Origin of the sequence: Streptomyces sp. NPDC002888 (assembly GCF_042888465.1) — a bacterium.
Taxonomy (GTDB): domain Bacteria; phylum Actinomycetota; class Actinomycetes; order Streptomycetales; family Streptomycetaceae; genus Streptomyces.
In genome coordinates this window covers 1-112,437 of record NZ_JBIAPU010000023.1, presented here as the reverse complement: position 1 = coordinate 112,437, position 112,437 = coordinate 1, and the positions used below count along the sequence as shown (strand labels likewise).

Annotated in this window: 105 protein-coding genes, 4 tRNA genes and 1 riboswitch (1 of these 110 only partly in view); of the genes, 49 read left to right on the top strand and 60 right to left on the bottom strand. The window is 69.8% G+C overall.

Annotated elements, in window-relative coordinates; genetic code table 11:
• Together ACFYWX_RS32655 and ACFYWX_RS32650 are read left to right on the top strand one after the other, a co-directional pair.
• Positions 1-549, top strand: partial view of an HAD family hydrolase gene (locus ACFYWX_RS32655; RefSeq protein ID WP_389428310.1) — the 3' portion only. The gene continues 84 nt to the left of window position 1, outside the view; the window shows 549 of its 633 coding nt (coding positions 85-633); the start codon falls outside the window, past its left edge; its stop codon occupies positions 547-549.
• Between the two features lie 392 nt (positions 550-941).
• Positions 942-2,513 (top strand): globin domain-containing protein, encoded by a 1,572-nt coding sequence (locus tag ACFYWX_RS32650; protein ID WP_389428308.1) that lies wholly within the window; start codon positions 942-944, stop codon positions 2,511-2,513.
• A gap of 8 nt (positions 2,514-2,521) precedes the next feature.
• On the opposite strand, the gene ACFYWX_RS32645 is transcribed toward ACFYWX_RS32650, so the two are convergent.
• From ACFYWX_RS32645 to ACFYWX_RS32625, 5 genes are all read right to left on the bottom strand, one after another.
• Positions 2,522-3,004: an NUDIX hydrolase gene (locus ACFYWX_RS32645; protein ID WP_133927997.1), complete on the bottom strand. Its 483-nt coding sequence runs from the start codon at positions 3,002-3,004 to the stop codon at positions 2,522-2,524.
• Positions 3,005-3,138: 134 nt separating this feature from the next.
• Entirely contained in the window at positions 3,139-4,044 is a 906-nt protein-coding gene (locus tag ACFYWX_RS32640; protein WP_389428306.1) for a LysR family transcriptional regulator, read from the bottom strand.
• Between the two features lie 225 nt (positions 4,045-4,269).
• Positions 4,270-5,460: a cystathionine gamma-lyase gene (locus ACFYWX_RS32635; protein WP_389428304.1), complete on the bottom strand. Its 1,191-nt coding sequence runs from the start codon at positions 5,458-5,460 to the stop codon at positions 4,270-4,272.
• Positions 5,457-5,948 carry a low molecular weight protein-tyrosine-phosphatase gene (locus ACFYWX_RS32630; RefSeq protein ID WP_389428302.1) on the bottom strand — a complete coding sequence of 164 codons (492 nt, stop codon included), beginning with the start codon at positions 5,946-5,948 and terminating at the stop codon, positions 5,457-5,459. The genes ACFYWX_RS32635 and ACFYWX_RS32630 overlap by 4 nt, the downstream gene beginning before the upstream one ends.
• Before the next feature lie 5 nt (positions 5,949-5,953).
• Positions 5,954-6,331, bottom strand: coding sequence for a phage holin family protein (locus ACFYWX_RS32625; protein WP_389428300.1), 378 nt, complete (start codon positions 6,329-6,331; stop codon positions 5,954-5,956).
• Between the two features lie 48 nt (positions 6,332-6,379).
• Here ACFYWX_RS32625 and ACFYWX_RS32620 point away from each other — a divergent pair, with 48 nt between their 5' ends.
• The 4 genes from ACFYWX_RS32620 to ACFYWX_RS32605 all read left to right on the top strand — a co-directional run bounded on the left by ACFYWX_RS32620 (position 6,380) and on the right by ACFYWX_RS32605 (position 8,665).
• Entirely contained in the window at positions 6,380-6,697 is a 318-nt protein-coding gene (locus ACFYWX_RS32620) for a cupin domain-containing protein (protein ID WP_389428298.1), read from the top strand.
• Positions 6,698-6,853: 156 nt separating this feature from the next.
• Complete coding sequence (locus ACFYWX_RS32615) at positions 6,854-7,066, top strand: DUF5326 family protein (protein WP_389428297.1); 213 nt, start codon at positions 6,854-6,856, stop codon at positions 7,064-7,066.
• Positions 7,067-7,264: 198 nt separating this feature from the next.
• Complete coding sequence (locus ACFYWX_RS32610) at positions 7,265-8,128, top strand: IclR family transcriptional regulator (RefSeq protein ID WP_389428295.1); 864 nt, start codon at positions 7,265-7,267, stop codon at positions 8,126-8,128.
• Positions 8,129-8,227: 99 nt separating this feature from the next.
• A complete protein-coding gene (locus tag ACFYWX_RS32605) occupies positions 8,228-8,665 on the top strand; it encodes an SsgA family sporulation/cell division regulator (protein ID WP_037674817.1) in 438 nt (145 codons plus the stop codon).
• A gap of 132 nt (positions 8,666-8,797) precedes the next feature.
• On the opposite strand, the gene ACFYWX_RS32600 is transcribed toward ACFYWX_RS32605, so the two are convergent.
• The gene (locus ACFYWX_RS32600; protein ID WP_389428402.1) at positions 8,798-10,264 is read right to left on the bottom strand and encodes a YibE/F family protein; all 1,467 of its coding nucleotides are present in this window, start codon (positions 10,262-10,264) and stop codon (positions 8,798-8,800) included.
• Positions 10,265-10,608: 344 nt separating this feature from the next.
• Positions 10,609-10,786: riboswitch (TPP riboswitch) on the top strand.
• Here ACFYWX_RS32600 and thiC point away from each other — a divergent pair.
• Positions 10,779-12,581 (top strand): phosphomethylpyrimidine synthase ThiC, encoded by a 1,803-nt coding sequence (thiC, locus tag ACFYWX_RS32595; RefSeq protein WP_389428293.1) that lies wholly within the window; start codon positions 10,779-10,781, stop codon positions 12,579-12,581. It overlaps the preceding riboswitch by 8 nt.
• A 330-nt stretch (positions 12,582-12,911) precedes the next feature.
• On the opposite strand, the gene ACFYWX_RS32590 is transcribed toward thiC, so the two are convergent.
• The 3 genes from ACFYWX_RS32590 to ACFYWX_RS32580 form a co-directional block, all read right to left on the bottom strand.
• A complete protein-coding gene (locus ACFYWX_RS32590; RefSeq protein WP_389428291.1) occupies positions 12,912-13,781 on the bottom strand; it encodes a hypothetical protein in 870 nt (289 codons plus the stop codon).
• A 193-nt stretch (positions 13,782-13,974) separates the two neighbouring features.
• Positions 13,975-15,057, bottom strand: coding sequence for a metallophosphoesterase (locus ACFYWX_RS32585; RefSeq protein ID WP_389428289.1), 1,083 nt, complete (start codon positions 15,055-15,057; stop codon positions 13,975-13,977).
• Positions 15,058-15,283: 226 nt separating this feature from the next.
• Positions 15,284-16,396 carry a LacI family DNA-binding transcriptional regulator gene (locus ACFYWX_RS32580; protein ID WP_389428287.1) on the bottom strand — a complete coding sequence of 371 codons (1,113 nt, stop codon included), beginning with the start codon at positions 16,394-16,396 and terminating at the stop codon, positions 15,284-15,286.
• 399 nt (positions 16,397-16,795) lie between these two features.
• Between ACFYWX_RS32580 and hisC the strand changes: the two genes are divergently transcribed.
• The 5 genes from hisC (at position 16,796) to ACFYWX_RS32555 (ending at position 25,307) form a co-directional block, all read left to right on the top strand.
• On the top strand, positions 16,796-17,875 hold the full coding sequence (gene hisC, locus ACFYWX_RS32575; RefSeq protein ID WP_389428285.1) for a histidinol-phosphate transaminase: 1,080 nt from the start codon (positions 16,796-16,798) through the stop codon (positions 17,873-17,875).
• A 145-nt stretch (positions 17,876-18,020) separates the two neighbouring features.
• Entirely contained in the window at positions 18,021-19,529 is a 1,509-nt protein-coding gene (locus tag ACFYWX_RS32570) for a cytochrome ubiquinol oxidase subunit I (RefSeq protein WP_389428283.1), read from the top strand.
• Positions 19,530-19,549: 20 nt separating this feature from the next.
• Positions 19,550-20,554: a cytochrome d ubiquinol oxidase subunit II gene (gene cydB, locus ACFYWX_RS32565; RefSeq protein WP_389428281.1), complete on the top strand. Its 1,005-nt coding sequence runs from the start codon at positions 19,550-19,552 to the stop codon at positions 20,552-20,554.
• A 12-nt stretch (positions 20,555-20,566) separates the two neighbouring features.
• Positions 20,567-24,151: a thiol reductant ABC exporter subunit CydD gene (gene cydD, locus ACFYWX_RS32560; RefSeq protein ID WP_389428279.1), complete on the top strand. Its 3,585-nt coding sequence runs from the start codon at positions 20,567-20,569 to the stop codon at positions 24,149-24,151.
• 100 nt (positions 24,152-24,251) lie between these two features.
• Complete coding sequence (locus ACFYWX_RS32555) at positions 24,252-25,307, top strand: peptidoglycan DD-metalloendopeptidase family protein (RefSeq protein ID WP_389428277.1); 1,056 nt, start codon at positions 24,252-24,254, stop codon at positions 25,305-25,307.
• 51 nt (positions 25,308-25,358) lie between these two features.
• Here ACFYWX_RS32555 and ACFYWX_RS32550 read toward each other — a convergent pair whose 3' ends face one another.
• The 4 genes from ACFYWX_RS32550 to ACFYWX_RS32535 form a co-directional block, all read right to left on the bottom strand.
• Complete coding sequence (locus ACFYWX_RS32550; protein WP_389428275.1) at positions 25,359-26,231, bottom strand: HAD hydrolase family protein; 873 nt, start codon at positions 26,229-26,231, stop codon at positions 25,359-25,361.
• Positions 26,232-26,310: 79 nt separating this feature from the next.
• Positions 26,311-27,213, bottom strand: coding sequence for an LLM class flavin-dependent oxidoreductase (locus tag ACFYWX_RS32545; RefSeq protein WP_389428273.1), 903 nt, complete (start codon positions 27,211-27,213; stop codon positions 26,311-26,313).
• Positions 27,214-27,391: 178 nt separating this feature from the next.
• On the bottom strand, positions 27,392-27,940 hold the full coding sequence (locus tag ACFYWX_RS32540; RefSeq protein WP_389428271.1) for an RNA 2'-phosphotransferase: 549 nt from the start codon (positions 27,938-27,940) through the stop codon (positions 27,392-27,394).
• A 176-nt stretch (positions 27,941-28,116) separates the two neighbouring features.
• On the bottom strand, positions 28,117-29,877 hold the full coding sequence (locus ACFYWX_RS32535; protein WP_389428269.1) for an SDR family oxidoreductase: 1,761 nt from the start codon (positions 29,875-29,877) through the stop codon (positions 28,117-28,119).
• 253 nt (positions 29,878-30,130) lie between these two features.
• Between ACFYWX_RS32535 and ACFYWX_RS32530 the strand changes: the two genes are divergently transcribed.
• The 5 genes from ACFYWX_RS32530 (at position 30,131) to ACFYWX_RS32510 (ending at position 33,965) form a co-directional block, all read left to right on the top strand.
• Entirely contained in the window at positions 30,131-31,096 is a 966-nt protein-coding gene (locus ACFYWX_RS32530) for an ABC transporter ATP-binding protein (RefSeq protein ID WP_389428267.1), read from the top strand.
• Entirely contained in the window at positions 31,086-31,994 is a 909-nt protein-coding gene (locus tag ACFYWX_RS32525; RefSeq protein ID WP_389428266.1) for an ABC transporter permease, read from the top strand. Before ACFYWX_RS32530 ends, ACFYWX_RS32525 begins: the two co-directional genes overlap by 11 nt.
• Complete coding sequence (locus tag ACFYWX_RS32520; protein ID WP_389428265.1) at positions 31,991-32,902, top strand: ABC transporter ATP-binding protein; 912 nt, start codon at positions 31,991-31,993, stop codon at positions 32,900-32,902. Before ACFYWX_RS32525 ends, ACFYWX_RS32520 begins: the two co-directional genes overlap by 4 nt.
• A gap of 10 nt (positions 32,903-32,912) precedes the next feature.
• The gene (locus tag ACFYWX_RS32515) at positions 32,913-33,632 is read left to right on the top strand and encodes an ABC transporter permease subunit (RefSeq protein ID WP_389428263.1); all 720 of its coding nucleotides are present in this window, start codon (positions 32,913-32,915) and stop codon (positions 33,630-33,632) included.
• Between the two features lie 93 nt (positions 33,633-33,725).
• The gene (locus tag ACFYWX_RS32510) at positions 33,726-33,965 is read left to right on the top strand and encodes a hypothetical protein (protein WP_389428261.1); all 240 of its coding nucleotides are present in this window, start codon (positions 33,726-33,728) and stop codon (positions 33,963-33,965) included.
• 184 nt (positions 33,966-34,149) lie between these two features.
• Here the strand turns inward: ACFYWX_RS32510 and ACFYWX_RS32505 are convergent, their stop codons facing one another.
• From ACFYWX_RS32505 to ACFYWX_RS32465, 9 genes are all read right to left on the bottom strand, one after another.
• Entirely contained in the window at positions 34,150-34,962 is an 813-nt protein-coding gene (locus ACFYWX_RS32505; RefSeq protein ID WP_389428259.1) for an HAD family hydrolase, read from the bottom strand.
• Positions 34,959-36,236, bottom strand: coding sequence for a serine--tRNA ligase (gene serS / locus ACFYWX_RS32500; protein WP_389428257.1), 1,278 nt, complete (start codon positions 36,234-36,236; stop codon positions 34,959-34,961). Before serS ends, ACFYWX_RS32505 begins: the two co-directional genes overlap by 4 nt.
• A 528-nt stretch (positions 36,237-36,764) precedes the next feature.
• On the bottom strand, positions 36,765-37,697 hold the full coding sequence (pheA, locus tag ACFYWX_RS32495) for a prephenate dehydratase (RefSeq protein ID WP_389428255.1): 933 nt from the start codon (positions 37,695-37,697) through the stop codon (positions 36,765-36,767).
• 79 nt (positions 37,698-37,776) lie between these two features.
• Positions 37,777-39,075 carry an iron uptake transporter deferrochelatase/peroxidase subunit gene (efeB, locus tag ACFYWX_RS32490; RefSeq protein WP_389428253.1) on the bottom strand — a complete coding sequence of 433 codons (1,299 nt, stop codon included), beginning with the start codon at positions 39,073-39,075 and terminating at the stop codon, positions 37,777-37,779.
• Between the two features lie 8 nt (positions 39,076-39,083).
• The gene (locus tag ACFYWX_RS32485) at positions 39,084-41,105 is read right to left on the bottom strand and encodes a copper resistance CopC/CopD family protein (protein ID WP_389428251.1); all 2,022 of its coding nucleotides are present in this window, start codon (positions 41,103-41,105) and stop codon (positions 39,084-39,086) included.
• Between the two features lie 13 nt (positions 41,106-41,118).
• Positions 41,119-41,592 carry a copper chaperone PCu(A)C gene (locus ACFYWX_RS32480; protein WP_389428249.1) on the bottom strand — a complete coding sequence of 158 codons (474 nt, stop codon included), beginning with the start codon at positions 41,590-41,592 and terminating at the stop codon, positions 41,119-41,121.
• Positions 41,589-42,239, bottom strand: coding sequence for an SCO family protein (locus tag ACFYWX_RS32475; RefSeq protein WP_389428247.1), 651 nt, complete (start codon positions 42,237-42,239; stop codon positions 41,589-41,591). Before ACFYWX_RS32475 ends, ACFYWX_RS32480 begins: the two co-directional genes overlap by 4 nt.
• A 103-nt stretch (positions 42,240-42,342) precedes the next feature.
• Positions 42,343-43,092, bottom strand: coding sequence for a YcnI family protein (locus ACFYWX_RS32470; protein ID WP_389428245.1), 750 nt, complete (start codon positions 43,090-43,092; stop codon positions 42,343-42,345).
• 190 nt (positions 43,093-43,282) lie between these two features.
• A complete protein-coding gene (locus tag ACFYWX_RS32465; protein ID WP_389428243.1) occupies positions 43,283-44,149 on the bottom strand; it encodes a hypothetical protein in 867 nt (288 codons plus the stop codon).
• A gap of 253 nt (positions 44,150-44,402) precedes the next feature.
• On the opposite strand from ACFYWX_RS32465, the gene ACFYWX_RS32460 reads away from it, so the two are divergent.
• From ACFYWX_RS32460 to ACFYWX_RS32450, 3 genes are all read left to right on the top strand, one after another.
• Positions 44,403-44,852 carry an ATP-binding protein gene (locus ACFYWX_RS32460; RefSeq protein ID WP_389428241.1) on the top strand — a complete coding sequence of 150 codons (450 nt, stop codon included), beginning with the start codon at positions 44,403-44,405 and terminating at the stop codon, positions 44,850-44,852.
• Between the two features lie 102 nt (positions 44,853-44,954).
• Positions 44,955-45,902, top strand: coding sequence for an intradiol ring-cleavage dioxygenase (locus ACFYWX_RS32455; protein WP_389428239.1), 948 nt, complete (start codon positions 44,955-44,957; stop codon positions 45,900-45,902).
• 9 nt (positions 45,903-45,911) lie between these two features.
• Positions 45,912-46,739, top strand: coding sequence for a triphosphoribosyl-dephospho-CoA synthase (locus ACFYWX_RS32450; protein ID WP_389428237.1), 828 nt, complete (start codon positions 45,912-45,914; stop codon positions 46,737-46,739).
• A 43-nt stretch (positions 46,740-46,782) separates the two neighbouring features.
• On the opposite strand, the gene ACFYWX_RS32445 is transcribed toward ACFYWX_RS32450, so the two are convergent.
• Positions 46,783-48,273: an aminopeptidase P family protein gene (locus ACFYWX_RS32445; protein ID WP_389428235.1), complete on the bottom strand. Its 1,491-nt coding sequence runs from the start codon at positions 48,271-48,273 to the stop codon at positions 46,783-46,785.
• A gap of 84 nt (positions 48,274-48,357) precedes the next feature.
• Positions 48,358-49,746, bottom strand: a complete 1,389-nt coding sequence (locus ACFYWX_RS32440; RefSeq protein ID WP_389428233.1) for a PP2C family protein-serine/threonine phosphatase — start codon at positions 49,744-49,746, stop codon at positions 48,358-48,360.
• Positions 49,747-50,366: 620 nt separating this feature from the next.
• Between ACFYWX_RS32440 and ACFYWX_RS32435 the strand changes: the two genes are divergently transcribed.
• Positions 50,367-51,032, top strand: coding sequence for a bifunctional DNA primase/polymerase (locus ACFYWX_RS32435; protein WP_389428231.1), 666 nt, complete (start codon positions 50,367-50,369; stop codon positions 51,030-51,032).
• A 55-nt stretch (positions 51,033-51,087) separates the two neighbouring features.
• Positions 51,088-51,786, top strand: a complete 699-nt coding sequence (locus ACFYWX_RS32430; protein ID WP_389428229.1) for a hypothetical protein — start codon at positions 51,088-51,090, stop codon at positions 51,784-51,786.
• 278 nt (positions 51,787-52,064) lie between these two features.
• On the opposite strand, the gene ACFYWX_RS32425 is transcribed toward ACFYWX_RS32430, so the two are convergent.
• The 3 genes from ACFYWX_RS32425 to ACFYWX_RS32415 all read right to left on the bottom strand — a co-directional run bounded on the left by ACFYWX_RS32425 (position 52,065) and on the right by ACFYWX_RS32415 (position 55,106).
• Complete coding sequence (locus ACFYWX_RS32425; RefSeq protein ID WP_389428227.1) at positions 52,065-53,033, bottom strand: DUF5926 family protein; 969 nt, start codon at positions 53,031-53,033, stop codon at positions 52,065-52,067.
• 422 nt (positions 53,034-53,455) lie between these two features.
• Complete coding sequence (locus ACFYWX_RS32420; protein ID WP_389428225.1) at positions 53,456-54,094, bottom strand: ATP-binding protein; 639 nt, start codon at positions 54,092-54,094, stop codon at positions 53,456-53,458.
• Positions 54,095-54,269: 175 nt separating this feature from the next.
• Positions 54,270-55,106 carry a glycerophosphodiester phosphodiesterase gene (locus ACFYWX_RS32415; protein WP_389428223.1) on the bottom strand — a complete coding sequence of 279 codons (837 nt, stop codon included), beginning with the start codon at positions 55,104-55,106 and terminating at the stop codon, positions 54,270-54,272.
• A 310-nt stretch (positions 55,107-55,416) separates the two neighbouring features.
• On the opposite strand from ACFYWX_RS32415, the gene ACFYWX_RS32410 reads away from it, so the two are divergent.
• Positions 55,417-56,910, top strand: a complete 1,494-nt coding sequence (locus ACFYWX_RS32410; RefSeq protein ID WP_389428221.1) for a S1C family serine protease — start codon at positions 55,417-55,419, stop codon at positions 56,908-56,910.
• 68 nt (positions 56,911-56,978) lie between these two features.
• On the opposite strand, the gene ACFYWX_RS32405 is transcribed toward ACFYWX_RS32410, so the two are convergent.
• The 3 genes from ACFYWX_RS32405 to ACFYWX_RS32395 all read right to left on the bottom strand — a co-directional run bounded on the left by ACFYWX_RS32405 (position 56,979) and on the right by ACFYWX_RS32395 (position 59,904).
• Entirely contained in the window at positions 56,979-58,505 is a 1,527-nt protein-coding gene (locus tag ACFYWX_RS32405; protein ID WP_389428219.1) for an MFS transporter, read from the bottom strand.
• Between the two features lie 304 nt (positions 58,506-58,809).
• Positions 58,810-59,205 carry a transposase gene (locus tag ACFYWX_RS32400; RefSeq protein ID WP_389428217.1) on the bottom strand — a complete coding sequence of 132 codons (396 nt, stop codon included), beginning with the start codon at positions 59,203-59,205 and terminating at the stop codon, positions 58,810-58,812.
• Between the two features lie 36 nt (positions 59,206-59,241).
• Entirely contained in the window at positions 59,242-59,904 is a 663-nt protein-coding gene (locus ACFYWX_RS32395) for a hypothetical protein (RefSeq protein ID WP_389428215.1), read from the bottom strand.
• Positions 59,905-60,392: 488 nt separating this feature from the next.
• Between ACFYWX_RS32395 and ACFYWX_RS32390 the strand changes: the two genes are divergently transcribed.
• Positions 60,393-61,022, top strand: coding sequence for a hypothetical protein (locus ACFYWX_RS32390; RefSeq protein WP_389428213.1), 630 nt, complete (start codon positions 60,393-60,395; stop codon positions 61,020-61,022).
• Between the two features lie 241 nt (positions 61,023-61,263).
• Here the strand turns inward: ACFYWX_RS32390 and ACFYWX_RS32385 are convergent, their stop codons facing one another.
• The 3 genes from ACFYWX_RS32385 to ACFYWX_RS32375 all read right to left on the bottom strand — a co-directional run bounded on the left by ACFYWX_RS32385 (position 61,264) and on the right by ACFYWX_RS32375 (position 63,060).
• Positions 61,264-62,100 carry a protein kinase gene (locus tag ACFYWX_RS32385; RefSeq protein ID WP_389428212.1) on the bottom strand — a complete coding sequence of 279 codons (837 nt, stop codon included), beginning with the start codon at positions 62,098-62,100 and terminating at the stop codon, positions 61,264-61,266.
• Between the two features lie 68 nt (positions 62,101-62,168).
• A complete protein-coding gene (locus ACFYWX_RS32380; protein ID WP_389428211.1) occupies positions 62,169-62,612 on the bottom strand; it encodes a glycine-rich domain-containing protein in 444 nt (147 codons plus the stop codon).
• Positions 62,613-62,820: 208 nt separating this feature from the next.
• Positions 62,821-63,060: a hypothetical protein gene (locus ACFYWX_RS32375; protein WP_389428209.1), complete on the bottom strand. Its 240-nt coding sequence runs from the start codon at positions 63,058-63,060 to the stop codon at positions 62,821-62,823.
• A 114-nt stretch (positions 63,061-63,174) separates the two neighbouring features.
• Between ACFYWX_RS32375 and ACFYWX_RS32370 the strand changes: the two genes are divergently transcribed.
• Positions 63,175-64,515 (top strand): helix-turn-helix domain-containing protein, encoded by a 1,341-nt coding sequence (locus tag ACFYWX_RS32370; RefSeq protein WP_389428207.1) that lies wholly within the window; start codon positions 63,175-63,177, stop codon positions 64,513-64,515.
• Here ACFYWX_RS32370 and ACFYWX_RS32365 read toward each other — a convergent pair.
• The 4 genes from ACFYWX_RS32365 to ACFYWX_RS32350 all read right to left on the bottom strand — a co-directional run bounded on the left by ACFYWX_RS32365 (position 64,493) and on the right by ACFYWX_RS32350 (position 68,475).
• Complete coding sequence (locus ACFYWX_RS32365; RefSeq protein ID WP_389428205.1) at positions 64,493-65,026, bottom strand: NUDIX hydrolase; 534 nt, start codon at positions 65,024-65,026, stop codon at positions 64,493-64,495. The two genes, ACFYWX_RS32370 and ACFYWX_RS32365, sit on opposite strands and share 23 nt — an antisense overlap.
• A gap of 922 nt (positions 65,027-65,948) precedes the next feature.
• Positions 65,949-66,440 carry a hypothetical protein gene (locus ACFYWX_RS32360; RefSeq protein ID WP_389428203.1) on the bottom strand — a complete coding sequence of 164 codons (492 nt, stop codon included), beginning with the start codon at positions 66,438-66,440 and terminating at the stop codon, positions 65,949-65,951.
• A gap of 8 nt (positions 66,441-66,448) precedes the next feature.
• Complete coding sequence (locus ACFYWX_RS32355; RefSeq protein ID WP_389428201.1) at positions 66,449-67,345, bottom strand: hypothetical protein; 897 nt, start codon at positions 67,343-67,345, stop codon at positions 66,449-66,451.
• The gene (locus tag ACFYWX_RS32350) at positions 67,342-68,475 is read right to left on the bottom strand and encodes an AAA family ATPase (protein WP_389428200.1); all 1,134 of its coding nucleotides are present in this window, start codon (positions 68,473-68,475) and stop codon (positions 67,342-67,344) included. The genes ACFYWX_RS32355 and ACFYWX_RS32350 overlap by 4 nt, the downstream gene beginning before the upstream one ends.
• An 809-nt stretch (positions 68,476-69,284) precedes the next feature.
• On the opposite strand from ACFYWX_RS32350, the gene ACFYWX_RS32345 reads away from it, so the two are divergent.
• A tRNA-Ser gene (locus ACFYWX_RS32345) sits at positions 69,285-69,371 on the top strand.
• Between the two features lie 135 nt (positions 69,372-69,506).
• On the opposite strand, the gene ACFYWX_RS32340 is transcribed toward ACFYWX_RS32345, so the two are convergent.
• From ACFYWX_RS32340 to ACFYWX_RS32280, 13 genes are all read right to left on the bottom strand, one after another.
• Positions 69,507-70,883: a tyrosine-type recombinase/integrase gene (locus ACFYWX_RS32340; RefSeq protein WP_389428198.1), complete on the bottom strand. Its 1,377-nt coding sequence runs from the start codon at positions 70,881-70,883 to the stop codon at positions 69,507-69,509.
• Between the two features lie 61 nt (positions 70,884-70,944).
• The gene (locus ACFYWX_RS32335; protein WP_389428196.1) at positions 70,945-71,130 is read right to left on the bottom strand and encodes a helix-turn-helix transcriptional regulator; all 186 of its coding nucleotides are present in this window, start codon (positions 71,128-71,130) and stop codon (positions 70,945-70,947) included.
• Between the two features lie 184 nt (positions 71,131-71,314).
• Positions 71,315-72,460, bottom strand: coding sequence for a DUF3631 domain-containing protein (locus tag ACFYWX_RS32330; RefSeq protein ID WP_389428194.1), 1,146 nt, complete (start codon positions 72,458-72,460; stop codon positions 71,315-71,317).
• Positions 72,457-72,861 (bottom strand): hypothetical protein, encoded by a 405-nt coding sequence (locus ACFYWX_RS32325; RefSeq protein WP_389428192.1) that lies wholly within the window; start codon positions 72,859-72,861, stop codon positions 72,457-72,459. Before ACFYWX_RS32325 ends, ACFYWX_RS32330 begins: the two co-directional genes overlap by 4 nt.
• On the bottom strand, positions 72,858-73,763 hold the full coding sequence (locus ACFYWX_RS32320) for a bifunctional DNA primase/polymerase (protein ID WP_389428191.1): 906 nt from the start codon (positions 73,761-73,763) through the stop codon (positions 72,858-72,860). Before ACFYWX_RS32320 ends, ACFYWX_RS32325 begins: the two co-directional genes overlap by 4 nt.
• Positions 73,764-73,851: 88 nt before the next feature.
• Entirely contained in the window at positions 73,852-74,322 is a 471-nt protein-coding gene (locus ACFYWX_RS32315; RefSeq protein ID WP_389428189.1) for a hypothetical protein, read from the bottom strand.
• Between the two features lie 204 nt (positions 74,323-74,526).
• Entirely contained in the window at positions 74,527-76,653 is a 2,127-nt protein-coding gene (locus ACFYWX_RS32310; RefSeq protein WP_389428187.1) for an ATP-binding protein, read from the bottom strand.
• Positions 76,654-76,765: 112 nt separating this feature from the next.
• On the bottom strand, positions 76,766-77,083 hold the full coding sequence (locus ACFYWX_RS32305) for a hypothetical protein (protein WP_389428185.1): 318 nt from the start codon (positions 77,081-77,083) through the stop codon (positions 76,766-76,768).
• The gene (locus ACFYWX_RS32300; RefSeq protein WP_389428183.1) at positions 77,083-77,430 is read right to left on the bottom strand and encodes an RRQRL motif-containing zinc-binding protein; all 348 of its coding nucleotides are present in this window, start codon (positions 77,428-77,430) and stop codon (positions 77,083-77,085) included. Before ACFYWX_RS32300 ends, ACFYWX_RS32305 begins: the two co-directional genes overlap by 1 nt.
• Complete coding sequence (locus ACFYWX_RS32295; RefSeq protein WP_389428181.1) at positions 77,427-78,041, bottom strand: GGDEF domain-containing protein; 615 nt, start codon at positions 78,039-78,041, stop codon at positions 77,427-77,429. Before ACFYWX_RS32295 ends, ACFYWX_RS32300 begins: the two co-directional genes overlap by 4 nt.
• The gene (locus ACFYWX_RS32290; protein ID WP_389428180.1) at positions 78,038-79,156 is read right to left on the bottom strand and encodes a conjugal transfer protein; all 1,119 of its coding nucleotides are present in this window, start codon (positions 79,154-79,156) and stop codon (positions 78,038-78,040) included. Before ACFYWX_RS32290 ends, ACFYWX_RS32295 begins: the two co-directional genes overlap by 4 nt.
• Entirely contained in the window at positions 79,153-79,602 is a 450-nt protein-coding gene (locus ACFYWX_RS32285; RefSeq protein WP_389428178.1) for a Pycsar system effector family protein, read from the bottom strand. The genes ACFYWX_RS32290 and ACFYWX_RS32285 overlap by 4 nt, the downstream gene beginning before the upstream one ends.
• Positions 79,599-79,868: a DUF6284 family protein gene (locus ACFYWX_RS32280; protein WP_389428176.1), complete on the bottom strand. Its 270-nt coding sequence runs from the start codon at positions 79,866-79,868 to the stop codon at positions 79,599-79,601. Before ACFYWX_RS32280 ends, ACFYWX_RS32285 begins: the two co-directional genes overlap by 4 nt.
• Positions 79,869-80,308: 440 nt before the next feature.
• Here ACFYWX_RS32280 and ACFYWX_RS32275 point away from each other — a divergent pair, with 440 nt between their 5' ends.
• Together ACFYWX_RS32275 and ACFYWX_RS32270 are read left to right on the top strand one after the other, a co-directional pair.
• Positions 80,309-81,070 (top strand): GntR family transcriptional regulator, encoded by a 762-nt coding sequence (locus tag ACFYWX_RS32275; protein WP_389428174.1) that lies wholly within the window; start codon positions 80,309-80,311, stop codon positions 81,068-81,070.
• Entirely contained in the window at positions 81,039-81,764 is a 726-nt protein-coding gene (locus ACFYWX_RS32270) for a histone deacetylase (protein ID WP_389428172.1), read from the top strand. The genes ACFYWX_RS32275 and ACFYWX_RS32270 overlap by 32 nt, the downstream gene beginning before the upstream one ends.
• A gap of 238 nt (positions 81,765-82,002) precedes the next feature.
• Here the strand turns inward: ACFYWX_RS32270 and ACFYWX_RS32265 are convergent, their stop codons facing one another.
• Positions 82,003-82,638 carry a hypothetical protein gene (locus ACFYWX_RS32265; RefSeq protein ID WP_389428170.1) on the bottom strand — a complete coding sequence of 212 codons (636 nt, stop codon included), beginning with the start codon at positions 82,636-82,638 and terminating at the stop codon, positions 82,003-82,005.
• 275 nt (positions 82,639-82,913) lie between these two features.
• Here ACFYWX_RS32265 and ACFYWX_RS32260 point away from each other — a divergent pair.
• Together ACFYWX_RS32260 and ACFYWX_RS32255 are read left to right on the top strand one after the other, a co-directional pair.
• Positions 82,914-83,026 (top strand) — tRNA-OTHER (locus tag ACFYWX_RS32260).
• A 278-nt stretch (positions 83,027-83,304) separates the two neighbouring features.
• Positions 83,305-83,601: a DUF6234 family protein gene (locus ACFYWX_RS32255; RefSeq protein WP_389428168.1), complete on the top strand. Its 297-nt coding sequence runs from the start codon at positions 83,305-83,307 to the stop codon at positions 83,599-83,601.
• 239 nt (positions 83,602-83,840) lie between these two features.
• Here ACFYWX_RS32255 and ACFYWX_RS32250 read toward each other — a convergent pair whose 3' ends face one another.
• Both ACFYWX_RS32250 and ACFYWX_RS32245 read right to left on the bottom strand, forming a co-directional pair.
• The gene (locus ACFYWX_RS32250; RefSeq protein ID WP_389428166.1) at positions 83,841-84,515 is read right to left on the bottom strand and encodes a hypothetical protein; all 675 of its coding nucleotides are present in this window, start codon (positions 84,513-84,515) and stop codon (positions 83,841-83,843) included.
• Between the two features lie 238 nt (positions 84,516-84,753).
• Positions 84,754-85,281 carry a DinB family protein gene (locus ACFYWX_RS32245; protein WP_389428164.1) on the bottom strand — a complete coding sequence of 176 codons (528 nt, stop codon included), beginning with the start codon at positions 85,279-85,281 and terminating at the stop codon, positions 84,754-84,756.
• A gap of 204 nt (positions 85,282-85,485) precedes the next feature.
• Between ACFYWX_RS32245 and bla the strand changes: the two genes are divergently transcribed.
• The gene (bla, locus tag ACFYWX_RS32240; RefSeq protein WP_389428400.1) at positions 85,486-86,409 is read left to right on the top strand and encodes a class A beta-lactamase; all 924 of its coding nucleotides are present in this window, start codon (positions 85,486-85,488) and stop codon (positions 86,407-86,409) included.
• Positions 86,410-86,426: 17 nt separating this feature from the next.
• Here bla and ACFYWX_RS32235 read toward each other — a convergent pair whose 3' ends face one another.
• A complete protein-coding gene (locus tag ACFYWX_RS32235; RefSeq protein ID WP_389428162.1) occupies positions 86,427-87,326 on the bottom strand; it encodes a bifunctional DNA primase/polymerase in 900 nt (299 codons plus the stop codon).
• 400 nt (positions 87,327-87,726) lie between these two features.
• Between ACFYWX_RS32235 and ACFYWX_RS32230 the strand changes: the two genes are divergently transcribed.
• The 7 genes from ACFYWX_RS32230 to ACFYWX_RS32200 all read left to right on the top strand — a co-directional run bounded on the left by ACFYWX_RS32230 (position 87,727) and on the right by ACFYWX_RS32200 (position 93,842).
• Complete coding sequence (locus tag ACFYWX_RS32230; RefSeq protein ID WP_389428160.1) at positions 87,727-88,038, top strand: hypothetical protein; 312 nt, start codon at positions 87,727-87,729, stop codon at positions 88,036-88,038.
• 175 nt (positions 88,039-88,213) lie between these two features.
• The gene (locus ACFYWX_RS32225) at positions 88,214-89,119 is read left to right on the top strand and encodes a bifunctional MaoC family dehydratase N-terminal/OB-fold nucleic acid binding domain-containing protein (protein ID WP_389428158.1); all 906 of its coding nucleotides are present in this window, start codon (positions 88,214-88,216) and stop codon (positions 89,117-89,119) included.
• Positions 89,116-89,511, top strand: a complete 396-nt coding sequence (locus ACFYWX_RS32220; RefSeq protein ID WP_389428156.1) for a MaoC family dehydratase — start codon at positions 89,116-89,118, stop codon at positions 89,509-89,511. The genes ACFYWX_RS32225 and ACFYWX_RS32220 overlap by 4 nt, the downstream gene beginning before the upstream one ends.
• Positions 89,508-90,683, top strand: coding sequence for a lipid-transfer protein (locus tag ACFYWX_RS32215; protein WP_389428155.1), 1,176 nt, complete (start codon positions 89,508-89,510; stop codon positions 90,681-90,683). Before ACFYWX_RS32220 ends, ACFYWX_RS32215 begins: the two co-directional genes overlap by 4 nt.
• A 170-nt stretch (positions 90,684-90,853) precedes the next feature.
• Positions 90,854-91,414 (top strand): SigE family RNA polymerase sigma factor, encoded by a 561-nt coding sequence (locus ACFYWX_RS32210; protein ID WP_389428154.1) that lies wholly within the window; start codon positions 90,854-90,856, stop codon positions 91,412-91,414.
• Positions 91,415-91,510: 96 nt separating this feature from the next.
• Positions 91,511-93,226, top strand: a complete 1,716-nt coding sequence (locus ACFYWX_RS32205; protein WP_389428152.1) for a long-chain fatty acid--CoA ligase — start codon at positions 91,511-91,513, stop codon at positions 93,224-93,226.
• A gap of 160 nt (positions 93,227-93,386) precedes the next feature.
• A complete protein-coding gene (locus ACFYWX_RS32200) occupies positions 93,387-93,842 on the top strand; it encodes a hypothetical protein (RefSeq protein WP_389428150.1) in 456 nt (151 codons plus the stop codon).
• Positions 93,843-93,875: 33 nt separating this feature from the next.
• Here ACFYWX_RS32200 and ACFYWX_RS32195 read toward each other — a convergent pair whose 3' ends face one another.
• Entirely contained in the window at positions 93,876-98,345 is a 4,470-nt protein-coding gene (locus ACFYWX_RS32195; RefSeq protein WP_389428148.1) for a PAS domain-containing protein, read from the bottom strand.
• 340 nt (positions 98,346-98,685) lie between these two features.
• Positions 98,686-99,186: an SSI family serine proteinase inhibitor gene (locus tag ACFYWX_RS32190; protein ID WP_389428146.1), complete on the bottom strand. Its 501-nt coding sequence runs from the start codon at positions 99,184-99,186 to the stop codon at positions 98,686-98,688.
• 170 nt (positions 99,187-99,356) lie between these two features.
• Between ACFYWX_RS32190 and ACFYWX_RS32185 the strand changes: the two genes are divergently transcribed.
• From ACFYWX_RS32185 to ACFYWX_RS32175, 3 genes are all read left to right on the top strand, one after another.
• A tRNA-Ser gene (locus tag ACFYWX_RS32185) sits at positions 99,357-99,447 on the top strand.
• Between the two features lie 203 nt (positions 99,448-99,650).
• A tRNA-Arg gene (locus ACFYWX_RS32180) sits at positions 99,651-99,723 on the top strand.
• Between the two features lie 152 nt (positions 99,724-99,875).
• Complete coding sequence (locus tag ACFYWX_RS32175) at positions 99,876-100,613, top strand: VOC family protein (RefSeq protein WP_389428144.1); 738 nt, start codon at positions 99,876-99,878, stop codon at positions 100,611-100,613.
• Positions 100,614-100,739: 126 nt separating this feature from the next.
• Here the strand turns inward: ACFYWX_RS32175 and ACFYWX_RS32170 are convergent, their stop codons facing one another.
• Positions 100,740-101,312, bottom strand: coding sequence for a dihydrofolate reductase family protein (locus tag ACFYWX_RS32170; RefSeq protein WP_389428142.1), 573 nt, complete (start codon positions 101,310-101,312; stop codon positions 100,740-100,742).
• A 181-nt stretch (positions 101,313-101,493) separates the two neighbouring features.
• The gene (locus ACFYWX_RS32165; RefSeq protein WP_389428140.1) at positions 101,494-101,934 is read right to left on the bottom strand and encodes a hypothetical protein; all 441 of its coding nucleotides are present in this window, start codon (positions 101,932-101,934) and stop codon (positions 101,494-101,496) included.
• Positions 101,935-102,350: 416 nt separating this feature from the next.
• Between ACFYWX_RS32165 and ACFYWX_RS32160 the strand changes: the two genes are divergently transcribed.
• Positions 102,351-102,539 (top strand): hypothetical protein, encoded by a 189-nt coding sequence (locus ACFYWX_RS32160; protein ID WP_389428138.1) that lies wholly within the window; start codon positions 102,351-102,353, stop codon positions 102,537-102,539.
• A gap of 139 nt (positions 102,540-102,678) precedes the next feature.
• Here ACFYWX_RS32160 and ACFYWX_RS32155 read toward each other — a convergent pair whose 3' ends face one another.
• Entirely contained in the window at positions 102,679-103,599 is a 921-nt protein-coding gene (locus tag ACFYWX_RS32155; RefSeq protein WP_389428136.1) for a DMT family transporter, read from the bottom strand.
• A gap of 321 nt (positions 103,600-103,920) precedes the next feature.
• On the bottom strand, positions 103,921-104,400 hold the full coding sequence (locus ACFYWX_RS32150) for a MarR family winged helix-turn-helix transcriptional regulator (RefSeq protein ID WP_389428134.1): 480 nt from the start codon (positions 104,398-104,400) through the stop codon (positions 103,921-103,923).
• 85 nt (positions 104,401-104,485) lie between these two features.
• Here ACFYWX_RS32150 and ACFYWX_RS32145 point away from each other — a divergent pair, with 85 nt between their 5' ends.
• The 7 genes from ACFYWX_RS32145 to ACFYWX_RS32115 all read left to right on the top strand — a co-directional run bounded on the left by ACFYWX_RS32145 (position 104,486) and on the right by ACFYWX_RS32115 (position 112,320).
• A complete protein-coding gene (locus ACFYWX_RS32145; RefSeq protein ID WP_389428132.1) occupies positions 104,486-104,872 on the top strand; it encodes an HGxxPAAW family protein in 387 nt (128 codons plus the stop codon).
• Positions 104,873-104,920: 48 nt separating this feature from the next.
• Positions 104,921-105,802, top strand: a complete 882-nt coding sequence (locus ACFYWX_RS32140) for a DUF2797 domain-containing protein (RefSeq protein ID WP_389428130.1) — start codon at positions 104,921-104,923, stop codon at positions 105,800-105,802.
• Positions 105,803-105,824: 22 nt separating this feature from the next.
• Complete coding sequence (locus ACFYWX_RS32135; protein ID WP_389428128.1) at positions 105,825-106,100, top strand: hypothetical protein; 276 nt, start codon at positions 105,825-105,827, stop codon at positions 106,098-106,100.
• Positions 106,101-106,233: 133 nt separating this feature from the next.
• Complete coding sequence (locus ACFYWX_RS32130) at positions 106,234-106,974, top strand: response regulator transcription factor (RefSeq protein ID WP_389428126.1); 741 nt, start codon at positions 106,234-106,236, stop codon at positions 106,972-106,974.
• Entirely contained in the window at positions 106,971-108,614 is a 1,644-nt protein-coding gene (locus ACFYWX_RS32125) for a sensor histidine kinase (protein WP_389428124.1), read from the top strand. The genes ACFYWX_RS32130 and ACFYWX_RS32125 overlap by 4 nt, the downstream gene beginning before the upstream one ends.
• Before the next feature lie 14 nt (positions 108,615-108,628).
• Positions 108,629-110,131 carry a glycosyltransferase gene (locus ACFYWX_RS32120; protein ID WP_389428122.1) on the top strand — a complete coding sequence of 501 codons (1,503 nt, stop codon included), beginning with the start codon at positions 108,629-108,631 and terminating at the stop codon, positions 110,129-110,131.
• Positions 110,128-112,320, top strand: a complete 2,193-nt coding sequence (locus ACFYWX_RS32115; protein ID WP_389428120.1) for an ArnT family glycosyltransferase — start codon at positions 110,128-110,130, stop codon at positions 112,318-112,320. Before ACFYWX_RS32120 ends, ACFYWX_RS32115 begins: the two co-directional genes overlap by 4 nt.
• Positions 112,321-112,437 lie beyond the last annotated feature (117 nt).

The following is a 112,437-nucleotide window of genomic DNA, read 5'->3' as shown; positions in this document are numbered from 1 at the left end:
TTGGAAGCCGAGACGGTGGCATTGGACCAAGCGATCTCGGCCGGGCTGATAGATCCGCCGGAGTATGCGGCGCAGGTGTATTCCCTGTGGGCGGAGCTCACCGAGGCCCATGTGGCGGCAGCATTCGAAGCGGCACCTTGGCTGGCCCGCATTCGGGAGGTCTGGGCAGAGATCAGACGGGCAGGTGACTACTGCGCGGTCGTATCGCTCTCCCCTTCCTTCTTCGTGGAACGCCTCACGGGCTGGGGTGCTCATGCGACCCACGGCTCTCGCTTTCCCGCCGTGCCGTTCACCGAGCCGGTTGACCCGGCCGGTGTGCTCACCGCCGCGGCCAAGGTGCGGATCGCCGATGAGCTGTGCCGGAAGTTCGGCGTGACGCGGGCCGACTGCGTCGCGTACGGCGACTCGCTGTCGGACCTGGATCTATTCGGTGCGGTGCCGGTCTCCGTCGCCGTTAATGCGGACAGTCATCTAAGCGGGCTCGCGACACACTCCTACATGGGGAAGGATCTGTGGGATGCCTATGAACTGGTATGCCAAGCCCGGTAATTGAGGGAATTGACGGTCCGCCCCTCGCCCAAAACGTGGTGAGGGCAGGGGGGACTTGTGTACAGAGCCGTGACCGGTAGGGTCGAGTCCGGTTCGTGTCCGGAGCGTGGTGCGCCCACTCCGAGCGAGCCGGGAGCAAGGCAATGCAGCCTAACGGGACGGAGTGATCGAAGACCCGCGTTTTCGGTTATGCGGCTGGAGCGTCCCCCGCGCGGTGGGATGCTGCCGTGAGCACTGCGGCCCTTGTCACACTCTCGCCTTACTTGTCCGTACGGAGCGGGAATACGGGTTCAATGTGGCCGTGTCGGCCGCGACACCGAACAGGGAAAGCAAACCATCCACGGGGGAAGGCAGGCGCTTCCGATGGTGGAAGTGCGCAGACCGACCGAAAGATGTTCGAGGCGAGGCACACCATGGACGCTCCGACCACCAGGTCGGCCGATAACGGCACGTCCGGCGGCGGGGGCGGCTGGTTCACGCCGCGCAAGCAGCCGGCCCCCGGCTCCGGACCAGAAACCGCCGAAGGCGGCCGTCTGGCCGCGATGCGCCCGGTGGGCAGGGCCACAGCGGGCGACGACCCTCCGCCCGACGCCTCCGCGGAGCCGGTGACGGCGGCCGACACCGAACCGCCCGCCCACGCGTACGCCCCGGAAGCCTCAGCCCCGAGCGACGACCCGGCACCGTCCGTCACGAGCGCCGACGGCATACGGCCCGCCACCAGCACAGGAGCGACGCAACCGGACCGAACAACAGCGCCGTCCCGGACCGCGACCCTCGCGCCGACCGCCACGGAGGCCTCGCCCGCTGATCACCGAGTACCGATCCAGCGGCCCGCCCCCGCCAAGCAAGCATCCCCGGACGCCATCCTCATCCGCCGCACCATGGCCGAGGTCACCCCCGTGGCGGACAAGGTCACGTCGTACTTCTACGCGCTGCTCTTCGTGCGTCACCCCGATCTGCGCCCCCTCTTCCCGGCCGCGATGGACTCCCAGCGGGACCGGCTGCTCAAGGCCCTGCTCACCGCCGCCGAGCACATCGACAACACTCCCGTCCTCGTCGAGTACCTGCAGGGACTAGGCCGGGGCCACCGCAAGTACGGCACCCGCCCCGAGCACTACCCGGCCGTCGGCGAGTGCCTCATCGGCGCCCTGAGCAAGTACGCGGAGTCCGTGTGGAACGCAGAGACCGAGGCGGCCTGGATCCGGACGTACACGACGATCTCGCAGGTCATGATCGACGCGGCGGCCGCCGACGAATTGCGCGCACCGGCCTGGTGGCACGCGGAGGTCGTCTCGCACGACCTCAGGACGCCCGACGTCGCGGTGGTCACGGTCCGCCCCGACCAGCCCTACCCCTTCCTCGCCGGCCAGTACACGAGCCTGGAGACGCCTTGGTGGCCGCGGGTCTGGCGGCACTACTCCTTCGCCTCGGCGCCCCGCTCCGACGGGCTGCTCACGTTCCACGTGAGGGCGATCCCGGCCGGCTGGGTCTCCAACGCCCTCGTGCACCGTGCCCGACCCGGTGACGTCATTCGCCTGGGCCCCCCGGCGGGTTCGATGACCGTGGACCACACCACCGACAACGGCCTTCTCTGTCTGGGCGGCGGCACCGGGATAGCCCCTATCAAGGCCCTTGTCGAGGACGTCGCCGAGCACGGCGATCGGCGACGGGTCGAGGTCTTCTACGGCGCCCGCACCGACCACGACCTGTACGACATCGACACGATGCTCAGGCTCAAGCAGTCCCACCACTGGCTGGAAGTCCGCCCGGTGGTCGACCGGCACGGCCTGCTCCAGCTCCCCGACGCCATCCGCGCCCACGGCCCCTGGACCGAGTACGACGCCTATGTCGCGGGCCCGCCCGGCATGATCCGCAGTGGCGTGGGCGCGCTGCGGGACAGCGGGGTACTGCCGGAGCGCATACGGCACGACTCAGTCGAAGAACTCGTCGTCACCGGCGACTGAGCCGGGTATCAGCCCAGGTCGGGAGCGTGCATGGCCCGTACGCCCTCGATGTTGCCGTCCAGGTAGTGCCGCAGCGACAAGGGGACGAGGTGGACGGAGGCGATACCCACCCGGGTGAACGGCACTCTGACGATCTCGTACTCGCCGATCGGCTCGTCCACCTCCGGGCCGTGCCGTAGTGCCGGGTCCATGGACTCCAGACGGCAGACGAAGAAGTGCTGTACCTTCACGCCGGTCGCGCCGCCGTCCTCGCCGATGTGCTCGACGGTGTCGACGAAGCAGGGCACGACATCGGTGATCTTGGCGCCGAGCTCCTCGTACACCTCGCGGTGCAGGGCATCGACGACGGTCGTGTCCCCCGGCTCGACCCCACCGCCGGGCGTGAGCCAGTAGGGATCCACACCAGGCTTGGTGCGCTTGATCAGGATCAGGTCGTCGCCGTCCAGGAGGACGGCACGGGCGGTGCGCTTGACCACGGGTCGGACGGTCATGGGAGAAATGTGGCCCGGCTGGTTCCACGTGAAACATCGCGAAACGTCACCACGAGAGCTCACTGCGTGACCTACCCGATGACGAGGCTCGCCACGAGCCGATGGCGAGGTCAGTACCAGTGCGACGGCGACGCTCAGCACCAGTCGCCGGCAGCCCGCAGCAGCCACTCGTGCGCCCGTGCGATGTGCGGCATCGCCAGGGTCCCGGTGCGCACCACCAGGAAGTACGTCCGCAACGGCGGCACCGCCGGATCGTGCAGCGCGACCACGTCACCGCGCTCGAGAGCGGCCGCACACAGATAGCGGGGCAGCACCGCGAGACCGGCGCCCGCGCTCGCGCAGGCAAGCACGGCCCGCAGGTCGGGAACGACGACGGTGCCCGAGGCGGCCGGGTGGGCGTCGAAGACGGAGGCCCAGTAGCGGGAGACGAAGGGCAGGGACTCGTGGACCTCGACGACGGGCAGGTTCGCCAGCGTGGGCACGCTGTTGCGGCGCGGCTTGCCTGCGCGGATCCGTTCGTTCCACAGCGGTGCGGCCACCAGCACATGTTCCTCGTCGCACAGAGGGGTCGCCGTGAGCAGGGCGCCGCGCGGTCGGGCGGTGCAGATGGCCAGGTCGTGGTGACCGGCGGCCAGCCCCTCGAGGGCCTCCTCGGCCGTGCCGAACGAGGCGCGCAGGGCGAATCCCTGCCCGTCCTCGCCGGTGAGCTCCGTCAGGGCCGGCAACGCCCGTTCGGCGGTGAACTCGGGAGGCCCAGCGAGATGCAGGGTGCGTAACGAGGACTCGTCGTCGAGGCCGGTCTCGGCGATCTCCACCAGGGCGTCGAGATGGGGCGCTGCCTTGTGGGCGAGCTCGTCGCCGATGGTCGTCGGTGTCACTCCGCGGGCCTGCCTGAGGAACAGGGGGCGGCCCAGCTGTCGCTCCAGGGTGCGGATCTGCGAGGTGACGGCCGGCTGGGACAGGCCCAGCAGAGCGGCGGCGCGAGTGAAGGAGCCGGCCCGGTGCACGGTGACGAAGGTGCGCAGCAAGGCGAGGTCCATGCACGCCTCCCCTCTTACGGCCCTGATCGAGCCCCCGGCCGCGCACAACTATAAATAGGTCGATAGGTCTCTGTCGCTACTGTGATTGGACACTGACACAGAGTCAACTAGCCTAGTGCGCGCGGTTCTTCGCGCGCAGAACCGAGGACGGTCCGAGCCACGAGGGGGGAGGCTCGGACCGTCCGTTGTGCGTAGTGGGACACCGACCGGTCGTCTGTAATCCGGTCACCGCGCCGACTCCTCCAGCGCGCGCAGCACATCCGCCACGAGGTCCTCGGGGTCCTCGGCCCCGACCGAGAAACGGATAAATCCCTCCGGCACCGCGTCCCCGCCCCAGCGGCGGCGCCGCTCGGCCGTGGAGCGCACCCCGCCGAAGCTCGTCGCGTCGTCCACGAGCCGCAGCGCCTCAAGGAAACGCTCGGCACGCGCGCGCGTGGGCAGCGTGAAGGAGACGACGCATCCATAGCGCCGCATCTGCTGCGAGGCGATCTTGTGCGAGGGGTCGTCGGGCAGCCCCGGGTAGCGCAGGCCGGTCACCTCGGGCCGCTTCCGCAGCGCCTCGGCGAGCGTGAGGGCGGTGGCGTTCTGCCGGTCGACGCGCAGCTGCAGTGTGGCGATCGACCGGTGCGCCAGCCAGGCCTCCATGGGCCCCGGAATCGCCCCGACGATCTTGCGCCAGCGCCGTACGGCGGCCATGGTCTCGGCGTCGCGGCCGGTGACGTAGCCCAGGAGGACGTCGCCGTGCCCGGTGAGCTGCTTGGTGCCGCTCGCCACCGAGAAGTCGGCGCCGAGCTCCAGCGGGCGCTGTCCGAGTGGCGTCGCGAGGGTGTTGTCGACGGCCACCAGGGCACCACGCGCGTGTGCCGCCCCGACGAGCCGCCGGATGTCGCACACGTCGAGCCCGGGGTTGGACGGCGACTCGATCCACAGCAGCCTGGCGCCGTCGAGGACATCGAGCTGGGCGTCGCCGCCGGTCGGCGCGGTGCGCACCTCGATGCCGTACGCCTCCAGCTGGGCGCGGACCAGGGGGAGCACCTGGTAGCCGTCACTGGGCAGGACGACCGCGTCCTGGGCGCGCAGCTGGGAGAAGAGCACTGACGAGATGGCGGCCATGCCGGAGGCGAACACGAGCGTCTCGACGCCGTCCCGCCCCGGTGCCTCCAACTCGCCGACGGCCCGCTCCAGGTGGGTCCAGGTCGGGTTCTCGTCACGGCCGTAGGCGTACCCGCCGGTGGGCTCGCCGGGCAGGTGGAAGTGGGCGGCGAACACCGGCCCGGGCAGGGTCGGCTCGTACTTGACCGCTTCGGGCAGTCCGGCGCGCACCGCACGCGTGCCCTCACCGGTGCCCGCCGAGCCGGTGCCCGCCGGGCCGGTGTCCACGGACTCGCCCCGATCATCCGCAGCGGAATCGTTCATGCCGCCCGCCCCTCCACTTGCTCGTGTACCGCGGCGAGCAGGCCGGTGCTCGCCGCCTCCACCATCTCAAGGCACTCCTCGAAGCCGTCCATGCCCCCGTAGTAGGGGTCGGGTACGTCGAGGTCGTCGCCCGCGGCGGGGTCGAACGAGCGCAGCAGCCGCACCTTGCGCGCGTCGTCCTCGGTGGGGGCGAGGCGGCGCAGCGCCTTGAGGTGGCCGGAGTCGAGGGCGAGCACGAGGTCGAGGCGGGAGAACCAGGCCGACTGGAACTGCCGGGCGGTGTGCTCACCGCCGTAGCCGTTGTCCTTGAGGACCGCGACGGTGCGTGGGTCGGCTCCGTCGCCCTCGTGCCAGCCGCCCGTGCCGGCGCTGTCGACCTCGATCAGGCCGTCGAGACCGGCCTCTTCCACGCGCGCGCGGAAGACGGACTCGGCCATCGGGGAGCGGCAGATGTTGCCGGTGCAGACGAAGCAGACGCGGTAGGTCATCGCGGTCAGTCGTTGTCGGGCAGGACGACGTGCAGCGCCCAGGAGACGATGGAGATGATCAGACCGCCCAGTACCGCGGTCCAGAAGCCCTCGACGTGGAAGCTCAGGTCCAGCTTGTCGGCCAGCCATGACGTGAGCAACAGCATCAGCGCGTTGACCACCAGGGTTATCAGGCCGAGCGTCAGGATGAACAGCGGGAAGGTCAGCACCTTCAGGATCGGCTTGACGAGGAAGTTCACCAGGCCGAAGAGAAGGGCGACGACGATCAGGGTGACGGTCTTCTTGCCCGTGCTGTCCCCGGTCAGGGTGATCTTGTCCAGCAGCCACACCGCGACCGCCAGGGCACCCGCGTTGGCGATCGTCTTGACTACGAAATTCTTCATGTGTCTGATCGTGGCAGAAGAGATCGGCTACGAGTGTGGGCGAGTGTGATGAAAGCATTCCGGTTGGATGAACTGGAGGCGGAGAGAGCCGCCAATGACGGCGCATACCTTCAGTTCCTGCGGGAACGCAACATGTCGGTCGGGCTGTACGCGATCAACGCCGGCGAGCACGATCCGCAGACCCCGCACCGCCAGGACGAGGTGTACTTCGTCGTGAGCGGCCGTGCCGCGATCACCGTGGGTCTGGAGACCACGCAGGTGGCACGCGGCAGCGTGGTGTACGTACCGGCCGGGGTCGCCCACAAGTTCCACCACATCAGCGAGGACCTGCGGGTCCTGGTGGTGTTCTCTCCGCCTGAGGCCTGACCCGCGGTCTCGGGGTTCCCTAGGGGATCGGTCAGGGGAGGACAAGGGGTGCCGGGCCCCCGTCGGCACCCCTCGCGGACTTAGCATCGATCGCAGGACATCGGAACATCCGGCACACCGAACGTGCCGGGCGCCACAGAGATGAGGACGAGGGCGATGCGAGAGATCTTCGCGGGACTGCCATGGTGGGTGAAGTGGATCGCGGTGCCGGTCATCGCCCTGGTCGTGTTCGGCGGGCTGATAGCCAGCGTCGTCGGCTTCGTGATCGGCCTGCTCTTCAAGGTCCTGGTCTTCGTGGCCCTGGTCGGCGGAGTGATCTACGTGGTACGGAAGTTCACGTCGAGCTCGTCGTCGCGCAGCGACTGGTGAGGTGTACGGGCAATCGGTGACCGGTAACGGGAATCACCCGTTCCCCCGGGCGGGGGAAGTTTCCCGGACAGCCCGTCCGCACGCGGTGGCGGACGGTTAGAGTCCGGAACTCGACGCGGGGACGACCCCGCGAGCGGCGTACACCCCCCACCCGTGCTCTTCGTACGGGGCTGCCCCCTCGCGCTTCGGGAGTGACCCTTGGCCACGGTAGACACCGCACCCTCACAACTCCACGGACCTCAGGGGCAACCGCGCTCCTCCGCACCCCCGGTGCAGCGCCGAGCCGCCACGGCACCCGGTGAGCCGGCGCACTCCGCGGCCACCCTGATCGGATCCGTCCAGCGGGCGATGAGGCTCCTGGAGTCCGTCGCCGCACACCAGCACGGAGCCCCCGCCAAACAACTGGCGCGCGAGACCGGCCTCGCGCTCCCCACGGCCTACCACTTGCTGCGCACCCTCGTGCACGAGGGCTATCTGCGCCGCGAGAAGGGGCTGTTCTTCCTCGGCGAGGCGGCCGAGCGGCTGAGCAGCAGCGGGGCGGCGCAGAAACGTCGCAGCACGGTCACCGACGCGCTCGCGCACTGGCGCGATTCCATCGGTGTGCCCGTGTACTACGCGGTGTACCGGGAGGGCGAGATCGAGGTCATGTGCGTCTCCGACACCACGGCCAATCCGGCGGTGGAGGAGTGGGCCGACTTCCGTGAAACCGGTCACGCGCACGCCGTCGGGCAGTGCCTCCTCTCCCAACTCGACGAGGACGCCCGCCGCGACCACCTCGACCGCTACCCGGTGACGTCCCTCACGCCGTACACGGTGCGTGACGGCCACGCCCTGTTGCGCCGGTTGGAACGCACGCGGCGGATGGAACCGGTGGTCGAACGACAGGAGTACGCACTGGGGACGGTATGCGCGGCGATCCCGATCACGCTGGGCGCCACGGCGGCGACGGTCGCCATCTCGCTGCCCTCCCACCAGGCCGACCGGCTGCTTCCCGCGGTGCACCGCCTCCAGGACGAGATGGGGCAGTTCCTGGGGTCGCTCGCGCTCTCTATCAGTATCTGAAAACTCACTCCTTGTGATCTCCTGTGTACGTTCAGCAAGATGCCACCAAGTGTCAGGGGTTTATTCCCGGCCAGTTGACGGCAGATGACGGGACAGGCGATGCGCGAGTCCGTACAGGCAGAGGTCATGATGAGCTTTCTCGTCTCCGAGGAGCTCTCTTTCCGTATCCCGGTCGAGCTGCGGTACGAGGCCTGTGATCCCTATGCCGTACGGCTGACCTTCCACCTGCCCGGTGATGCCCCGGTGACCTGGGCTTTCGGGCGCGAGCTGCTGATCGACGGGGTGGGGCGGCCGTGCGGCGAGGGCGATGTGCGGGTCTCGCCCGTCGAACAGGACTCGTTGGGCGAGGTCCTGATCCGGCTTCAGGTCGGCTGCGACCACGCGCTCTTCCGCTCCTCCACGGCACCGCTCGTGGCCTTCCTGGACCGCACCGACAAGCTGGTGCCGCTGGGCCAGGAGGGGGCGCTCGGCGACTTCGACGCACACCTCGACGAGGCCCTGGACCGCATCCTGGCGGAGGAGCAGAGCGCCGGCTGAAAGCCTGTGGCAGCGGCGGAGGCGGAACGCTTCAGCTACGGGCGGGGGATGCGCAGGAACGCTTCTTCTTTCGGAGGTGGGGTGGCCTCTCCTCGGAGGCGGCGCGGGGCGGCGCCCCGGCGCCCGGCCTCCTCAGCGCTTGCGCCGCCGTCCCCTCGCGCCGCGTACCGGAATCGGCCCCGTGTCCGCGGTGGCCGGTACCGCGGGTGCCGCCGCTCCCTGACGGTCGGCCGAGACGACCAGGGCCGCCAGGGCCGTGGTGACCGGCACGGACGCGACGAGGCCGATCGAGCCCACCAGCGTGCGGACGATCTCCTCTGCGACCAGCTCGCTGTTGGCGACCGTGCCGACGCTGCTCTGCGCGATCGAGAAGAGCAGCAGCAGGGGCAGCGCGGCGCCCGCGTAGGCGAGGACGAGCGTGTTGACGACGGACGCGATGTGGTCGCGGCCGATGCGGATACCGGCGCGGTACAGCGCCCGCCAGCCCATCGTCGGGTTGGCCTCGTGCAGCTCCCAGACCGCCGAGGTCTGGGTGACCGTCACGTCGTCGAGGACACCGAGCGAGCCGATGATCACGCCTGCCAGCAGGAGACCGCTCATGTCGATCTCGGGGTACAGGCCGTGGATCAGACCGGTGTTGTCGTCGGTGTTCCCGGTGAGCGCGGCCCAGTCGATGAACACCGAACCGAGGATGCCGATCAGCAGCAGCGAGATCAGAGTGCCCAGTACGGCCACAGAGGTACGGGCCGACAGGCCGTGGCACAGGTAGAGGGCGGCCAGCATGATGGCGCTCGACCCCACCACGGCCACGACCAGCGGGTTCGAACCCTGCAGGATCGCGGGCAGGATGAAGAAGTTCAGCAGCAGGAAGCTGATGGCCAGCGCGACCAGCGCCATGACACCGCGCAGCCGTCCCACGACGACGACGGCGAGGGCGAAGATTCCGGCGAGCACCGTCATCGGGAGGCGGCGGTTGACGTCGGTGACCGAGTACTGGAGGTCCTTCGGCGCCGAGGGTTCGTAGGCGACCACGACCTTCTCGCCCTCGTCCAGCTGCCGTGACTGGTCCGGCTGGACGATCTCCGTGAACGTACGGCCCTTGTCGTCGCCGGTGTCGACCCGGATTGTCGCCTTCTTGCAGGTGCCGTTCGCCTGCTGCTGTGCCGAGGACCCCTCGGCTGTGGAGGTGTCGCCGGTCGGGTTGTCCCCCGACGCGTTCACCGACTTGCAGCTCACGCTCTCGACCTTGGTGACCGTGGCCTGCTGGGTCTGCCGGTCGAAGCCGACCCCGGTGCGCTCGTGCGCCGGGGCTCCTCCGGGCCACAGCACCGCGAGTCCGATGACCACCGCCGCGCCGAACGGGATCAGGATCGCCGCGATGACCTTGCGGAGATGCCTGGAGACGGGGGCGGCCGGACCGTGGCTGTGACTGTGCGAGTGACCGTGACCGCTGCCGCCGGACCCGTGCCCGTGCCCGCCACCGGAGTCGTGGCCGTGCCCGCCACCGGAGTCGTGGCCGTCCCCACCACCGGCCCCCGGCCCGCGGCCGCCTTCTGGGCCGGGCCCCCAGCGGCCATCACCACCGCCGGGCTCGCGCACCTGTCGGCCGCCGACGCCGTGTCCCTGTGTGTCACCACCGCCGGGACCATGCCCCTGCCCGCCGACTCTGCGACCGTGCTCGGGCCCGCCGGCGAAGTCGTAGTCCTGGCCGACGTCATGGCCGGACCCGCGGGCCTGGCCGCCACCGAACGCGGCTCGCTGATCGTGCCCGTCGCCGAAACCAGGCGCGTCCCCACGCCCGTTGCCGTTTCCGCCGCCAGGTCGGCGGGGCGGCTCGTGCGGCGGGAACGGGTACTGCTCTCTCGTGGTCACCGACCGATCATCGCAAGAACGACCGAGGCCCACTGTTCACCGCGCCACAAAGGACGCTAGCGTGGAGGCACCTTTGCACACGCGGGAGCTCGGAGCACCGGGCTGAGAGGGCGCTGACCTCCGTCTTAGCGATGTTTCACGTGGAACACGTGATGTTTCCCATGAAACGCCGCCCGACGGAAACCGCTGCGTCGACCGCCGAACCTGTTACCGGGTAATGCCGGCGTAGGGAGTAGGTCTCATGACCAACAAGGACGCGCGCACGCCTGCCTCCACGCAGAACTCCGTCAGCGGGGAGACCGGGAAGTCCAACGGCTGGCACAAGGCGTACGTCGAGGGCTCACGCCCCGATCTGCGGGTGCCGGTGCGTCAGGTGCACCTCACCAACGGGCAGACGGTCACGCTGTACGACACGTCGGGCCCGTACACCGATTCGCTCGTCGACACCGATGTCCGCAGGGGCCTGACACCGCTGCGGGAGAACTGGATCACCTCCCGGGGTGACACCGAGGAGTATGCGGGCCGTCCCGTCCGTCCCGAGGACGACGGGATCAAGCACACGTCACCACGTGGCGGACTGCGCAACCTCGATGCGGTCTTCCCCGGACGGCCCCGGCAGCCACGCCGCAGCCGCGACGGCAGGGCGGTGACACAGCTCGCGTACGCGCGCCGGGGCGAGATCACACCCGAGATGGAGTACGTGGCCATCAGGGAGAACGTTTCTCCCGAGGTGGTGCGCGAGGAGATCGCGGCGGGTCGCGCGGTGCTGCCGGCCAACGTGAACCACCCGGAGATCGAGCCGATGATCATCGGCAAGCGGTTCCTGGTGAAGGTCAACGCCAACATCGGCAACTCCGCGGTGACGTCCTCCATCGAGGAGGAGGTCGAGAAGATGACCTGGGCGACCCGTTGGGGCGCCGACACGGTCATGGACCTGTCCACCGGCCGCAACATCCACACCACTCGCGAGTGGGTGCTGCGCAACTCCCCCGTCCCCATCGGCACGGTGCCGCTCTACCAGGCGTTGGAGAAGGTCGACGGCAAGGCCGAGGAACTGACCTGGGAGATCTACAAGGACACCGTCATCGAACAGGCCGAGCAGGGCGTGGACTACATGACGGTCCACGCGGGTGTCCGCCTGCCGTACGTCCCGCTCACCGCCAACCGCAAGACCGGGATCGTCTCGCGCGGCGGCTCGATCATGGCGGCCTGGTGCCTCGCGCACCACCAGGAGTCGTTCCTGTACGAGAACTTCGAGGAACTCTGCGAGATCCTCGCCGCCTACGACGTCACGTACTCGCTGGGCGATGGTCTGCGGCCCGGTTCGATCGCCGACGCCAATGACGAGGCGCAGTTCGCGGAGTTGCGCACGCTCGGGGAACTCAACACGATCGCCAAGCGTTTCAACGTACAGACCATGATCGAGGGCCCGGGACATGTCCCGATGCACAAGATCAAGGAGAACATCGACCTTCAGCAGGAGATCTGCGATGAAGCTCCGTTCTATACGCTCGGCCCGCTGACGACGGACGTCGCGCCGGCGTACGACCACATCACGTCCGGCATCGGTGCCGCGATGATCGCCTGGTGGGGCACGGCCATGCTCTGCTATGTCACGCCCAAGGAGCACTTGGGCCTGCCCAACCGTGACGACGTCAAGACCGGTGTCATCACCTACAAGATCGCCGCCCACGCAGCCGACCTCGCCAAGGGGCACCCCGGTGCGCAGGAGTGGGACGACGCGCTGTCCGACGCCCGCTTCGAGTTCCGGTGGGAGGACCAGTTCAACCTGGCCCTCGACCCGGACACGGCACGGGAGTTCCACGACGAGACACTGCCGGCCGAGCCCGCCAAGACGGCTCACTTCTGCTCGATGTGCGGGCCCAAGTTCTGCTCCATGAAGATCAGCCAAAGCATCACAGAGCGGTTCGGCGGTACGGCGGCTGCGGGGGCGACGGCTGAGGAGGCCGCTGAGGGGATGCTGCAGAAGTCGAAGGAGTTCGCGGCGCGCGGGAACCGGGTGTATCTGCCGCTCGCGGACTGAGCCCGACAAGTGAGTGGGCCCGCGCCGCCGAACGCCCGTCTGCAGGCCCATGCTGTAGCGGGCCGGACTGCCATCCACCATGCGAACGGGGCGCTTCCGGTCGCAGCCAGCAGGGCACCGGCGGCACAACCACCCATGAGGGAGGGTCGGGAGAGAGAAGCCATGGCCCGTCATGCTGCCGACGGCGACTCGTGGTGCCGTCCGGGATGTCCCCACGAACCCCCGGAGCGGACCCCGAGGCCGTTGTGGCGCACGGCCGACTGACTCGGGCTTGACCCGGCGTGACCCGGTGTGGCTTGCGCTCCCCTGGGCGGGGGCGCAAGCCGAGGGCTACTCCGGCTGGTGTTCCGGGCCCCCGAAGTCCGGGCTGGTGTAGTCCGGGCTCGAGAAGCTCGGTCGTGAGCCGCGGGCTCCGTCGTCGGCGGGGCTGGTGAAGCCGGGACGGCCGTATCCGAGGTGCGGGATGCGACCGGTCGGCGTCGGCGGGGCCGTGCGGTGCAGTGCGGCGGTGGTGCCGGGGTCGGCCAGGGCGTCCCGCAGGAACGGCAGGACGCCGCGCTCCAGGAGTGCCTCGCCCCAGGCATCCCTGGCCCGCGTCACCTCCTCGTTCAGCTCGCCGTCCGGACCCTCCGACGGCGAGGGGCGGTTGCGCAGCGCGGTGAGCAGCAGCCCGACGGTGGCGACGAGGATCGCGGCCGCGGTCATGGCGCCGAACACCCAACCGGCGGTGAGCAGGGTCTGGGCGAAGGCCGGCTCGGGGGCGAGCATCTTCAGGATGTAACCCACGAGCAGGAAGATCGCCGCGGCCGTTCCGGCGAGGACGGGGGCCAGGACCGCGACGACGGCGACGGCGCCCGCGCCGGCGGTCTCGGCGACCTGGCCCATGGTGGCGGCGAGCCCCGTCGTGCCCACGTCCGGCTCCGAGGAGCCGGAGTCGCGGGCCGACGACGGGGTGGACGGCGCCGGATGGCGCAGTTCCTCGCGGACCTTCACGTAGTGCTGGTACTCGGTCGCCGCGGCCGCCGTGATGAGTGCGGTGGCGTTGAGCGCCATGGTGCGCAGCTGTTCGGGGTTGAGCCGCTGTCCCACAGCGGCCAGTTCCGGGCGGTGTGGTGCGGAGCGCAGCGCCTCGTCGAGGATCCGCTCGTACTCCTGGCGGTCCTCGCTGTGCAGGTGCTGCGGAACGCTGTTCATGTGCATCCCCCGATGCTCCGTAGGGCTTGGGGCTCGCATGCCAACGAGCCGTCGGGCAGAAACGGAGGGGAGCCTGCTACGGATAAGGCGATGGTAGAGCGGTGACGGCACACGGTGACAGGGGGTTTGCGGAAATTGGCCCCTGGCCTGCGCCGTCGCCCGCCGTTCCGACGTCGGGGGACGCCTGCCCGGTGAACGTTCAGATATCCAGCGGAAGTTGCTGGACCAGCAGCTTTCCGGCCATGGTCACCCCGCCGTCCATCGCGATGGCCAGCCCGTCGGCGTAGACGTGCGGTCCTACGACCACGGGACCGCCCGAGTCCTCGCCCTCCTCGGAGCCGACCTCGCCGAGCAGGTACGGAATGGGGCTGTGGCCATGGACGATGCGGGTGCCGCCGTACATGTCGAGCAGGGAGCGTACGGCGTCGGCACCGCCCTCGTCGCGGAAGGAGAACCGCTTGGTGAACTTGCGGAAGAGGTCCCACACCTCGTCCGCGTCGTTGCGGGTGATCGTCTCGCGGATCGTGTCGTTGACCGCCTCGATCGAGTCGCCGTAGTCGAGATAGGCGGTCGTGTCGGAGTGCACGAGCAGGTGTCCGTCGACCTCCTCGACGGCGTCGAGGCGGGCCATCCACTGCAGGTGGTGGTCCTGGAGGCGGTCCATGTCGGACTTCTGGCCGCCGTTGAGCAGCCAGGCCGCCTGGAAGGTGGCGGTACCCGCGCCGGAGTTGACGGGGGTGTCGCCGAACCGCTTGGCGCCGAGCAGCAGCAGCTCGTGGTTGCCCATGAGGGCCTTGCAGTAGCCGCCGGCCGCGGCGGCCTCGGCGGACAGCCGCATCACTAGGTCGATGACGCCGATGCCGTCGGGACCGCGGTCGGTGAAGTCGCCGAGGAACCACAGCCGCGCGGTGCCCGCGCTCCACTCGCCCGCGGCGTCGATCAGCCCCTTCTCCTGCAGGGCGGCCACCAACTCGTCGATGTAGCCGTGCACGTCGCCGACGACGTAGAGGGGGCCCTGGCCGGTGGCGGCCTGCGGGGCCGCGGCCACGGCCGGGTCAACCGTCACCTGGAGCGTGTCACCCCGGTTGATGACCGGCAGATCGCGCTGTGTGGGGGTGTACCCCTCCGGGTGCTCCAACGGCTCCTCGACCGGGCGCATCGCGTCGCCCGGGTGGGTGCTGGGGGCGTACGGACCGGTCTCGTGGACGTATGCGGGCACCCGGAAGTCGCGCAACGTCGCCGTGCGCTCCACCTCGGGTCCCTGACCGGCCCCCTGAGTCATCAGACCCCTCCACCATCGCGCCGCATCTGCACCGCATCGGACTGCCTGGTCGCAGCGGCCCGCGGGTGTCGTGGGCCCATCATAGGAATGCGGATCGCGCTGTGTGATGACCCAGGGGTGGTGAATCGGGGCAGGGCTCCCGTTCCACGCGGCTTTCGCCCCGATTGGGCCGGGCTTCGTCCACCCCCGGGCACAGCCTGGCCACATCGCGGACCACACCCCCGCGCTACTCCTCCTCGGGCGCCCGCGGTGGGCTGACCGTCGTCCGCGGCGGACGACGCTGGGAGGAGGTGCGCACGATCAGCTCGGTCGGTATCACCTGCTCGACCGGTTGGTCCGACTCGACCCCCTCGATGGCGTCGATGAGGAGCTGGACCACCGCCGTGCCGATGCGGCGCGGCTTGAGGGAGAGCGTGGTGATGGGCGGCTCGGTGTTGGCGTACACGGTGGACTCGCTGCAGCAGACCAGCAGCAGGTCGTCCGGAACGCGCAGACCGTAGCGGCGGGCGGCGGCGAGCAGATCGGTGCCGTTGGGGTCGAACAGTCCGTAGACGGCGTCGGGGCGGTCGGGCCGGGCGAGCAGCCGGTCGGCGGCGACGGCGCCCGCGCACGGATCGTGCGCCGGGTAGGCCTCGTACACCGGATCCTGGCCCACACGCTCGCACCAGCGCAGGTACGCGGTGGTCGACAGGTGGGTGTACGTGTCCGTCGTCGTCCCCGTCAGCAGACCGATGCGGCGGGCGCCTGCGTCGGCCAGGTGGTCGAGGATGCCCAGGACGGCGGCCTCGTGGTCGTTGTCGACCCACGCCGTGACCGGGAGCGCGCCGGCCGGGCGGCCGTCGGAGACGACCGGTAAGCCCTGGCGGACCAGTTCGCTGACGACCGGGTCCTGGTCGGAGGGGTCGATGACGACCGTGCCGTCCAGGGCGACGTTCGACCACACGTCGTGGCGGGAGGTCGCCGGCAGGATGACGAGCGCGTAGCCGCGGGCGAGCGCGGCCGAGGTCGCGGCGCGGGCCATCTCGGCGAAGTACGCGAACTCGGTGAAGGTGAAAGGTTCATCCCCGTACGTCGTCACGGTAAGGCCGATGAGGCCCGACTTGCCGGTTCGGAGGGTTCTGGCCGCGGCCGACGGGCGATAGCCCAGCCGGTCGGCGACCTCGCGGACATGGCGTCGGGTGGCGTCCGGGAGCCGGCCCTTGCCGTTGAGGGCGTCGGAGACGGTCGTGATGGAGACTCCGGCGGCGGCGGCCACGTCCCTGATGCCCGCTCGGCCCGACCGGCTGCCTCGGCGTGAGGTTTCCGCGCGGCTCACCTGATGCTTCCCTGCTGCTGTCATGGCGAGCCGATAGTAGGGCTCATGCGGTGGGGTAGGGCGGACGCATATGCACGCGTTGACAGGCACGTTTCTGCATGGCCAAATGGCATCAACCGCCTTGGAAATGAAGCCAGTTGAACGTTTCAAGCCCAGTACGTGACGTGGTAGCACGCATGAGCCTGCCAACTCTCCGATGTTTCGAAGAGGTCTCAACTCACCTTGACGAGGGATGCGCGCCACGGAGTGAGCTACCGGCGCATAGATATATGTATGACGCGCCCCCTGATTGGTACGGCTTCGTTCGGCGATGCCCCTGATGCGGACGGGGCCGAGGGTGATTACCGCTCACCAGTACGCAGGGGCGCCCAATCCTCATAGGGTGAGGAGTATTGGAAGCCGGTGGTCATGAGGAGGACTGCGGTGAGCGAGACGAGCCCCAAGTTGCGCGCCGAGCTGGAGGGAATCCCCACCTACAAGCCGGGCAAGCCCGCCGCGGCCGGCGGCCCGGTTGCGTACAAGCTGTCCTCCAACGAGAACCCCTATCCGCCGCTGCCCGGTGTGATGGAGACCGTGACGGCGGCGGCCTGCAACTTCAACCGGTACCCCGACATGGCGTGCACGGGGCTGATGAACGAGCTGTCCGAGCGCTTCGCCGTCCCGCTCTCCCACCTGGCGACCGGCACCGGTTCGGTCGGTGTGGCCCAGCAGCTGGTCCAGGCCACCTCCGGACCCGGCGACGAGGTGATCTACGCCTGGCGCTCCTTCGAGGCGTACCCGATCATCACGCAGATCAGCGGCGCGACGTCGGTACGGGTGCCACTGACGCCGGGTGACGTGCACGACCTGGACGCGATGGCCGCGGCGATCACCGACCGGACCCGGCTGATCTTCGTCTGCAACCCGAACAACCCGACGGGCACGGTCGTGAAGCGGGCCGAGCTGGAGCGGTTCCTGGATCGGGTGCCCGGCGATGTCCTGGTCGTCCTCGACGAGGCGTACCGGGAGTTCATCCGCGACCCCGAGGTGCCCGACGGTGTCGAGCTGTACCGGGAGCGCCCCAATGTCTGCGTCCTGCGGACGTTCTCCAAGGCGTACGGCCTGGCCGGGCTGCGGGTGGGCTTCGCCATCGCCCACGAGCCGGTCGCGGCTGCGCTGCGCAAGACGGCGGTGCCGTTCGGTGTGAGCCAAATCGCACAGGACGCGGCGATTGCCTCCCTGCGAGCGGAGGACGAGCTGATCGGCCGGGTCGGCTCCCTGGTGTGTGAGCGCACGCGCGTGGTCGAGGCGCTGCGTGGCCAGGGCTGGACGGTCCCCGAGACCCAGGCCAACTTCGTGTGGCTGCGGCTGGGGGAGCGCACGGTCGACTTCGCGGCGGCGTGCGAGCAGGCAGGTGTTGTGATCAGGCCTTTCGCCGGTGAGGGTGTGCGGGTGACGGTCGGGGAGACCGAGGGGAACGACATCTTCCTGAAGGCGGCGGAAGGGTTCCGGAAGGAGCTGTAAGGCCCGCTGTAGAGCTCGCGAGGGGCTACCAGGTCCCCGTTTCACGTGAAACGGGGGCCCCCCTTTGGAGGGCCGGAAACACGTGCTGCATAATGGCTTGTGAATGTGAACGCATTCACAAGCGTGTGAAGTAAGGAGCGGCGACGTGGACCTGGCTTTGGCGCCGGAGACCCTGGCGCGCTGGCAGTTCGGCATCACGACCGTCTACCACTTCCTGTTCGTCCCCCTGACGATCTCGCTGGCCGCGCTCACAGCGGGCCTCCAGACCGCCTGGGTCCGGACACAGAAGGAGAAGTACCTCAGGGCGACGAAGTTCTGGGGCAAGCTCTTCCTGATCAACATCGCGATGGGTGTCGTCACCGGCATCGTGCAGGAGTTCCAGTTCGGCATGAACTGGTCCGACTACTCCCGCTTCGTCGGTGACATCTTCGGTGCCCCGCTCGCCTTCGAGGCCCTCATCGCCTTCTTCTTCGAGTCCACCTTCATCGGTCTGTGGATCTTCGGCTGGGACAAGCTCCCCCAGAAGATCCACCTGGCCTGCATCTGGATGGTCTCGCTCGGCACGATCCTGTCGGCCTACTTCATCCTCGCGGCCAACTCGTGGATGCAGCACCCGGTCGGCTACCGGATCAATGAGGAGAAGGGCAGGGCCGAGCTCACCGACTTCTGGGCCGTCCTCACCCAGAACACCGCGCTCAGCCAGGCGTTCCACACCCTCTCGGCCGCCTTCCTGACCGGTGGCGCCTTCATGGTCGGCATCGCGGCCTTCCACCTCACCCGCAAGAAGCACGTGCGGGAGATGAAGACCTCGCTGCGGCTCGGACTCGTCACCGTGGTCATCGGCGGCATGCTCACCGCGATCAGCGGAGACGTCCTCGGCAAGGTCATGTTCGAGCAGCAGCCGATGAAGATGGCTGCGGCCGAGGCCCTGTGGGACGGCGACGCGCCGGCGCCCTTCTCGGTCTTCGCCGTCGGCGACGTCGACAAGGGCCACAACAAGGTCGCCATCGAGATACCCGGCCTGCTGTCCTTCCTGGCCAAGGACGACTTCAGCTCGTACGTCCCCGGCATCAACGACGTCAACAAGGCCGAGCAGGACAAGTTCGGACCCGGCGACTACCGGCCCAACATCCCGGTCGCCTACTGGGGCTTCCGCTGGATGATCGGCTTCGGCATGACGTCCTTCGCGATCGGCCTGGCCGGGCTGTGGCTGACCCGCAAGAAGTTCCTGCTGCCGCAGCACCTGAGGGTGGGCGACGACGAGGTGCCGCACCTGGCGCTGCTGCCCGGCAAGGCGCTCGGCCCGACGCTCACCAAGTGGTACTGGCGCATCGCGATCCTCACCCTGGGCTTCCCGCTGATCGCCAACTCCTGGGGCTGGATCTTCACCGAGATGGGCCGCCAGCCGTGGGTCGTGTACGGCGTGCTCCAGACCCGTGACGCGGTCTCCCCCGGCGTCTCCCAGGGCGAGGTCCTCACCTCGATGATCGTCTTCACCACCCTGTACGCCGTCCTCGCGGTGGTCGAGGTGAAGCTGCTCGCCAAGTACGTCAAGGCCGGGCCGCCCGAGCTCACCGAGGCCGACCTCAACCCGCCCACGAAGATCGGCGGCGACTCCCGTGACGCCGACAAGCCGATGGCCTTCTCGTACTAGGCCGAGGGAGCTGAACAGTCATGGAACTGCACGACGTCTGGTTCGTCCTCATCGCCGTCCTGTGGATCGGCTACTTCTTCCTGGAGGGGTTCGACTTCGGGGTGGGCGTCCTCACCAAGCTGCTCGCCCGTGACCGGCTCGAGAAGCGGGTGCTGATCAACACCATCGGACCCGTCTGGGACGGCAACGAGGTGTGGCTGCTGACGGCCGGTGGCGCCACCTTCGCCGCGTTCCCCGAGTGGTACGCCACGCTCTTCTCCGGCTTCTACCTGCCCCTGCTGGTGATCCTGGTCTGCCTGATCGTGCGGGGCGTCGCCTTCGAGTACCGGGTGAAGCGGCCTGAGGAGAACTGGCAGCGCAACTGGGAGACCGCGATCTTCTGGACCTCGCTGCTTCCCGCGTTCCTGTGGGGCGTGGCCTTCGGCAACATCGTGCGGGGCGTGAAGATCGACCAGAACTTCGAGTACGTCGGCAGCGTCGGGGACCTGCTCAACCCGTACGCGCTTCTCGGTGGACTGGTGACGCTCACGCTGTTCACCTTCCACGGGGCGGTGTTCACCGCGCTCAAGACCGTCGGGGACATCCGGGAGCGGGCACGGAAGCTGGCGCTCAAGGTCGGCCTGGTCACGGCCGTGCTCGCGCTGGTCTTCCTGCTGTGGACGCAGGCCGAGAGCGGTGATGCCAAGAGCCTGGTCGCGATGGTCGTGGCGGTCGCCGCCCTGGTCGCGGCGCTCGTGGCGAACCAGGCGGGGCGCGAGGGCTGGTCGTTCGCCCTCTCCGGCGTCACCATCGTGGCCGCCGTGGCGATGCTCTTCCTGACGCTCTTCCCGAACGTCATGCCGTCCTCGCTCAACGCGGACTGGAACCTCACGGTCACCAACGCCTCGTCGAGCCCGTACACCCTGAAGATCATGACCTGGTGCGCGGGGATCGCCACGCCGATCGTGATGCTGTACCAGGGCTGGACCTACTGGGTGTTCAGCAAGCGGATCGGCACCCAGCACATCGCCGAAGCCACTCACTGAGGTGTGTTTCACGTGAAACCGATCGATCCGCGTCTCCTCCGGTACGCACGCGCCACTCGCGGCTTTCTGGCGGCCGTCGTCGTCCTGGGCGCCCTGGGTGCGGGGCTGGTCGTCGCGCAGGCGATGCTCATCGCCGAGGCGGTGGTCGGCGCGTTCCAGCACGGCATGTCCGTCCCCGAGCTCCGCACTCCCCTGCTGCTGTTGGTGGCCGTGGCGATCGGTCGTGCGCTGGTTGCCTGGCTCACTGAACTCGCCGCGCACCGCGCGAGTGCGGCGGTGAAGTCGGAGCTGCGGGGGCGGCTCCTGGAGCGGGCCGCCGCGCTCGGCCCGGGCTGGCTGAGCGGGCAGCGGACCGGATCGCTGGTCGCCCTCGCGACGCGGGGAGTCGACGCCCTCGACGACTACTTCTCGCGCTATCTGCCGCAGTTGGGGCTCGCGGTGGTCGTGCCGGTGGCGGTGCTGGTGCGGATCGTGACCGAGGACTGGGTCTCCGCCGCGATCATCGTCGGCACGCTGCCGCTCATCCCGGTCTTCATGATGCTGATCGGCTGGGCCACCCAGTCCCGGATGGACCGTCAGTGGCGGCTGCTGTCCCGGCTCTCCGGGCACTTCCTGGACGTGGTCGCGGGACTGCCGACCCTGAAGGTGTTCGGGCGGGCCAAGGCACAGGCCGATTCGATCCGGCGCATCACCGGCGAGTACCGGCTGGCGACCATGCGGACCCTGCGGATCGCCTTCCTCTCCTCCTTCGCCCTGGAGCTGCTCTCCACGCTCTCGGTGGCCCTGGTCGCCGTGACGATCGGCATGCGGCTCGTCCACGGCGAGATGGACCTGTACATCGGCCTGGTCGTCCTCGTCCTCGCACCCGAGGCGTATCTGCCGCTGCGCCAGGTCGGCGCGCAGTACCACGCGGCGGCGGAGGGGCTCGCGGCGGCCGAGGAGATCTTCGCCGTGCTGGAGACCCCCGTGCCGGCCTCGGGCACGACGGCCGTACCGGCGGGCGGGGTGGCCTTCGAGGGCGTGACGGTCCGCTACCCGGGGCGGTCCGTGGACGCGGTGTCGGACGTGTCCTTCGCCGTCGGCTCCGGGGAGACGGTGGCGCTCGTCGGGCCGAGCGGGGCGGGCAAGTCCACGCTGCTGAACGTGCTGCTGGGGTTCGTGCGGCCGACCGAGGGGCGGGTGCGGGCCGGGGGAGTCGATCTCGCCGAGGCCGATCTGGAGCAGTGGCGGTCGCGGATCGCATGGGTTCCGCAGCGGCCGCACCTGTACGCCGGGACGATCGCCGAGAACGTACGGCTGGCGCAGCCCGACGCGGACGACACCGCCGTGCGCGGGGCGCTGGCGGACGCCGGCGCGCTGGAGTTCGTGGAGGACCTGCCCGCCGGAACCGAGACCGTGCTCGGGGAGGACGGGGCGGGGTTGTCCGCCGGTCAGCGGCAGCGGCTCGCGCTGGCGCGGGCGTTCCTCGCGGACCGGCCCGTCCTGCTGCTGGACGAGCCGACGGCCGCGCTGGACGGGGAGACCGAGGCCGAGGTCGTCGCCGCGGTACGGCGGCTGGCGGCCGGCCGGACGGTGCTGCTGGTGGTGCACCGGCCGGCGCTGCTGGGCGTGGCGGACCGGGTGGTGCGGCTGGCGGAGACCGAAGCGTCCGCCCGCGTCGGTGCAGAGGGCGGGGACGCCTACCGCGCCGATACCGAGGGCAGGGAAACCGACCGCGTCGACGCCGTAGGCAGGGATGCCGCCGGGACACGTACGGTCGAGGCCGCCCCGGTGGGCGGTGAGCCGGTGTGCGGCGCGTCTGCCCTCGTCACGGCCGACGCGGCCGACATGAAGCTCCCGGCGACCACAGGGGGCGTCCTCGGCAGGGTCCGTGCCATGTCCGGGCCCCGGCGCGGGCGGCTCGCCCTCGCGCTGCTGCTGGGGAGCCTGGCGCTCGGCAGTGCCGTCGGGCTCATGGCCACCTCAGGGTGGCTCATCTCACGGGCCTCGCAGCAGCCGCCCGTGCTCTATCTGATGGTGGCCGTGACGGCGACGCGGGCGTTCGGCATCGGCCGGGCCGTCTTCCGGTACGCGGAGCGGCTGGTGTCGCACGACGCCGTGCTGCGGATGCTGGCCGACACGCGGGTCGCCGTGTACCGCCGGCTGGAGCGGCTGGCGCCCGCGGGACTGAGCCGGGCACGGCGGGGCGACCTGCTCTCGCGGCTGGTCGCCGACGTGGACGCGCTGCAGGACTACTGGCTGCGCTGGCTGCTGCCCGCCGGTGGCGCCGTTGTGGTCTCCGCCGGGTCCGTGGCCTTCACGGCGTGGCTGCTGCCCGAGGCGGGCGCTGTGCTCGCGGCGGGGCTGCTGGCGGCCGGCGTCGGGGTCCCGCTGGTCACCGGCGCCGTGGCGCGGCGCGCCGAACACCGGCTCGCCCCCGCCCGCGGGGTGCTGGCGACCCGCGCGGCGGACCTGCTCACCGGTACCGCGGAGCTGACCGTCGCCGGGGCCCTGCCTGGTCGTACGGCGCAGGTGCGGCAGGCCGACGCCGCGCTCACCCGGATCGCCTCGCGGGGGGCCACGGCCACCGCGCTCGGCGACGGACTGACCGCGCTCGTCTCCGGCCTCACCGTCGCCGCCGCGGCGCTCGTGGGTGCCCAGGCGGTGGCCGGCGGCCGACTGGGCGGCGTGGCGATGGCGGTCGTCGTCCTCACCCCTCTGGCCGCGTTCGAGGCCGTTCTCGGGCTGCCGCTCGCCGTGCAGTACCGACAGCGGGTGCGCAGGAGCGCGGAGCGCGTGTACGAGGTCCTGGACTCCCCCGAGCCCGTGCGTGAACCGGAGCGGCCCCGGCAGGTGCCCGCGTCGCCGTTCCCGCTCGTCGTCAAGGACCTGGCCGCCCGGCACACCGGGCAGGGCCGGGACGCCCTCGTCGGGCTCGACCTGACCCTCGAAGCAGGGCGGCGGATCGCCGTGGTCGGGCCGTCCGGGTCCGGCAAGACGACGCTCGCGCAGGTGCTGCTGCGGTTCCTGGACGCGCAGGCCGGTGCGTACACCCTGGGCGGCGTCGACGCGTACGCGTTGGACGGCGACGACGTTCGGCGGCTCGTGGGGCTGTGTGCGCAGGACGCGCACCTCTTCGACAGCTCGGTGCGCGAGAACCTGCTCCTGGCGAAGAAGAACGCCACCGAGGACGACCTGCGCGGGGCGCTCGCGCGGGCCCGGCTGCTGGACTGGGCCGACAGCCTGCCCGACGGGCTCGACACGCTGATCGGCGAGCACGGCGCACGGATCTCGGGCGGACAACGCCAACGTCTCGCGCTGGCCCGCGCGTTGCTCGCCGACTTCCCGGTCCTCGTGCTGGACGAGCCCGCCGAGCACCTCGACCTGCCGACCGCCGACGCGCTCACCGCCGATCTGCTGGCCGCTACCGAGGGCCGTACGACCCTGCTCATCACCCACCGGCTGGCCGGCCTGGAGGCCGTGGACGAGGTCATCGTGCTGGACGAGGGACGGGTTGTGCAGCGTGGCTCCCACGCCGAACTGGCCGCAGCGGACGGGCCGCTGCGGCGGATGCTCGAACGGGAGGAGGAGTCGGAGCTGTTGGTGGGGGCGCGGTAGCGACGGCGAGTGGTGGGACTGAGCCATCCGGGCGGGTGGTTCCCCCAGGCGTACGACTTGAACGGGCGGGAGCCGACGGGGCTGGGTCAGGATCGCTGACATGCGCTCATTTCGCCGCCATCCACGACTCATTGCGGTACTGGTGTGTGCGGCGGCGGTGCTCGCGGCCCGGCCCACGACCTCCGACGAGGACTTCGGGGACGGCCCCGACCCCAACCTCAGCGTCCAGGTGGCGCGGCTGTACGCGGACGCGGCCGTGGCGACGCAGCGGTACGAGGAGGGGCGGCGCGCGGCGGACGCGCAGGCGGCGGAGGTGGATCGGCTGGAGCAGCTCCTCGACCGTGAGCGTCGGGAGATCGCCGTGCACCACGAGGAACTGGGACGGATCGCACGTGCTCAGTACCGCGACAGCGGCGGACTCCCGGTCGCCGCGCAGATCATCCTCGCGGGCAGCCCGGACGAGCTGATGCGCGGTCAGCAGGTGTTCTCCCGGCAGAACGTGGCCGTCGCCAACGCGATCGGCAAGAGCCGCCGTGCCGAGGCGCGGCTCACCGCCGACGAGGGGAAGGCCGCGGCCGCCTGGCAGGCGTTGGAGCGGCGCAGGACCGAACTCGACGGCATCAAGAAGGACATCGAGGAGAAGCTGGAACAGGCGCGATGGCAGCTGCAGGGGCAGGCGGACGCCTCGGTCACCGCCGGATCGTGTCGTGGCGCCGTCCGCCTCGACCAGCCGCAGACGCAGTTCACGACCGCGTGGGTCGCGCCGGTCGAGGGGTACCAGCTCTCCGCCGGCTTCGGCAGCGGCGGTGCGCGCTGGGCGCACCGGCACACCGGGCAGGACTTCGCCGTCCCCATCGGGACCCCCGTGCGGGCGGTCGGGGAGGGGCGTGTGGTGAGGGTGTCGTGCGGGGGCGCGTTCGGCATCGAGGTCGTGCTCGAGCACGATGGCGGCTACTACACGCAGTACGCCCATCTCGCCGCCGTCACCGTCGACCAGGGCGACCGCGTGGCCACCGGGCAATGGATCGGGCAGTCCGGCACGACCGGCAACTCGACCGGCCCGCACCTGCACTTCGAGGTGCGGGTCACGCCGGAGCTGGGTTCCTCGCTGGATCCGGTGCCGTGGCTGGGCTCACGCGGGGTGTCACTGGGGTGAATCAGGCGGGGTGTCACTGGGGTGATTCAGGCGGGGGTGTCCCAGGACCCGCTACAGCCGCTCCGCCAGCAGCCGTTCGATCACGACCGCCACCCCGTCCTCGTTGTTGGCGACCGTCCGCCCCGAGGCGGCGACGACCACGTCGGGGTGGGCGTTGCCCATGGCGTAGGACTGCCCCGCCCAGGTGAGCATCTCGACGTCGTTGGGCATGTCACCGAAGGCGACGACCTGCTCGTGGGAGATGCCGCGCTCGGCGCAGCACAGGGCCAGCGTGCTGGCCTTGGAGACGCCGGGCCCGCTGATCTCCAGCAGGGCGCTGGGGCTGGACCGCGTGACGTTGGCGCGTTCACCGATGGCGAGGCGGGCCAGGGTGAGGAAGGCGTCGGGGTCGAGCGTGGGGTGGTAGGCGAGGATTTTGAGCACCGGCTCGGCCGAGCCGGGACCGTCCGGGGCCAGCAGCTCCTCTGCGGGTGCCAGCTCGTCGGGTATCTCCATGTGCAGCTTGGGATAGTCCGGCTCCTGGTAGAAGCCGTACGTCTGCTCCACCGCGTACACCGTGCCCGGCGCGGCCTCCCGCAGCAGCCGTACGGCGTCCAGCGCGTTCTCCCTCGCGAGCTCCCGCACCTTCACGAACCGGTGGGTACCGGGGCCGCCGTGCAGGTCGACCACGGCGGCGCCGTTGCCGCAGATCGCCAGGCCGTGCCCGTGGACGTGGTCGCTGACGACGTCCATCCAGCGGGCCGGGCGACCGGTGACGAAGAACACTTCGATGCCCGCCTCCTCGGCGGCTGCGAGAGCGGCGACGGTGCGGGGGGACACCGACTTGTCGTCGCGCAGCAGGGTGCCGTCGAGATCGGTGGCGATCAGCCGCGGCGGAACAGGGGCGGCGGTCGGGGTCTCGGGCTGTCGAGTCGCTGAGGTCACCCGGCCATTCTCGCTCAGATCATCCGTACGGCCGTGCGAGAGCCCTCACGGATGAGACCCGGACGACCGGTTGTCGAGGTCAGCCCAACTGCGCGGGGGCCTCCATGGCGATCCGCTCGAAGATCTTCTGGTCCGCGGCGAAGTCCGAGTCGGGGATCGGCCAGTGGATCACGAGCTCGGTGAAGCCCAGATCCTGGTGGCGGCCGGCGAAGTCGACGAAGGCGTCCAGGGACTCCAGCGGTCGGCCTCGGTCGGGAGTGAAGCCGGTGAGGAGGATCTTGTCGAGCCCGTTCACATCCCGTCCGATCGCGGCGCAGGCGTCGGCCAGCTTCTCGACCTGCCCATGAATGGCCTGAACCGACTGTTCCGGGGTGCCGTTCGCGTACAGCTTGGGGTCGCCCGTGGTCACCCACGCCTGCCCGTACCGTGCGGCGAGCCGAAGCCCGCGCGGCCCGGTCGCGGCGACCGCGAAGGGCAGCCGGGGCCGCTGTACACAACCCGGAATGTTGCGTGCCTCGTGCGCCGAGTAGAAGTCCCCCTCGTACGACACCGAGTCCTCGGTCAGTAGCCGGTCGAGCAGGGGAACGAACTCACCGAACCGGTCGGCACGCTCACGCGGGCTCCACGGCTCCTGGCCGAGCGCGGTGGCGTCGAAGCCGGTGCCGCCCGCGCCGATGCCCAGGGTGATCCGGCCGCCGGAGATGTCGTCCAGGGAGACCAGCTCCTTGGCGAGGGTCACCGGGTGCCGGAAGTTCGGCGAGGTCACCAGCGTGCCCAGACGCAGCCGCTCGGTGACGGACGCGGCAGCCGTCAGCGTCGGGACAGCCCCGAACCAGGGGCCGTCACGGAAGGTGCGCCAGGAAAGGTGGTCGTAGGTGTACGCGGTGTGGAAGCCGAGCTGCTCGGCACGCGTCCATGCCGAACGGCCGCCCTCGTTCCAACGGCGATACGGCAGGATCACGGTGCTCAGACGCAGACTCATGCTCCGAGCGTATGCGGCCCGTCGTGCTTCTCGTGAGCCGGTGGAGCATTCCGTGAAACAGGTCATGTTTCACGTGAAACAGTCACCGCACGCGGCTGCTCAGCCACGGACTGAGATGGATCACGGGGGTACTCCTTGTGCGTCCGGTCGCTGGGCAAGCGCACGATCAGGAACGCGGTCAGTGCGACTCGGGAAACCGCAGGTACCGCGGCGGTACCACCTGGGTGAGCCACACTCCGTTCGCGCTGATGTGGAAGACATGGCCGTCGCGGTGCATGGCAGCCGCGTCCACCGAGAGCACGACGGGACGGCCGCGGCGGGCGCCGACACGGGTCGCGGTCTCACGGTCGGCGGAAAGGTGCACGTCGTGCCGGTTCATGGGCCGCAGGCCCTCGGTGCGGATGCCGTCCAGGTTGCGGGCGACGGTGCCGTGATAGAGGTACGGCGGCGGGGTCGCCGGGGGTAGCCCGAGGTCGACCTCGATGCTGTGGCCCTGGCTGGCGCGGATCCGGGTGCCCTCGACCGCGAAGCGCTTCTTGTCGTTGGCGGCGACCACATGGTCCAGTTCGTCCCGGCTGAAGGAGAAGCCGTGGGCCGCGGCTGCCGAGATCAGTGTGTCGATGTCGACCCAGCCGGCCTCGTCGAGGGCGAGGCCGATGCGTTCGGGTTGGTGCCGCAGATGTTTGGAGAGGTACTTCGACACCTTCACGGTGCGTCTTTCGTCCATCCCCTCAGCATGACGCGAGAGACGTGGATCACGCATTTTGTTTTGACCCCGAGGTTTGATCCACAAGCAACTGCGGTTATCCACAGGCTGATTGGCCATTCTGTGGACAACTGGCCTGCGACCCAAGGGGTTTCGTCAAATTTGCTTGACCACAGGGGAGTTGGTCACGGGATGGCTCACCAGGGCGGCTCCGCCCGCGCCAGCGCCCGCAGCACCCCCGGCACCCACCGTGACATGAACCGCGCTCCCCGCGCCTCCGGAGTCACCGGCACCACTGCCTCGTTGCGGACGATCGCACGCAGGACCGCGTCGGCCACCTTCTCCGGCGGGTAGTTGCGCAATCCGTAGAGACGGGCCGCGCGCTTCTGGCGGCGGCGCTCCTCCTCCGCGTCGACGCCGGTGAAACGCGCCGTCGAGGTGATGTTCGTGTTGACGATGCCGGGGCAGATCGCCGTCACGCCGATGTCCTGCCCCGCCAACTCCGCGCGCAGGCACTCGCTCAGCATCAGCACCGCCGCCTTGGAGGTGCTGTAGGCGGGCAGCACCCGGGAGGGCTGGAACGCGGCCGCCGACGCGGTGTTGACGATATGGCCGCCCTGGCCGCGCTCGGCCATCTGCCGCCCGAAGAGACGGCATCCGTGGATGACGCCCCACAGGTTGACGTCCAGGACCCTGCGCCAGTCGTCGGACGTCGTGTCGAGGAAGGAGCCCGACAGTCCGATACCCGCGTTGTTCACCAGCACGTCCAGCACGCCGTACTCGGCGGCGACCCGCGCGGCGAGCTTCTCCATGGCCTGCTCGTCGGAGACGTCCACCGCCTCCGCCCACGCCTCGGGGGCGCCCATGAGGCGGGACGTCTCGGCGGTGCGGGCGGCTCCGTCCGCGTCCCGGTCGACGACGATCACCCGCGCGCCCGCCTCGGCGAACGCGAGCGCCGTGGCCCGCCCGATGCCGCTGGCCGCCCCGGTGACCAGCACGAGCTGCCCGCCGAAGCGGTCGGCGTACCGGCCTCCCGTGGCCGCCCGCTCCGGCCTGCCGTCCTCGACCGAGGCGACGAACTCCGTGATCCAGGCCGCCAGCCCGTCCGGGCGCGTGCGCGGGATCCAGTGCTTGGCGGGGAGCGTGCGGCGGGTCAGCTGCGGAACCCACCGCTCCAGCTCGTCGTACAGCCGCTCCGACAGGAACGCGTCCCCCAGGGGCGTGATGAGCTGCACGGGAGCGTGCGCGTGGGCGTCGGTGCGTGGCCTGCGCAGCCGGGACCGTACGTTGTCCCGGTACAGCCACGCGCCGTGTGCGGCGTCCGAGGGCAGCGAGGACGTCGGGTAGGCACCCGCGGGCACCTTCTCGAGGCGCCGGAGGATCCTCGGCCAGTGCCTGCCGAGAGGGCCGCGCCAGGCGGCCTCGGGGAGCGCGGGCGTGTGGAGCAGGTACACGTACCAGGACTTCGCGCCCTGCCCGACGAGCTGGCCGATCCGGCGCGGGGTGGGCCGCCTGACACGCTGGGCGATCCAGTGGCCGAAGTGGTCGAGCGATGGGCCGGACATCGACGTGAAGGACGCGATCCGGCCCTCGGTGCGTTCGACGGTCACGAACTCCCAGGCCTGCACCGAGCCCCAGTCGTGCCCCACCAGATGCACCGGCCGGTCCGGGCTGACGGCGTCCGCGACAGCCAGGAAGTCGTCCGTGAGCTTCTCCAGGGTGAACCCGCCGCGCAGCGGCCGCGGCGCCGTGGAGCGGCCGTGGCCCCGGACGTCGTACAGGACGACGTGGAAGCGACCGGCCAGCCGGGTCGCGACCTCGGACCACACCTCCTTGCTGTCCGGATAGCCGTGCACCAGGACGACCGTCGGCCGCGAGGAGTCCCCCAACTCCGCCACGCACAGCTCGACGCCACCGGTCCGCACCCAGCGCTCCCGCGCACCCTCCAGCACCGTCACTTCTCCTCCGCCCAGCACCACGTCGCTCCGACGAACCGGTCCGCACCGACTGCGCTACGTGCCCGTACCGTGACCCCGCCGAATCTGACAGTTGTTAGAGGCAGCGTCAATAGCAGGGGCCCGGGGTGGAGAGATCGCGTAGCTCTCAGGCAGGGGATCCCCTACGGGCCCGTACGACTCGAGACTGACCCGAAGACGGCTCTCGGGTCTGACGACTGGCGTGGCCCGCGTCACTACTGTCGAGGATGTGACTGTGATCGCGACCGAAAGCCTGAGCAAGCGGTTCCCCCGGGTGACCGCGCTTGACCGGCTCTCCGTCGACGTCGGGCCCGGGGTGACCGGACTCGTCGGAGCCAACGGAGCCGGCAAGTCCACACTGATCAAGATCCTGCTGGGTCTGTCCCCCGCCTCCGAGGGCCGCGCCGAAGTGCTCGGGCTCGACGTCGCGACCAAGGGCGCCGACATCCGCGAGCGGGTCGGCTACATGCCGGAGCACGACTGCCTGCCGCCCGACGTCTCGGCCACCGAGTTCGTCGTGCACATGGCCCGCATGTCCGGCCTGCCGCCCACCGCCGCGCGCGAACGCACCGCGGACACCCTGCGCCACGTCGGGCTGTACGAGGAGCGCTACCGACCCATCGGCGGTTACTCGACCGGCATGAAGCAGCGCGTCAAGCTCGCCCAGGCCCTGGTCCACGACCCCCAGTTGGTCTTCCTCGACGAGCCGACCAACGGCCTCGACCCGGTCGGCCGCGACGAGATGCTCGGCCTGATCCGCCGCATCCACACGGACTTCGGCATCTCCGTCCTGGTCACCTCCCACCTGCTGGGCGAACTCGAGCGCACCTGTGACCACGTCGTCGTCGTCGATGGTGGCAAGCTCCTGCGCTCCAGCTCCACCACCGACTTCACCCAGACCACGACCACCCTCGCGATCGAGGTCACCGACACCGACGAGCACCCCGACGGCACCCGCGCGGTGCGCGACGCGCTCCACGCACGCGGGGTCGACATCCACGACGGCGCCGACGGTCTGCCGGGAGCCGGTCACGTCCTGCTGCTCACCGCGCAGGGCGAGGAGACGTACGACCTGGTGCGCGACGTCGTCGCCGACCTCGGCCTCGGCCTGGTCCGCATGGAACAGCGCAGGCACCACATCTCGGAAGTCTTCAAGGACAGCGACGCGCAGCGGAAGGAGGCCGTCGGTCATGGCAGTTGAGCACCCGGTCACCGCCCCTTCGGGTGACCAGACCCGGATCCACAACATCGGCTACCGCAGCTACGACGGCCCCCGCCTCGGCCGCGCCTACGCCCGCCGCTCCCTGTACTCGCAGTCCCTGCGCGGCAGCTACGGCCTCGGCCGCTCGGTCAAGTCCAAGGTGCTGCCGATGCTGCTGTTCGTGGTGATGTGCGTGCCGGCCGCCATCATGGTCGCCGTCGCCGTCGTGACGAAGGCCAAGGACCTGCCCGTCGACTACACGCGCTACGCCATCGTCATGCAGGCCGTCATCAGCCTGTACGTCGCCTCGCAGGCACCCCAGTCCGTCTCGCGCGACCTGCGCTTCAAGACCGTGCCGCTGTACTTCTCGCGGCCGATCGAGACCGCCGACTACGTGCGGGCGAAGTTCGCGGCGCTGGCCTCGGCGCTGTTCGTCCTCACCGCGGCACCGCTGCTCGTGCTCTATGCGGGCGCGCTGCTGGCGAAGCTGGACTTCGCCGACCAGACCAAGGGATTCGCACAGGGACTCGTCTCCGTGGCACTGCTCTCGCTGCTCTTCGCCGGCCTCGGCCTGGTCATCGCGTCGGTGACCCCGCGCCGCGGCTTCGGCATCGCGGCCGTCATCGCCGTCCTGACCATCTCCTACGGCGCCGTCTCCACGCTCCAGGCCATCGCCGACGTGCAGAACAGCGCCGAGGCCGTCCCCTGGATCGGCCTCTTCTCGCCCATCACGCTCATCGACGGGCTGCAGTCCGCCTTCCTCGGCGCGAGCTCGGCGTTCCCGGGCGGGATCGGCCCGTCGAACGGCGAGGGCGTCGTCTACGTCCTCGCCGTCCTGGGCCTGATCGCCGCCAGCTACGGCCTCCTGATGCGCCGCTACCGGAAGGTGGGAATGTGACCACGCTCTCCATCGACCATGTCTCCCGCTGGTTCGGCAACGTGGTCGCCGTCAACGACATCACCATGACCATCGGCCCCGGCGTCACCGGCCTGCTCGGCCCCAACGGCGCCGGAAAGTCCACCCTCATCAACATGATGGGCGGCTTCCTGGCCCCCTCCACCGGCACCGTCACCCTCGACGGACAGCCGGTGTGGCGCAACGAGCAGATCTACCAGCACATCGGCGTCGTCCCCGAGCGCGAGGCGATGTACGACTTCCTCACCGGCCGCGAGTTCGTCGTCGCCAACGCCGAGTTGCACGGCCTGGGCGCCAAAGCGGCCCAGAAGGCGCTCGCCACCGTCGAGATGGAGTACGCGCAGGACCGGAAGATCGCCACGTACTCCAAGGGCATGCGCCAGCGCGTGAAGATGGCGAGCGCCCTCGTTCACGACCCGTCGCTGCTGCTGCTCGACGAGCCCTTCAACGGCATGGACCCGCGCCAGCGCATGCAGCTGATGGACCTGCTGCGCCGCATGGGTGACGAGGGCCGCACGGTGCTGTTCTCGTCGCACATCCTCGAAGAAGTCGAGCAGCTCGCCTGGCACATCGAGGTCGTCGTGGCGGGACGGCACGCGGCCAGCGGCGACTTCCGCAGGATCCGCCGTCTGATGACCGACCGCCCGCACCGCTACCTGGTGCGTTCCAGCGACGACCGCGCTCTCGCGGCCGCGCTGATCGCCGACCCGTCGACGTCCGGCATCGAGGTCGACCTGGCTGAGGGCGCGTTGCGCATCCAGGCCGTCGACTTCGGCCGCTTCACAGCCCTGTTGCCGCGCGTGGCCAGGGACCACGGCATCCGGCTGCTCACGGTCTCGCCGTCCGACGAGTCCCTCGAGTCCGTCTTCTCGTACCTGGTCGCGGCGTAGGAGGCCGAAGATGTACGACCCCACAGTCGCCCGACTCACCTACCGAGCCCTGCTCGGCCGTCGCAGGGCCCTCATCCTGGGCGCCCTGCCGCTGCTGCTGATCGCCATCTCCGTGGTCGTGCGCGGCCTCGCCGGGGCCGACGACCAGACGGCGTCGGACCTGCTCGGCGGGCTCGCGCTCGCCACCATGGTGCCGATCATCGGCGTCGTCGCGGGAACCGGCGCGATCGGACCGGAGATCGACGACGGCTCCGTGGTGTACCTGCTGTCCAAGCCGTTGGAGCGGCCGACGATCATCTTCACCAAGCTGATCGTGGCGATCGCGGTGACGATGGTCTTCTCGGCGCTGCCGACCCTGATCGCCGGGTTCATCCTCAACGGCAACGGCCAGCAGGTCGCCGTCGCCTACACGGTCGCCGCGCTGGTGTCCTCCATCGCCTATGCGGCCCTCTTCCTGCTGCTCGGCACGGTGTCCCGGCACGCGGTCGTCTTCGGGCTCGTCTACGCGCTGGTCTGGGAGGCCCTGTTCGGCTCCCTCGTGCCCGGTGCGCGCACCCTGAGCGTCCAGCAGTGGTCGCTGGCGGTCGCCCAGAAGGTCTCCGGCGGCGACCTGGTCACCTCGGACGTCGGGCTGACGACGGCGACGGTGCTGCTGGTCGGGGTGACCGTGCTGGCCACCTGGTACGCCGGGCAGAAGCTGCGGTCGCTGACGCTGGCGGGCGAGGAGTAACAACCCGGCGAAGAGCAACGGCCCCTTTATTCACGGGGACTTGACGCCGGCTCGGGAAGACTGGGCAAAGGACGCAGGACGGGAGGAACGGGGATGGCCGAGGAGACACCTCAGCACGACGGTCGCGGACAACTCGGGGACACGTGGGACGACCTCGTCCTGGACGAGAAATTCATACAGGCCGCCGGCACAGCCGAACCTTCCGCCCGCGCCCGTATGCTCGCCGCCCGCTGGCGGGCCGAGGAACCCGAGCCCCAGCCCTGGCGTTCGGACGAGCCGCCTGCCGGCTGGTTCTTCAGCAAGGCGCGTCGGCGGAGGTGGCGGCGCAGATAGTCGTCGCACACCCGTTCGTTAATCGGTGGCGGCCGACCCGGGCGCAGAGGCAGAGTGGTTGCAGGCAGTTCACGGCGGACTCCAAAGGGTCATCCCTCGGGCCGCCCGGGGGAGCTGCCTGGGGCGGCCGCTTCGAGCACGCGAGGGCGACCTCGCGTGGGCCGCCCCTCCCGGGCCGCGCCGCTCAGCCCAGCAACCGCTCCAGGACCACGGCGATCCCGTCCGCCTCGTTCGACAACGTCTCCTCGTCCGCCACGGCCTTCAACTCGCCGTGGGCGTTGGCCATCGCCACGCCCCGGGCGGCCCAGGCGAACATCGGGATGTCGTTGGGCATGTCGCCGAAGGCGATCGTGTCGGCCGCCTTCAGGCCCAGGCGGCGAGCCGCCAGGGACAGGCCCGTGGCCTTGGACAGGCCGAGGGGGAGGAGTTCGACGATGCCCTCGCCGGCCATGGCGACGTTGACGAAGCCGCCCGCGGCCCGGCGGGCCGCCTCGGCGAGTTCGTCGTCCGACAGCTGGGGGTGCTGTATGTAGATCTTGTTCAGCGGAGCGACCCACAGGTCGGACGCGTCCGTGAACGGGGTCGCCGGGAGCGTGCCCGTGACCGCGTAGCCGGGGCCGACCAGCACCTCGCCGTCGAGGCCGTCGCGGCTCGCCGCGAGGTGCAGCGGGCCGACCTCCGCCTCGATCTTGGCCAGGGCCACCCCCGCCAGCTGGCGGTCCAGGGTCACGGAGGTGAGCAGCCGGTGCTCGCCGGCGTGGTAGACCTGCGCACCCTGGCCGCAGACCGCGAGGCCGTCGTAGCCGAGGTCGTCGAGGATGTGCCGGGTCCACGGGACGGCGCGGCCGGTGACGACGATGTGTGCCGCGCCCGCCGCGGTGGCCGCGGCGAGCGCCTCACGCGTGCGTTGCGAGACCGACTCGTCGGAGCGCAGGAGCGTTCCGTCGAGGTCGGTCGCGATGAGCTTGTACGGGAAACCGGTGGCGGCCTGGCTCACTTGGCCACCGGCTCCAGGACCTCCCGGCCGCCGAGGTACGGACGCAGCACCTCGGGCACGTACACGGATCCGTCGGCCTGCTGGTGGTTCTCCAGGATCGCCACGATCGTGCGCGGTACGGCGCACAGGGTGCCGTTGAGCGTCGCCAGCGGCTTGACCTGCTTGCCGTCACGGACGCGGATCGACAGCCTGCGGGACTGGAACTCGGTGCAGTCCGAGGTCGACGTCAGCTCGCGGTACTTGCCCTGCGTCGGGATCCACGCCTCGCAGTCGAACTTGCGGGAGGCCGAGGCGCCGAGGTCGGCGCTGGCCACGTCGATGACGCGGTACGGCAGCTCCAGTGAGTTCAGCCACTGCTTTTCCCACTCCAGCAGCCGCTGGTGCTCGGCTTGCGAGTCCTCCGGAGCGACGTACGAGAACATCTCGACCTTGTCGAACTGGTGCACGCGGAAGATGCCCCGCGTGTCCTTGCCGTGCGAGCCGGCCTCGCGGCGGAAGCAGGGCGAGAAGCCCGCGTACCGCAGGGGGAGGCGGTCGCCGTCGATGATCTCGTCCATGTGGTAGGCCGCCAGCGGGACCTCGGACGTGCCGACCAGGTAGAGGTCGTCCTTGTCGAGGTGGTAGACGTCCTGGGCCGCCTGGCCGAGGAAGCCGGTGCCGGCCATCGACTGGGGGCGCACCAGCGCCGGGGTCAGCATCGGCGTGAAGCCGGCCGCCGTGGCCTGCCCGATCGCCGCGTTGACCAGCGCCAGCTCCAGCAGCGCGCCCACGCCGGTGAGGAAGTAGAAGCGCGAGCCCGAGACCTTGGCGCCGCGCTCGACGTCGATGGCGCCGAGGATCTGGCCGAGCTCCAGGTGGTCCTTGGGCTCGAAGCCCTCGGCACCGAAGTCGCGGATCGTGCCGTGCGTCTCCAGCGTGACGAAGTCCTCCTCGCCGCCGACGGGCACGTCGGGGTGGACGAGGTTGCCCAGCTGGAGCAGGAGCTGCTGGGTCTCGGCGTCGGCCGCGTCGCGCTCGGCGTCGGCGGCCTTGACGTCGGCGGCGAGCTGGCTCGCCTTCTTCAGCAGCTCGGCCTTCTCGTCTCCCGAGGCCTTGGGGATGAGCTTGCCGAGCGCCTTCTGCTCGGCGCGCAGCTCGTCGAAGCGGACGCCGGACGACCTGCGCCGCTCGTCGGCAGACAGGAGAGAGTCGACGAGCGCGACGTCCTCTCCACGGGCGCGCTGGGACGCGCGCGCACGGTCGGGGTCCTCACGGAGCAGGCGAAGGTCAATCACGCGGTCAAGGCTACCGGTGCGGGCTGACGCCTCACGACTCACTATTGCGGAACACGGCTTACAGTCCGCTATGGGCTAATTGCCCTATGTGTCACCGCATGTCAATAAAAGGTGTCTCACTCCCTGGAACGGGGCAGCCCGGCGGCGGGGCGTTGACCCGACTTCCTTGCGGGGAACGGGACTTGGGCGTCCTTCGTCCACAGGAATCCACAGCCCGGAAAAGTTATCCACAGGGTGTGCGAAAGATCTGTGGATACGGAAAGTGATCATTCCGAATCGGACATCAGGGACGAAGAATTCCCGATCCAAACCCCCTTCGCGCCCACTTTCGGGTGGAAATGGGTCGCTCCAAAGGGTTGATCGAAGGAAACGGGTGGACGAGGAGTGAGGGGGGCGACTGTGGACGGACTAGGGGGCTGTAGGGCGATTTGTCGACTGAACGGCACTTCGTTGTCGACTTGTCCCCAGGTCGAGAAGCTTGCCTGTGGATAACTCCTGTGGATAACAAAAGTCAGCAGGTAGGACCGGTCAGAACCGGCCGTCCTGGCAGCGCGCCACCCAGTCCGCCGCGGCCATGAACTCGTCGTCGGACGTCCGGGGGTGCAGCGCACGTACGTCCTCCAGGGCCACGTCCGCACGCGGGTACGAACCGAGGAAGCGCACCTCCAGGCAGATCCGCTTGAGCCCCATCAGGGCCTCCGCCACCCGGCGGTCGGAGATGTGGCCCTCCGCGTCGACGCAGAAGCAGTAGTTGCCGATGCCCGCGCCCGTCGGCCGGGACTGGAGCAGCATGAGGTTGATGCCGCGGGTGGCGAACTCGCCAAGGAGATCGCGCAGCCCGCCCGGGTGGTCGTCGCGCTGCCACAGCACGACCGACGTCTTGTCCGCGCCGGTCGGCGCCGCGGGCCGGGCGGGGCGGCCCACCAGCACGAACCGCGTCTGCGCGTTCTCGGCGTCGTGGATCCCGGTCTCCAGGGCCTCAAGGCCGTACCGGGCGGCCGCGAACTCACCGGCGAACGCGGCGTCGTACCGGCCCTCCTGGACCAGGCGCGCGCCGTCCGCGTTGGAGGCGGCCGACTCCCAGTGGACGTCCGGGAGGTTCGCCTTCAGCCAGTTGCGGACCTGGGGCTGGGCGGCCGGGTGCGCGGTGACCGTCTTGATGTCCGACAGCTTCGTGCCGGGCCGGACCAGCAGCGCGAAGGTGATGGACAGCAGCACCTCGCGGTAGATCATCAGCGGCGTGCCCGCGACCAGCTCGTCGAGTGTCGTCGTGATGCCGCCCTCGACGGAGTTCTCGATCGGCACGAACGCGGCCTCGGCCTCGCCGGCGCGCACCGCATCGAGCGCGGACTGCACGGACACGTACGGGATCAGCTCCCGGGTCGCCGCCTCCGGAAGTGTGCGCAGGGCGACTTCCGTGAAGGTGCCCTCGGGACCGAGATACGCATAGCTCGCTGGCATGCCCTCACCCTAATGGGCCCCGCGGAAACAAGGTCCCGCGTTTCACACGGAGGGCGGCACACCGATGGCCGCCCCGCCCTCACCCCTCCAACAGCGGCTGCCCCACGTACTCGCCCTCCGCCGCCCCGCCCGGCACCGCGAACAGCCCGCTCGACTCGTGCCGGATGAACTTCGACAGGGTGTCCCCGCGGTCCAGCTTGCGCTGCACGGTGACGAAGCCGCGCAGCGGATCCGCCTGCCAGCAGATGAACAGCAGGCCCGCGTCGGGCACACCGTCCGCGTCGAAGCCGTCGTGGTACGAGAAGGGGCGCCGCAGCATCGCCGCGCCGCCGTTCTGGTCGGGCCGGGTGATCCGCGCGTGCGCGTTGATCGGGACGACCAGATCGCCCTGGGCGTCGGTCTTCTCCAGGTCCATCTCGGTCGTCTCGGTGCCCCCGGACAGCGGCGCCCCGTCGGACTTGCGGCGCCCGATGACCTGCTCCTGCGCCTTCACCGAGAGCTTCTCCCAGTCGTCGAGGAGCATGCGGATCCGGCGTACGACGGCGTAGGAGCCGCCCGCCATCCAGGCCGGGTCGTTCGTACCGGATGCCGGTACGAAGATCCGCTTGTCGAAGTCGGCGTCGGCCGGCTTGGGATTGCGCGTGCCGTCCATCTGGCCCATCAGGTTGCGGGCCGTCATGGGGTGGGAGGTGGCGCCTGGCGACCGGTTGAAGCCGTTCATCTGCCAGCGGATGCGGGCCGCGCTGCCCGCGTCCTTCTGGATCGCGCGCAAGGCGTGGAAGGCGACCAGGGCGTCGTTCGCGCCGATCTGCACCCACAGGTCGCCGTTGCTGCGGGTCTTGTCGAGGTGATCGGAGGAGAAGTCCGGCAGCGGGTCCAGGGAGACCGGGCGCTGCTTCTCCAGACCGGTACGGGAGAAGAAGCTGTGGCCGAAGCCGAAGGTGACGGTCAGCGAGGACGGACCGGCGTCCCGGGCCACGTCGGTGTCGTCGTGGGCCGCGGCCTCGCCCGCCATCAGCCGCCGGGCCGTCTCCGACCAGCGGCGCAGCAGCGCGGCCGCCTCCTTGCGGCCGGCGCCCGCGGCGAGGTCGAAGGCGACGAGGTGCCCCCGGGCCTGGAGGCCCTGGGTGATGCCGGGCTGATGTTTCCCGTGAAACATCGCCCGGTCGGCACCCACGGAGGCGAGTGGTGTCGTCGCCTCGGAGGGCGCGGCGGCATAGCCCACCGCCCCGCCGGCGGCGCCGAGCACGAGCCCGGTGGCACCAGCGGTGCTCAGCAGCTTCCGCCGGGAGAGGCCCTCCAGGGAGGACCCCTCCACGGAGGACCCCTCCGCGGGGGTCCCAGGAGTACGACCCTCGGGAATGGACTGGTCAGGCATGGTGCGGTTCAGCCGATCTGCGCGTTCTTCGAGACGGTCGTCTGGTCGATGTCGGAGGTCCGCACGGTGACGGCGATCTTCCATTCGCCGGCCATGGGGATCTGCACTCCGGTCGCCGACCAGTGGCCGGTGGCGATGTGGTCGGGGGCCACGGGCAGCGGCCCGATCTTCTTGGCTTCGAGGGTGAAGGCCACCTTCACCTCGGGGACGTCGAAGGCGCGGCCGTTGGGCCGCTGCACGTAGACATGCATCTCGTTGCCGCCGACCCGCGCGGGGTCGAGGTCGATGCTCACGACGCCCTTGCCGTCCGTGCCGCCCGTGTCGAACGACATGTCCAGGGTGAGGGCACCCGCGCTGGACGCGTCGGCCGACGAGGAGGACGAGGAGGAGGTGGCCTTGGCGGCCGCCTCCTCCGTACGCCCCGGCTCGGTGGACGTCAGCGCGGTGGTGACGGCGAGCAGTACGACGGCGACGCCCGCCTCGGCGAGCACGGAGCGGCGCAGGCCGAAGCGGTGGGGGTCGGCGTCCCGGAGCTTCTTCCGCTGGGCGGTGTCGACGGCGGCCTGCTGCCGGGCGAGCTGCGCGGCGCGCTCGGAGTCCTCGGCGGTCGCCGTGGCGCGCTCGGGGTCCTCAGCGGTCGCTATGGCGTGTTCGGGGTCCTCCGCAGTCGCTATGGCGTGTTCGGGGTCCTCGGCGGTCGCTGCGGCGCGCGCGGGCCCGGATGTCACGGAGGGTGCGGTGACCTGCTCCTTCTCCGGAACCTCCACCGCCGTATCGGCCTCCGCCCCCGCAGCGGCCGCCCCCTCCGACAGCCGCCCTGTCCACCGCCGCGAGATCCACGCGATGCCGACGAGCAGCACCACGAGCCCGATCTTCACGCACAGCAGTTGCCCGTACCGCGTCCCGGTGAGCGCCGACCAGGAGCCGAGCTGGCGCCAGGACTGGTAGGTCCCGGTCGCGACCAGCGCGAGGACACTGCCGAAGGCGACGCCGGAGAAGCGCCGTACGGCCGCGGCTTCCAGCGGGGTGTCGGCGGGTGCCCGGTACAGCGCGACGAGGAGCGCCGCCAGCCCGCCGAGCCACCCGGCGACGGCCAGCAGGTGGACCACGTCGACCGGCATGGCGATGCCCGCCTGGAGCCCGACGGAGGCGTGCTCTGCCATCGCCCAGCTCGCGGCGAGCCCGGCGGCCACGACGACCCCGCCGACGGCGAGCCCGAAGGTCAGGTCCCGCTTCTCCTCGTCCTCCCGCTTGTCATACGCCCCGAAGAGCACCGCGATGAACAGCGCGGCCGCGGCGAGCAGCAGCAGCCGGGACACCAACGCCGCGCCCGACTTGGTCTGGAGCACCTGGCCGAGCAGGTCGAGGTCGAAGATGTCACCGACCTTCCCGGAGCCGGTGTAGGAGCCGCGCAGGAGCAGCAGCATCAGCGTGGCCGCGGTGAGCGTGAGCCATCCGCCGACGACGAGCCGCTGCAGGGCCCGTACGCCGCTGCCGCGCTGCCAGCAGGCGAGCACGAAGGCGGCCCCGCCGACCAGCACGATGAAACCGGCGTACGACAGGTACCGCCCGAACCCGTACAGCCCGCCGACGACCCCGCCGCCCACCTCCCGCTGGGAGACCGAGACGGTGGTCTGGGAGGGGGCGCCGACGGAGAACGTGTAGGCGCCGGCGACCGGATGGCTGTCCTCGGACACCACCTGGTAGGTCACCGTGTACGTCCCGTCGGGCAGCCCCGAGTGCAGCTGCACGGCGTACGTCGTGCCGCTCACGTTGGACGGCTTGCCGGTGTCGACGCGCTTGCCCTTGGGGTCGAGGACGCGCAGCGAGGCGTCGTTCGTCGCGACCTTCTCGGAGAAGGTCAGCGACACCTGAGTGGGCGCCTTGTCGACCACCACCCCCTGCGCGGGGTCGCTGCCGGTGAGCGCGGCGTGCGCGGAGGCCGGGCCGGCGCCGACGAGGAGCGCGCCGGTGACGGCCAGGAACAGCAACACCAGCGTCCGGACGCGGGGGGCGATGGTCTGCGACATGGTGGTCCCTCCCTCAGTGTCCGGTCTCGGGGTTGTACGTGGCCGACTTCACCGGTATCTCGACCGTCATCGGGCCGGACTCGGCGAAGTGCAGTTCTACGGTCACCTTCTCGCCCTGCTTCGGCTGGTGCTTCAGCTTCTCGAACATGAGGTGGTTGCCGCCGCTCTTGAAGACGAGCCGCCCGTGCGCGGGAACGGCGAGGGCCGCGACCTCCTGCATGGACGACCCGACGGTCTCGTGGACGGTCACGCTGCCGGCGACGTCACTGGTGACGGAGGTCAACTCGTCCTTCGCACCGCCGTCGTTGGCTATGGTCAGGAAGCCCGCGGCCATGGAGTCGGAGACCGGCTGCGGGATGTAGGCGGAGCTGACGGAGAGGTCTGCCTTGGACCCGCCGGAGCCGGAGTCGGAGCCGCACCCCGCGAGGAGCAGGGCCGCGGCCGGCACCGCGAGGTACCGCACGGCAGGCACCGCGAAGTACCTCACGGGTTCTCACCCTTGATGATTTTGGGCAGGTCCTTGATGTAGTCCTCGACCTTGGCCTCCTCGTCGTAGAGGAGGTAGCCGCCGTCGTTCTTCGGTGAGAAGGCGATGACCTGGGTGCCGTGCGTCGAGACCATCTTGCCGTTCTTGTCCTTGTGCGGCGGCTCGATGGAGATGCCGAGCGTGCGGGCGCCGGCCTGGATGGTGGCGAAGTCGCCGGTCAGGCCGACCACCTGCGGGTCGATGCCCTTGAGCCACTTGCCGAGCGCGGCCGGGGTGTCCCGCTCCGGGTCGGTGGTGACGAACACGACACGCAGCTGTTCCTGCTCGGACTTGGGCAGCTGCTTCTTGGCTACGGCGATGTTGCTCATCGTCAGCGGGCAGACGTCGGGGCAGTTGGTGTAGCCGAAGTAGACCAGCGTCGGCTTGCCCGCGGTCTCCTTGCGGAGGTCGTACTTCTTGCCCTGGGTGTCGGTGAGGACCAGGTCCGGCTTCTTGAAGGGCTGGTCGAGCACGGTCACGGCGCCTTGCGAGCCGTCCTCGGAGACCGCGGAGACGGGGCTCTTGCCACTGTCACCGCTGCCGCAGGCGGAGAGGGTGAGGGTGGCCGCGGCGAGCAGGGCGGCCGCGGCGAAGGTCTTCTTGCGCATAGAGAAATGTCCCAGATGTATGAGATCGGGCGGGCACAGGGGCCGTGTGCGGGGTGCGGACCCCTGTGCGCGCCGCGGACGATCCGGTGGACCGGAACCGGCGTCAGGCGTCGGCGGAGGTGCGCCGCCTGCCGGCGACCACGCCGTACGCCGTGCCCAGCGCGCCGACGACGATGCCCACGATGCCCAGGACGCGGGCGGTGGTGTCGCTGCTGTCGCCGGAGTCGGCGGCCTCGGTGGCGGCGGACGCGTTCTTGGCGTCGTCGGACTCCTCGGAGGCGTCATCGGCCGCTCCCGAGCCGTGGTGACCGTCCTCGGAGGCGGCGGCCAGGGTGAGCACCGGGGCCGGGTTCTCCGGCTCTTCCTCACCGTCCTTGGGCACCTCGATCCAGCGCACGACCTCCTTGTTGGAGTACGTCTGGATCGCCTTGAAGACCAACTCGTCGGTGTCCTCGGGCAGCGCGCCGACGGAGAGCGGGAACTTCTGGAAGAAGCCGGGCTCGATGCCCTTGCCGGTCGCGGTCCAGGTGACCTTGGTGACGGCCTCGGAGATCTTCTCGCCGTGCGACTCGATCGGCTTGGCCAGCTTGGACCGGGTGACGTCGACCTTCCAGCCGTCGATGGGCTGCGGCATCACCGAGGCCAGCGGGTGGTCCGCCGGGAGGCTGACCTCGATCTTGGTGGTCGAGGCGTCGTCCCGCTCGTTGGGGACCTTGAAGTCGACGACCGCGTAGCCGCCCTTCGCGGCCGTGCCCTCCGGCTGCACGCTGACGTGCGCGAACGCGGGGGCGGACAGGACGAGGACGGCCGAGCCCGCGAGGGCGGCGACGGCGGCGATACGAGAGACCTTCATGGAAAGGAGCACTCCGCTTCGAGTGTGGCCCGGTGGAGTCCGGGTGAGTTCTGACGATGGAGAGGGGTTCGCGGGGCAGTCGGTCACAACCGACGCGCACGCGCACGCGCGCGTGCCGCACGACGGCGGCCGGCCCCTCCGTGAACTCCCCAACTCCCTTGGAGTGGAGCGAAGCGGTGGTCGTGTCGTGTCAGGCAGCGAGGGCGAGAGCCGCTGCGGCGCCGGGAGGGCCGCGCCTGATGACCGTGTGCCGGATCGCGGTGGTGCGCGGGGCGGGCGACGCGAGCAGGGCGGTGCGCGGAACGCGCGGTCCCGCCTCCGGCGCGCCCGGGAGCCCCGCGATCAGGGCGCACGCCAGCGCGAGCGCCCCGCGCAGGGACCGTACGAGCGCCCCTTGTGCGACACCCTCCGCGACGCCCTGCGCGGACAGGTCGAGCAGCCGCAGCAGGGCCGTGTCGCCGCGCCGCATCAGCCAGCCGACGGCGAGGGCCGCGAGGAGGTGAGCGAGCAGCATCGGCAGGGACGGCAGCAGCGACTCCGGCGAGCCGGTGGTGGCCAGGGCGTCTGCCGGGTGGTGCATGGCCCTCATGTCCATGCTGTCGTAGATCCGCGCGTCGACGAGGATCCGGTGCGCCCGCGCGGGGGTGATCGCCGCCGCGGCGGACCCGCACGCGAGACGCGCGGCGCGCTCGACCATCTCGGCGTCGGACATGGAGGACACAGACGACACCGACGACACCGAGGACACCGACGACGCGGCCGCCACGGCGGAGGCGGCGGTGTGCTGGCCCAGCCCGAACAGCGTGTGCAGCACGGTCTGTCCGGCCGCGAGCATCGCCGCGATGCCCACCAGCGAGCGCTCCCGCCCGGCGAACGGCACGACGACCGCGAGGACCCCCAGGAACCCCGCGCCGAGCGTCCACAGCGGAACCGTGGCGCAGGAGGCCAGCGTGTGTCCGGCCGCGGCCAGCACGACGCAGACCGCGGCGAACACCGCGGCCCGCAGCAGCCGGAGATCGACTCCGGAGTGCGCCGCGCGCTGGTGGGGGACAGTCATGGCGGGCTCATCATCGCACCAGCCCCCTGCGCGCCGTACGGCAGGTCCGCAAGATGCCGTACGGTCCGCAAGATTCCCTACGACCCGGAAGATCACATTCTGCGGCCGCCGGTGCAGGTGAGCGCCCTCATACACCGATCGGGCACCTCGGTACATCCCCCATATGGGCGGCATCACTCCGAATTTACGCTTACAGACGGGGAGTGGCGGCAATACGTATCGGTATGTCGAGCCGCGGCCTGGAGGCTGGAGCATGAGCATCTGGTGGTCACTCCATCTGCGGCGCGAAGCTGCGAGCGTTCCGCTCGCCCGACGCCTGCTGCTCGGCACGATGGAGACCGCGGGCGTCGACCCGGACATCTCCTACGACCTCTCCGTCGCCCTCAGCGAGGCCTGTGCGAACGCCGTCGAGCACGGCGGGAACACCGCTCACGGCGGCTGTTCGGAGGCGTACCGCGTCACCGCCTACCTCGACGGCGAGAAGTGTCGTATCGAAGTCGCCGACTCCGGCCCGGGTTTCGCCGGCGACGACAGGCCGGCCCGCCTCGCCCACGACGAGGCCGAGGGCGGCAGAGGCCTCTTCCTCATCCGCGAACTCGCCGACCACGTCCACATCGGCAACAAGCCGGGACGCGGCGGCGCGGTGGTGAGCTTCGACAAGATCCTCAAGTGGAAGAAGGACGCCCCACTGGTGGCGGTGTAGCAGTCCCCGCCCGGCGGCGGTCCAACTCCCCCCGCTCTTCTCACAGGGCACCCACAGCGTCCGCCAACCTCCCTGACGGCTGACGTTCCTACCTTCATGCCCATGACGGGAAACCACAGGGACACCACCATCACCCGGCGCCGCGCCCTCGCGGTGACCGGCGGCACGGTCGCGGCCGGCGGCCTCGCCGTCGCCGGATACCAGTCGGCCTTCGCCGACACCGCCACCGAGGCCACGGCGAGCGCGTCGGCCTCGGCGACCTCGACCTCGACCAGCGCCAGTTGCATGACGCTGATGTCGAGCGTCACGGAAGGGCCGTACTACCTCGACGGTGCCTTGGTGCGCAAGGACATCACCGAGGGCAAGAGCGGCGTCCCGCTGACGCTGCGTCTCACCGTCGTCGACGCCACCGACGGCTGCACCCCGGTCCCCGGCGCTGCCGTGGAGATCTGGCACTGCGACGCCTGGGGCTACTACTCGGGCTACACCACCGCCAACCCCGGCGGCTCCGCGCCCGCCGAGAGCGAGGACGGCTCGACCTCGAACGACAACACCTACCTGCGCGGCTACCAGATCGCCAACGCCAACGGGGTCGTCAAGTTCGAGACGATCATCCCCGGCTGGTACACCCCGCGCACCTGCCACATCCACCTCAAGGTCCACACCGGCGGTGAGAAGGAGGACGGCACCTACGAGGGCGGCAAGGTCAACTACACCGGCCAGTTGTTCTTCGACGACGACATCGCCGAGGCGATCTTCGCGCTGGAGCCGTACTCGAAGCACACCGGCAGCTACACCAAGCTCGCCGACGACATGGTCTACGACGGCGGCGGCGCCTCCAGCGGCCTGCTCACCCTCGAACCCGTCCACAAGAAGGACCCGTCGAAGGGCTACAAGGGCTTCCTCACCCTCGGCGTCGACCCCGACGCCGAGAACACGGGCGCGGGTGGCGGCGGTGGCGGTGGCGGCACGCCCCCGAGCGGCGCCCCGAGCGGCGCCCCCACGGGAGCCCCGCCGAGCGACGCCCCGTCGGCCTCGGCGTCCTCCTGAGGTACGGCGATGAGCAGCCGTGAGGACGAGGCGCTGGCCCAGGCCGCCGTGGCCGCCCTGACCGGACAACTGGCCCTGGCGCCCAAGCCCGGGCTCCCCGACCCGCGCGACCTCACCGCCCGCGTCACCCGCCGGGACCACCGCGGCATGCGCTGGTCGGCCAAGGCGCTCGCGCCCGGTCTCGCGGCGATGGCCGCGGCCGCCCGCCGCACCGGCGAGCCCACGCCCCGGCTCCGCGCGGAGCTGGGTGCGATCGGGCGGTCCACCGAGCACTCGGTGGGCCTCGCCGGCGGCGGGCACCGGGGTGCCCTGTGGGCGCTCGGCCTCCTGGTCGCGGCGGCCGCGCTCGACCCCCGCGCGCGGGGACGCGACGTCGCCGCGACCGCCAAGCGCATCGCCGCCCACCCGGACCGGGCCGCCCCACGCCGCCCGTCCCGCGGATCGACGGTGTCGGCCAAGTACGGCGCCGCCGGCGCCCGCGGCGAGGCCCGCGCCGGATTCCCGCACGTACGCCGCGCGTTGGACTCCCTCACGACAGCCCGCTCGGCAGGCGTCACCGAACCCCAGGCCCGCCTGGACGCCCTCCTCACCGTGATGTCCACCCTCCAGGACACCGAACTCCTCCACACCGCGGGCCCGACAGGACTCCGCCACGTCCAGGCGGGCGCCCGAGCGGTCCTGGAGGCGGGCGGCACGGCGACCCCGGAGGGCGCAACGGCTCTGGCCACCCTGGACACCGACCTCCACGAGCGGGGTTGGAGCCCGAGGGGCAGCGCGGGCCTGCTGGCGGGAGCGTTGTTCCTGGACTCGCTGCCGGTGGTGATCAAGGCGGCGTGACGACGGCCGGGTACCCACCAGGTACCCGGCCGTCCCTCACTGCTCAGCCCTTCAGCGAGGCCATCCAGGCCTCAACCTCATCCGACCGGCGAGGCAGCCCGGCGGACAGGTTCCGGTTACCGTCACCGGTCACCAGAATGTCGTCCTCGATCCGAACCCCGATCCCCCGGTACTCCTCCGGCACCGTCAGATCATCGGCCTGGAAGTACAGTCCCGGCTCGACGGTCAGCACCACGCCCGGCTCCAACGTCCCGTCGACGTACGACTCGACCCGCGCCGCAGCACAGTCGTGCACGTCCATCCCGAGCATGTGTCCCGTGCCGTGCAGCGTCCACCGCCGCTGAAGCCCCAGCTCCAGCACCCGCTCCACCGGCCCCTCGACCAGCCCCCACTGCACGAGCCGCTCGGCCAGCACCCGCTGCGCCGCGTCGTGGAAGTCACGGAACTTCCCGCCCGGCTGCACCGCCGCGATACCGGCCTCCTGGGCGTCGTACACGGCGTCGTAGATCTTCCGCTGGATCTCGCTGAAGCGGCCGTCGACCGGCAGCGTGCGCGTGACGTCGGCGGTGTAGTACGTGTGCGTCTCGACGCCCGCGTCGAGCAGCAGCAGGTCACCGGAGCGCACGGGCCCGTCGTTGCGGACCCAGTGCAGCGTGCAGGCGTGCGGTCCGGCCGCGCAGATGGAGCCGTAGCCGACGTCGTTGCCCTCCACACGCGCGCGGAGGAAGAACGTGCCCTCGATGTAGCGCTCGGAGGTCGCCTCGGCCTTGTCGAGGACCTTCACCACGTCCTCGAAGCCGCGCACGGTCGAGTCGACGGCCTTCTGGAGCTCGCCGATCTCGAACTCGTCCTTGACCAGCCGCGCCTCGGACAGGAAGACCCGCAGCTCCTCGTCCCGCTCGGCGGTGACCTTGTCGGTCAGCGCGGCCTCGATGCCGGCGTCGTGACCGCGCACGACGCGCACCGGGCCGGTCGCCTCGCGCAGCTTGTCCTCCAGCTCGCGCACGTCGGAGGCCGGGATGCCGTACAGCTTCTCCGCCTCGGTGAGCGAGTGCCGGCGGCCGACCCACAGCTCGCCCTGCCCGGAGAGCCAGAACTCGCCGTCCTCGCGGTTGGAGCGCGGCAGCAGGTAGATCGTCGCCGTGTGACCGTCGGCCGTCGGCTCCAGGACCAGGACGCCGTCCTCGGTCTGGTTGCCGGTGAGGTACGCGTACTCCACCGACGCACGGAAGGGGTACTCCGTGTCGTTGGAGCGGACCTTCAGGTTGCCCGCCGGGATCACCAGGCGCTCGCCCGGGAAGCGCGCGGAGAGCGCGGCACGGCGGGCGGCGGTCTCGGCGGCCTGGGCGATCGGCTGCAGGTCGCGCAGCTCGGTGTCGGCCCAGCCGGACTTCATGTTCTCGGCGAGCTCGTCGGACACGCCCGGGTACAGGCCGTTCTTGCGCTGCTTGATCGGCTCTTCGCTCTCGTCCGGGCCCGCTGCGGCAGCAGCAGAATCAGGCTCTGCCGGGGTGAGCTCGTCGGCCACGGTCATCCTCCTCGATACGGCACTGGACCTTCCCCATCGTACGGTCGTGCGGAAGGGGCCCCGGGGTGGAACGACCTGGTACGCACTGCTCTACGCGAAGCGCGCCGCCAGCAGTACGACGTCCTCCGCGCCGTCCGTGGCGTCCAGCCCGTCCGGCAGCACCGTCCGCAGGACGTGGTCGGCGACGGCGTCCGGATCGCGGCGCAGCGCCTTCGGCATGCCGGCGGCCGCCGCGTGCAGCCGGGCGAAGGCGCGGTCGACGGTGTCGCCGGTGCGGTGCAGCAGCCCGTCCGTATAGAGCAGAACCGTCTCTCCTGCCTCCGCCTCGAACTCCACGCTCGGCGCCTCCCAGCACGCGAGCATCCCCAGGGGCGCCGACACGGAGGTCTCCACGAACTCCGTACGGCGCTCGCCGATCACCAGCGGGGGGCTGTGTCCGGCGCCTGCGAGGGTGATCTTGCGCAGCGCGGGTTCGCAGTAGGCGAACAGGGCGGTGGCGGAGCGGGCGGGCTCGGTGAGCCGCAGCAGCAGTTCCAGGTCGGACAGGACGGCGACCGGGTCCTCGCCCTCCATCACGGCGTACGCCCGCAGGGACGCCCGCAGCCGCCCCATCGCGGCGACCGCGCTCGGCCCGGACCCGGTGACCGACCCGACCGCGAGGCCGAGCGCGGCGTCGGGCAGGGGCAGCGCGTCGTACCAGTCGCCGCCGCCGCGCGGACCGGTGCGGTGCCGGGCGGCGAGCTGGACCCCGGCCACCCGCGGCAGCCGGGAGGGGAGCAGTTCCTCGGCCATCGTCGCCAGGCACGCGCGCGTGCGCTCGACCTCCACGAGCCGGGCGAGGTGCGCGCCGGCGTAGCGGGCGTACAGGCCGACGAGGTGGCGGCGGCGCTCGTCCGGCTCGGCGGGCTCGTCGTAGAGCCACACGGCGGCCCCCAGGCGGCCGACCGACTCGGTGGACAGGGGGAGTGTGTAACTCGCGGCGTAGCCGAGGCGGGCGGCCACCTCGCGGTGACGGGGGTCGAGGCCGTCCTCGCCGAACAGGTCGGGCTGCGCGATCCCGGCCTCGCCGCCGGGCAGTCCTTCGAGGATGCGGCCGTAGGACATGGCGCTGCGCGGCACCGTCTCGATGTGGCCGAGATCGGCTCTGCCGAGGCCCAGGCCGATGGTGCTGTCCGGTCCCAGTCCGTCGGCCGGTTCCAGTACGACGAGACCGCGCCGGGCGCCCACGAGGGCGGCACCGGCGCGCAGCAGTTCCTGGAGGGCGTCGGCCAGTTGGTCCGTACGGGCCAGACGTTCGGTGAGTTCGTGGAGAGTGGTGAGGTCGGAGACCCAGCCGGCGAGGCGGTCCTGGAGCAGGGCTCCGGCGCCGGGCGAGACCTGAGGGGTGGACGGGGCTGCGGGCGCGGGCGCGACAGTGTGTGCGGGCGAGGGAACCGTTGAATCGATTCCGGCCACTTTCGGAGCGTGAGGGGCGGTCATGACGTCCGGCTTTCAGACCGGTGCGTATTGCTCAAAAGCATCGCAAACCCCCATGTCATTCTGCGCCGCCAGCGGTGTCTCCACATGTACACGCACTCGTGAGGGGATGTCCAGCATTGTCCTGCTGGGATTCCTGGTGTCCATGAAGTTCAAGGTGATTTCTTTCGGGGACTCGTGAACCCCTTGCGAAAAGGCAAAGTTGGCTTAAAACTGACTCGGGTAGCGGGTGTTTGCGGTCGACTGGCCTTGCTCCACAGAGCGTCACAGCGGTCGTGTTGGGTACGTACTCGGTAAGGACCAGGGGTCGTCGGGAGCCACCCGGAACCCGGTGACCGACCCGAGCGTCTTAGCCACCGACGACCGTGCCCCATCCTCCCGCGGCGGAGGCGGAGAGAAATACGCGGTACGGCAAACGCCACACTTCGCCACCCCGCGCCACGCCCATGCTTTTGATGAACGCGGTATGGACGCGGACGCAGCCAGAGATCGGCCCATAGGGGTTCCCCTTGTCGCGGACAGGGGTGTGATGCGCCAAAAGGTACGCCCAGTGAAGTGATCGACACATGGTGTGATGTGCCCCACGGTGTTGCCAGCGGTGCAACGGAAAGGAACGAGCGCTCATGCGCGAGATCCTCGGAAAGCGACGCAGGCTCCTGTCCCAGCGCAGTGACGGAAGGCCTGAGTTGATCAGCGCGGCCCTGACCTTCGCGACGGAATGGCAGTGGCCCGTACTCCCGGGCGTGGCGCCGGACCCGCAGGGGCGGGCCCGCTGCGGTTGTCCCGACCCCGAGTGCACGGTGCCCGGTGCCCACCCCTTCGACCCCGGCCTCCTCACGGCCACCACCGACGAGCGGATGGTGCGCTGGTGGTGGACCAACCGGCCCACGGCGCCGATCATCCTGGCCACCGGCGGCAACGCGCCGTGCGCGGTCAGCCTGCCGGCTCTCGCGGCCTCCCGCGCCCTCGCCGCCCTCGACCGCGAGGGCATGCGCCTCGGCCCGGTGGTCGCCTCGCCGACGCGTTGGGCGCTGCTCGTGCGGCCGTACTCCATGGAGCAGTTGGGTGAACTGCTCTACGCCAAGGACTTCGTGCCCGGCTCCCTCCGCTTCCACGGTGAGGGCGGCTACCTCGCGCTGCCGCCCTCCGAGACCGGCCAGGGCGAGATCCGCTGGGAGCGCGCGCCGCTGCCCGGCTCCGCCTCCCCCTGGGTGCCCGACGTGGAGGCCGTGGTGGACGCCGTGGTCGACGCCCTCACTCGTACGGGTGTCAGCGCACCCGAGTTGTAGGGGTGTCGGGCGCGCGCGGAGGGGGCGCCCGGCTTCGCTCGTTATCTTCCGCTGTATGAACCTTCGTCTGCTCGCCCTCGGGGGCGTCGCGGCGTGCGCGCTGGCGCTGCCGCTGGCCGTGGCGTCGGCGGGACCCGTGGGCGACGAAGGGCGTACGGTCGACCGTGAGCGGCCCCCGGCCGTGGGCGCTGCCGCAAGGACCGCCGAAGGCGCCGCTAAGGGAACTGCCGCAGACGCCGCGGAAGATGCGGCTGATGTCACTGCCGCAGAAGCCGCCGGAGATGCTGCGGCAGACGGCGAAGAGCGCACCGCCGACGGCTCGGCCCGGCGCGGCGAGGACGCCAAGGAGTCCCCCGCCGACCCCGGCCGCTCGCCCCTGCTGCTCGGCGTGGGTCTGGCCACCGCCGCCCGCTGCGGCCCCGAACTCACCTCTCCCGACGGCATCGAGGCGCAGACCTGTGTGCTGACCCAGGGCGAGGACACTTGGGCGCGCACCTATTTCCGCAACGCGACCGGTGGCTACCTGGACTCCGTACTGAGCCTCATGGGCCCCGGTGGGCGCACGGTCCAGATGCGGTGCCGCGTGGGCGCCGAGGACGAGCCGTGCATGTGCGAGACACCCCGGGAGCGCACGCGCGGGAACCTGGACGCCTACACGGCCGTGGCGGAGTTCGCCGGGGCGTCCGCCCGCGACCGGCAGGGGCCGCTGCTGCTGAGGTCGGGGAGCAACTCCGAGGCACGCACGGCCAGTTGACGTGCGGCGGTCACCGGGTGAACGGAGCCGCGCATGGAAAGACCCGGTTGCTGGCGACGGGGGATGCACCAGCAACCGGGCTACTGGAACGGTAACAAGAGATCCGCTCTACGCAAATTCGATCTCGCATTGCCGTCGGCTATTCGGACACCGCCGTGTCGTCCGTTCTCGTGTCGACTCGGCTGGTGCGAGGGGGAGTTGTGAGAGGAGTCACCGATTCCGCAAGAGCCGTTCGTGCTGACCGACCAGTCAGCACGAACGGGTAGCCGCGGTGTGCCTCAGCTGAGCGTGACCTGGCGGTTGGTCAGGCCGCCGCGGGCGCGGCGCTCCTCCGCGGTGAGCGGTGCGTCCGAGGCCAGAGCGGTGGCGAGGCGCTCGGCGAACTCCGCGGCCGGCTTCTCCACGTCGTCCGCGCCGACCCCGCTCGGCAGGTCCCAGACCGGCACGGTGAGGCCGTGCGCGCGGAAGGAACCCACGAGCCGGGTGCCCTCGCCGAGGCTGGAGCGGCCCGCCGCGTGCAGCCGCGCGAGAGCGTCCAGAAGCTGCTCCTCCGGGTGGGGCATGACCCAGCGCAGGTGGTTCTTCTCCGGCGTCTCGCACCAGTACGCGGAGTCCACACCGGTCAGCTTCACGGTCGGGATGGCCGCGGCGTTGGCCCGCTCCAGGGAGGCGGTCACGTCCGGCGTGGCGTTCTCCGGGTCCGGGACCCAGAACTCGAAGCCGCTGTGCACAACTGGCTCGAAGGCGCCTTCGGGGTCGAGCAGGTCCTGCAGTCGCGGGCTCTCGGCGGGGGCGCGGCGGCCCTGGACCGGGGTGCCCGGCTCGGCCTCCAGCGCGCGCTGCAGGGTGTCGGCGAGGTCGCGGCTGATGTCGCCCGACGCCGTGTCGTTCTGCAGGCCGAGCAGCACCGAGCCGTCGTCGCGGCGCAGGGCGGGCCAGGCCATCGGCAGAACCGTGGCGAGTGTGACCGAGGGGACGCCCTCGGGGAGGCCGTCCTTGAGGGGCAGCTCGACCGTGGCGGCCGGCACCAGCTCGCGCAGCGCCACCCAGTCGCACTCGCCGGGCAGTCCCTCGAACGGACGGTGCACCAGCTCGGTCGCCGCGTGGGCGGCCGCGCGTCCGTGGCAGGCCTTGTAGCGGCGGCCACTGCCGCAGGGGCAGGGCTCGCGGGCGCCGACGACCGGGATCTCCGCCGCATCGCTGAGCTGCGGCCGCTTGGCCTTCGTCTGGGGTCGCTTCTTGGCCATCGTCGCTGTCTCCCGGTTACGGCTCGTCTGTACGGGCGCGAGCCTAGCCGCTCGTACGGGCAGCCACGGGGACCTGTGGACAACGTGCTGAGTCGTCCGGAACGCGGGGGTTCGGCCGGGAGCGGTGCGGGTTGCGGTCGGGGTGGGGTGGGGGTCGGGGTGCGGTCGGGCGGGTCGGCGTCGGTCCTGGTTCGGGTCGCCGGTCCGTCCAGGTCGCGGTCGGTCCTGGTTCGGTCGCGGTTGGTTCAGGTCCGGGTTGGTTCAGGTCCGGGTTGGTTCAGCTTCCGGTCCGTCCAGCTTCCGGTCCGTCCAGCTCCCGGCCCGTCCAGATCGGGGCCGGTCCAGATCGGGGCCGGTCCAGATAAGAGCCGGTCCGGGTCGCGGTCAGTCCGGATCCGGCGAAGCCCAGGTCGTTGTCGGTGTCAGTCCATGTCTTCGAACGCGTCGGCGAAGTTCAGTTCCGGCATCCCCGCCACCGACGGAGCCGCGACCCGCGTGGCGAAGTCGGTGCGTCGGCAGCCGGCGTCCGGGTCGTACACGTCCTCGTGGACGACGACCCACACCGTGACCTCGCCGCGGGCGTCGTCCCGGACGCCCCAGTCGTCGGCCAGCGCCGTGATGATGTTGAGCCCGCGGCCGCCGTGCGCGGTGACCGACGGGGTGGCCGGAGCCGGGCGGGTCGGCCCGCCACCGTCCGTCACCTCGACGAGCAGACGTCCGCTCGGGTCCACGCGCCACGCGGCCCGCACGTCACCGTCCCCGGCCAGGGCGTCGCCCAACGGCCGGCCGTGTTTGCAGGCATTGCTCAAAAGTTCGGAAAGGATCAGTACGGCATCGTCGATGACCGACTCCGACACGCCACCGCTGCGCAACTGGTCGCGCATACGGTGTCTCGCCTTCCCCACGCCCGCAGGGCCATGGGGTACGGCCATGCTCGACGACGCGGGCACCTCCTGTGCCACCACCAACGCCACCCCCGAGACCTCCTTCGCCCCACGCCACGGTGTGGATGCCCCCTTGGCCTGTACCGGAAACCGGCCAATCCATGTCCAGTGACGCATTCGCAACGATCGAATACGAACCGAACGCGCCGGGGCACTCCCTGTAGTCGTGTGGCTGGATTTCTGCAGTGTGGCCGAGATCAGAGGGTGCTGGAGGGCCGCCCGCCGGGTCAAGGGTTGTTCACAGGTCTTTACGAGGTTTGTGGGGCAGGTGGGGTCTGAGTGGTTTGTGAGCTCAGCGATCCAGCTGGCGCAGCACCGCGCGCGGGCGGTTGGTGATGAGGGCGTCGACGCCCAGCTCGGCGCAGAGGTCCACGTCCTCCGGCTCGTTCACGGTCCACACGTGCACCTGGTGACCGGCCCGCTTCCACCGCTCGACGTACGCGGGATGGTTGCGCACGAGCCGGATCGAGGGCCCCGCGATCCGCACTCCCGCGGGCAGCCGCCCGTCGCGCAGTCGGGGCGAGACGAACTGCATCAGATAGACCGTCGGCAGCGTCGGCGAGGCGGACCGCACCCGGTGCAGGGAGCGCGCCGAGAAGCTCATCACGCGTACCGGCGACTCGGCGGCGGACGCCGGGGTGTCCAGCCCGAACCGCTTCAGGAGCAGCAGCAGCCGCTCCTCGACCTGCCCCGCCCAGCGCGTCGGATGCTTCGTCTCGATGGCCAGTTCCACCCGTCGCCCGGCGTCCGCGACGAGTTCCAGCAGCCGCTCCAGCGTGAGTACGGAGGTGTCCTCGCGGTCCTCCGGACGGAACTCCCAGTCGGGCTCCTCGTCGCGCGTGCGCCAGGCCTCGCGCGCCTCCCGCGTCTTCCAGGAGCCGAAGTCCAGTGCGGCGAGGTCCGCGAGCTCCAGGGCCGAGACCGCCCCGCGGCCGTTGGACGTACGGTTGACGCGGCGGTCGTGCACGCAGACGAGATGGCCGTCCGCGGTCAGCCGTACGTCGCACTCGAGGGCGTCGGCACCGTCCTCGATCGCCTTCTTGTACGCGGCCAGGGTGTGCTCGGGGGCCTCGTCCGAGGCTCCGCGGTGGGCGACGACTTGAATGTGTTGCTGCCGTGCGTGGGTCACCGCGTCATGGTGCCACCGGGTTGGGGTACGCGTCCGACCGGAGGCGTGCTGATGCGCCAGGGATGTGCCGTGCGGAGTCTGAGAACCGTCTGAGATGTTCCGGGGATGCGTCCAATGCGCCCCACATGTCCTATGTAAGGAGTGGCCGTGGACCCACAGCCACCGCTTATGGTGCTCTGACGGCCCGTGGGAAAAGCTGACGGCATACAAAAGCACATGCACAGCTGCAGCGCGCCGGGTCGACGACGAGCGTGAACGAGCGTGACCGAGTGCGACCGAGGACAACAGCCGTGGATCGAGGAGAAGAGCTGTGAGCACCGAGAACGAGGGCAACCCGGTACCCCCGGCCCCGTCCGCACCCCCCGTGCCGGTGGCATCTCCCGCGGTTTCCCCACAGGCAGCCGCATCCGAGGGCGGCGCACCGACGCCCCCGCCCCCGAGCGCCCACGGCGGACCGACGAGCGCCCACGGCGGACCGGAGCCGACGCACCCCGGCCATCCGCCGGCGTACGCGGCGGCCCCGAACGGCGGACAGAGCGCCGAGGCCGGTTGGCCGCCCCCGCCGCCCGCCACCCCGTCGTACGCCGACGGTGGCGCCGGTGCCGGGTACGACGGGATGACCGGTGGCGCCGGTGGTGGGGGCGGCGGCTGGGGCGCCTCGTACCAGCAGCCCGCGCCCGCGCCGAAGAAGGGCCGCGGCGGACTGATCGCCGGCATCCTCGTGGCCGCGCTGGTCGCGGGCGGCCTGGGCGGTGGCCTCGGCTACACGCTGGCCAAGAACGACGACACCACCGGCTCCACCACCGTCTCCTCCTCCACCAGCGGCGGCTCCGTCAAGCGCGACGCGGACACCGTCGCGGGCGTAGCGGCCAAGGCGCTGCCGAGCACCGTGACCATCCAGGCGGAGTCCAGCAGCGGCGAGGGCGGCACGGGCACCGGGTTCGTCTTCGACACCCAGGGCCACATCGTCACCAACAACCACGTGGTGGCCGAGGCGGTCGACGGCGGCAAGCTGACGGCCACCTTCCCGAGCGGCAAGAAGTACGACGCCGAGGTGGTCGGTCACGCGCAGGGCTACGACGTCGCGGTCATCAAGCTCAAGAACGCCCCGTCGGGCCTGAAGCCGCTCACCCTGGGCAACTCCGACGAGGTGGCCGTCGGCGACTCCACGATCGCCATCGGCGCCCCCTTCGGCCTGTCCAACACGGTGACCACGGGCATCATCAGCGCCAAGAACCGCCCGGTGGCCTCCAGCGACGGCTCCGGCAGCCAGGCGTCCTACATGAGCGCCCTCCAGACCGACGCGTCGATCAACCCGGGCAACTCCGGCGGCCCGCTCCTCGACGCGCAGGGCAACGTCATCGGCATCAACTCCGCGATCCAGTCCAGCGGCAGCGGAGGCATGGGCGGCACCGGCCAGTCCGGCTCGATCGGCCTGGGCTTCGCCATCCCGATCAACCAGGCCAAGTACGTCGCCCAGCAGCTGATCAAGACCGGTAAGCCGGTGTACGCCAAGATCGGCGCGTCCGTCTCCCTGGAGGACTCCACGGGCGGCGCGAAGATCACCGACTCGGGCTCCGGCGGCTCCTCCGCGGTCGAGTCCGGCGGCCCCGCGGCCAAGGCGGGCCTCAAGCCCGGCGACGTGATCACCAAGCTCGACGACCACGTCATCGACAGCGGCCCCACCCTGATCGGCGAGATCTGGACCCACCAGCCCGGCGACAAGGTGACGATCACCTACGAACGCGACGGCAAGACCCGCACGGCCGAAGTCACCCTGGCGTCCCGAGTCGGCGACAACTGACCGTTTCCAGGCAGCACGCCGAAGGCCGGCGCCCCCTCGGGGCGCCGGCCTTCTTGTGTGCGTGTAGGTCAGGCCACGAGTTCCTGTTCCTGTGCCGGGGCTTCGGCCTGCTCCTGCGGCTTGCGGTCGCGCATCACCAGCGTTGCCAGGATCGCCGCCGCGAGGACGCCGATCGCGCTGACCGTGAAGGTCGTCGTCATCGAGTCGGTGAAGGCTTCGCGGGCGGCCCGGACCAGGCCCGTGTCCTGGCCTGTCACCGCCAGGGCGCCACCGATGGACTGGCGGGCCGCCTCAGGGGCGTCGGCGGGCATCTCGGCGGCGTACCCGGTGGTCAGCAGGGAGCCGAGGATCGCGATGCCGAGGGCGGTGCCGGCCTGCTGGATGGTGTCGTTGAGGGCCGAGCCGACGCCCGCCTTGTCCGCGGGGATGGTGCCCATCAGCGCGCCCACCGCGGCCGGCATCGCCAGACCCGCGCCGAGGCCGAGCAGGCCGAGGGAGATCGCCGGGACGGTGAAGCCGGAGTCGGCGTCGACCGTGGTCAGCAGGGCGAAGCAGGCGACCATCACGAGCATGCCGGCGAGGATCACGAACCGGTTGCCGATCTTCTCGGCCAGCTTCACACCCACGCCGTTGCCGAGCAGCGCGGCGATGGCGAGGGGCAGGAAGGCGAGGCCCGCCTTGACGGGGGAGTAGCCGAGGACGAACTGCAGGTACTGGGTGAGGACCAGCAGCAGACCGCCGTTGCCGATCTGGACGAGCGCCAGCGAGAGCGAACCGCCGCTGAAGTTGCGGTGCTTGAAGAGGACCAGCGGGACCATGGGCGCCTTCGTGACGTTCTCCCACACCACGAACCCGGCCAGGGCGACGACGGCGACGATCAGGGTGACGGTGGAGCGACCCGCGAAGGCGCCGTGCTGCGGGATCTCGATGATCCACCAGACCAGCGCGGTCATGCCGACCGCGGAGAGCACCGCACCCAGCGGGTCCGGCTTCTGCCAGGGCGCCTTGGACTCCGGCATCAGGACCACACCGGCGACGATGGCGAGGACGACGACGGGGACGTTGAGGAAGAAGATCGAGTGCCAGGAGAAGTGGTCGATCAGGACGCCGCCCAGGACCGGGCTGCCGACCAGCCCCAGCATCGACACCGAACCCCAGGCCGCCATCGCCTTGCCGCGCTCGTCCTCGTCGAAGACGGTGATGAGGATGGAGAGGGTGGACGGCATGATCAGTGCTCCGCCGACGCCCATCGCGGTGCGGACGGCTATCACCTCGCCCGGGTTGGTGCAGAGCGTCGCGGCCAGTGAGGCCGCGCCGAAGAGCACCAGGCCGATCAGCATCACCCGCCGGCGGCCGAAGCGGTCGCCGAGGCTGCCCGAGGTGAGCAGGAGACCCGCGAAGACCAGGATGTAGGAGTCCAGGATCCACTGGGTGTCCTGGGCGCTGGCGCCGAGGTCCGCGGTCATCGAGGGCACCGCGACGGTGAGCGCCATGCTGTCGATGGTCAGGACCACCGTGCTCAGGCACAGCACGACGAGGATCCACCAGCGACGCGGGTTGCGTCCGTCCTTGCTGCTTTCGATGCGGGCTTCCATCGGTTCCCCTGCTTCCTTCCGGCCTGCGAACACGGTTCCCTGTGCTGCGAACAGTGTTCCGACTTCGCGAACACCGTCCCCTTCGTTGCGAACACTGTACGCACAGCGGAACAGTGTTCGCAACCCTTGAACGCCGTACGCAGACCTCCGCGGCCTCCCGCCAACACCCATGTGGACCACCGCCCCCGCCGAACCCCCGGGGCCGGTACGCTGTACACCGCTCCGCCCCAGGTGGGCGGCAGCGAAGGTGGGTTGCCCGAGCGGCCTAAGGGAACGGTCTTGAAAAACGCGTGACGTGAAAGCGTCACCGTGCGGTCGGATCCCAATTCCTTCGCAGGTCATAGACGTACAGGCCAGAAGGGGTGCCTCTCATGGAGAGGCGCCCGTTCCGCATGGTGCCTGTCTCACCTTGATCCGCTCTGTCGCGTCGTTGATCAGTGCTTGTGGACCAGGCGTGGACCAACCACAGGGCCGTAGAGGGACAGAAAGAGCAGGTCAGGGCCCAGGTGCGCAGCCGGTTGTGAACGCCTTTCCATGACCCGAAGTGCTCGGGCCGGTCCATCCACGGTGTCCCGGTGCGGTATTTGAACGCGATCGCGTCGATCACCTGCCGGTGATCCCGCCACCGTCCTCCCCGCTTCGGCGTGCGGTCCGGCAATAACGGCTCGATCCGCGCCCATTGCTCGTCAGTCAACGACACACATCAACTAACGATCAGATGATCCGCAGGGACGGTCTAGTGGTGCAGGAGCCACCAGACACCTCCTGCAACGATCAGCACGGAAACCAGAACGACCGCTGCTCGGAGGGACCCTCTACGTCGCGATCCCGGCGTGCTGGCCGGCTGCCCCGTCGGCGCATTCCATCGTTGAACGTTGGGGGGCTCCGGGGCTCCCCATAGATCCCCGGTCTCCAGGCCTTCGGCGTCCTGGCGGGCGCGTCGCAGGAAGCCGGAGGCCTCGCGCTTCCAGCGGATCCCGGCAGGATCCGTGAACTCCAGGGTGATATGCCTCTCGCTGTCGGTCGCATTGGACTCCGCGGGCCGCAGTCGGGCGTACTCACGCCTGTTGCACATGACAAAGGGGAATTCGCCGATCACTTCGCCGCGGAAGGACACGCGCACGTCCGTGATCGGATGGGCACCCTGGTACTCGATCTCGACTCGCCGGGCGAATTCGTTGGTCAGTGGGTGCTGAAGTAGATCTACCTTGGCGTGGACCAGGGATGCCCACCCCCGTTCGCGGATCGCGGCAGCCTCACTCTCCTGCCGGACCTTGTGCCGATGAGCTGCGTACGTCACTGACAGGCCCCCCAGGCCGATGAGCAGGCTGAACACGGCAATAAGGTTCTGCACCATGTCCGGATTCTGGTTGGCGGCCCCCATCACGTCGTAGCGCAACCCCGGCAGGCGGTCAGGTCGCTTCACAAGTCCCCCCGGACGTCGCAAGACCTGCCTGAACCGTCCGAGTTCGCGCACCTGGTCCGGCCTGATCCACAGGACACGACCTAGCCGCCTGGCACCGGCGCCTCCACCTACGCGAAAGCACTCCTCAACTCCTCATGGATGCCTTGTCCCCTGCATGTGCCACGCCCAGCGAGCGTGGCACCTAGCTAGACATCTCGGCAGTTGGCCCAGGGCGTTGCGGCCTGATGCAAGACACCCAGATGCGTCCAGCCTTATCCTCAAGGGGTCTAGCCATCGGGGGGACTGCCGTGAGCTACGTCCTAAGCTCGGAAATGCAGCGCTACATGGAGACAGGCTGCTGTCCCTGGTGTAGGTCGCGAATACTGCAGAACCCTCCGCCCCCTTTGATACCTGGGTACCAGTCTCCAAGCTGGCGTGCGAGTTCTGCGTTGCTCGCCTTCCTGGCCCCTACGGATGCTCCAGTGACCTACACAGGCGGCCGCTTCCACTGCGGACGGTGCGGCGCATCGTGGGGCATGCGGATACCCGAGGTGATCGCGCGCGGCGCCCGAGAGATCGCGCGCAGACAGTCGGCAGTACAGCTTCGATCCGTAATCCCGGTTCCCGGAGGCGGGCTGAACCCGAACGAGTTCAGATTCGCCCGTGTCGTTGAGACACCGCGCACGGAGGCTTTCGCTCGAACGGAGCGCAAGGTCGCCAGGAACAACACTGCCGCCACGATAACCGACACGGAGGAGATCTCCTGGACCGTGGCCCGCTCCGTCACCGTTGACCATCAGAGGGCCACGATTCACGGCTCCAACGCCACGCTGACAGTCGCCGGATTCGCCTCACTTGGCCAGACGCTCCAGGCCGAGCTCCGCGGCGCGTACGCGCTAAGCACAGAGATGACATTGACCAGGACCAAGACCGTATCCGCCGAGATTCCACCACGCTCCTCGATCGAGCTCGTCCTGACCTGGAAAATCATCCGGCAGCCTGGTATCGGGCAATTCACAGGGATGGAGGGTCTACACGTGGATATTCCGTTCGAGGTGGACATGGACCTTGCGCTTGACTGGCAAGCGAACCACGTCACTGGCCAGGGCTGAAACGCAGTTCCCGACGGGGCCGCCGCGCTCTTGCGTCGACCCCTAAAGGAGGCAGCAGCCTGAGACACAACCTTCGCCGAATTCGGGCACGCCGACCACCCCAGTACCATCGGCACCGGGGTCCTGATCAGGGCTTCCACGACCGGACCACCCGGAATGCTGTCCAGGCTGAGGGGTGGTCCGGTCTCTTGTTGTCGGCCGCCGCCGCGCGAGCAACGCACAACGGGACGGGGCTTCGAGGTCAGCTCAGGGCTTTGCCCACCTCGTAGATGGTCGGCCGGTCCTCGGGAGCGCGGCTGAGCATCGCGTCGATCAGCTCGCCCAGCTCGCCGGGCGCCTTCACGGGACGACGCCTGCCGTTCGCCACGGCCTCTCTCTGCACGGGGCGCGGAGCGTCATCCGGATACTCGACCGCTCGCCAGCCTGTGGCCGAGATCAGCAGGGATGCGCCCAGTGCGTAGATGTCGGCTTCCTGCGTCGGCTCCGCTTCTCCGGTGCAGAGCACGCTGCGTGCGATCTCCGGTGCCTCGTAGTGGACGAGGCAGCCGCGGAACGGGAAGTCGTACGCCTCGGGCACGTGTCCGCCCCGGGCAAGGGCGAGGTCGATGAGGTGTGTGCGCTCCGGCCCGATGATGAAGTGGGCAGGCTGCACATCACCATGCGCCCAGCCCTTCGCATGGAGCTCAGCCAGCGCTTCGACGCATCCCAGCGCCACGCTGGTGTGCGGCGGGATGGACGACTCTCGCCTACGACAGGGCTCCCACAGCCGGTACAGGTCCGGCCCTTCATGCCACGGCTGGAAGTTCCAGGTTCCGTGCTCCCACTCGCCGTACGCGATCTCGTCGAAGCCGAGGCGATGCAGGACGGCACCCTCGCGTGCGGGCGCGAGCGCGGTCCAGGGCTGGGCAGGCCAGTCGGCCGTGGCTTCGATTGGGTGGCCGAGCTTCACGGCGTAGTGGCCCCGATGGCTCTCCACCTCCCAGACCGTGGAGCCCCGGCGGTTGACGACCATGTGCTGAGCTGTGGGCATGAGCGCGTCGAGCACCACGATCGGCAGCTCAGGGGTTGGGCCGGGCAAGGTCTTCTCCTTCCTGGCGAACGCGGCCGACCATGAGCAGAGGCCGGCCGCGCCGCTGTTGCCGTGTGTCAGGCCTGACCGTACGGTCGGCCGCAGTCCGAGTCGCACTGTGCGAGGTTCTGGCCGTTCACGGTCCAGAGGTCGTCGAAGACCATGAACCCAGCCGCCTTCATGGCGTGCGTCGAGGCGGCCACCTTCTCCGGATCACGGGCACCACCACCGGGCATGGGGTTGTGGTGCAGGAAGCGGCCCGCGTACTGCTCGCACAGCCCGGCGTACTCCTTCGTGTGCAGGATGAGCGCGTGCAGGCCGAGGTCCACGTCGTCCGACGGGACCATGGGGACGGTTGCGGTGGCCGCCGTGACGAGGAACGCGAGCGCCTGGTCCGCGATCCGCTCGGCACGCTCGGGGGACTGCCCGTTGTGGACGACCACGAAGTGCGCGAGGCTCTCGAACAGTTCCTCGCCAGCCACCGCGCGGCCGGTCTTCTGGTCGTTCGCCGTTGCCGTCATGTGCAATCTCCTGGTGTGAGATGGAGCGTGGCACTTGCCTTGGAGGCCGGCCCCGGACGGGGACGGGGACGGGGGAGCCGGGGAATCGGCACCCGTCCGGGGCGGCCGGTCTACTTGCTGGTGCCGAGGGCCAAGCCGATCACCAAGCCGCACGAACAGCTGATGCCGATGATGAACAGGACCCGGGCGTACCGGCTGATGGCGCGCATCACAGCCCGACCCGACTGTTGCCGTTCTTCACGGCCAGGCGTGCGCTCAGTTCCTCGCGCGCACTGAGCGCCACCACGTTGTCCGGCACGGCATCCCACTCCCTGCCGCCACGGATCGGCCGCATCTGCACACTGCCGCCGACTCGACCCATGACGACGCCGATGCGTCCTCTGGCAATGTCCTTCGCCAGTTCACCGATGCCTGGTCTGGTCTGCTTGCTCGCCATGCCAAGGAGCATCGCGATTCGGAGGCCGGTGCCAAAAGGTCAGGCTGATTACCCAACTTGGGTAACATCGCGGGAAGTGACAATCAGCGACGTTGCGTAGCCCTCGCAGTGTGGGAGCTATCCCGAATGCCAGATGCAACCCGGCCGCAGGAACTGCCTGCCAGGCTGCTCACCGACCCCGAGATGATCGATGCCTGTCGGGCGCGGGACTTCACCAGAGTCTTCCGTCTGGTGAAGACCAAGGCGGGCATTTACCCGTCGATGATCGCCAGGCGATGCGAGCTGACCCCTAGCCGAGTCGGGGAAGTGATCACCGGCCGCCGCCAGTTGCTGCACATGGACGTCGTCGAGCGCATCGCGGACGGCTTGCGCATCCCGGGACACATGCTTGGGCTCGCCCGGCGGCCTTGGGAGACGCCTCAGGCTCTTGTCGTCACCGAGCGCGAGGTACCCGAGCTGTCGGCCCCTGAACAGCACGTGCCCACGTATCTGCCGGGGCCGGATGTAGACAGCATTCTGGCGATGGCGACCCGAACAAGCCTCAGTGCAGCCACACTTGAAGGCTTCCGATCCTCCATTGAGGACTACTGGCGACGGGACGACCAGCACGGGGGCGAGGCTCTCAGGCCTGCCATCGTCGGACAGCTTCGACACGTGGTCGGGCTCCTGAAGGAGAGCCGACCGCCGTCCATTCAGAACGGCCTGTACGGAATCGCGGCCGAGCTGGCACGCCTCACCGGGTGGACATACTTCGACGCCCGCCAGTACAACCAGGCCCGCGCGTACTTCACCGAGGCCCTGCAACTGGCCAAGGAGATCGACGACCGGCAGTTCATGGCCAACGTCCTCGCGTGCATGAGCTTGCAGGCGACCTATCAGGACAAGCCCGCGGACTCCCTGGCGCTCGTGACTGCCGCCCAGGACCAGGCCCGCTCAGACCTCGGCACGACCCCGCGCGTCCTGTCGATGTTGTCCATGCGCGAGGCGTTCGCCCATGCCACGCTCGGCAGTCAGACGTCGACTCACCGAGCAATCGGGGAAGCGCACCGCCAGTTCGAGCAGATCCAGGCGAGCGACCCGGAGCCGTCGTGGGTGACCTACTTCGACGAGCTGAAGCTCATAGTCGACACGGGCATTGCCCACGGCCGACTTGGCGAGGCAGCGACGGCCGAGCCCTTGATTGCGGACGCACTGCGCCGAGAGGCCCGGACCAACCAGCGCGGCCGCGCGTTTCACGCTTTCTGGCTGGCTCGTACGCAGCTCGACCAAGGCAAGCTCGATCAGGCCTGCCACACCGCAACGCAAGCACTGGAACACGCGTCGGCGGTGGCCTCCGAGCGGGTGTCAGGACACCTCAGAGAGTTCTACGACCAGTTGGCGCCGCACCGGCAAGAGCCCGTAGCCCTGGCCTTCGAGGCGCGGTTACGGGAGCTGCTCCCACCGGTCAGCGGATCGCTTCATCCATGAGCAGGTACAGCAGACCAACGAGGGATCCGCTACTCACGATCTCGCGGCGGTCGATCATCCCTCGGATCTCGCTGAGAGGGACCCACTCGATGCGGTCGGACTCGTTCTTCTCCGTCGGCGGACCGGCGTAGGTCGCGCCGTCCACGCGGAAGACGTGGTGCTGCGAGTCGGTGATGCCGTTGGCCGGCTCGGCGTAGATCAGCGGCTTGATGGGACCAGGACGCCATCCCGTCTCTTCCAGCACTTCGCGGGCCGCCGCTTCCTCCGGAGACTCTCCCTCCTCGACCAGGCCCATGGGCAACTCCCAGGCCCACGAGTCCGTGATGAAGCGGTGCCGCCACATCATCAGGACCTCCTGTCGGTCGTTGACCACGGCGGCCACGGCCAAGTGCCGGAGACGAACAACGTGGTACTCCCACCTGCGCCCGTCAGGCTGCTGGACGTCCACCAGACACAGATTCACCCACTTGTTCGTGTAGATCTGTCGCTCACCGTGGGTCTTCCACTCCATACCTGCGGCCCCTCTCGATCGGTCTCCAGGATCTCAGACCGCTCCGAAGGAGGGCGCCAGTTCGACTCTTTTCGCGTCACCTTGACGAGATGCCCTGCGAGTGACTCGCCTTCCGGCTGAGCGGCCAAGCGCCAGGAGCAGGGCTCCCAGGGAGCGGTGGCAGGGGAAGTTCGTCGAACCTTCGGCCTGGGAAGGCAAGCTGATCACCGCCATGCGGCGCGAGGTGCATCCGGTACGCAAGGGCCAGCCATGGAGCCTTCAGATGGAGGACCGTGCTCGGGTAGGAACTGTTTCGCCGTTCTCGCTGGCGGAACGCGGCGGCTAAAGGGCCGGCCGCACAGGGCCCCGGATCTGCGGAGACACCGAATGGCTTCACGTTGGCAGCCGGGCGAGATTCACTCATTCGCCACTCCGAGATCGCATGACTTCATCAGTGGGGGCAATGTGGGTATATGTCTGCTCCCGCATGGGTCTCGTACACAGCGTTGGGCGTTAGCGGAGTCACTCTTGGCTGGAACGTCCTCAGCTGGCATCAGTCTGGTCCAAAAGTCAAGGCTCACGGAGACTTGGCCAGGCAACCTGACAGCGCGCTGGTCTTTGTTGTCGGTGCAGTTAATGAAGGTCGCCATGCGATTACGGTAGAAGCCTGTGCCGTATTGCTGCCGAATGGCGCCCGCCTCGCCACGGACGGCGAATTCCCGTTTCGCCTAGAGGGAAAATCGTCCAAGTACTGGGTTTTTCCGTATGCGGCAGTGGAAAGATTTTCCAAGGAAAGGAATGTTTCGATTTCACAGGCTCGGCCTCTTGTTGTAATTTCAGGGGGAAAAAATTTGGTGGGCATCTTTCCCAGACGCTCTGTAATCTGACCCCGCCGATCGTCTCCGCCGGCCGGGAAGCGATACCTGCTAGTGGAGGTTGGTCATCAAGCTCCTCCGCCAACAATTCTCAACTTCCCCTTCTCATTTTTTTCCCAGCGCCGGCCGGCAGAATCCGTGAACCGGAGTCGCACTGCGATATCACGTATTCCCTCCAGGCCAGGATGCTCGACCTGCTTAACCTGCACCTTATGCAAGGGGGGAATGATATGGATAGACATGGACTTCACAACGCTGTGCGCCAACAGCAGTTCAGCTTGGCAATCGTAGACGGGATCGCTACTCGAATTGATGAGGCAGAGCCAATTTCGGCCAGGGGTTGCACCTTCAGCATAAACCGATGCCCTGGAGTCGTACCAGGCTGATATTTTAGCTGCTTGGCCGCTGATTTGGTCATCGCGTGCACGGGTGTCACGCCCATGCTCGATCAGGAACAGCAGCATGGAAGATGTAAACGCAGCTATCGCGAATGCGGCCAGTATCCATGTGGGCACGTCACCAAGGTCCGCACCAGAGGAGATCACTTCTTCCGAGATCATCTAATTCCTCACGGGAGCGTGCTAGCGGACGACTGGAAAGTGTAACCGTCAAGCAGGCTCCCCAGAAAACCCTCAATGGCTGTGTTTCGAAGGAACCCAATGTAAGCATCCTCGTGCTCTTCAAAGAAATTAGTCCCGCTAAATTTCACTCGTTCTAGATCATCTGACTCTGGAACCGTATACGTGTCTCCTGCATAGCTAAAACGCACCCATAGGCCCAACCTGTCTTTATTCGCAGGAGCCTCAAGAGCGTATCTCTCCAAGCGCATACCACCTGCGTGTGCTGCGTTTACCCACCTTGAAATGCTGGCATCAACACGGCCTGCATCCGCAAGGAGCTTTTCGTCCTTGACCAGCTTCCCGTCGTCTCCCGGAACCCCGATTACGATGTTGCTCATCACTTCCGAATTTTTCAAGCGGCGATGGTCTCCTGCACTCGTGCGAATGTCAAATATCAGGAATTCAAACACGTAAGCACCTCGAAGTATTTCACAATCCCTTTTGGCGTATTCTTTTACCTGCTGCAAGGCGCCATTCATCAGTTCTGGAAGATGCTCAGAAAGTCGGGTGTAAAATGAATGGAAGTCCTTGAAATTAGACCCTTGCCGCTGCAGAGCTATTTGACCATCTTGTACAGTCAGCGTGAAGTCGAATCTGTCGTCCTCGTACGCTACCCGAGCAGCACCGGCCGGGGTGCTTAGTGACAACTCATCGAATGAAAAAAAGCTAGAAGAATCGACTGCTCTTCTGACGGGGCCGTACAGGCGGGTAGCTAGTTGTGCCGCATTCTCGCTTTTCCCTATCTCTGGAAGGGGCGGAGTATCAAGAACTAGCGAGAAGCTCCGGATAGCGGTCAAATAATCGAAGATACGCTGACTTGCCGTGTACTCGGACCACGTGATCATGACTCCTCCGATGTGGCACTGTTTTCGACTCTAATTCCGTATTTTGTGAAGCGCTTAGCTCCGAGGTCACTTGCTTCAATGTTTACACGTGTTTTTCCGTTGGTAAGTGCTTCCGTAAGGCGGTCTTGCAGGAACGGAAAGATGAGCTCGTGCAAGCCCCTCGCCCCACTTCCCAGCGTTGCTGCTTTTTCTGCGAAGAACTCAAGTGCATCCTCTGCAACATTGAGCTCTATACCTGACTTAGCCGCGTATGTCTCCCATATCCGCAGAGGGGATCGACTACTCTCGGCTAGAATTTGGACGAAATCCCTGGTGCCTAGTTGCTGAAATTCTATGAGAATGGGAAATCGTGCAGCCAATTCAGGCATTATCCCAAAGTTTCGGATATCCTCTGTGACGTAATAATCGGAGCCGAACATTCGCCGATACAGCAGGCTATTTTTCCGATTCTGCTTTACTTTTTCGATACCGTAGAAAGCGCCGCCCGCAATCATGAATATTTCTCTGGTGTTCACGAATTCATCTTGGGGTGTTGACCCGCTATAACTTCGGGATGGTACTCCCACACGCACCATATCGCCGTCGACGAACTTGAGGAGCCGCCTCTGAGTCAGCCTTCGACTGGCGTCTTCGGAGCTCTCTCGGTCCTGGGAAGTTGCAATTTTGTCAAATTCGTCAAGAAATACTACGCCATGCTGGGCCAGTTCCCTGATGTCAGCAGGCTCGCTTCTGAATGAATGCGCAGTAAGGATTTCTTCGGCGGCTTTCCAGAGCTCAATCGCGATATCCTCAACCTGCAGTCCAACAATACCCGAGGGGACAAGTGACGTGGAGTCGATCGACACGAAGGGAAGTCCGAGGCTGGCGGAAGCAACGCTCATGGAGTAAGTTTTTCCTACACCCGTTGGACCAAGAATTATGGCATTCGGAAGTTGCATCTGCAGGTCTTCCTCTGTTGTGCCCATTAGATGCAGGGAAAAGAGAGAACTCAGCTTGCGCTTGGCCTGCTCTTGGCCCACTACTGCAGCATCGAGAATAGCCCTAATCGAATTCTCTGTTACTGAATTCGGCAGAGAGAATCTGGGTAGCGATCTGGGCTGCGGTTCCGGTTGGCTCAGGAGTTCTTTCATGGTGGACTCGAGTTTCGGTGATGCAGGGCTAGGAGCGTTGCTGGCCCGGGCGTCTCTGTGGCGCGCAAATATCTTCCACACGGCCGCTCCCAAGTGGTTCACGGTCCTGTAACCCAGTCTTCTACGGATGTGGTGTGCTGTCCTGTTGCGCTTTCATGCACATCATCTCGCTGGCCGCGATGAGGTCGGGAAGTCGCAGAGAAAGAAGGGGGGAGCGTTACTGTCCGCGACGGATTGGATGCAATGGCGCGGGAGGTCCGACGAGCCTCTTTTGGCGGTGCAGCGCCGTGCCAGGGCGCGGCGCCTGGAATCAGCAGAGAAAGTCGTGACTCACAGGCTCCGTTTGGTTTCGCTGTCAGACATTGCTGCAGTCAGGCGGCGGGGCGCTTGCTGGGCCCGGGACGGCGCGGACACCCGGCGGTGGCGCCAGACGGCAGTACTGACGACAACGACGGCACACAGACGCGCGTGATGGCTGACCTGGCCGATCGAAATCAGAGGCCGTCAGCGTCTCGCTCGGCGTATTGCCCGATCCTACGGATCAGAGGGTGCAGTCGCTGCTCCGGCTCTTGCGACCTGGCGACGCAGCGGGTGCCCACAGACACGGGAACCAGCGGAGACCGTGATCTCGCATGAGGCCGGCACGACAGCAGGCTTTCGCGGTATCGGCGTGTGCTTCGTGCCAGCGGGATCCGAGAGGTGATCCTGGGTGGAAACGAGTCAGTGGACCCCGTGTGGACCACGAGTCCCACGAGAGGTCCGGGGCCGGTACGCTGTACACCGCTCCGCCCCAGGTGGGCGGCAGCGAAGGTGGGTTGCCCGAGCGGCCTAAGGGAACGGTCTTGAAAACCGTCGTGGCAGCGATGTCACCGTGGGTTCAAATCCCACACCCACCGCAGCAGGTCAGAAGGTTGCAGGTCAGAAGGGGTGCCACTCACCGGGGCGGCACCCCTTTGGCATGACCTTGTCTCACCCTGACTCGCCGGTATCCCACTTCTGACCAGCGCGTGCGGCCAGCCTGCGGCCAGGATTCACGGCCCCTCGGGCCCGCTCTCGTCCTCCGCCAACCCTTGCTCGATCAGCGCGTTCATCCTTGACTCCTCGCCGTCCAGCACCTTGGCGTAGTAGCGCTGGAGAACGGCGACGCTCTGCCCTGCGCGCCGGGCCGTCTCGGCGAGGCTGACCCCAGAGCGAAGCCAGAACGACACACAGGCGTGCCGCAGGTCGTAGGGGATGGCGGCGAGTGGAGAGGCCACCTGCGTGGCGGTGAGTGCCTTCCGGCGGGCCTTCTTCCAGACCGCGCCGTACTCCTGCGACCGAACCGGCCCACCCCGTACGGCGGTGAACAGTCGACCTTCAGTCGTGGTCCCGAACCCTTCGAGGTGGGCGCGCAGTATGGCGACCAGCACCGGCGGGATGGGCACCGGCCGGACCGCGCGGCGGGCCCGGTGCTTGAGCTGCCTTTCCTCGTACGGCTTGCCGTCGTCCGTCCAGGCGGATCCCACCTGTGGCCGGGCGCCGGCGAGCATGAGACGCCCCCACCCTTCCTCGGGGAGGTCGCACTGATCGGCGCTCAACATGGACACCTCCTCGGGGCGCATGGCGGCGTAGTAGATGCACGCGAAGAACGCGACCAGGTGGGCACCGCGGGCGCCCTGCGCACGGACCGCGTCCAAAAGCGCCCGCGCTTGTGCGGGTGTGGCGACGCTGCGCACGTCCAGTTCCTCGACCGCCTTGGGGGTCTCCCAGTGCACGCGGTGCAGGGGGTTGCCGGGCAGCAACTCGTGTTCCACGGCCAGGCGCAGGCAATTGCTCAGCACCGCGCGGCGCCGCCGGAACGTGTTGGCGGCGGCCGCCCTGCCGTCCTGGCGCTTGGCCAGGTGTTCCAGCACCGCGCGCACTCGCTTCGCGTTGTCGAGGTCGACTACCGCCGGCGCGTTGCGTTCCACCCACGCCAGTGCCTTGGCCTCTGCTTCCGGCACTTCCTGGCTGTGGCGCCCCGCGTTGAATGCCCACTGGTACAGCGCACGGCGCAAGAGGTCATCCGTCGGGCGCCCCTTCCCCGCCGGACACAGCGCCATCGTGGCGATGGCCAGGCTCTCCGCGATGCTCGCGCGGTGCTTCGCCGCCGCAGTCGGCCACTTCCGCGCCGCGTGCGCGCGGGCATGGGCGTACCAGCTCGTGCGGTTCCGCTCGCGCACCTCGGAGACGGGAAGCCCTGTCTCTGTGTCGAACGGCTCGCCCTTACGAGTCGCGGTCAGCAGTTCCGCGCGGCGGGCATCTGCGAGCGTCTTGGTGGCGAACTTCTCCTGATGCTCTGTCCCGTCTACCCGCCAGCGCAGTTGGAACGGAGCGACCTTGCTCGGACGCTTCCGGATGCTCCAAATGCGCACGTCGTAGCTGTGCATTGTTCTCCTTCACAGAAGAGGGACCCCGCCGCTCGGCGGGGTCCCTCCGGATCGGGCAGGTTCAGGCGCTCATCTCGCAGTCGGCCCACCACGCGTCCAGGTCGCTGCGGCGGCAACGGATCTGCCCGTTGGGCAGCTTGATGAGCTTCGGAGCCTTGCCCCGGGTGCGCATGCGGTAGAAGGCAGCGCGGCTCATCTCGATCTCTTCGAGCACTTCCGGGAGCTTGAGCATCTTGGTGCCTGCCAAGGTGGTGACTCCTTTTCGGGGTGAGGCGTCCAGGGGCCCTCTGGAAAGTCCGCTACTTCCGCTACCGCCGCTACCTCGCAGGTCAGGGGCCTGTTGGAGGTAGCGGGAAGGGGTAGCGGTAGCGGATAGGTAGCGGCGGGGTAGCGGCACGCAGCACTGCTTGCCGCTACCCCATCACTGCTGGTCAGGACAGGTTTTCGGTGCCGGGTAGCGGAGGTAGCGGACTTTCCGGGGGTGGGGGGCAGTAGCGGGCCCACGCGTCCCAGAGATCGGCGGCGTAGTAGCCCTTGAGGACGCTGCCAGCGGCCTTGATGTTGCGGGATGTGATGGGCTCGTTGTCGGCCGTCATGTACTCGGCGAGCATCTTGGACAGGCGCCGGTTGTCGAGCGGCTTGCCGCCCAGGTCGGCCCACGGGGCGTCATCGAGGGCGTTGAGCCGGTCCAGGATGGCGACGGTGGGCAGGCGGTCGATGCCGACCATGACGTGGTCGCGTAGGTCGGTCAGCAGTCGCACGCCCAGGCTGCCTTTGTCGTTGGCCTTGGAGGCGGTGACCAGGGTCACGCATGCCTCTCGCGCCCGGGTGGGCCAGTCGCCGCCGGCCGCGTCGGCGACAGCGAGCAGGGGTTCCCACACGTCGGCGGGCCGGTCGGTCACCCCGTCGGGCATGTCGGGCCACGCCCCCATGACGAACCCTCGTGCCTGCTCTGCCCACTCGGCGAGCCGGTCACGGAGCTTGTGCCCCTCCGCCTCATGGATGCGGGCCCGGAAGGGCTCCACCTTCTCGTTCCTCGCCCGGCGTCGCATGCGGATGACGACGGAGCGGCTCATGATCGTGTCGGGCAGCGAGCCGAGACCGGCGACCGCGACCCCGCAGTACGAGGGGAACGCCTGAACGGTCTGCTGGCCGCCGTCTCCGATGCACCGGTAGGTGACTCCGGTGCGACGGTGTCCGGCGTTGAGGAACCCGCGCAGTTCCTCGTTGTCCCCCGCCTTCGGGCCGAAGACCGTGTCGATCTCGTCGAACAGGATCGTCGGCTTGCCGTTGCCTGCGGAGACGGACCGGAACAGGGCGGCGGCGGAGGCGTTGACCGCCGTCATGGGCTGCGGCACGAGCGTTTCCACGATCTCCAGCGCTCGGGTCTTGCCCGACCCCGGTTCGGGGGACAGGAAGGCGATGCGGGGGGTGGAGTCGAAGCAGTCGAGCAGGTGGGCGTGCGCGTCCCACAGTGCGACGGCGACGAACGCGGCATCGGTGGGGAAGACGTTGAAGCGGCGGTGGAAGGCTTCCACCTCGTCCAGCAGCGCGGCCCCGTCGGTGGTGGGGGTCATGCGGCGGCCCTTCCTTCCTGGGGGTTGCGGAGCGGGCAGGTGTCGCGGTGGGTGTCGTACTCGGCAACCAGGGCGGCCACGGGGTTCCGGCCGGTGGCCGTGCCGGTCTGGCCGCAGGGGCAGGCGTAGGCGGCGGTCGGGGTGCCGCCGTAGCGCTTGGACCAGCGGGCCCCGTCGTAGTGGCCGCGGTAGACCGGCGGGGCGCAGATGCGGATGCCGGGCCGCTCAGGCGTGGGGTCGCCGACGGCGGCGGTCTGCGGGTCAGAGCTTGTTCGGACGCCCTTACGGGCGGCGCCTGTCGGCACGCCTACGGCCGTCGTGTCCACAGCCTGCGGAGCGGCGGACGGCCCGGTCGGCGCGTGGGTGATGCTCTTCAGGCGGGGGCGGGAGGGGGCGTTCATGCCGCCCCCCGGCGGGCCTGGTTGTGGGCGATGGACCAATTGAGGGCGCTGCGGAGGGTGGAGCGGCACTCGGAGACGGTGAGTCCGGCCGCCTCGCCTGCCTCCTGAAGAGCCTGCTCCACCACGTGCCGGGGGAGGTCGCCCCACGCGACGAACCGCCCCAGGGCGCGCGCCGCGCGGAACAACGCGGCTTCCCGCGAACCGAGTTGAGCCGATGCGACGTTCCTCGTCTCACTGGCGAGCGCTACATCCGCATATCGACGGGATTGCCCCGCTACGGCCGTTGAGGGCATCTGAGGCGCCCTGTGGGCCGGTTGCAGGATGCTGTGCAGCCACGAGGGCACACGGGCCGTCTCAGGGCCGCACAGCGCCTCGTACCGCCCGGCGGGGGTGAGGGAGCCAGCAGCGACGACGTATCCGCCCCATGCCCGGGTGTCGACCAACTCAGCGATGGTTCCCGCCGTGTTGGTCAGCCGGACGCCGTCCGGCGCGGCAAAGTACAGGTGCTCACCGCCGCTCGCGGTCCGGGTCCGGTAGGTGGCGGGGACGGCGTGGCCGGCGCGCTCGCAGAGCGCTCGGAAGGTTGCCGCGCCGCCAGGCGCGTCCGAACTGCCCTTGCCCTTGGGCACGTCCAAGTCGACGACCAGCAGACCGGAAGGGCCGGTCGCGATACCGACGTTGAACGGGCCACGCGACCAGGTAGCGCGGATGCGGTCCGTGTCGGTGGTGGCGCGCTGCTCCCACTTCAGGTGCCCGTTCGTGCAGGGGCCGGTGTGGGGGCAGGTGGCCTCGCCGTGGAGAGCGGGGCGCTTGGTGCCGGGGCGGAGGGGGAAGACGTGCCAGCCGCGTTCGGCGGCGTCCAGCGCCGCACGCAGCAGCGCTAAGCGGGGGTCATGGGTCATGCTGGGTGTCTCCAGTTCGTTGTGAGCGTGCTGGTTGGGCAAGGGCGGCCCCGGACTTTGGCGAGAACGGGGGCCGCCCTTGGCGTAGCTACTGGTAGAAGCGGTTGCGCTTGATGACGGCTTTGCGGATGTTGACCGTCGTCCCGCCCCCGCCGTGGCCGCGTCCGCTGAAGATCTGCACGGCGATCCATCCGCCGAAGATCACGGCGGCGAGGGTGATGAGCTGGGTGACCAGCGCGGCCAGCGCGGTGACGAACGCGGTGAGCATCAGCAGTCCGCCACAGACGGCGAGGAACCCGACGCCCCCGAGGGCGACGTTCACCGCCGCTCGCGAGACGGCCGGCTTGGCCGTGACCGGTTCGGGCTGCGCGGTGGGGATGGCGTAGCCGGTGACGACACGGCCGTCCGGGAGGACGACGCTCGCGACCGCCGGCACGTCGTGCGGCTGGACGGGGGCGAGGGGCGCCGCGTACGGGGCCACGGCGGGGGCGATCGGGGCGGGGTGGTGGACTTCCGGCGCCCGCACTGCGGGCGTCCGGTCGGTGTGGTCGGGGTACATACGGAATCCCTTCCGGTGCTCGGTTGGGGAGGCAGGGACACCCCCTGCCGGGTGGCGTGTAGAGGGGGTTTTCGGGGGCTGACCTGCGGCGCCTCCCCGCCTCCCCGAAACGGTGTTTTCGCTGATCAACGCGGGGGATGCGGGGTGGGGAGGCGGTTGGGGAGTTCTCCCCGCCTCCCCGGGCCGGACGGCCGTTCCTCCCCGCTACTGGGAGGCGGAAGCGGAACCCTCGTCGTCGCGGTAGGCGAGGGCGCGGGCGACGTCGTCGCGGCGGACGACCATGCGCCCGTGCGACTTGTACGGCTCCACGTCGGCGGCTTCCAGCACGCGGGTGAGGTCGACGAACGTCCAGCCGCCGTAGGTGTCCTCGTTGAGGATGGCGAGCCGGGTGAGGATGTCTTGGGTGTGCGTGCGCTTGGCGGTGCCGATCACGTCGAGGATGTCGATGAGCGCGTCCCGCTCCTCGCCCTGGTCGACCGCGCGCAGGGTGGTGACGCCGTCGCGCAGGGCCTTGGCCCGCTCGGCGATTTCGGCGGCCGGCTCGTCGTCGATGAAGTGGGTCCGGACCGTGATGGACGACTGACCGGCGGGGATCGCGATCCCGTCGGAGGCGACGACCAGAGTTCCCTTGTCCAGTCCCTGGCGCAGCAGGTGCGGGGCGGCGCCGGCGTTGACGGCCTTGGCACCGAGCGCCATCTCAGCCTGGGATTCGGTGCCCACCACGAGGGAGGCGCGGGTGTGGGCGCCCTCGCGGACCAGCTTGGGAAGGTTCTGGTCGGTGGGGTCCTGCGTGCCCTGCCACATCAGCACGTCGACCGCACGGCCCTGGTTGTGGATCTCGCGCACGGCCATGAAGTAGCGCGAGGTGGCCTTGGATCCGCCGTAGGGACGGCCGTCCTCGCCCTTGGCCGGGCACATGAACGCCTTCTGTGCCTCGTCCACCAGCACGATCAGCGGCGGGAACACGATGCTCGGGTCCTTGCGGCGTGCCTCGATCCGCCGGTTCATCTCCTCCACCGCGTCCTCGGCCATCTCGGTCGCCTGGATGCAGTGGTTGTCGGCAGGGCCCTCGATGAGCACTTCGGCGATGCCGTCGAACATGGCCCAGTCGCCGATGCCCTTCAGGTCAGCAATCCAGAACTGCACCGACCGGTCCAGAGCCAGCCACAGCGCCAGCGCGCGCAGGGCGGCCGTCTTGCCCTGGTTGGACAGGCCCGTGACCAACAGGTGCCGCTGATACAGGCTGATCGCGGCGGCGTCGCCGCGCAGGTCCTGCCCCCACGGGGCCCTACCGGTCTTGTAGTTCGCGGTCATGGTCTCGTCGGTGACCAGCGGGGACGGGCCGATCGGTTCGTCCAGCGCGCCGGAATCGGCGATCCACAGCCGGACCGTGCGCGCCGCTTCCGGGATGGTGATGAACACCTCGTGCTCATGCCGGGTCAGGTTCTCCGCGAGCTTGCGGCGCTTGTTCTGCACCTCGTTCGTCGCCACCCCGGAAGGGAGGGTGACGTCGACCTCGACTCCGCATCCGGCGATCCGGATCGGCCCGAGCATGGAGGCGCCGGCGTCGCCCATTTCCTTGATGGCCCGCGCCAGGGCGGGGACTCCGAGGTCGCGCAGGGCCTTGACCACGATGGACGGCGTGATCGGCTCACCCTCGCCGTTGCGGATGTTCGCCGGGAGTGCCCAGTTCGGGGCGGCCTGCTGCTTGCGGCCGACGGACCACAGGGCGAGCAGGGCGAGGAACGGGCCGATCGTGAGCGCCGGGCCCGAGACGACTTGCACGATCCGGATGAGCAGGGCGATGAAGTCGATGGTCGCGGTCAGCGGGGTGATGACGTCGCCGACGTGGCCGGTGTTGAGGGCCATGACGACTCCGAGGGCGACCAGGACACCGACGCTCATGCCGGCGCCGACGGCCACGCCCTTGGCCGCGTCCACGGGCGAGTGCAACAGGTCCATGCGGCGGTGATGGCGGGCCGCGCGGAAGCGCGTCAGGCGCTCCTCCCACTCTTCCGCCGCTTCCAGGTTCCCCGCGGCTTCCGCCGCACGGATCATGCGTTCGTAGCGGGCGCCGGTCTTGCCGTCCCAGGTGCGGCGGGCCACGATCCGCCCGCCGTTGAACGTGTAGGACCCGTGCCGGGCGAGGGCCCGGACCGTCGCCCTGGTCCTCTCGTGCGTGACGGCCGTCTTCACCGCGCGCCCGGAGCGCACCCACAGGGGCACGGGCGGCGCCGGTGGAGCGTCGGGTACGACGGTGAGCACCGTGGGGGCGGGGTCGTCGGCCGGGGGGTCGGTGTGCTTGTGGAGGTGAACGACGTTCTCAGACATGCTGGAACTGCTCCTGACTGCCCCAACGGGGCGGGAGTGAGGGAGTGCAGGTGCCGGGGTGGCCGGGTCCGTGGAAAGAGCGGCCACCCCGGCGTGCGTGGGGTTGGGCTGGTCAGAACCAACCGGACGACTTCTTGGCGGCCTTGGCGCGGGCCGCCTCCGTGATCAGGCGCTGCCGCTCGCCGTGCAGCGCGGTCAGCTCGGCGTTCAGCCGCATCTCGGCGGCCGTGCCGGTGGTGTCCATGCGCTGCTCGGCACGGCCCGCGCTGCGGCCCCGGGTGACCTGGTAGGCGCCGCCGGCCAGGGCGCGGGCCATGGCGCGGCGCTCGCTGCCGTTCAGCGGCCACCACTCACCCCGCCGGACCGCTTCCAGCTTCTTCGTGGCCTTCTCGATCTCGCGGTCAAGGCGGCGGACTTCGGAGTTGCCCATCAGGTGTTCCCTTCGGACCCGTCCGGGTCGGGGTAGGCGCAGGGCACGCAGGTGCCGAGCGAGGTGGGGATGACGTATCCGGCGTCACGCCGGCAGTGCGGGCAGGTGCGGCGGGCGGCGTTGGCCCTGTCCAGCGCCGCCCACCTCGCCGGGGTCATGGGGCGGACCGGCTTGGCCAGGTCGATGCGGTAGAGGTAGGCGACCAGCGGCCCCCGGCGGCGGCGTGGCCGTTCGAGTTGTGCGGCGACGTCCTGACCGCCGGGGCGCAGGTTGCGGGCCCGTAGTTGGCGGCGGGTGGCGTAGCCGTCCGGGGCGAGGCGCCACCGGAAGACCGGCAGCGTGCTCATGCCGCGCCACGCCGTCCGGGACGACGACCGGCGACCGACCCGAGCAGCCGCCCGAGGCGAGCCCGCCGGGGCCCGGACCGGCCCGAGCGTTTCGCCGCGTACATGGCCTCATCGGCGCGGCGCAGCAGCGCGGACAGGTCCTCGCCCGGGTGGTCGGCGGCCCGTACCCACCCCAGCGACACGGTGGTGTGCACCTCTGGGGCGGTGTCGACCGGGCGGGCGAGGACGCGGGCGAGGGTGTGCAGCCGGTCGGCGGCCGTGCCGTCGCGGTCGACGACGACGGCGGCGAATTCGTCCCCGCCGAGCCGTCCCGCGACACCGCCGGGGGTGGTGCCGTGGGCGAGTCGGGCGGCGACCGTAGCGAGCAGCGCGTCACCGGCAGCGTGGCCGTGGGTGTCGTTGATCTGCTTGAAGTGGTCGACGTCCGCGAGCACGACCACGGCGCGGGGGTCGCGCAGCAGGCGGCGGGCCCGCCGGGTGAACGCGTCCCGCGTCCACAGGCCGGTCAGCGGGTCACGTCGGGCGATGGTCAGCCGTCCGTGCAGCCACCGGGCGTGTACCGCCCACCCGAGAGCGGGCACGGCCGGTAAGAGCGCGGCGAGGGTGCTCACGGCGTCACCGCCGTGGTGGCGCGTTCGGCGAGCAGGGCGTCACGCAGCATGCGGGCGTTCGCGGGCGAGGTGCGCAGGGCCCGGCGGATGCCCTCCCCGGTCACCTCAGCGTCCGTCAGGCCGGCCGTCGCCTTGCGCGCTTCCGCCATGAGTTGGTCGGGAGTGCGGCGGGTGCGGGTCGACTTGGCGGCGACCGGGACACGGCCCGTCGCCCGACGCGGCCCGGTCGACGCGGCCGGGACCGAACGAGCGGGCGCCCAAGCGATCGGGACCGGCTTCACCGCCGGGACACTGGCGGGCATCGGCTTCATGCCGCCACCCGACTTGCCGAGATCGACCGGCGCCGGATCGGGCACCGCAAGCCGCGTCAGCACGACCGTGGGCGTGCTCGATACGGGCAGGTCAGAGGTAGACCGTTCTCGACTACTTCCGGTAGATTCCTCCGTATTTGTGACTGCGGGAAAAATCGGGGCGGCGGTGCCGAACATCGAGGCGAGGGCCGCGTCCGCGCCGTCCGTGATCCGGGTGCGCTGAACGTCCAGCAGCCTCGATCCGAGCGCCGCATCCCCGACCCCGACCCTGCGGGCCAGGCGCCACGACTTGCGCTCCGACCACCTCTTGACCCAGTCACTCGGGTGGTGGGTGGCACGCGCCCGGTGGTAGGCCAGAGCCTGCACGACGTCGGCCGTGCGGCGCTCGTTCTCCGCGTCGCGGCCGTCGGTGTGGACCACGATCCGGCGGGCGAGGAACGCCATGCCCTCCGCCGAGACGGACATGCCCATCGGGGTCAGTGCGTAGATCACGGTGCGGCCCGGGTCGGGTGCGGCCATGGCGCCCATGGCAGCGGCGGCGGCGGGCAGGGCCCACAGTCCGAGCCGCACGATGCGCGGCGAGGACTGCCCCAGCATGGTCAGCCCCAGCAGGACCAGGGCGAGCACGGCCGTGGCGCCCTCACCGGCACCGAGCGCGCCGAGCGCGGTCCCCTTGCCGTAGGCGTGCCCGATGTTGCTGTAGGTGCCGATACCGCCGATCACGCCCGTGGCGAGCATGGGCACGAACGCGGCTGTCAGGACCCCGATCTGAACTTTCGTCAGGGGATTGCGGGTCTCGTTCATGCCGCACCTCCCAGCGCGAGCAGGAGGGCGAGGATGAGCAGAGCGCCACCCGCGCAGGTCAGGTCGACCGCACGGCGAAGGCTGGTGAACTTCGCGACCGCCAGTCGGGACAGCCCGGCGACATCCGCCGCGAGATCCCGGGCGGCGGCGGTGGCGGTCATCTCCTCGACCGTGAGCGTCGCCCACAGCGGGAAACCGTGCCGACCTCGCAAGTTCGGCCGCACCGACCGCAGCAGCAGACCAGCGGCACCGACCAGCAGCGCCATGCCCAGACCGCCGGCCACGCAGGCGGCAACAGTCAGGGGTGCATCCTTGGCGACCGTCCATGCGCCGGCGAGAACCGCACCGACGAACGCCAACAGCAGGCCGGTCTTGGTGTCCGTCCGCGCGATCTCCGCTTTCACCTCAGCGTGCGCGGCCGTCAGGTTCGTGTCGGTGGCACTCATGCGGCACCACCCGGGAGGCTCGCGCCGGCCGTGCGGTTGACCAGGTCCCGCCTGGCGGCCAGCACCCGGCGGCGGGCGCGGCGAATGCGGCGCTCGTCCAGCTCGGTCGGCGTGCGGTCCAGGGTGACGATCTGCGCGTCGAGCAGGTCGACGTCCGCCAGGATCGCGGGCATCTCCGACTCGATCGCGTCGAGTTCGGCGTCCGTCGGTTCGATCCAGTCGGCGAACGCGGTAACAGCGTCCTGAACAGTGACGATGTGAATCATTGGGTCGTGTGTCCTCTCACAGGTGAACGGCCCGAACCGCGCCCCCGGTGTTCCAGCACCGGGGGCGCTTGCCGTTGAAGTCGGAACATCCGGCTCCCCTCAGCGCTGCTCGTACGAGACGAGCAGCGGAGGCAACCGGCCCACAGCCGGTAAGGGCTGCGGAGAGGTCGAAACGCGCTGTACCTCACGCGGGAACTCCCGCGTGGCCGCCTACTTGGCCGAGGAGAGGCGGCGTGATCCCCATGCAGTTGTCAAGGAACGTCCAGTTCAGGGGCTTACGGCGAGCCGCAGTAACCCTGTCCGGCATAAAGACTGACTCAACGGTGTTGGTGGTGTTGTACCAACAACCGATGCCCTGAGTGTTGCCTCAAGCGGCTAGGACCGTCAAGGCGAAAGGCGTATGTTGTTGGCACAAGTCAGCCAACTAGCAGGGAGGCACCGTGCGGGAGCAGCGCCCCAGGTACCACCGAATCGCGGATGACCTGCGAGGACAGATCGAGCGGGGTGAGCTGGAACCGGGTCAACAGCTCCCAACGGAGTTCGAGTTGGTGGAGCGCTACGAAGCGAGCCGCAACACGGTCCGCCTCGCCCTACGGCGCTTGACCGAAGAAGGGCTCATCATCGCTGGTCAGGGGCGGGGTAGCTTCGTTCGGCGCAGCCTGACACCGGCCGTCTGGGACTGGTCGGTGCTGGAGTCTCGGACGCGGCATCAGTCGAACGAACGCGGTGACCAGTGGGCCAGCATCGTGGCCGAAAGTGGTCGCCAACCTCGCCAGGAAGTTCGCGTCTCCATCCGGCGTCCGCCGGCAGAAATCGCGGAACGCCTGGAGCTGGACCCCGAGACCGCGCTGACCGTCGTCCGGGAACGAGTGCGCATAGTCGATCAGGATCCGTACGCGCTGGCTGACTCCTACTTCCCTGAGGAGCTGGTCCGAGGCACGCCGCTCATGCTGCCTGAAGATGTGTCAGCGCCCGGTGGCGTGCTGGCCAGCGTTGGCCTTGTCCAGGCTCGCTACCGGGACGAGATCACCGTGCGGATGCCAACCCGAGCCGAGGTCGAAAAGCTCTCGTTGCCCTCCGCCACCCCTGTTGCCGTACATATGCGCACGGGATACGACGAGAACGATCGGCCTCTACGAGTAATGATCACGATCCTTCCGGGAGACCGTCATGTCATCAGGTACGACGTTTCGGCAGACTGAGCGCGTCTCCCAGGAGCGAGTGAGAGTGAAGGCACTACACAGCATCAACTCGACGTTGCCGACCGACCATCACCCGGAACAGGTCTGGTACACGTCCTACGGCTCGAACATGCACCTCGATCGGCTCGCCGCATATATCGAGGGCGGCCGCCCACCCGGCGCGGCGAGGGAGTATCCGGGGTGCCGAAACCCGGCAATGCCCGCTCGGTCCATCCCCGTCGAACTGACCGGCGCTCTGTACTTCGCCACCGAATCACCCGTGTGGGGAGGGGGCAGGGCCTTCTATGACCCCCAGGTGAGTGGGCGTGTGCTGGCCAGGGCTCACCTAGTGACTGTCGACCAGTTCTCTGACATTGCTGCTCAGGAGATGTACAGGGAACCCGGCGCTGGCGTGGATCTAGGGGACGTGCTGACTGAGGGGCGCGCCGTGCTGGGCGAGGGCCGCTACGAAACGCTCGTGTGTGCTGGCCAGGTCGACGACATGCCCGTTCTGACCTTTACGGCCCCATGGGGCTTGAACGACGTTCAGTGGGTCCCTCCGTCCTCTGCCTACGTACGTTTCCTGGCATCAGGTCTGCTGTCCGCGGGCGCCTGGGACGTGGAAGCCATCGCCTCATACGTGGCGGCCTGTCCCGGCGCGGCTGGTCACTGGTCGGAGCAAGGCATTGCCGATCTGCTGAGTGAGGAGGTGTGAAACCTCGCAGAGTGCAGGCCTTTTCCCGTCCAAAGAACCCTGTGTAACGCACGGCATCGGGCCTGCAAGGCGGACAGTTCCGCTCGGCTCATGCGAGTGCGTCGAGGCCGCAGGGCAATTGTCGGGCAATGATGCCCAACAGGCGCGTTCCTCGTCCTGTGCGGGCAGGCGGGTGGCCTGCGGCCAGATCCGCGACCACGGCCGGGGCGAAAGACCTTGGGTATCCCCTTGCTGTGAGTTAGCCGCATGCCTGCAATTCTTCCGTCGTGTATGGAATTTCGTACTTTTTGATGATGTTTATGCCATCATTCGCAACAAAGTCGTGATGAATCTCGCGAGGTGCGAAGTCGTCATTTCTCCACAGCTTTCCCGTGCTGTCTACGAAGTAAAGGCTTGCCGTCCCGGGTGCGTCCAATTCTTCGATGGCTTCCGTAGCGCGTGGAGGATATGTGTACACCTCGCGTGTGCATGGTGTGATGTAGTCGAAGACATAGCGGTGCACCTCCTTCCCTTTGTCATCCTTCATAATCAAAGTTGTGAGGGACGCAGGATTGAGGCTCCGATTTTCGATTGCCACGCCCGCAACCTTCTTTTTGTCTTTACTCCATACGATAGACCAATTTACGCGCGCAGCTTCCTTCTGTCCTGCCTCGTTTTCGTTCTGGACCTGCAAGTAAAGGCTGAGCAGGCTAACGGCGAGTGCGGGCACGGAAAGAATGGCGACCAATCCGGCAATCTTCAGATTTAAGCGCTGATCTTTGGCCGTCTGTTCTGCCGCTTCTTGTGCGGCACGGGCGACGAGCTTGTCTTGCGGGCGGCGGTTGATACGGACCTGTGGCCTTGACGCTCGGTCCCGACGCGGAAGACGTGGCATGCCGTGAGATGTACTCGCCTACGTTCTAGGCCGTCTCCGGTTTCGCTGAGGGCGATCACCGTTGTGAGAGAAGCTACCGATGGATCCGGCGCCTGGGCGACGGTCTCTCCGCAGGAGCGCCGCGGCTGCAGACTGAGCCAGCACTGCGTCGGCCTGGCCCTGCGCGGCTGAGGCAGCGACCACCGCCGCGCAAGTTGCGACGATCGCAGGACCGATTGCCGGCGTCCAAGGGCGGGCCGTGGCCACCCTCTGGCCAGAGACGCGGAAATTTCTACGCGTAGGTAGTGGAAGGGCAGCTCAGAGGCCGTCGATAGGCTGACAACTGAACGGTCTTGAAAACCGTCGTGGCAGCGATGTCACCGTGGGTTCAAATCCCACACCCACCGCAAGTGAACGGCCCCTGACCAGGTAATTCGGTCAGGGGCCGTTGTGATAGGTGCCCTCGTGGCCACACCCGGCCCGCACTCCATTGGGCCTTCAGCTGGGGCCACTTCGCATCGAGTGGACTGGCGGGACCCCGATGGCATCGCTGCTGCTCCAAGGAGAGCGGGCAACTGAGTAGCCGTACTCATGTGCAGTTACCTGCCCCGACAGCATGCTGAGCGGCACGTGGTCAACAGGTTGTCGCCCGCAGGCGGAACGGTGGTGGAGATGAGGCGTGAGAGTGTGCCGTCGACCAGCCAGCAGGTCGGGGTCAGCGTGGCGCTGCTCATCATCGACCTCATGGTCATCGCTTGGTTCGTGTTCGGCTACGGGATGACGGGCTGGGCCGACAGCTACGACTCTGGGAATTCGCCCAGTGCACCCAAGGAAGCGTTGCGGGGGATGTGGGTCCTGATCGGCGGCGCAGTCGTCACGGGCGGTGCTCTTCTCGCGCTGCGGTGGCGTATCCCTGGCATCGTGCAGCTGGTTGTCCTGGGGGTGGGAGCAGGGCTGTTTGCTGACCTCGCCACCCCTGCATAGCGCACGTCGGCCGACCCACCACTCGCCGAAGCGGCGGACTCCTGGCTCAGCGGGCACGACCACGAGCCTGGGGCACGTAGCGGGCACGACGACGATGACGACGGCTCCGCTGGAGTCCTCGCACCTGTCTGACCTGCGGCGCAGCGATCGGACCGCCTGATCGACGAAAGAGAAGGGGTGCCCCTCGTTGGAAGGGCACCCCTTCTGTTTTTGGTTTCGGTGTCAGGCCGGCGGTGTTGTCACTTCTTGCTCGCGCGGGCGAGTTCGCTCTTCACGGCTTGTTCGTTCTGGCCGTAGAGGACCTTTTCGAGGCTGGTGTCGTCCGAGCGGGAGAAGCGTTCGCCGCTTGCGATGTCCTCCTTGCTCATGACGCGTCCGCACCACTCCCCCTGGGCGGTGGTGTGGTCGTCGAACGGGACGGCGGCGCCCTCGCCGAGGACGGTCCACTTGTCGGAGGCCCAGCGCAGGGCGAGGAGGTAGGTGTGGCCGGTCTCCAGGCGGGGGGAGTCCGCGGTCGTGGCCTTGGTGCGGTTGCCGCTGTCCCGGTACACCTGCCAGCCGGCGGCCACCAGCTCGAAGTCCTTGTCGAGCGTGCGCCGGGGGCTCTTGGCGGACCAGAGGAGGCTGTCCGTACGGAACGTCACCTTGCGGTCGGTCTGGTACTCGACCGCGCCCAGCTTGAAGTCACGTCTGTTGGTGTTTTCCTCCGCCGTCGGCGTGGCCACGACGACGTGGTCGGCGTGCGAGACCCAGTCCTCCGCGCTCTGGGAGGGGAGGTCGTCGTTGGGGATTCCGCAGCCGACCACCGTGTCCAGCCCGCCCTTGCCGATCAGGACACTGGCGACGACTCCGGCGAGGGCCAGGCAGGCGGCGGCGGGGCGCCCCGTCAGACGGTCGGGAAGTATGGATCGCATGGCTATCGGGACTCCTGAGCGGTGGCGAGGGCGGGACCGCAGCAGGTGAGGGCGCGCACGCGGGCACGTAAGTTCAACTGAGGACCCCCGTTCTCGGACAGAGCGAAGCCGGGAGGCACCACACGGTGCCTCCCGGCCTCAGTGACGTTGCGATGATGAAGACGGTCCACCGGCCACTTTGGTGGCCCTGCGGGGCGGTGTCGTGTTGATCACGTCGACGCGCCCGGTTCTCCGGCCGCTACGGACCCACCGCCCCGCGCAGCAGCCGCAGTTGTCCGATCTCCGCCGCGTTCTTCATCAGTTCGGCGTTCGCCCAGGCGAGCATGTCGGCGACCGTGTACCGGGGGTCGTCCGGCCAGGGGAACGGGGCCGTGGCGGCCAGGTCCGTGTCGGTGAGGTCGGCGAGGGCGGTCAGCCAGGCCCTGCGCAGGTCGCGCAGCCAGTCGGTCGTCGGCTTTCCGGGGCCGGGCCAGGTGACGTCGGCGCGGTCCCGGGGCGGGTCGCCCCGCAGGTGGTCGAGGGTCACGCCCCACCACCAGCCGATGTGCCAGCTCAGCCAGCCGATGGTCGGGACGGGGACCGGCTCGGGTTCGCTGTCCGCCCAGTCCGGCACCCAGGCGCCCTCGGCGGACGGGTGCATCGTCCAGCAGTGCGGCGCCGGTTCCCAGAGGAAGTCCTCGGGCGTGAGCCGGTCGAGGTGGTACTCGAACAGGGCCCAGGTCAGGTCGAACTGGCCGCGCAACAGATCGCATGGGGGAACGGTCATGGGCCGACTCTCGCCGAGAGCGAGGGCGTTCTCCAGGCGTTTTCAGAGCCGTGCGGGCCGGTCACCCGTGTGGGGCCGAAACGCGCGGCACGCCGCTACAAGATCCACGGGCTCCACTGTGCGAGCGTTCCACAGGTTTTTCGACGACTCGGAGGTTCATCCATGACGTACTCGCTTCGCTCATCCGTGACGTACTCGCTCCGCATGCGCCGGGGCGCCGCCTGGGCGGCCGGCTTACTCGCGCTCGTCGCACTGCCCGCCTCGGGTCAGGAAGCGGCATCCGCGTCCGGCTCGTCCACGGGATCCGGGCGGTCCGCGTCACAGGCGGCGGCCACGAGGCCCACCACTCCCGAGTTCCGGGAACTGGAGCGCGAGTTCGACGCGCGGCTGGGCGTCTACGCCCTGGACACCGGCACCGGCCGGACGGTCGCCTACCGGGCGGACGACCGGTTCGCGTACGCCTCCACGTTCAAGGCGCTGGCGGCGGGCGCCGTGCTCCGGAAGTACGGGACGGAGGGGATGGGCAAGGTGGTCACCTTCGGGAAGGACGACGTGGTCTCCGACTCGCCCGTCACGGAGAACTTCGTCGGGAAGGGGATGAGCCTGAAGGCGCTGTGCGCCGCCACCCTCTGGTACAGCGACAACACGGCGGTCAACCTGCTCCTGAAGGAGCTCGGCGGGCCCGACGGCCTGGAGAAGGTGCTGGAGGGGCTCGGCGACGACGTCACCGAGATGGACCGGTACGAGCCCGAGATGAGCGACGGAACGCCGGGCGACATCCGCGACACGAGCACGCCGCGTGCGATGGCCGCCAATCTGCGGGCCTTCCTGCTCGGCGACGCCCTGGGCCGGGACGAGCGCCGGCTCCTGAGGCAGTGGATGGAGACGAACGTGACCGGTGACACGCTCATCCGGGCCGGTCTCCCGGACGACTGGACCGTGGCCGACAAGAGCGGCTCCGCCGGGTACGGGGGACGCAACAACATCGCCGTCGTGTGGCCGGAGGACGGCGGCAACCCCGTCGTCATGGCGGTCATGTCCACCCGTGACAAGCAGGGCGCCGAACGCCGCGACGCCCTGATCGCCAAGGCCGCCACGGTGGCGGTCGACGGCTTGAACCGCCGGTAGGGCGGGCGTGGTCGGATCTACTGCCCCGCTCCGTCCGCCTCCGCCGACCCGCGGTGCCGCGTCATGCGCTCTGCCGACGCGATCGTGGAGCGGGCCTCGCGGAGCGTGAGGCCGGTGTGGACCGCGGCGTCGGTGAGGGCGTCGGCCAGGTCCGGGCCGATGCCGTCCTCGTAGGCCCGGCAGGCGGCCCAGAAGAGGCGGGTGTTGCGCTGGCCCTCGTGCGCGGCGAGGACGAAGTGGACCAGGCCCTGGCCGTGTCCGTGCCGGGTGCCGGAGGGCCCCGGGTGGCGGGGCGGCGGGAGCAGCAGGCGCAGGAGGGCCGGTGGGCAGGAGGCGGGGGGCAGGTGGGTGGTGCCGGGGGCGGTGGCGTAGACGCCGTGGTCGGTACGGGAGCCGGGGCCCACGAGGTAGCCGCCGGCGCCGCGGATGTCGATCCCGGGGGCCAGGCGGCCCGCCGAGTTCGGTACGACGACGTCCGGGGGGCCGCTCAGCCACAGGTGGCGGCCCCCGCTGGGGGTCAGTACGACGACCGTGGCGGGGATGGTGAACAGGTGGCGCAGGGCGAGTTCGCGCAGGGCGGCCGTGGAGTCCGTGCCGGTCTTGGTGTCCAGGTCGACGCCGATGAGGTGGTGCGGAGGCAGGCCGCAGGCGATGCCGTAGCCGGTGGCCCAGGGGGCCGCGGCGAACAGGGCGCGGACGTGCGCCGGGTCGGTCGAGGCGTCGTGCACGCCGTGGCCCGGGCGGCCGCACTCGCCGTGGCAGGGGGCTGCGGCGGGGTCGTCGCGGTGGGGGGAGCGAAGGGCCGGGAGCTTGGTCCGTGACAGGGGGAGGACGGCCAGGCCGCGTTCGGCGGCTGACAGCGCGTGGGCGAGGGCCAGGGTGGTGGCCTGCCGGGGGTGCCGGTCGGTGATGGCCATGCCTCCATGTTCGTACGAATGTTCGAAAAGAGGAAGAGGGGTCATCCGTCGTTCGTGACCGCGACGCGCCGTGCGGTGTGAATTGGCTGGAAATGTGCCGGAACGCTTCGGCCCTTGCGGGGCCTGGAGGGAGAGGTGTGGCGGCCGTCCTGGCCTGGAGGTTCGAGTGAGGGAAGGCGCCGAAAGGGGTTTATCGGCTTGTCCTCACGCTTGAGGGCGAATCACGGCTTCCGGGGTGGTTCGCCGGGGATTCGGTGGGCAAGCCTGGTCTCGCGACGTCGTACGCCAGACGCCGGGGCGGTCGGCCAACTGCCCTGGTGAAAACCGCAATTGATGGACTTCACGCTTCTTGCGTCTGTACGCACTTGCGTTGTACGCACTTCCGTTCTGGAGGAAACACATGGCAAGCATCCGTACCGCCCGCGTTCTCGCCGCCGTCTCCGCCCTGCCCCTCGCCGCCGCCCTCTTCACCGGCGTCGCCGCGGCGGACGACGGAGCCTTCGCGGACAACGGATCGAACGCGGGTGCCGCGAGCGTCGTGGGCAGCGGTGTCGGCAACGACAACTTCGGCAACTCCGCCACCACACAGCAGCAGGCGGTCGGCTCCGGCGCCTCGAACCAGAGCAACACCGCCCAGGTCAACGGATCCGCGTTCACGGCCGTCAACCAGGGCAACGACAACGTTGCCGTCAGCTTCACGCCGCTGTGGTGAGCCGGCTCGCCGGGGGGTGACACGTCCGCGCGGCGGTGCTTCGGCACCGCCGCGCAGGCGTTTGGCCCCGGGCCCCGGGATCTGGGATCTGAAACTTGGGACCTGGGACGTGACCTTGACAGCACAGGTCGTCTGACGGACAGTCAGAAACCCTCGTGCGGGAAGGAGTACGGCCGTGGACGACGAGCTCGCGGTGCGGCTGAAGGCCTACGAGGGGCGGCCCGCCGCCGTCGCCGGCGTCGGCAAGGACCCCGTCAACGCGCCCATGATCCGGCACTGGTGCGAGGCGATGGGAGACGAGAACCCGGCCTACCGCGGCCCCGAGGCCGTCGCCCCGCCCACCATGCTCCAGGTGTGGACCATGGGCGGCCTCTCCGGCCATACGGGGCGCGCACAGGCGTACGAGGAACTCCTCGGGCTGCTCGACGACGCCGGGTACACCGCGGTGGTCGCCACCGACTGCGAGCAGGAGTACCTGCGCCCGCTGCGGCCCGGCGACGAGGTCACCTTCGACACGGTCATCGAGTCGGTCTCCCCGCGCAAGACGACCAGGCTGGGCAGCGGCCACTTCGTCACCACCCGCACAGATGTCAGGACCGGCACCGAACTCGCGGGCACGCACCGCTTCCGCATCCTCAAGTACGCGCCCGCGCAGCGAAAACCCCGGAAGGAAAGCCGCCCCCGCCCCGTGATCAACCGCGACAACGCCGACTTCTGGGCCGGCGTCGCGGAGCACCGCCTGCTCATCCAGCGCTGCACCGTCTGCGACACCCTCCGCTTCCCCTGGCTGCCCGGCTGCACCACCTGCGGTTCGCCGGAGTGGGACACCGTCGAGGCGAGCGGCGAGGGGACCGTCTTCTCGTACGTCGTGATGCACCACCCGCCCTTCCCGGCCTTCGACCCGCCCTACGCGGTCGGGCTGGTCGAGCTGGCGGAGGGCGTGCGCATCGTCAGCAACGTGGTGGGGGTGCCGTACGACAAGGTGCGGATCGGGATGCCGGTGCGGCTGGAGTTCCGGCGCTACGACGACGAACTGGTGCTGCCCGTCTTCCAGCCCATGCCTCAGGGCGTGGCCGGATGAAGGCCGGGGACGAGCTGCCGCCGCTGGAGATACCGATCACCCGCACGTCGATCGTCGCCGGGGCCGTCGCCTCCCGGGACTACCAGGACGTGCACCACGACCCGGAGGCCGCCCGGCAGAAGGGCTCCCCCGACATCTTCATGAACATCCTGACCACCAACGGCCTGGTCGGCCGCTACATCACCGACCACTTCGGCCCCACGGCCGTCCTGCGCAAGGTCGCCATCCGCCTCGGCGCCCCCAACCGCCCCGGCGACACGATGGTGCTGCGGGGCACGGTCGAGGAGGTCGACGGGGACACGGCCGTGGTGCGGGTCGCCGGGGACAACGGCATCGGCCGGCACGTCACCGCCACGGTCACGGTGACCATCGCCGGGGGAGGCGCGGGATGAGCGTACGCACCCGGGACGCCCTCGGCGGGCGGGCGGCGGTCGTCGGCGTCGGGGCGACGGAGTTCTCCAAGGACTCCGGGCGCAGCGAGCTGCGGCTCGCGGCGGAGGCGGTGCGCGCGGCCCTGGACGACGCGGGGCTCACGCCCGCCGACGTGGACGGCATGGTCACCTTCACGATGGACACCAGCCCGGAGATCACCGTGGCCCAGGCCTGCGGGATCGGCGAGCTGTCCTTCTTCTCCCGGATCCACTACGGCGGCGGGGCGGCCTGCGCGACCGTGCAGCAGGCGGCGCTCGCCGTCGCGGCAGGCGTGGCGGAGGTCGTGGTCTGCTACCGCGCGTTCAACGAGCGGTCGGGGCGGCGCTTCGGCTCGGGCGTGCAGCACCGCGAACCCTCCGCCGAGGGGACCGCGCTCGGCTGGTCCCTGCCCTTCGGGCTGCTCACCCCCGCCTCCTGGGTGGCGATGGCGGCCCAGCGGTACCTGCACACCTACGGGCTCACCCCGGAGGCGTTCGGGCACGTGGCCGTCGTGGACCGGGCGTACGCGGCGACCAACCCGGCGGCGTACTTCCACGGCCGGCCCATCACGCTCGCCGACCACGCCGACTCGCGCTGGATCGTCGAGCCGCTGCGACTGCTGGACTGCTGCCAGGAGACGGACGGCGGACAGGCCCTCGTCGTCACCTCGGTCGAGCGGGCCCGCGACCTGCCCCGCCCGCCCGCCGTCGTCGCCGCGGCCGCCCAGGGCGCGGGCCGGGCCCAGGAGCAGATGACCAGCTTCTACCGCGACGACCTGGCAGGCCTGCCCGAGATGGGCGTGGTCGCCCGCCAGCTGTGGCGCACCTCCGGGCTCGCGCCCGCCGACATCGACGTGGGGATCCTGTACGACCACTTCACCCCGTTCGTGCTGATGCAGCTGGAGGAGTTCGGCTTCTGCGCGCCCGGCGAGGCCGCCGACCTCGTCGCCGAGCGCCGCCTGCCCCTCAACACGCACGGCGGCCAGCTCGGGGAGGCCTACCTGCACGGCATGAACGGCATCGCGGAGGCGGTACGGCAGTTGCGCGGCACGGCCGTGAACCAGGTACCGGGGGCGGAACGCGTCCTCGTCACGGCGGGCACGGGCGTGCCGACGTCGGGGCTGGTGCTGACCGCGGACGGCTCAGGCAGCTGAGCACCGCTGCTACGGGCGTCCTACCCCCAGGGGTGAACCCCGTAGTACGCACCGCACTCTCGTCCACCTTCAGGAGGTGGACCCACCACCACCCGTACAACCTGAGGCGGACTCGGCTTCAGGACCTGCGGCCGATCCGCTGGAGGGGCCCTCACTCCTAGCGTTGAGCCATGACCACAGCCGTCTGCACCAGCGCCTCGAACGCCGCGACGCGGTTCAGCCCGTACGCGACGTACCCCTCCTTCTCGTCGTACGTCAGGGCCCGCCAACCGGTGCTGCTGCGCACCGCCCGGTCGCTCACCGCGAACCCGTGCGACGCCGAGGACCTGCTGCAGACCGCGCTGGCCAAGACGTACGTGGCGTGGGAGCGCATCGAGGACCACCGGGCGCTGGACGGCTATGTGCGCCGTGCGCTGCTGAACACGCGCACCTCGCAGTGGCGCAAGCGCAAGGTCGACGAGTTCGTCTGCGACGAGCTGCCCGAACCGGAGCCCCTGCCCGGCGGCGGCGACGACCCGGCGGAGCGGCAGGCGCTGCACGACGCGATGTGGCGGGCGATCGCGAAGCTGCCCACACGGCAGCGGGCGATGGTCGTCCTCAGGTACTACGAGGACCTGAGCGAGGCCCAGACGGCCGAGGTGCTCGGCGTGTCGGTGGGCACGGTGAAGTCGGCGGTGTCGAGGGCGCTCGGCAAGCTGCGCGAGGATCCGGAGCTGGAACTCGCGCGCTAGGCCCGTTCGTTGAGGCGACAGCGCGTACGCAGCAACCGTTGTCCGTGCGCAACGTCATGTGATCGATCGCCCGGAGCTAGTGACATACCACGCGGTATGTGCGCAGAATCGGCCCAGCCTTTACCACCGCGTTGCCATGTCGCCCGGGAGGACACCGTGCTGAGCACGATGCAGGACGTACCGCTGCTGATCTCGAGGATCCTGACCCACGGGTCGACGATCCACGGCACCTCACAGGTGACCACCTGGACCGGCGAGGGCGAGCCGCACCGCCGCACCTTCGCCGAGATCGGCGCCCGCAGCGCCCAGCTGGCGCACGCCCTGCGAGGCGACCTCGGCGTCGTGGACGACGACCGTGTCGCCACTCTCATGTGGAACAACTCCGACCATGTCGAGGCATACTTCGCGATTCCCTCCATGGGCGCGATCCTCCACACCCTGAACCTCCGGCTCCCCGTCGAGCAGCTGGCCTGGATCGTGAACCACGCGGCCGACAAGGTCGTGATCGTCAACGGTTCCCTGGTGCCACTTCTGGCCCCGCTGCTCCCGCACCTGACGACGGTCGAGCACGTCGTCGTCTCCGGCCCCGGCGACCGCTCGCCGCTCGCGGGCGCCGCCGCGCAGGTGCACGAGTACGAGGACCTGATCGCCGGGAAGCCGACCGCGTACGACTGGCCCGAGCTGGACGAACGCCAGGCCGCCGCCATGTGCTACACCTCCGGCACGACCGGCGACCCCAAGGGCGTGGTCTACAGCCACCGCTCGATCTACCTGCACTCCATGCAGGTCAACATGGCCCAGTCGATGGGCCTGACCGACCAGGACAACGCGCTGGTCGTGGTCCCCCAGTTCCACGTGAACGCCTGGGGCCTGCCGCACGCCACCTTCATGACCGGCGTCAACCTTCTGATGCCGGACCGTTTCCTCCAGCCCGCGCCCCTCGCCGAGATGATCGAGGCCGAGCGTCCCACCTACGCGGCCGCCGTCCCCTCCATCTGGCAGGGCCTGCTCGCCGAGCTGACCGCCCGGCCCCGGGACGTCAGCTCCCTCGGTCAGGTCACCGTCGGCGGCTCGGCCTGTCCGCCCTCCCTCATGACGGCCTTCGACAAGCTGGGCATGAGGCTCTGCCACGCCTGGGGCATGACGGAGACCTCCCCGCTCGGCACGGTCGCCCGGACGCCGGCCAACGTGGTCGGCACGGACGAGGAGTTCGCCTACCGCGTCACGCAGGGCCGCTTCCCGACCAGCGTGGAGGCCCGCCTCACCGGCCCCGGCGGCGAGCGCCTCCCCTGGGACGGCGAGTCCGCGGGCGAGCTGGAGGTGCGCGGCCCGTGGATCGCGGGCGCCTACTACAACGGCGCCGGCGCCGACCTCCTGCGCCCCGCCGACAAGTTCAGCGAGGACGGCTGGCTCAAGACCGGCGACGTCGGCACCATCAGCGCGGACGGCTTCCTCACCCTCACCGACCGCGCCAAGGACGTCATCAAGTCGGGCGGCGAGTGGATCTCCTCCGTCGAGCTGGAGAACGCCCTGATGTCCCACCCGGACGTCGCCGAGGCCGCGGTCGTCGCGGTCCCCGACGAGAAGTGGGGCGAGCGCCCGCTGGCCACCGTGGTCCTGAAGGAGGGCGCCACCGCCGACTTCGAGATTCTCCGCGCCTTCCTCGCCGACGAGGGCCACGTCGCCAAGTGGCAGCTCCCGGAGCGCTGGACCGTCATCGAGTCGGTACCGAAGACGAGCGTCGGAAAGTTCGACAAGAAGGTGCTGCGCAGGCAGTACGCGGAGGGGGAGCTGGACGTCAAGCGGCTCTGACGGTCACGGCAGCATCCCCCTGACGGTCGTCACGGCAGCATCCCTCTGACGGCTACGGCAACATCAGGGAACTTCACCGCCGTACACCCCGTACGGCGGTGACCCCCCACCCCAGCAGCAGCCACAGGCCCGCCACCGCGCACACCCCGTCCCACGCCCAGTGGGCGTAGGCGACGCCCGCCAGGGCCGAGGCGAGGGCGCCGCCCGCGAAGCCGGAGACGACGTAGGCGTCGACCTGGCCTCCGCCGCCCCCGTCGACCCGGACGACATCGAGGGCTGGATCGACCGGCTGCTCGACTACCACGCCGCCCACCCCGAGCTGCTGCGCCTGCTCTTCTGGGAGGGCCTCGAGTACGGCAACGCCGAACTGCCCGACGAGACCGAGCGCCAGGACCACTACGCCCGTAAGGTCGCCGCCATCGAGGACGGCCAGGCCCGGGGCGTCATCACCGACGCGATCCCGCCCCGCGACCTGCTGTTCCTGCTCACCGCGCTGGCCAACTGGGCGGCCGTCGTCCCCCAGATGAAGCGCATCCTGGCCGGAGGCGGCGAAGCGGACCGCGAACGCCTGCGCGCCTCCATCAAGGAGGCGGCACGCAGACTGACGGCGCGCTAGCCAACCAGCCGGCCAGCCTGGCCGGCTTGCCGGCTAGTTCGTTCCGATCCGGGCCAGCAGGTCGACGATCCGGCTCTGCACCTCGGTGCTGGTCGAGCGCTCGGCGAGGAAGAGAACCGTCTCGCCCGACGCCAGCCGCGGCAGGTCGGCCTGGTCCACGGCGGCCGTGTAGACGACGAGCGGGGTGCGGTTGAGCTGCCCGTTCGCCCGCAGCCAGTCCACGATCCCGGCCTGGCGCCGGTGCACCTGCATCAGGTCCATCACGACCAGGTTCGGCCGCAGCTGCCCGGCGAGCGTCACGGCGTCCGCGTCACTCGCCGCCCGCGCGACCTGCATCCCGCGCCGCTCCAGCGTCGACGTCAGCGCCAGCGCGATCTCCGCGTGCTCCTCGATGAGCAGCACCCGCGGCGGATGCTGCTCACTGTCCCGCGGCGCGAGCGCCTTCAGCAGTACGGCGGGATCGGCGCCGTACGCCGCCTCGCGCGTCGCCTGCCCGAGGCCGGCCGTGACGAGGACCGGCACCTCCGCGGCCACGGCGGCCTGCCGCAGCGACTGCAGCGCGGTGCGCGTGATCGGCCCGGTCAGCGGGTCCACGAACAGCGCGGCCGGGAACGCGGCGATCTGCGCGTCGACCTCCTCGCGCGAGTGCACGATGACGGGACGGTACCCGCGTTCGCTCAGCGCCTGCTGCGTGCTCACGTCCGGAGCCGGCCACACCAGCAGCCGCCGCGGGTTGTCCAGCGGCTCCGGCGGCAGCTCGTCGTCCATCGGCTGCGGCCGCGGCGGGTCCGCCACCTCGATCGCGCCGCCCGGCCCGTCCAGCGGCTCGGGCCCCTCGGCGGCGTTCTCGTCCGGCGCGCCTATGGCGTACGACCGTCCCGCCCCGTCCGTCATCTGCGCGAGCCGGGACTGGCCGGCGAGGGACGGCTGCGGCTGCGGTTGGGCTTGAGGCTGCGGCTGGGCCTGGGCCTGTACGGCAGGCTGCTCGGTCTGGGGGTGCGGGCGGGCCGTCTGCTCCGGGGGCGTGACGACCGGCTCCTGCCGCGTACCGAGCTTGCGACGCCGACCGGAGCCGCCCGCCTGCTGCGGGGGAGGCGTCTGGGCCGACGGCTGCTGCACCTGGGCCGCCTGCCGCGTGAACGGCACACCCTGACCCAGGGTCCGCACGCTGATGGCCCGGCCCTGGGTGGAGTTCGGGTCCACGGCGGCGGTGGCGGTGGCAGCGGTTCTGCCCGTGGCACCGGTAGGACCGGTGGCGGTCTCGGCGGGAAGGGGCTGTGCGGCGCGGGGCTGGGGGGCGGCGGGGGCAGGGGGCTGCGCCTGCGCCTGCGCCTGGGCCTGCTGGGCCTGGGCGGGTGCTGCGGCTTCCGGCGGGAGGGGGGTGCCCGGCGCCGGGGTGCTCGAGGCGTTCGGCGCCTGCGGCACGGACCCGGGGGTGGCGCCGGGCGCGGCGGTGCCGTTCGGCGGTACGGGTGTACCGGCGTCCGGCGTGTCGTCGTCGCCGATGATCCACGGCTGGGCGGGCGTACCGGCGGCGGGGGTGCCCTGGGGGGCGCCGTTCGCCGGTGCCGGGAGGGGCTGGCCGGGGACGGGCTGTGCGCCCTGAGCCGGAGCGGCCGGAGCCGTCGGAGCGGCCGGAGCCGCGGCAACGGTCGGAACCGGCGACGCGGGGGCCTCCTGCGCGGTCGTTCCGGCAGCCTCGGCCGGCCGGGCCACGGCGCGTCGGCGACGGCCCGTCGGAGCGCTCGTGGGGTGCGGCTGCGGCGGAGTGCGGTCGTCGGACTGGTCGTGCGGGACGGCGTCGTGCCGACCGTGCTCGACCAGGGCATCGGCGGAGGCACCCGGCGCGGAGACCGGCATCTGCTGGGGGACCTGGACGGATACCTGCGGTGCGACCGGCTGTGCACCCTGCTGGGGAACCTGGACGGACGCCTGCGGTGCGACCGGCTGCTGTGCGCCCTGCTGGGGAACCGACTGCGGCGCGGCACCCTGAGCCGGGACCTGCGCCTGCACGGGAACCTGCCCCGGAGCACCTGCTGCACCTGCCGCACCCGCCGTGCCCGGCGCAACCTCCGCACTGTCCGCCGTCCGGTCCGCCTCCGCCGGCGGCAGGGCGAACACCGCGCGGGGCTCCGCCTGCTGTGCGGCGGCACGTTCCGTCGCGGCGGCCAGGGCACGCCGACGGCGCCCGCTCGGCTGTGCGTTCTCGCCCACGTCGGGGCCACCCGCGCCGGAAGCGGCGGGCAGCGCCGGCGGCAACGCGTGCTGTTCGTCTCCGGCAGGCCGGGCGCGCCGTCCGCCGGGAGCGGGCACGCCCTGCGGTGGAACGGTCCCGCCGAGTCCCGTACCCGAGGCCGCGGTACCCGCGCCATGCTCGGCGGCCATGACGACGGCACCCTCGGCGATGCCCGGAGCGGAGCCCTGAGGCAGCGCCTGGACCAACCCCGGGGGCAGTGCCAGAGCCGCGCCCGCAGCCGCGGCGGCGTCCTCGGCCGGCCGCCCCCGCCGCCGCCCGGTACCGCCGTCGCCCGGTGTCTGGGCAGGCGCCTCCGCCTCGGCGGCCGCACGCCTGCGCCGCCGCCCGGTGGGCACGGCGGCCTCGCTGCCGGAGCCGCCCGAACCGCCGGATCCCTCCGCGCCCTCGGCACCGTCCGCGGCGTCCGCACCGCCGTCGGCGCCCTCGCCGCCCGGAACCTCGCTCTCCAGGAACGCGTCCGTGGAGGCCCGCCGCCCACGCCGACGCCCGCCACCGGACGTCTGCCCGGCGGCCGTGGCACCGTCGTCGGCGCCGCCCTCCTCCGCGGCCCCGAGCGCGGCCGGAGCCGGAGCCGCGACGGCCCCCGCCCCTTCCCCGAGCGGTACTTCGAGGACGTAGGCACTCCCACTCATCCCCGGCACTTCATGCGTCTGCAGCACCCCACCATGGGCCCGGACGATCCCGCGCACGATCGGCTCGTGCACCGCGTCTCCCCCGGAGTACGGCCCGCGCACCTCGATCCGTACGACCTCACCGCGCTGTGCCGCCGCCACCACGACGGTGTTGTCCATGTAACCGCCCGCCGAGGCGGGCGAGTTGCCGGTCGCGTCCACACCGGCCACGTCCGCGACGAGATGCGCGAGCGCGGTGGCGAGGAGCCGGGCGTCGACCTGGGCCTCGATGGGCGGCGCGTGCACGGCGAACTGCACCCGCCCGGGCCCGATGAGCTCGACGGCCCCGTCGACACCGGCGGCGACGACGGAGTCGAGCATCACGTTGGTACGGGTGATCCTCTGGTCGCCGGTGTCGAGCAGCTGGTAGCCGAGGACGTTGTCGATCAGGGTGGTCATCCGCGAGTAGCCCGCCGACAGGTGGTGCAGCACCTGGTTGGCCTCGGGCCACAGCTGCCCGGCGTCGTCGGCGGCGAGCGCGGACAGCTCGCGACGCAACTCGTCCAGCGGCCCGCGCAGCGACCGCCCCAGCAGCGTCAGCAACTGCTCGTGCCGGGCGGCGAGGGCCTCGTAGCGGTCCTTCTCGCGCTCGGCGAGGGCGGCGTACCGGTCGTCGCCCGCCGCCAGCTCCTCCTCGTGCTGCTCGCGCAGCTCCTCCACCTCGGTGACGTGCTGCTGGCGCAGCGCGGTGAGGTCGGAGGCGTGCTCCTCGGAGAGCCGCTCCAACTCCTCCTCGTGCTGCTTCTCGACGGCCGCCTTCTCGTCGGCGAGGGTGTCGTACGGGCGCCGGTCGGCGAAGGTCATGACGGCACCGACGAGCTGGTCGCCGTCGCGCACCGGGGCGGTGGTCAGGTCGACCGAGACCTTGTCCCCGCTCTTGGACCACAGCACCTGCCCGCGCACCCGGTGCTTGCGCCCGGAGCGCAGGGTGTCGGCGAGCGGGGACTCCTCGTACGGGAAGGGCGTGCCGTCGGTGCGTGAGTGCAGGACGAGGTCGTGCAGCTCCTTGCCGCCGAGATCACTGGCCCGGTAGCCCAGTATCTGAGCGGCGGCCGGATTGACGAGGACGATGCGCCCGTCGGTGTCGGTCCCCACGACGCCCTCGGACGCGGCCCGCAGGATCATCTCGGTCTGCCGCTGCGACCGCGCCAGCTCGGCCTCGGTGTCGACGGTGCCGGACAGGTCGCGGACGACGAGCATCAGCAGTTCGTCGCCGGTGTAGCCGTAACCGTCGTAGGCCTGCTGGCCGTTCTCGAGATTCGCGCTGGTGACCTCGACGGGGAACTCATTGCCGTCGGTCCGCCGGGCGACCATCCGCGTCGGCTTGGTGCGGCCGTGCGGATCCATGTGGTCGGGCCGGCGCATGGAGCCCGGGATGAGCCGGGAGTCGAACTGCGGCAGCAGATCGAGCAGCCCGCGCCCGACGAGGGCGGTGCCCGGAGTCTCGAAGGCCTCCAGGGCGATGGTGTTGGCGTTGACAACGGTCCCGTTGGCGTTGACCAGCACCAACGCGTCCGGCAGCGCGTCCAGTATGGCTGCGAGGCGAGCAGCGCCTCGGGATGGCCTGCTGCTCACGAGTCGCTTCCTCCCTGTTACCGCACTTTGCTGACCGCTCGGGCCATCTTGCCAACCGGCCCGCAGCGTGTCACGCGAGGGAGTCTAAGGGTTGCGGTTGCGGTCGCGACGCCGGATGCGAGGGAGCTCGCACCATGCAGTGACGTAGAACGTGTGAGCGGGAGGGTGCGACCGCCCCCGACCGCGCACCGTCGGTAACCCGTGACCGGCCACGACTGCGCCCGGACCGGAAACTCCCCGCGACCTTCCCGGTAGCCTTGGCTCCGCAGGACCTTCGCCCGACCTTTACGGAACAGTCGGCACACGCCTACTCATGCGGCACTCGTGACTCGTACGCCCCTCATGAGCCCATGTCGGGCAAAAGAGGAACGAACCGGTCCCAGCGCGCGATCTGGCATCCGTTGCTGCGGTCGTACGTCGCGTCGACCGGGCGCCCGGCCCAGGTCCCGGTGACGTGCGCGGTGGCCGGCCCGCCGTACCGCATGGTGCAGATCTCCCCCTCCGGCACGGGCGCGAAGGTGTCCCTCCCCCATCGCGTGTTGCGGTCCACCGCCCGGCAGGCCCCGCCCACCTGCGGGTGACTACCCCCATCCGGGTGGCAGCGCAGCTCGTACGTCCCGTCCTGACCGTCGCCCGCGTCCCGCACGGTGACGGTGAGGTGATCGCCGCGAGGGGAGGCGGAGCCCGCTACGGCGGAGGGGATGGCGGTGGCGGGAGTCGCGGCCGAGGAGGAGGGGGCGGCGGCCGAGGAAGGGCCGGCGGGGAGCGAGGCGACGGCGGCGAGGGAGGCGGCGGCGGTGACGACGAGCCGACGGAGCCCGCCGGAGGTGACCTGCGACATGACCTGACTAACGCCCCACCCCCGGCGACGTTGCGCCCGCCGCCCCACCAGGGCCAAAGGCTTTGCCTCCCGCCCCGCCTGCCTAGTACCGTAGAGGCCGATTGGTGACACGCCGCTCGACTGTGTCATCATCTGCACGCACCACTCGCGCTCGCGTGAGCGGCTGTGCTGGAGGCGTCGCCTAGTCCGGTCTATGGCGCCGCACTGCTAATGCGGTTTGGGTCTTAAAGCCCATCGAGGGTTCAAATCCCTCCGCCTCCGCGCGATCACCCGAAGCCCCGGTCCCCGTGACCGGGGCTTCGTCGTCCCCAAGGTCGCTCAGCACCCTCCGCAGGCGTTTCCGCAGGTCACAACGGCTACGCCAAACGGATTTCACATGTCGAGGGCAGTCATGTAATGTTCTTCCTGTCGCCGAGAGCGGGCCGGAAGGGCCGGGAACGGCGACAAAAAACAGAAAAAAACAAGCACTCGTAGCTTAACGGATAGAGCATCTGACTACGGATCAGAAGGTTGCAGGTTCGAATCCTGCCGAGTGCACAGCAGACCAGAGGCCCTGTGGAGAGATCCACAGGGCCTCTGGTGTTTGTCTTGACGGCCGTGTTCGACGGCAACCGCCTGTGACTGAGCACTTCAGTCGGCGACAGTGCCTGCGCATGTCACTGCAGGGCGGCGTACATAGGATCGCGGGCATGACAATGCGACTTGTTCAGATCGCGATGAACGCTCGGGACGACTCCGCGCTCGGCCGGTTCTGGGCGGAGGCACTCGGCTGGAGTACCGCCATCGAGGAACCTGGCGTGACCAACCTCGAACCCGAGGGCTTCGCCTATCCCGACCCTGTCGCCGTCTGCATCGACATCATTGCCGTCCCGGAACCCAAGACGGTGAAGAACCGCGTACACATCGACCTCGCCACCACGTCCGCGGCCCATCAGGCGGACCTGGTCGCGCGCCTGAAGGAGCTCGGCGCGACGCCCGTCGACGTGGGCCAGGGCGACGTCCCGTGGACGGTCCTGGCCGACCCGGAAGGCAACGAGTTCTGCGTGGCCGAGCCTCGGGAGATCTACCGCGACACCGGGCCGATCGCCGCGGTCGTGGCCGACTGCACCGATCCGCGGGCCATGGCCCGGTTCTGGGACGAGGCGATGGACTGGACCCTGCACGAGGTCACCGACGATCATGCGATGCTGCGCTCCGCCAAGGGTGTCGGCCCGTATCTCAAGCTCCTCCGCACACCCGACGCCAAGACCGTGAAGAACCGCGTCCATCTCGACCTCCGGCCCTACCCCGGTGACGATCAAGCGGCGGAGGTGGCCCGGCTGCGGGCCCTCGGAGCCACCGACATCGACCTCGGCCAGGGCGACGTGTCGTGGACGTGTCTCGTCGACCCGGAGGGGCACGAGTTCGACGTCCTCGCTCCGGGCTGACGCGGAGCCTTGAGCTACCGCAGGTCGGGGTGCCGTTCCTGGTGGTGAAGGCTGTGGCCGGCTCCCTGCCAGGCGTCGCCCGCGGCCTTCGATCACCTTGGCTGCCGGGTGGTTGCGGGAGTGTTGTCAGCGGACGACGTCGAAGACGTTCTTCTGCAGGCCGTTGGCATAGACATCGTGCTCGACGAGCTTCAGCTTCTGGGTGTCCTTGTCCGTGGCGCTGAACAGACGCTTGCCCGCCCCGAGCAGAAGCGGGAAGACGAGCAGGTGGTAACGGTCGATCAGGCCGGCGTCCGAAAGGCTCTGGTTCAGGGCGGCGCTGCCGTGGACGATGATCGGGCCGCCCTCGGTCTTCTTCAGCGCGGCGACGTCGTCGAGCGAGCGCAGGATCGTGGTCTCGCCCCAGTCCGACACCAGGTCGTCCTCAGTGAGAGTGGTGGAGACGACGTACTTCGGCATCAGCTTGTAGTCGGCGAAATCTTCCATGTCGGGCCACACCGGGCTGAACGCCTCGTAGCTGACGCGGCCCAGCAACATCGCGGTGGCTTCCTTCTGCTCACGGCCCTTGATGTCGAACGCCTCGGGGAGAAAATCGATGTTTTTGAAGGTCCACCCGGAGTTCCGGTAACCGGGCTCACCGCCCGGGGCTTCCACAACGCCGTCGAGCGAGATGAACGCAGTGCTGATCAAGGTGCGCATCGAAGTTCCTCCGTGTCTCGTGTCTCGTTGCTGCACATGGTCAGACTGGGCGCGCCGACGGAACTCATCGCAGTCGGGCGGAGATTTCCAGGAGATTTTTCGAGCCGTCAGGTCGTCCGCGCGTTGGCGGTGAGCCGCATGGGCAGCCCCCAGAGCGGGAACAGCCGCTCGACATCCAATCTCAGGAGTCGGTTTCTCTCTGCAGGACGTATGTGCTGCGCGAGTCCGGGTCGCTGAAGAAGAAGTAGAGCCCGAGCGCTTCCTTGTCGTCGCGCCGCAGCTCGAAGGTCCATGTGTAGGTCTTGGGTGCCTGAGGGAGGTTCGTCGGCGGGTCGGGCGGCTCGTTCGGCTCCGGCGCGCGAGTCGCCACCGAGGTGCGTGAGGTGAGCGTCAGTTGGACGTGCTGGCCGTCGTTCCATCCGGTCCGCTTGTCGGTCAGCTTCCAGGTTCCCGTGCCTGACAGGCGCCACCTGTCGTCGAAGTCCCATTCCTGTCCATCCAGGAGCCGGATGTCGGCCTTCCCGTCAGGCCGGAAGACAACCCTCGTCCGGTCGTAGCAGAGCCATGACCCCGCTACTTCTGCCGGCTTCGCGTCATGCAGCGCGGGCACGTCGTCATACATATGGGGATTGCACCCCGTGAGCGCGAGTGCGAGTGCGAGCGGACAGGCGGCGAACACCGCGTGCCGCCCTCTGGCGCGGGTGGATGAATGGGTCAGCACGGCCCTCCCCTCCCCGGAAGCGCAGCACCCAAGGCGACTGCGATTCACCGTGTGCCGATCACGCTCCTGTCATGCTGGCACCTTTTTTGAACATGTTCAACTCTGTGTCGGGTTGCGTGGTCGCGTTGCGCGGCGCCGCCTCAGGTGTGTGCCTCCACGTCGCGCAGGAACGCGGGCACCCGGTCGTTGAGCACCTTCGCCGGCATCGCGTGACCCACCCGGGGACGATCTCCGACCGCACGTCCGTCAGGAATTCCCGAGCCCTCGCCTGCGCGCGGCCGGGGTCCGTGGACGGGCTGGCGCCCCCGAGCAGCACCATGACTGGCACCTTCACCGAGCGCAACTCCTCGTCGGTGAGCGACCGCGGCACCTTCACCGAGCGCAACTCCTCGTCGGTGAGCAACCGCGGCGCGAGCAGCCGCCCGCGGAAGGAGCGCAGCGCCCCCCCGGGATCGGCCTGCCTCTCGGCGGCGCCGGTCATGAACCGGGGGTGCGCCACACGGTGACGGCCGCCATGGCCGCCATCGCCGCCGTGAGGCGGCGGAGGGCCCCGTACTGGAGTGATGTGATCCGGTACGGGGCCCTCCCCCTCCGTGTCGTTGCCGGGGTGGCCGTCCACGACCTCGGGATGTCGTCGTTCCGGTGCTATCCGTCAGTCTTGTCGGCCGTCTGATGGAGGGCGATCGACGTCAGGACCAGGGTCGCGCCCAGGGTCTGGACGGCCGTCAGGGGTTCGTGTCGGAGGAGGACCGACAGGGCGGTGGCCGTGAGGGGTTCCAGGAGGATGGCGATGACGCCGGCGGTGGGGGTGGTGCGGTGGAGGGCGGCGAAGTAGGTGGTGTAGGCGATGGCCGTGGGGAAGAGGGCCAGGAAGGCCAGTGCGGCGAGGGTGTCCGGGCGGGGGTGGAGGGTCATGCCGGTCGCCAGGCCCACGGGGAGCAGGAGGAGGCCGCCCGCGAGGAAGCTGAGGCCCGTTGTGGTGGTCTGGTCGTGGGCGGGGAGCGGGGTGCGGTGGGTCAGGGTGAGGGTGGCGAAGCCGGCGGCGGCCAGGAGGGACAGGGCTGTTCCCGTGGTTCGGTCGGCCACGGAGGTGCTGGGGGAGTCGAGGAGCAGGACCAGGCCGCCGACCGCGATCAGGATCGACGCCGTCGCGCGTGGGGTGGGCATGCGGCGGTCCAGCACGGCGGAACCGGTCGTCACCAGGACCGGGACGGCGACCATGGTCGTCAGCGCCGCCAGGCCCACTGAAGTGGCCCGTACGGCCGCGAAGTAGGCCGCCTGGAAGAGGGCCAGCAGGAGGCCGGACGTGGCGATACGGATCACCGTCGGACGGGTGCGTGGCACGGAGTTCAGGCGTCCCGTGACCGCGGCGTACGCGGTGATGAGCGCTCCGCCCGTCAGCAGGCGGTAGGCGGCGACGGCGGCGGGTTGGAGTCCGGCCGACGAGGCGAGCAGCGAGCCGGCCAGGCCGCCGGTGCCCCAGAGGACTCCGGCCAGGACGAGCAGGGCGGTGGCGGTGCCCGGCCGCTTGGAGCGGGCAGGCGTGGGTGAGCTGTGCGTGAGCATGGAAGGGCTCCGACTTCGACGTGGATGAAGGCAACGTCGGAGCGGGGCGCCAAGGGATCAGCGACGGATCAGTGACTGATCAGCGACGGGTCAGGACACACTTTTCGCACGCCAAACCCGGGCCGCGGCCATGATGGTTGCTCGGCCGGGCCCGTCAACACCCCGCTCAGAAGCGGGGCGGTGGGCAGATGATCCGGAGCCGGTTCGGGTGCATGGCGGCCACAGTAGGCGGACCGGGGAGTGCTGAGCAGCTCCTTTTCCGCCCCGGAGCCGTCCATCACCGCCCAACACCGCCCATCACCAGTCCACTTGCCCACCCGCTCACCCCTCCCTCCCGCGCAGCTCCTCCAAAGACTGCCGTGACAGCGCGAGCGTGCGGGTGAACCAGTCGGTCAGGAGGGCGAGTTCGTCGGGGGAGTACTCGGCGAAGAGGGCGGCGAGGCGGGTGTAGTGCGGCTCGTAGAGCTCGTACGCGCGGGCTACCGCCTCCGGCTCGGCGGCCACGCGGACGCGGCGGCGGTCGGTCGGGTCGGGGCGGCGGGTGACGTAGCCCGCGCGTTCCAGGCGGTTGAGGATGCCGGTCACCGCGCCCGTCGTGACGTTGGCCCGTTCCGCGAGGTCGCCGGCGGTCAGGAGGTTCTCGCCGGCCTCCAGGACGAAGGCGAAGCAGGTGAGGTCGGTGACGTTCAGGCCCAGCCGCTGGGCGATCTCCTGTTGGGCGATCAGGTGGTTCGCGATGAGGTGGTCCATCGCCGTCATCGCCGCCGCGGGGGTGGCGGGCGGGCGCGGCTCCGCTTGCATTGCTGTTTCCCTTAGTTCGTGAGATGTTTGTCTTGCTAAATTCTTAGATGGTGAGAGGAATCGAGGAAGAGGGGCGGGCAGGCACGTGAGCGCACAGTACGACGAGGGGCACACGGTCGCAGGATGGACCGGGTTCGGCATCGCGACCGCCGGGTCCTCCGTGGCGGGGCTGGGGGTGTGTCGGGTCTCCGTTCCTCTGGTGGGCGGTGGGCTGGCGATCGTGGTCCTCGCTCTCCTGGTCACCTGGGGTCTCCATCTCGCCGGGTGGGGCAAACCACCGGGCGTCCGGCCCAGGGAGCAGTGGGGGATGCGGGTGCGGGACGCGCGGGCTCGGGGCGGGCACGGGGAGTGCCTCGGGTGTCGGCTGGCGGGGCGGGGGCGCCGTACGACCGACACGACTGTCCCCATGGCCACGGCCCCGGCCACGGTGACGGCGAGCCCTGAGGCGACAGTCGCCGAGAGCGTTCGCTGAGCCTCGCTCCTGCCGCGTTGTCAGTGGCGGCCTCTACTCTCGACGGCAATGGGACAGGCGTGGAAGTGCTCGGGGCTGCGGTGGGCTGCGGAGGGTCCCGTGCTGGTGTGGGACGGGGGGCGGGTCAGTCCGCTGTCCTGGGGGAAGCGGGTGGCCTTCGGGGTCGTCGAGGGGGGTGTGCGGACGTGTGTGGGTGCGCGGGGGCATCCGTGTCCGGTGCGGGCGGGGGTGCCGGGGCGGAGTACGGGGGTGCGGTGCGAGGAGTGTGCGCGGCTGGACCGGGCGCATTCCGTTGCCGCCGACACGATCGCGGACGATCCTCGGACCTACCGGGTGTACCTGGCCTGGTTCGGGCCCGGCATGGTCAAGGTCGGGATCACGGCCCAGGAGCGGGGCCCGGCGCGGCTGCTCGAACAGGGCGCCGTCTGTTTCAGCTGGCTCGGCACGGGCCCCCTGATGGCCTCCCGGCGCACCGAGGAGCTGCTGCGTGCGGCGCTGGGCGTGGCCGACCGGATTCCGTACGCCGCGAAGCGGGCGGTGCGGTCAGCGCTGCCGCCCACCGGAGAAGAACGGGCTGCCGAGATCGCCGAGTTGCACGCGCGGGCGGTGGCGCTCGGCGGCTGGCCCGAGTCACTCGCCCGGGAGCCCTTCCAGGCGGTGGACCACGTCAGGGCGTTCGGGCTCGGTGGGGTACCCCCGGCCGTGGGCGAGGTGGCCGAGCTGGTCGCCGGTGGGGTGGTGAGCGGTGAACTGCTGGCGGCCGCCGGGCCCGATCTGCATCTCGGCACCGATGCCTTCGGAGGCGGGACGGTGGTGCTCGACACGCGGTTGATGAGGGGGTGGGAGCTGGTTCCGGTCGCCGACAACCAAGTCAGCGTGCCGGTGCGGGAGTTCAAGGGCGCCGGGCATCTGCAGGACGGGCTGTTCTGACGAGGAGAAGGGAGTGGCCGTCATGGATGTCACCGTGCAGTGGGTGCGTACGTCCTGGACGAAGCAGTCGCGCGGCGGTGCGGCCGCCGCCCTGCGCAATGCCGCTCCGGTCGGGTTCGTCCTGCCGCACGGGGTGGCGCCGCTCGCCCACACCGTCCGGATGCAGGAGCGGGACGACTTCACTTTGTTCGCGTTGCCGCCCCGGCGCCGACGGCCTCCGGCGGTGCGGCCGGCGCCGGGGCGGTGGGTCCGCGGGGCGCCCACCTTTCACGTGGACGAGCGGGGGCCGCTGCGGTGACCAGGAAGATCAACGTGACGTGAGGACTTCCCAGGAGTTCCCAGGCGTTCCCTGAGAGGTGCCTGTGAGTTTCTCAGGGAAATCACAGACTCTGGAAAGGGTGCTCTCAGAGGACCCCGACAAGGTGTCCGCTATGACCACGACCTCGCCCCAGGGGCGCACCGAACTGCTGAGGCCGGACGGGAGCCCCGTCCGAGTGCTTGTGGTGGACGACGAGCTGTCGATCACCGAACTGCTGTCCATGGCCCTGCGCTATGAGGGATGGCAGATCCGGAGCGCGGGTGACGGGACGGGCGCGATACAGACCGCGCGCGAGTTCCGGCCCGATGCCGTCGTCCTGGACATGATGCTGCCCGACATGGACGGGCTGGCCGTCCTGGGGCGGCTGCGGCGCGAGCTGCCCGACGTGCCGGTCCTGTTCCTGACGGCCAAGGACGCTGTCGAGGACCGGATCGCGGGTCTGACGGCCGGCGGTGACGACTACGTCACCAAGCCGTTCTCCCTCGAAGAGGTCGTCGCCCGGCTGCGCGGGCTCATCCGGCGCTCCGGTGCCGCCGACCGCCGCTCCGACTCCATGCTGGTCGTCGGCGACCTCACCCTCGACGAGGACAGCCACGAGGTGTCGCGGGCCGGGGACAACATCCACCTCACCGCCACCGAGTTCGAGCTGCTGCGCTTCCTCATGCGCAACCCGCGGCGCGTGCTCAGCAAGGCGCAGATCCTCGACCGGGTGTGGTCGTACGACTTCGGCGGGCAGGCCAACGTGGTCGAGCTCTACATCTCGTACCTGCGCCGGAAGATCGACGCGGGACGCGAGCCGATGATCCACACCCGGCGCGGCGCCGGTTACCTGATCAAGCCCGCCGTCTCATGAGCGGACGACGACGGCCGCGCCCGCAGAGGCGAGCAGGCAAGCCGCGCACCCTGCGCTCCCGGCTCGTCGTCGCGTCCGTGGTGCTGATCGCCGTGGTGTGTGCGGTGATCGGCACGGTGACGACGCTGGCGCTGCGGTCGCATCTGTACGAACAGCTGGACGGCAAGCTGCGCGAGACCTCCATGCGCGCGGTGGGCGGCCGCATGGACGGCAAGAAGCCGCCCAACGGCGACGACAAGATCCCGCCTGCCGGCGCGAACGACAACACCCCGGCGAGCGCCAAGGCCGCGAAGTTCGTCACGCAGGGGCCGACGCAGCCCAAGACCATCGCCGCGTACGTGCAGAGCGGCAAGATCGCCAGTGCCGCCATCGCGGAACAGGAGAAGGACAGCAACGGCGCCTTCAAGGACATGAGGGCCGGCAGCCTCAACGCGGCGCAGAAGGCGGCCCTCGCCTCCGTGGCGAAGGACCGCAAGGCCCACTCCTTGGACGTTCCGGGCATCGGGGAGTACCGCGTCACGTACGTCTCCAGCCTGGACGGCAGCGACTCGTACTACGTCGCCCTCCCCACCGACGACGCCAACAGCACCGTCAACACCCTGATCCTCGTGGAGCTCAGCGTCACCGCCGCCGGTCTCGGTGCCGCCGTCATCGCCGGCTACGTCCTCGTCGGAGTCGCCACCCGCCCCCTCCGCAGGGTCGCCGCCACCGCCACCCGGGTCTCCGAACTGCCCCTGCACACCGGCGAGGTCAACCTCAGCGAGCGGGTGCCCGACTCCGAGACCGACCCGCACACCGAGGTCGGACAGGTGGGCGCCGCGCTCAACCGGATGCTGAACCATGTGCACGGCGCGCTGCACTCACGGCAGCAGAGCGAGATGCGGGTACGGCAGTTCGTCGCGGACGCCAGCCACGAGCTGCGCACCCCGCTCGCCTCCATCCGCGGGTACGCCGAGCTCACCAGACGCGGCAGAGAGGAGGTCGGGCCGGACACCCGGCACGCCCTCGGGCGCATCGAGTCCGAGGCCGGCCGTATGACTCTCCTCGTCGAGGATCTGCTGCTGCTCGCGCGCCTCGACGCCGGGCGGCCCCTCCAGTTCGAGCAGACGGACCTCGTACCGCTCGTCGTGGACACCATCAGCGACTCCCGCGCGGCCGGCATGGACCACAACTGGCGCCTCGACCTGCCCGACGAACCGGCCCTCGTCTCCGCTGACGCCGCCCGGATCCAGCAGGTGCTGGTCAACCTGCTGGGCAACGCCCGCAAGCACACACCGCCCGGTACGACCGTCACCGCACGGGTCCAGCGGCGCGGCCCCTGGATGTGCGTGGACGTCGAGGACAACGGTCAGGGCATCCCGCAGGACCTGCTCCCGCATGTCTTCGAACGGTTCGCGCGCGGCGACTCCGCGCGCTCGCGCGCCACCGGCTCGACCGGGCTGGGCCTCGCCATCGTGCAGGCCGTGGCGACCGCGCACGGCGGTGCCGTGACCGTCGACAGCGTGCCCGGGCAGACCGTGTTCACGGTGCACCTGCCCGCGCTCGGCCCCGCCGTGCCGCAGCCGTCGCCGGAAACGAACTGGCAACTGGATACACAGGCACAGCACAGCACCACCACATGGGTGGAACAGGGCGCCTGACCAGAGTCGTTCGTATGCGAACCGACTCTTCTCCCGGCAACCTGCCGGCGCGGGAGCACCTCCCGGCCGCGGCAGCCGGTACGCCTGTCCTGGACGTAGTGATCCCCGTCTACAACGAGGAGAAGGACCTCGAGCCGTGCGTCCTCAGACTGCACGGCCACCTGAAGCGCACGTTCCCGTACCCGTTCCGCATCACGGTCGCGGACAACGCGTCGACGGACACCACGCCCCAGGTGGCGGCACGGCTCGAGGCACAGCACGCGGAGGTGAGGTCCTTCCGCCTGGAGCAGAAGGGCCGCGGCCGGGCCCTGCGGACCGTCTGGTCCGCCTCGGACGCGCCGATCCTCGCCTACATGGACGTGGACCTCTCCACCGACCTCAACGCGCTGCTGCCGCTGGTGGCGCCGCTGATCTCCGGCCACTCGGACCTGGCGATCGGCTCCCGGCTCGCCCGTAGCTCCCGCGTGGTCCGCGGGCCCAAGCGGGAGTTCATCAGCCGGGCGTACAACCTGATCCTGCGCGGCTCGCTGCAGGCCCGCTTCTCGGACGCGCAGTGCGGCTTCAAGGCGATCCGCAGGGACGTCGCCCAGGTGCTGCTGCCGCTGGTCGAGGACACCGGGTGGTTCTTCGACACCGAGATGCTGGTGCTCGCCGAGCGCGCGGGGCTGCGGATCCACGAGGTGCCGGTCGACTGGGTCGACGACCCGAACTCGACCGTACACATCGTGAAGACGGCGACGGACGACCTCAAGGGCGTGTGGCGCGTGGGCAAGGCCCTCGCCACCGGTTCGCTGCCGCTGGACCGGATCACCCGCCCGTTCGGCGACGACCCCCGCGACCGCGACATCCAGGACGTGCCGAAGGGCCTGGCCCGCCAGCTCGTCGGGTTCTGCGTCGTCGGCGGCCTGTCCACCCTCTTCTACCTGCTGCTCTACAGCGTCTTCCGCCAGTTCGGCGGCTCGCAGATCGCCAACGCGCTCGCACTGCTCGTCTCGGCCGTCGCCAACACCGCCGCCAACCGGCGCCTGACCTTCGGGGTGCGCGGCCGGGGCGGCGCCGTACGCCACCAGGCGCAGGGCCTGGTCGTCTTCGGTATCGGACTCGCCCTGACGAGCGGCTCGCTCCTCGCCCTGGGCGCGGCGACGTCCGACCCGGCGCACTCCACCGAGCTGGCGGTCCTCATCGCCGCCAACCTCGCGGCGACGGTCCTGCGCTTCCTGCTCTTCCGCGCGTGGGTCTTCCCGGACCGCCGGGAGGGCGCCGAGCCCCCGACCGCGGTCGCCGCGCACCACCCGTCCAACCCGTCCTCGTCGACGTACGCGACGGTGGGCGCGATCCCGCAGCAGGGCCTGTACCGGCCGCTGCCGCAGCGTCCGGTGACGCACACCGCGTACGGCAGCACCTACGAAACGACCGAGTTCCGCGCCGGTGAAGCCGCGGACGGCTCCTGGAGGGACGCCACCATGCGCTTGCAGCCGCTGCGTCCCCACGACACCGACACGGGGGACTCCCGATGACCATCCACTACGACCAGACGACCGTCCCCACACCGGACACGGCTCCCCCACCCCAGGCGCCCCCGCCCGCCCCGGACTCCGGTGAGCCCAAGCAGCCCCTCGCCCGCAGACTCTGGCGCGGCCGGCCCGAGGACCCCCGCTGGGTACGCCCCGCCTTCCTCGGCCTGCTGCTGGCGACCTGCCTGCTCTACCTCTACAACCTCAGCGCATCCGGCTACGCCAACTCCTTCTACTCCGCGGCCGTCCAGGCCGGCAGCCAGAGCTGGAAGGCCTTCTTCTTCGGCTCGCTGGACGCGGCCAACGCCATCACCGTCGACAAGCCCCCGGCCTCGCTGTGGCCGATGGAGCTGTCGGTCAGGATCTTCGGCCTGAGCTCGGGGGCGATCCTCGCCCCCGAGGTCCTCATGGGCGTCGGCACGGTGGCCGTGGTCTACGCGGCCGTCCGCCGCCGGTTCAGCCCCGAGGCCGGTCTGATCGCGGGCGCGGTGCTCGCGCTCACCCCCGTCGCGGCGCTGATGTTCCGCTTCAACAACCCGGACGCGATGCTGGCGCTGCTGATGGCGGCCGCCTGCTACCTGGTCGTCCGCGCCCTCGAGGACGGCCGCACGAAGTGGCTGGTGTGGGCCGGTGTCGCCATCGGCTTCGCGTTCCTCGCGAAGACACTCCAGGCCTTCCTGATCCTGCCGCCGCTGGCGATCGTGTACGCGGTCTGCGCGCCGGTGAACCTGAAGAAGCGTTTCGGACAGCTGGCCCTGGCCACGGTCGCCCTGGTCGTCTCCGGCGGCTGGTGGGTCGCGATCGTCGAGCTGTGGCCCGCCTCCTCCCGCCCGTACATCGGCGGCTCGCAGAACAACTCCTTCCTGGAGCTGACCTTCGGCTACAACGGGCTCGGCCGGCTCAACGGCGAGGAGACCGGCAGTGTCGGCGGCGGCGGTGGCGGGGGCGGCACCGGGCAGTGGGGCGAGACCGGCTGGGACCGGATGTTCAACTCCGAGATCGGCGGCCAGATCTCCTGGCTGCTGCCGGCCGCGCTGGTGCTGCTCGTGGCGGGCCTGGTGGCCACGCGCAAGGCCCGGCGCACGTCGGTGACCCGCAGTTCGTTCCTGGTCTGGGGCGGCTCGCTGCTGATGACCATGGTCGTCTTCAGCTACATGGCGGGCATCTTCCACCAGTACTACACCGTGGCCCTCGCCCCCTACATGGCGGCCGTGATCGGCATGGGCGCCGGGATCCTGTGGGAGAAGCGCACCGAGTTCTGGGCGTCGATCACTCTCGCGGCCTCGGTCGTGGCGGCGGTGTCCTGGAGCTACGTCCTGCTCAACCGCACCCCCGACTACCTGCCCTGGCTGAAGTGGCTGGTCCTGATCGGCGGCCTGGTCGGCGCGCTCGGCCTGGTCTTCGCGGGCCGGGTGACCCGGCAACTGGCCCTCGCGGCGGCGTCCGTGAGTGTCGTGGCCGCGCTGGCCGGACCGACCGCGTACACCCTCAGCACGCTCCAGGAGGGCCACACCGGCTCCATCGTCACGGCCGGTCCGGCGGGCGCGAGCATGATGGGCGGCGGCCGGGGCGGTCCCGGCGGCGGTGGCGGCTTGCGGGGCGGCGCGGGCGGCGGCATGCCTGGTCAGCAGGGTCAGCAGGGTCAGAACCAGCAGGGCCAGCAGAACCAGCAGGGCAACGGCTTCCCCGGCGGCGGCATGCCGGGCCAGAACCAGCAGAACGGCAACGGCGGCACGCAGGGCCAGGGCCAGAACCAGCAGGGCGGTGCGCCCGGTGGCCAGACCGGCGGTGACGGCGGCGGCATGGGTGGCGGAGGCGGTGCCGGCGGCCTGCTCAACGGCGCGTCCGTCACCTCCGAGGCGAAGAAGCTGCTGGAGACCGACTCCGACCAGTACACCTGGGTTGCCGCGGCCATCGGCGCGCAGAACGCCGCGAGCTACCAGCTGTCCACCGGTGAGCCGGTGATGGCCATCGGCGGCTTCAACGGCACGGACCCGTCGCCGACGCTGGCCGAGTTCAAGAAGCTGGTGGAGGAAGGCAAGATCCACTACTTCATCGCCGGCGGCGGCATGGGCGGCGGCAGCAGTAGCTCCGGCACCTCCTCGCAGATCACCTCGTGGGTGGAGGAGAACTTCAAGCAGGTCACGGTCGGTTCGGCCACCTTCTACGACCTGACGAAGCAGGCGAGCTGACGCTCCGTCCGAACAAGAGGAAGGGGGGGGGGGGGGGGGGGGGGGGGGGGGGGGGGGGGGGGGGGGGGCGGCGCGGGCGGGGGGGGGGGGGGCGGGCGGGGGGGGGGGTGTGGGGGT

Coding starts and splice junctions, on each gene's coding strand:
- ACFYWX_RS32475 (WP_389428247.1), bottom strand. CDS start 42,239: ATGCGCAAGAAGACCTTCGCCGCGGCCGCCCTGCTCGCCGCGGCCACC.
- ACFYWX_RS32135 (WP_389428128.1), top strand. CDS start 105,825: ATGGATGTCACCGTGCAGTGGGTGCGTACGTCCTGGACGAAGCAGTCG.
- ACFYWX_RS32265 (WP_389428170.1), bottom strand. CDS start 82,638: ATGCCACGTCTTCCGCGTCGGGACCGAGCGTCAAGGCCACAGGTCCGT.
- ACFYWX_RS32175 (WP_389428144.1), top strand. CDS start 99,876: ATGACAATGCGACTTGTTCAGATCGCGATGAACGCTCGGGACGACTCC.
- ACFYWX_RS32155 (WP_389428136.1), bottom strand. CDS start 103,599: ATGCTCACGCACAGCTCACCCACGCCTGCCCGCTCCAAGCGGCCGGGC.
- cydB (WP_389428281.1), top strand. CDS start 19,550: ATGGAACTGCACGACGTCTGGTTCGTCCTCATCGCCGTCCTGTGGATC.
- thiC (WP_389428293.1), top strand. CDS start 10,779: ATGACCAACAAGGACGCGCGCACGCCTGCCTCCACGCAGAACTCCGTC.
- ACFYWX_RS32235 (WP_389428162.1), bottom strand. CDS start 87,326: ATGGCCATCACCGACCGGCACCCCCGGCAGGCCACCACCCTGGCCCTC.
- ACFYWX_RS32555 (WP_389428277.1), top strand. CDS start 24,252: ATGCGCTCATTTCGCCGCCATCCACGACTCATTGCGGTACTGGTGTGT.
- ACFYWX_RS32130 (WP_389428126.1), top strand. CDS start 106,234: ATGACCACGACCTCGCCCCAGGGGCGCACCGAACTGCTGAGGCCGGAC.
- ACFYWX_RS32510 (WP_389428261.1), top strand. CDS start 33,726: ATGGCCGAGGAGACACCTCAGCACGACGGTCGCGGACAACTCGGGGAC.
- ACFYWX_RS32215 (WP_389428155.1), top strand. CDS start 89,508: ATGAGCGTACGCACCCGGGACGCCCTCGGCGGGCGGGCGGCGGTCGTC.
- ACFYWX_RS32645 (WP_133927997.1), bottom strand. CDS start 3,004: ATGACCGTCCGACCCGTGGTCAAGCGCACCGCCCGTGCCGTCCTCCTG.
- ACFYWX_RS32620 (WP_389428298.1), top strand. CDS start 6,380: ATGAAAGCATTCCGGTTGGATGAACTGGAGGCGGAGAGAGCCGCCAAT.
- ACFYWX_RS32285 (WP_389428178.1), bottom strand. CDS start 79,602: ATGAGTGCCACCGACACGAACCTGACGGCCGCGCACGCTGAGGTGAAA.
- ACFYWX_RS32370 (WP_389428207.1), top strand. CDS start 63,175: ATGCCAGATGCAACCCGGCCGCAGGAACTGCCTGCCAGGCTGCTCACC.
- ACFYWX_RS32290 (WP_389428180.1), bottom strand. CDS start 79,156: ATGAACGAGACCCGCAATCCCCTGACGAAAGTTCAGATCGGGGTCCTG.
- ACFYWX_RS32615 (WP_389428297.1), top strand. CDS start 6,854: ATGCGAGAGATCTTCGCGGGACTGCCATGGTGGGTGAAGTGGATCGCG.
- ACFYWX_RS32280 (WP_389428176.1), bottom strand. CDS start 79,868: ATGATTCACATCGTCACTGTTCAGGACGCTGTTACCGCGTTCGCCGAC.
- ACFYWX_RS32230 (WP_389428160.1), top strand. CDS start 87,727: ATGGCAAGCATCCGTACCGCCCGCGTTCTCGCCGCCGTCTCCGCCCTG.
- ACFYWX_RS32340 (WP_389428198.1), bottom strand. CDS start 70,883: ATGCACAGCTACGACGTGCGCATTTGGAGCATCCGGAAGCGTCCGAGC.
- ACFYWX_RS32420 (WP_389428225.1), bottom strand. CDS start 54,094: ATGCGTCACTGGACATGGATTGGCCGGTTTCCGGTACAGGCCAAGGGG.
- ACFYWX_RS32250 (WP_389428166.1), bottom strand. CDS start 84,515: ATGCGATCCATACTTCCCGACCGTCTGACGGGGCGCCCCGCCGCCGCC.
- ACFYWX_RS32455 (WP_389428239.1), top strand. CDS start 44,955: ATGACGGGAAACCACAGGGACACCACCATCACCCGGCGCCGCGCCCTC.
- ACFYWX_RS32435 (WP_389428231.1), top strand. CDS start 50,367: ATGCGCGAGATCCTCGGAAAGCGACGCAGGCTCCTGTCCCAGCGCAGT.
- ACFYWX_RS32310 (WP_389428187.1), bottom strand. CDS start 76,653: ATGTCTGAGAACGTCGTTCACCTCCACAAGCACACCGACCCCCCGGCC.
- ACFYWX_RS32355 (WP_389428201.1), bottom strand. CDS start 67,345: ATGATCACGTGGTCCGAGTACACGGCAAGTCAGCGTATCTTCGATTAT.
- ACFYWX_RS32190 (WP_389428146.1), bottom strand. CDS start 99,186: ATGTCGCAGGTCACCTCCGGCGGGCTCCGTCGGCTCGTCGTCACCGCC.
- ACFYWX_RS32320 (WP_389428191.1), bottom strand. CDS start 73,763: ATGACCCATGACCCCCGCTTAGCGCTGCTGCGTGCGGCGCTGGACGCC.
- ACFYWX_RS32440 (WP_389428233.1), bottom strand. CDS start 49,746: ATGACCGCCCCTCACGCTCCGAAAGTGGCCGGAATCGATTCAACGGTT.
- ACFYWX_RS32140 (WP_389428130.1), top strand. CDS start 104,921: ATGGGACAGGCGTGGAAGTGCTCGGGGCTGCGGTGGGCTGCGGAGGGT.
- ACFYWX_RS32315 (WP_389428189.1), bottom strand. CDS start 74,322: ATGTACCCCGACCACACCGACCGGACGCCCGCAGTGCGGGCGCCGGAA.
- ACFYWX_RS32450 (WP_389428237.1), top strand. CDS start 45,912: ATGAGCAGCCGTGAGGACGAGGCGCTGGCCCAGGCCGCCGTGGCCGCC.
- ACFYWX_RS32330 (WP_389428194.1), bottom strand. CDS start 72,460: ATGACCCCCACCACCGACGGGGCCGCGCTGCTGGACGAGGTGGAAGCC.
- ACFYWX_RS32365 (WP_389428205.1), bottom strand. CDS start 65,026: ATGGAGTGGAAGACCCACGGTGAGCGACAGATCTACACGAACAAGTGG.
- ACFYWX_RS32465 (WP_389428243.1), bottom strand. CDS start 44,149: ATGACTGTCCCCCACCAGCGCGCGGCGCACTCCGGAGTCGATCTCCGG.
- ACFYWX_RS32405 (WP_389428219.1), bottom strand. CDS start 58,505: ATGGAAGCCCGCATCGAAAGCAGCAAGGACGGACGCAACCCGCGTCGC.
- ACFYWX_RS32590 (WP_389428291.1), bottom strand. CDS start 13,781: ATGCACATGAACAGCGTTCCGCAGCACCTGCACAGCGAGGACCGCCAG.
- ACFYWX_RS32470 (WP_389428245.1), bottom strand. CDS start 43,092: ATGAAGGTCTCTCGTATCGCCGCCGTCGCCGCCCTCGCGGGCTCGGCC.
- ACFYWX_RS32605 (WP_037674817.1), top strand. CDS start 8,228: ATGCGCGAGTCCGTACAGGCAGAGGTCATGATGAGCTTTCTCGTCTCC.
- ACFYWX_RS32220 (WP_389428156.1), top strand. CDS start 89,116: ATGAAGGCCGGGGACGAGCTGCCGCCGCTGGAGATACCGATCACCCGC.
- ACFYWX_RS32485 (WP_389428251.1), bottom strand. CDS start 41,105: ATGTCGCAGACCATCGCCCCCCGCGTCCGGACGCTGGTGTTGCTGTTC.
- ACFYWX_RS32160 (WP_389428138.1), top strand. CDS start 102,351: ATGACTGGCACCTTCACCGAGCGCAACTCCTCGTCGGTGAGCGACCGC.
- ACFYWX_RS32430 (WP_389428229.1), top strand. CDS start 51,088: ATGAACCTTCGTCTGCTCGCCCTCGGGGGCGTCGCGGCGTGCGCGCTG.
- ACFYWX_RS32270 (WP_389428172.1), top strand. CDS start 81,039: ATGTCATCAGGTACGACGTTTCGGCAGACTGAGCGCGTCTCCCAGGAG.
- ACFYWX_RS32245 (WP_389428164.1), bottom strand. CDS start 85,281: ATGACCGTTCCCCCATGCGATCTGTTGCGCGGCCAGTTCGACCTGACC.
- ACFYWX_RS32325 (WP_389428192.1), bottom strand. CDS start 72,861: ATGAACGCCCCCTCCCGCCCCCGCCTGAAGAGCATCACCCACGCGCCG.
- ACFYWX_RS32375 (WP_389428209.1), bottom strand. CDS start 63,060: ATGCTCCTTGGCATGGCGAGCAAGCAGACCAGACCAGGCATCGGTGAA.
- ACFYWX_RS32305 (WP_389428185.1), bottom strand. CDS start 77,083: ATGGGCAACTCCGAAGTCCGCCGCCTTGACCGCGAGATCGAGAAGGCC.
- ACFYWX_RS32640 (WP_389428306.1), bottom strand. CDS start 4,044: ATGGACCTCGCCTTGCTGCGCACCTTCGTCACCGTGCACCGGGCCGGC.
- ACFYWX_RS32210 (WP_389428154.1), top strand. CDS start 90,854: ATGACCACAGCCGTCTGCACCAGCGCCTCGAACGCCGCGACGCGGTTC.
- efeB (WP_389428253.1), bottom strand. CDS start 39,075: ATGCCTGACCAGTCCATTCCCGAGGGTCGTACTCCTGGGACCCCCGCG.
- ACFYWX_RS32525 (WP_389428266.1), top strand. CDS start 31,086: ATGGCAGTTGAGCACCCGGTCACCGCCCCTTCGGGTGACCAGACCCGG.
- ACFYWX_RS32630 (WP_389428302.1), bottom strand. CDS start 5,948: ATGACCTACCGCGTCTGCTTCGTCTGCACCGGCAACATCTGCCGCTCC.
- ACFYWX_RS32425 (WP_389428227.1), bottom strand. CDS start 53,033: ATGGCCAAGAAGCGACCCCAGACGAAGGCCAAGCGGCCGCAGCTCAGC.
- ACFYWX_RS32515 (WP_389428263.1), top strand. CDS start 32,913: ATGTACGACCCCACAGTCGCCCGACTCACCTACCGAGCCCTGCTCGGC.
- ACFYWX_RS32625 (WP_389428300.1), bottom strand. CDS start 6,331: ATGAAGAATTTCGTAGTCAAGACGATCGCCAACGCGGGTGCCCTGGCG.
- ACFYWX_RS32165 (WP_389428140.1), bottom strand. CDS start 101,934: ATGTATGACGACGTGCCCGCGCTGCATGACGCGAAGCCGGCAGAAGTA.
- ACFYWX_RS32125 (WP_389428124.1), top strand. CDS start 106,971: ATGAGCGGACGACGACGGCCGCGCCCGCAGAGGCGAGCAGGCAAGCCG.
- ACFYWX_RS32580 (WP_389428287.1), bottom strand. CDS start 16,396: ATGACAGCAGCAGGGAAGCATCAGGTGAGCCGCGCGGAAACCTCACGC.
- ACFYWX_RS32585 (WP_389428289.1), bottom strand. CDS start 15,057: ATGACTCAGGGGGCCGGTCAGGGACCCGAGGTGGAGCGCACGGCGACG.
- ACFYWX_RS32170 (WP_389428142.1), bottom strand. CDS start 101,312: ATGCGCACCTTGATCAGCACTGCGTTCATCTCGCTCGACGGCGTTGTG.
- ACFYWX_RS32360 (WP_389428203.1), bottom strand. CDS start 66,440: ATGATCTCGGAAGAAGTGATCTCCTCTGGTGCGGACCTTGGTGACGTG.
- ACFYWX_RS32120 (WP_389428122.1), top strand. CDS start 108,629: ATGCGAACCGACTCTTCTCCCGGCAACCTGCCGGCGCGGGAGCACCTC.
- ACFYWX_RS32115 (WP_389428120.1), top strand. CDS start 110,128: ATGACCATCCACTACGACCAGACGACCGTCCCCACACCGGACACGGCT.
- ACFYWX_RS32460 (WP_389428241.1), top strand. CDS start 44,403: ATGAGCATCTGGTGGTCACTCCATCTGCGGCGCGAAGCTGCGAGCGTT.
- ACFYWX_RS32380 (WP_389428211.1), bottom strand. CDS start 62,612: ATGACGGCAACGGCGAACGACCAGAAGACCGGCCGCGCGGTGGCTGGC.
- ACFYWX_RS32150 (WP_389428134.1), bottom strand. CDS start 104,400: ATGCAAGCGGAGCCGCGCCCGCCCGCCACCCCCGCGGCGGCGATGACG.
- ACFYWX_RS32540 (WP_389428271.1), bottom strand. CDS start 27,940: ATGGACGAAAGACGCACCGTGAAGGTGTCGAAGTACCTCTCCAAACAT.
- pheA (WP_389428255.1), bottom strand. CDS start 37,697: ATGCCAGCGAGCTATGCGTATCTCGGTCCCGAGGGCACCTTCACGGAA.
- ACFYWX_RS32545 (WP_389428273.1), bottom strand. CDS start 27,213: ATGAGTCTGCGTCTGAGCACCGTGATCCTGCCGTATCGCCGTTGGAAC.
- ACFYWX_RS32350 (WP_389428200.1), bottom strand. CDS start 68,475: ATGAAAGAACTCCTGAGCCAACCGGAACCGCAGCCCAGATCGCTACCC.
- bla (WP_389428400.1), top strand. CDS start 85,486: ATGCGCCGGGGCGCCGCCTGGGCGGCCGGCTTACTCGCGCTCGTCGCA.
- ACFYWX_RS32445 (WP_389428235.1), bottom strand. CDS start 48,273: ATGACCGTGGCCGACGAGCTCACCCCGGCAGAGCCTGATTCTGCTGCT.
- ACFYWX_RS32635 (WP_389428304.1), bottom strand. CDS start 5,460: ATGAACGATTCCGCTGCGGATGATCGGGGCGAGTCCGTGGACACCGGC.
- ACFYWX_RS32650 (WP_389428308.1), top strand. CDS start 942: ATGTTCGAGGCGAGGCACACCATGGACGCTCCGACCACCAGGTCGGCC.
- ACFYWX_RS32205 (WP_389428152.1), top strand. CDS start 91,511: ATGTGCGCAGAATCGGCCCAGCCTTTACCACCGCGTTGCCATGTCGCC.
- ACFYWX_RS32300 (WP_389428183.1), bottom strand. CDS start 77,430: ATGAGCACGCTGCCGGTCTTCCGGTGGCGCCTCGCCCCGGACGGCTAC.